Source organism: Micromonospora sp. WMMD967 (assembly GCF_029626165.1).
In the GTDB taxonomy this organism is placed as follows: Bacteria; Actinomycetota; Actinomycetes; order Mycobacteriales; family Micromonosporaceae; genus Micromonospora; species Micromonospora taraxaci.
The window spans coordinates 6030170-6145512 of the sequence record NZ_JARUBK010000001.1 but is presented as its reverse complement, the minus strand read 5'-3'; the positions used below and the strand labels follow the sequence as shown (position 1 = coordinate 6145512).

The following is a 115343-nucleotide window of genomic DNA, read 5'->3' as shown; positions in this document are numbered from 1 at the left end:
GTGCGGTCGCGCATCAACGTATGACTTTGGTCCTGCCGTGCTGGCGTCGGCCGGGATCCCGTTACCTGAGACGCGAATCCCACCGGCAACCCTCTGACCAGGGCTCCCTGCTTGGTCAGCTCTTCGGCGTGCCCGAAGGCCTCACCACCGGCAGCTGCGCTCCACGGGCCGGCGGCGTCCGCTCACGCCGAAGAGAGCGCGTCTGCGTCTCGGCGATAAGCCGCGGTCAGCCGATATCCCAGGACGCGAGGTGAGTCCCGCAATGCAGGCATTGGAATAGATACGCGGTGGGCTCACCGTTGCGATCGAGCCGGTGCAGGAACTCTTCGGTTTCCTCGGGTGACCAGCCCAGTTGCCGGTGGCTCGCCCGAAGCATGTTCAGGGCCTCGGGATGAGGTTCGACATCGCGGTAGCCAGCCGGGCCGAGAAAAGCCGCGCCATCGCCGCAGTGGTAGAGCCATGACTCTTGCTGCCAACCGGTGAAGCCAGGGGTCCGGCGAGTGATCTCCTCGATGACGTGGTGCGGCACGTCGTGAGGCACGCCGACTGCGTCACTGAACTCGGCAGGCATGTCCAGGATGTGGCCGCCATCCGTGGCGACGGCAACGACGCCGAGTGCCCTGGAAGCCTCCCCGGAGTAGATGCAGTGCAGGCAGAGAGTCCCGGGTTGTCCGCCGTAGATCGGTCCCCGGTAGCGAATTTGCCGAAGTTGCCCGCAGACGCTGCATTCGTGCTCAATCCGCACCGCCGAGCCCGTGGCCAAGGGATCAGGGTGGTATCGAAACACCGGCTCGGTCACGAGCCCATCATGCCAACTGTTGGTCACAGCCCCGACAGGGCTTCTGGTCCTACCACCTCGCGCACGCCTTCAGGCCCGGTCGGAGGACCGTCGATCTGGTGGGTTCGATGCCCGTCGGCGCCCTGTTTTGCCGCGACCCGCGGTCTATCTGTGGGGACTGAGCCTCGTCAGACGGTGACGGGGCTGATGAGACTGTCATTGGTCCTCTGTGCTGAACCGCTGCCGGCGAAGCCAACGTCCGCCTGCCGCCGTCGTGAGCCCGCACGTTGTGGGAGGGACGCGGGTGCGGACGACTGGGATCATGGGCCGATGATGCATTCGTTCCATCTCGCGCTGCTTCCGCCGGCCTTGACCTTGCGCACACTGCGTCGCAGGCCTCGGGTGGCTGGGCTGCGGCACGCCGAATGCCTCGCGCTCATGCGACTCGGCTCCCCGGCGTTGTCGGTGGAACGGATGCAGCTGCGACGCCCTGCGATGTTCGCCGAATGGGACGACGAATCGGCGTTGGAGCGGTTCCTCGCAGACGACGATCTAGGGCGGCAGTTCGACGACGGATGGCATGTGCGACTGCAGTACCTGCGGCGTTACGGCGAGGTGGCCGCCTTCGCCGGCCTGCCGGTGCAGGCGGGCCGGTGGGATCCGCAGGAGCCCATCGTGGCCGTCACCCTCGCCCGGCTCAAGGTTCTCGAACTACCCCGGTTCCTGAAGTGGGGGCGGCCCGTCGAACGCTTGGTCGCCGGTCACCCCGGCACCACGTTCGCCACCGCAGCGGTACGCCCGCCCCACACGTTTTCCACCTTCACGATCTGGCGCAGCGTCCGCGAGATGACCGACATGGTCCACGGCCGCAGCGCCGTCCCACAGGCCCATACACACGCCGTCGCCATGGCTGAACAGCATCGCCGGGACTTCCACCACGAATCCGCGTTCATGCGGTTCCGCCCTCTGTCCGAACACGGCACCTGGGAGGGGCGCACCCTTCTCCCCTGAGCGATTCGAGAACCACGCTTGATCAGATGCACACACATGCCGCTGGTCGCGCGGTCATGTCAAAGGTCGGGCGCCTTGCCGGGCAGACGCATATCGGTTGTGGCGCCCGTGCACCATCAAGGCATGAGCGCGTTGATGGACCAACTGCCGGCTTTGCTCGGCGTCCTCGTCGGAACAGGCGGGACCATCCTCGCCACCTTGATCGCGGACCGCTCGCGGTGGCAGCGCCAGCAGGCGGCGCGGTGGGACGAGCGCCGGCTTCAGGCGTACGTCGAGTTCGCCAACGCAGTCAAGGAAGTGCACACGTACGCGCTCCGGCTCGCCAACCTGAACGCGCTTCGTCACGGTGTCGATCGTGAACACGCCCTGGCCAGGATGGAAGAGGCCGATATCCGGCGCACAAAGACATGGGAGAGTGTCCTCCTCCTGGGCGACGCCGCATCGATTACTGCGGCCCGCGAGTGGCGCGCCGCAGTGACGGACATCGCCCGTTACGCCCGCGGCATGACTTCCGCCGGGTTCGAGCTGGCTGCTGGGCTCGGCCATGCCAACGAGACACGCGATCGCTTCTACCAGGCAGCCCGGGCGAGTCTCGGCATCCGGGGATCGGCCGTGCCCCAGTCGGACTGGCTGGCGGGAAAGTTGGACATCCGCACACAGCAGGACGCCTGAGCGAGCGGTACGCGTCGGCTCTCGCCCTGGAGAGCCCGTCGGGATCGACTCTTCGTTGCGGCGGTCTGCTGCCTGATGGCAGAGCGAGCAGCACGGCGTAGCACACCAAGGTCACATACAAGCTTCCGCCGCTGATAAGGCGCGGTGATCGTGGGTGTGCTTCCCGATCGACCGATGCGGCTGACTAACCAGCGCTGGTGCCGACCGTAGCGCTGGGTCGGCAGTTCACGAGCGGTCGGCGGCCCGGTGCGAGCCCGGTCTAGGGGGAGCAGGTTGGGAGCAGCGGGGTGCCCTGAACGGCTTTGAACTGCCGGCATCGAACAGCACTCAACTGCACCCACCCCTGCCTGCGGCTCCACGTTCTCCCAGGTCAGAGCAGGTGCGGCGTCCTGTTTCGCCGCGGAGTGCTCCGCGGTTCTGCACGGCGGTCGACAACCTTCTATGTCGCCTGGTAGGTGAGTGTTCGCAGGTCAAGGCGGTAAGGAGCCATTGGTTGGGCTGGCCTTGCAACTGGGAGCAGATTGGGTGCAGGTTGGCGAAGTGGTCTCCGCGCCCGAAGTGCTCACCGACGCCGGACAGAGGCGGGGGCTTTTGCCTGCGGCGATCCGGACGGCCTTCGACGACCGGTCGATCCGACGGGGCTTCGTGGTGGTCGAGGGGGAGTTCGTGGCCTGCCAGACCTGGATCGAGGGCACCTTCGTCCGTGAGTTCACCGAGTCGCCGGTCGGCCCGTTGCCGCCCAACGGGCAGCGCGTCGTCTTCGACCTGCTGAACCTCTTCCGGTTCGACGACCAGGGCCGTCTCGTCGAGGAGTGGGTGCGCACCGACTATCGCAGCCTCCAGCGTCAGCTCGGCGCCGAGGGCAGGCAACGCCACCTTGCACAACCAGGTCGCTGCCAGCGGAGGCCGCGTCCCGGCGGAGGCTCGCTGGGGTGTGACCGTCAGGCCGGCAGTGTTGACCGTTCTCCGCCACATGCGGTTAGCGCAGTTCGCGGAAGAACGCGGTGAGGTCGGCGGCGAGGAGTTCCGGCTCCTCGTGGGCCGCGAAGTGTCCGCCACGCGGCATCACGGTGTAGCGGGTGAGCTGGTAGGTGCGCTCCACCCAGCTGCGCGGCGGTTGGCTCAGGTCGTACGGGAACACCGCGATGCCGGTCGGCACCTCCACCCGCCGCCACGAGTCGCGGGCGAAGCGGTGGTACTCGTGGTACGGCCGGAACGACGTGGCGATCGTGTTGGTGAACCAGTAGAGACTGATGTGGGTGAGCAACTCGTCGTCGGTGAACGCGGCGGACAGGTCACCGGCGCAATCGGTCCACGCCCGGTACTTCTCGACGATCCAGGCCAGCAGCCCGGCCGGAGAGTCGCTGAGGCCGTGCGCGAGGGTGGTCGGCCTGGTCTGCTGCTGGTGCTCGTAGCCGCCACCTTCGGCGTACCACTGCGCCATCTGGGCGATGTGGGCCTGCTCTTCCTCGCTGAGTTGCTCGTCCGGGGCGATCGGCGGGTTCATCGCGGCCAGCACGTGCACGCCGGCCACCGACTCCGGGTGCGCGGCGGCGAGTCGGCTACTCACCCCGGCGCCTAGGTCACCGCCGTGCGCGCCGTAACGGTTATAGCCGAGGACGTCGTGTATCAGGGTGTGCCACAGCTCGTGCGTGGGCGGTTGCGCGGGCCATCCCGGTCTCGGGTCGGAGAATGCGAATCCGGGCAGCGACGGGATCACCACGTCGAAGGAGTCAGCGGGGTCGCCGCCGTACCGGCTGGGGTTGGCGAGTCGATCGCCGAGTCGGGTCAGCTCCAGGAAGGTGCTGGGCCAACCGTGGGTGAGCACGATCGGCATCGGCCGGGGGCCTTCACCGCTTAACCGCACCAGGTGTACGCGAGCGCCACCGATCGACACGGTGAACTGTGGAAGCGCGTTCATCGCGACTTCCTGAGCGCGGCAGTCGAAGCCGTCGGCCCAGTAGTCCACCAGGCGCGCCACGGTATCCGGATCACTGCCGGCCGACCAGCCGGGTGCCGGGATCGGCGCGGGCGACCGGGTCTGGTGTAGACGCCGCCGTAGATCCTGTAGCTGCTGCTCAGGGACGTTCAGCGAGAACGGCGTGGGCCCCGCGTCAAACATGGCCGAACGATAACACCAGTGTCGATCTTGACGACGTCGGCGGTGCTTCGAGTGGCGGCCAGGGGCAAGGCGGTGAATCAACCGGACCACCGGCCTGTTCGTTGACGGCTACGGCCTGACCGCCAACGGGTCCGCGGCCCAGCAGGCGTCCTGGAACGGCGGCAATAACCAGCAGTGGCAGATCACCGACCAGGGCAACCGGCGCTACCGCATCGCCAACCGGACGACCGGGCTGGTACTCGACGGCGGCGGCCAGGTCGCCTCCGGCTCCCCGGTCAAGCAGTGGAGCTGGGACGGCAGCACCAACCTCCTGTGGACCATCGCTGCGGTCTGATCCAGCACGGGTTGACCGAGGCGTACCTTCCGCAACGGCAGTGGTCGCGGAAGGTACGCCTCGATCGGCGTTCAGACCGGAGTGCGCGCTGTGGTCTGACTCAGACGCGCGACCACTGCATGCCGGTCGCGGTCCCGCACGTCCGCTGTTCCAGGGCCGCGCCGGCGGTCGTGGAGTTGCCGACCACGCCCAGGCACTTGTTGCTGTTGATGTTGACCAGGTTGTAGTAGCCGTCGCTGGACGGCCGCCAGTTGAACGTCTGGTTGAGACCGTTGTGACAGGTGTACTGGATGACCTGGGCGCCGTCGGCCGTGGACGAGTTCAGGATGTCCACGCACTTGCCGCTGTTGACGCTCTGGAGGCGGACGTTGCCGTTGCCGGCATCGAGGAAGCGCCACTGTTGCCACGTGGCTCCGTTGCTGCTCCACTGGCCGATCACGGCGAGGTCGTTGAGGTTGGGTTGCTGGACGTCGATGACCTGCCCACTGTTGCGGTTGGTGATGCGGTACGCCGTGGGGGCGCTCCCGGCGCCGAACTGCCACCAGTTGAGGTTGAACAGGTTGCCGCTGCCACCGGCGAAACGCAGGTACAGGTCACGGGTGCCGGTCGCTCCGCTGACCGCGCAGGTGGTGCTCGTCCAGGTCTGCCAGCCACCGGTGCCACCGACGGTGCAGGTGCCCACCACCGGGCCGCTGGCGCTGTCCAGGCGAACCTCGATCCGACCCCCGCTCGCACCCGACGCGACCCGGGCGGTGAACGTTGTCGCCCCGGTGCCGAATGCCACGCCCTTGACCTTGATGTAGTCGCCGTTCTCGATCCAGCCGACGTTCATCCCGCCCTCGCTGGACGCCTCGGTCTCGATGCCCGAGCCCCACGCGATCGTCTCCGCCTCCTGCCGCACGTACGGATTCAACGTCCCCACCTGCGGCGCGCCGGTGGTGGTCATATTGATCGTCGGGAAGGTGCCGTTGGAGTTGTAGGTGAACTTCTCCACCGCCACGGACCGGGTGAAACCACCACCGCCGGGCAGCGCCCCGTTGTGGTAGAAGAAGTACGAGCCGCCCTGGAAATCGATCACCCCGGCGTGGTTGGTGAAACTCGCGCCCTGCCGAGGCATGATCGTGCCCCGGTACGTCCACGGCCCGGTCGGCCCGGTGGCGGTGGAGTACGCGATGAACTCCGAGCAGCACTCGGCGGCGAACACGTTGTAGTACAACCCGTTGCGCTTGAACACCCACGGACCCTCCTCGTAGAGGGTCGGCCGACTGGCGTTGCCGTTGCGGGTGCCGAAGCCCGCCGTGGTCAGCGGGATCCGCGTCGCGCTACCCGAGAACGAGATCATGTCCGCGTTCAACTTCACGTACCACAGCCCGGGGTTACCCCAGTACAGGTACGCCTGCCCGTCATCGTCGATGAACGCGTGCGGGTCGATCTCACCATTGCCGACCAGGGGCCGGCCGATCGCGTCGCGGAACGGACCGGTCGGGCTGTCGCCCACCGCCACCCCGATGACCATCTGCCCGTTCGACCGCTGACGCACCGGCACGTACCAGTAGAACTTGCCGTTGCGCGCGATGACCTGGCCCGCCCACGCGTTGGCGTCGGCCCACGCGAACGTCGCGAGGTTCATCGGCACACCGTGGTCGGTCCAGTTCACCATGTCGGCCGACGAGAAGACCCGCCACTCTCTCATGGTGAAGTACGTCGAGCCGTCCTCGTCGTGACCGGTGTAGAGGTACACCCGGCCGTTGTGCACCAACGGCGCCGGATCGGCGGTGTAGATGTGTTGGACGATCGGATTGTCGGCCCTGGCCGTGCCGGGAACCAGTGCGAGGACGCAGAGCAGGCCGGTGATCGCGGCGATGGTGCCCCGCAATTTACCTCCAGCCCGGAACCAAGCGCGTGGTCTCACGATTTCTACCTCCAACAGGTCACGCGGTGAACGCTGATGTTCGCCGCTGGGGTGCTGCTGCGTGTGTCGCGTTGGCCTAACGGTGTTAGCGACAACATTCAGAGTGCCGAAACTGCTTTTCCGCACGGACTGGAAACCCGACGCCGGATTGCCGTGCTAAGCACGATGGGCAGGTAGGTCGGGTCATGATGGTGCCTTCATCGATAGATACTCGCATTGACCTCCTTCAGTGTGATCGCTAACATGAGTGCCCCAATCGGGTCGTCTGATGAGACCTGATGACCATCACCATGGCTTGCGCAGAGCGACTGGTGCCGTCGCGTTTCCGGCATGACATGCAACAGGCCGATTGCCCTGCCGTCTGCGCGCCACGAAAAGGAGAGAGTCATGAACGACTCCGGCGAGTTCCCTCCCGACTCCCGACCCGGACGCCGCTGGCGTCGGCCTCTCGTCGCCGCGGCGCTGAGCGCCGTCATGGTCGGCGTGCTCGGGCTGATCGGCAGCACCCCGGCCGCCGCCGCGACGGTGGACGTGAACGCCTGGTACGTGTTGGTGAACCGCAACAGCGGCAAGGCGCTGGACCTCTACAACTCGGCCACCACCGACGGGGCGCGGATCACCCAGTGGTCGCGTAACGACGGCAACTGGCAGCAGTGGCAGTTCGTCGATTCCGGAGGTGGTTTCTACCGGTTGAAGTCGCGGCACTCGGGCAAGGTGCTGGACGTGACCGGAGCGTCGACGGCAAACGGCACGGCCATCGTGCAGTGGACCGACCGTAACGCCACCAACCAGCAGTTCCGGCTGGCCGACTCGGCCGGTGGCTACGTACGGCTGGTCAACCGAAACTCGAACAAGGCCGTGGAGGTGCAGAACGCCTCGACCGCCGACGGCGGCAACGTGGTGCAGTACGACGACTTCGGCGGCAACCACCAACAGTGGCAGCTTGTCCAGGTCGGCGGCACGGGCAACCCAGGCACTCCGGGTAACGGGACGGCTGGCTGCGGCAAGGCCCCTGCGATCGGCAGCGGCACCCACACCATCACCAGCAGCGGGAAGTCCCGCACCTTTATCCTCCGAGTGCCGGACAACTACAACAGCGCCAACCCGTACCGACTGGTGTTCGGTTTCCACTGGCGCGGGGGCACGGCAACCGACGTGGCCACCGGTCAGACGGTGCAGCGCGACGTGTGGTCGTACTACGGTCTGCAGCGGCTGGCGAACAACAGCACGATCTTCGTGGCGCCGCAGGGCCTCGGCAACGGCTGGGGCAACGCCGGCGGGGAGGACGTGACGTTCACCGACGACATGCTGCGACTGATCGAAAACTCCCTCTGTGTGAACACCCGACTGCGGTTCGCCACCGGGTTCAGCTTCGGCGGCGGGATGAGCTACGCCCTGGCGTGTGCCCGACCGAACGTGTTCCGGGCGGTCGTGGTCCTCTCCGGCGCGCAGCTCAGCGGATGCAGCGGCGGCACGGGTCGGGTCGCCTACCTCGGTGTGCACGGCATCCGGGACGGCGTCCTGAACATCGCCAGCGGTCGGTCTCTGCGCGATCGTTTCGTGCAGAACAACGGCTGCGCCGCGCAGAGCCCCCGTGAGCCCGGATCCGGCAGCCTCACTCACATCCGTACCTCCTACTCGGGCTGTGCCGCGGGGTATCCCGTGGAGTGGATCGCGTTCGACGAGGGCCACATCGCCGCTCCGCAGGACGGCGCGACGGGGGACAGCGGCTCCCGGACCTGGGTCCCGGGGGAGACCTGGCGGTTCTTCACGCAGTTCCAGTGACCCCGGGCGAGAGCCGGCGCTGACCCGGCGGGCCGGTCGAGTGGAGCTGACGTCCACCCGACCGGCCCGCCGGGTCAGGCGCGTTGGAGCAGGAAGCGTTGGTTGGCGTTGCCGGAGTAGGCCCACTGGGCGATGCTCGCCCCGTCGGCGGTCGAGGCCGCGTAGACGTCCATGGCCAGGCCGCTCTGCCGATTGATCAGACTCACCACGCCGCCACCGTGGTCGGTCAACCGCCACTGTTGACTGGTGGCGTTGGTGTCGGTCTGCTGGGTGATGTCCGCGCCGCTGCTGGTCGGGGCCTGCAGGACGAGCCCGCTGTGTCGGGCCCGGATCCGGTAGTGACCGCTGTCCGAGACGACGAAGTCGAACTGCTGGTTGAGTCCGCTGCCTACCGTCCACTGGATGAGCCGGGCACCGGGCGCGGTGGAGTTGGCGTTGACGTCGGCTGCCTTGCCGCTGTGCTGGGCCACCAGCCGGTAGGAGACGCCCGGCTGCACGGGCCCGCCGCCGGTGACCTCGCCCACCGGCTGTCGGGACAGCGCCATCGCCTGGCCGGCGTCCGGCAGGGGCCGCAGCCGGTAGGTGTAGCTGTAGGTCCGGTCGGGGAAAATCTTGTACGCGTCGATGGTGTGCGCGCCCCACGTGTCGTTGCCGCCGACGCCCATCTGACGGTGGTTGACCCGCAGCACCACCTCCTGCCGTGGCGTCAGCTGGTAGTCGTGGCGTACCCCGAACGACAGGTCTTCGGGGGTGAAGTAGGACGCGTTCACCTCCAACAGCCCGTCGCCTGCGACCAGAAGGCCACGGCCGTTGTTGTCGGTGAGGGCGGCCCAGCGGACGTCGGTCTTGTTGCCGTTCTCCTGGGGGCGCAGGTAACTGGTCCACTGTTCGGCGACAGTCGACTGGTACACGCCCACGTCGGAGCCGGTGCGGCGGTCCCAGTGGTTCTCCTGAGGCCCCCGTCCGTAGTACCGCAGCCGGTTCAGCGCGGCGGGCAGCATGAGGATCGTCCCGACCTCGGGGATGTAGGGCAGGGTGGAGGCGCCGGGGCGCAGTGTGTTGTCGACCCTGATCTCTCCGTTGCCGTAAATCGTGTACGTCGTGGTGTATGTCGAGACGGTGGTGGTGGGCAGGTTGCCGGTGACGGCGATGCGGATGGCGCGGTCGGACAGACGGGTGACGACGACGCCGGTGACGGTCCGGTTGGCGCCGGCCCGACGCCAGGTGGCGTTGCGGGTGGGCTGACCGTTGCCCCGGTCGTTGTCGTTCGGCGCCCGCCAGAAGTTCGGCGTCGGCCCGGAGTTGACGAGCCGGATGCCCATCGCGTCGTACGAACTGATCACACCGGTGGCCTTGGCGATGGTGACGGCGAAGCCGCTGCCGGTGACGGCGACGCTGGTGCCGGTCTCGGTCAGGGTGAGCGTCGGCACGCTGGTGACCGGCGTCGGCTGAATCGGTGGGCTGCCGAAGGTGACCGGCAACTGCTGCTTGGCCACCTCGAACCCGGCGCTGGCCCACACCGTCGCGGCACGCAGCCGGAACGACAGGTGCAGGAAGTGCTCGGCACCGGGCGCGATGGTGGTCGGCCGCTGGATCGGCACCTGGATGGTCCTGGTGGTCAGCGGTGCGACGTCGGCCTGCTGCGCGGTGAGGATGCCACTCTGGATCACCTGGCCGTCGGCGACCAGCGACCAGCGGGCCTCGAACGCGTTGACATTGGTGAAGAGGTACTCGTTGGTGATCCGTACGCTTCCGGTGGTGATGTCGGTGCCTGCCGCGGCGATGATCGCCTGGTAGACCTGTTTGACCTCGACGGCCTTGCCGCCGATCTTCCGGTCGGCGTCGACGATTCCGTTGCCGCAGAAGCTTCCTTCGAAGTCCGGCCGGTCGCCCCAGTCGCCACCGTAGGAGAGGTACGTCGCACCGCCGCCGTTGGGCACCGGAAGACGGACGGCCTCGTCGGCGAAGTCCCAGATGAAGCCGCCCTGAAGGATCGGGTAGCGCCGGTAGATGTCCCAGTACTCCTTGAGGTTGCCTGTCGAGTTGCCCATCGAGTGGGCGTACTCGTGTGACACGTACGGCCGGGAGTCGGCGTCGCGGGCGCGTTGTTCGGTGCGGGCCAGCGACTCGTAGCCCTCCACCCGCAGGTCGCTGACCTCGGGTCGGTTGTCGCCCTGGTACTGGATGATCCGGGTCGGATCGGCCGCCCGGATCCAGTTGCGCATGGTGACGAAGTTGCTGCCACCGCCGGCCTCGTTGCCGAGCGACCAGATGACGACGCAGGCGTGGTTCTTGTCCCGGTGCACCATCGCGCTCGCCCGGTCGAGCACGGGCGCGGTCCAGTCGGTGCGGGAGGCCGGGTAGCTACCCATCACGCCGTGCGTCTCCAGGTTGGCTTCGTCCATGACGTAGAGGCCGTACTCGTCGGCGAGTTCGTAGAAGGTCGGGTTGTTCGGGTAGTGCGCGGTGCGGACCGCGTTGATGTTGAGCTGCTTGATCACCCGGAGGTCGCGGACCATGTCGGCGCGGGTGAGCGCGGCTCCCCGGTCGGGGTCGATCTCGTGTCGGTTGACCCCGCGCAGCGAGACCGGCTGGCCGTTGACCCGGATCAGGCCGTTGCGGATCGCGAACTCGCGGAAGCCGACCCTGGTCGACACGGTCTGGACGATCGCGCCCGACGGGTCGCGCAGCTGGAGCACCGCCGTGTAGAGGTTGGGGAACTCGGCCGACCAGAGGCGGGGGCCCGGGACGCTCTTGGTGCCCCGCCCGTTGGCGTCCTGCCCGGCGGCGACCGAGCCGATAGCGATCTGCGTCCGCAGCGGCTCCGACCACACCGGTTGGCGGTTCTGGTCGTAGAGCTGTGTCTCGACGGTGTAGGTGCCGGTCTGTTGGGCGCCGCTGTTGCGCAGGCTCGCGGCGACCACCAGGTCGGCGTTCGTGTAGTTGTCCCGCAGCGGCGTCTGGATCGTGAAGTCGCGTAGATGCACGGTCGGCAGCGAGTAGAGGTAGACCGACCGGAAGATCCCGGAGAGCCGGATCATGTCCTGGTCCTCCAGCCAGTCACCGTCCGGGAAACGGAAGACCTCGACGGCGATCAGGTTGCTGCCCGACTGGAGGTTGTCGGTGATGTCGAACTCCGCCGGGGTGTACGAGCCCTCGCGGTAGCCCACCCGAGTGCCGTTGATCCACAGGTAGAAGGCGGCCTTGACGCCCTCGAAGTGGATGTGGACACGCCGGCCCTGCCAGTTGGATGGAACCTGGAACGTTCGCCGGTACTGCCCGACCGGGTTGAACTGCGTCGGCACGAACGGCGGTGTCCGGGCCTCGTCGTAACCACTGGGTCCCCACCACGGGTACGCGATGTTCGTGTAGATCGGGAAGTCGTATCCGTGTAGCTGCCAGTTGGCCGGCACACCGAGCGGGCGCCAAGCGCTGTCGTTCAGATCGGTCCGGTGGAAGTTGGGATCGCGGTCGGCCGCCCGGTTGACGTGCTGGAACCGCCAGGTGCCGTCGAGACTTGACCGGTACGGCGACACCGTGCGGTCCGCGTTCAGGGCCTGATCGAGGTCCCCGTACGGCATCAGGGTCGCGTGTGGCGGCTGGGCGTTGACCTGGAAGATCCCGATGTTGTTGTTCCACTCCGGATAACCGTTGGGCGGGTCGACCCAGGCGGCCGCCGTGGTTTCCACCGCTGCGGGAGTTCCCGGTGGCGCGGCGGCCCCCGACCGGGGCGGCATCGCCATGGCTCCGAGGGCTCCCAGGCTGCCGCCGAGGAGGAGGCGACGACGGACGGGTGGTCCTTGCGCATCGGACATCGTGGGTTCCTTCCGCGGGACATCTCCATGGGCCGCCGCGCCGCCCAGGCGGAGAGCATCGACAGGTTGCGGTGCGAGATCGGGGAGGTGGGAACGGGAGGGTCCGCGCGACAGCGAACCCTCCCGTCGCGTCAGGACGTGATCCGGAAGGTGGCGTCCTGCCGGTCGGCGGCGCTCGATGACGTACTCAGCGGGTCGATGCGCAGCAGGCTGTTGCTGTGCCGCAGGTAGCGGTCCGGGAAGTTGTACGAGCGGAAGGAGGTCCACCCGGAGTCGGCGAGACCCGCGGTGCGGTGGAACGTCGCGTCGGCGCGGAACGTGGCGGTGTTGTTGTTCGGCTCGAGCCGGATGGCGTAGCCGCTGTGCCGCAGGAAGTTGCCGGACCGATTCACCGACTCGAACGACACCCCGGCGGAGTCGGCGAGACCGGGCACCATCCGCCACATCTGGTCCTGGTACGGGTCGAACGGGTACGGGTCGATGCGGCCGACGCCGTTGAGGTGGCGGACGTAGCGGTCCGGGTAGTTCGACGACTTGAGTCGTACCCAGTTCGGGGTGCCCCACCGGCTGACCGCGCCGTTGTACTCGGCTTCGGTGATGCCGAGGATCGAGCCGTGCTTGCCGTTCAGCGGCGGGGTGTAGTCGCGCTGGTTCATCACGGTCCAGGCGTTGGCGGTGATGTTGGTGCTGGACCAGGCGTAGTAGTCGGCGTTGACCGGGATGAAGGAGTCGCCCCAGAGGTACCAGCCGTTACCCTCGTTGCGCTTGACCAGCAGGGGCGCCTCCATGGCGTCGCCCTGACGCAGTCCGCCGGTGTAGGTGGTGAAGCTGTTCGGCGCGCCGGTCGAGGAGCGGGCACCGTAGAGGTTGCCGTTGGCGAGGTTCTTGTAATAGAGGTATGTGACGCCACCGTCCACCACGATGTCCCCGTCGAGGACGCCGAAGCCGGGGCTGAAGAACACCTGCGGGGAGCTGACCGACTGGAAGTCCGACGTGTAGTTGACCAGGAACACGTCGCCTCCGTTGTTGCAGGAGTAGACGATGCCGTACTGCCCGCGACCGGCGTCCCAGAAGACTGTCGGAGCCCAGGTGTGGGCGTTGTAGGTGTGCATCCGCAGCCGGCGGTACCCGGTGAAGCTGGTCAGGTTCGTCGAGTCCCACACGTGCAGGTACTGGCTGTTCTGGCCGAAGTTGGTGCCCTTGAGGTCGGTGGCGACGACGACGAACGTGCCGTCCTGCTTGCGGAAGATGAACGGGTCGCGTAGCCCCAGCTGCCCGGCGGTGGGGGTGACCACCGGGTTGTTCTGGTTCAGCGGGGTCCAGTTCAGACCGTCGCGGCTGACGGCGACATGCAGGCCGTAGTCGGCCCCGACGAAGTTCGGGGACTCGGTGAAGTACGTCATCACGTACCCGGTGTAGGTGGCGGCCGAGGCCGGGCCGGATGCGATCGTCAGACCGGTGGCGGTGGCCGCGCCGGCGGCGACCGTACCCAGGGTGAATGCTCGTCGGGTCAGGGCCATGGGGGAGACCTCTCTGAGTAGTGGTGGAACGGTCCGAGGCGACCGTGGGCACGTTGATACGCCACCTGTGGCGACAACTCGTCGTCCGAGGGCAGAGAGGGCGAGCCAACGTGCAGGTGGTGTCGTCAGGCGGGGGTCTGCCACTGCGGTGGTGGCGATGTGTGGCATGTTGCGCCGGGCTGGGCTGTCTCGGGTCGTGTCGCATCGTGTGCCGGTCCCACGACCAGGCCCATTACCGGCTGATGGTGATCAGTCTCGATGGTGGGAAACAAGGGGGAAACATCGATGTTATCGATAACATACGGTCGGCCTCACGGATTACGCAAGGCCGTCTATGGATAATGGCAAGGCGTCAGACGTGTGACCATTCCTACCTCTGGTTAGTTGCGATCCAATGAACACGAAACGTTGACGTCGTGTTACTTCAATGTTTCAATGCAAGGCGGCTGAGTGTTAGCGATAACATAGGGAGTGCCATGGGTGGCAGCTGGACACGTGGAGCGGGAACGCCCTGGGACGGCACGGTCGCACTGTTCCGCGCCCTGATCGTGGCGACGGCTGGCCTCGCGACCATCTCGTTGGTCGTCGCGGGAGGTGGCCAGGCCGCGAGCGCCGGGGAGAGCGGCGCGGACGAGCCTGCGGAACGGGCTCTGGCCCAGATCGCCATCCCCGATGCCGGAGACGTCCGTGGCAACGTCACGCTCCCGGTAGCGGTGGCGACGGTGCCGGGCGCGGTGGTGACCTGGACGTCGTCGAACCCGGCAGTGGTGTCCGACAGGGCTTCCGGGCCGGTCGCGGCGGGTGTGGTGCGGCGGCCACCGGTGGGGGCTGCCCCGGCGACGGTGACTCTGACGGCGTGCGTCGACCTTGACGGGGACCGGGCGTGCCGCGACTTCGTCCTGACCGTTCGGCCCGCTGTCGACCTGGCGCCATTCTCCCGATACGGCATGGCCAACTTCGCCAGGTCGAACAGCCAGGCGGGGCAGCAGATATACATGGCCACCAGCATCGGCAACGACGCGACCCGCTGGACAGCGGCCAACGACGGGCAGGTCTTCCTCCAATCCACCAAGGGCATGCACGCCGTGCGAGACCCATCCGTCGTCCGATCGCCGGAGGGGGACAGGTTCTACCTTGTCGCCACCGACCTCAACGTCGACGGCCGGGCGTACGGGTGGCAGAACTGGGACTGGGCGCAGAGCGGCGCCAGCCGTTACATCGAGGTGTGGGAGTCCACCGACCTGCGAACCTGGTCGGAGCAGCGGCACGTCCTGGTAGCCCCGCCGGAGGCGGGAATGACCTTTGCGCCGGAGGCCATCTGGGACCCGACGATCGAGGCGTACGTCGTGTACTGGACGTCATCGGTCTATCCGACCGGGAGCTACTACACGCCCGACCGCACCGACCCGAACGGCCGTTACCCGCTCACCCGGAACCAAACCCTCTACACCACCACGCGGGACTTCGTGACGTTCACGCCACCGCAGACAATGATCAACCGGCCCGGCAAGGGAACGCTGGACGCCGTCGTCATCCAGGATGACGAGGACGGGTCCTACCACCGTTTCGTCACCGACCGCACCTCCACCGGCGTCGGCACCACCAAGCACGTTCCCTCGTGCGGCTCGGAGGACATCTACCAGGAACGGGCGACGTCGGTGCTCGCGCCGCCCGAGCAGTGGGAGCTGGTCAAGGGCTGCATCACGCACGACACGATGGCCACCACGTACGCGGAGGCGCCGATGGTGGTGAAGGCGAACCCCGGTGACGTGCGGGGTGCGGGCTACTACCTCTACGCCGACCAGAAGTGGCTCGGCTCGCCGTCGGGAACCAGGCTGGAGGAGCAACTCCACCCGTACTGGGGCGACGACCTCGCCTCCGGCGAGTGGACGCCCATCGACTGGGCGCAGAAACCGAATTACGACCTGGCGCTCGGCGTCATCCGGCACGGGAACATCTTCGCGTTGACCCAGGCCGAGCACGCGGCCCTGCGCGGGGCGGACCCGACATCAATCGCGGTACGGACACCGCCGGCGCGGACCAGCTATGTCCTCGGCGAGGCCCTCGACCTGACGGGCCTGGTGGTCACGGCTGACTACACCGATGGCGTACGGGATGAGGTGCTGCTCGCCGGGCACGGTGGATACCTCGTCTCGGGGTATGACCCGCACAAGCCGGGCAGGCAGACCGTGACCGTCTCCTACACGGTGGCGGGTCAGACGCGCACCGGCTCCTTCCAGGTCGACGTGGTCGGCGTGTCGGCGACTGTGGAGTCGAGGTGTGCGGGCGGCAAGGTAAAGCTGACTGTTGCGGTGCGCAACGAGGGGCCGACCTCGATGGATGTCGCTGTGCAATCCGGCTTCGGTGCGAAGTCCTTCACCAACCTGCGAGCGGGCAAGGGGCGGTCTCACCCGTTCACCACGCACCGGAGGGAAGTTCCGGCCGCGGCGGTGGCCGTGACGGCTTCGACCATGGCTGATGGTCGACGTGTGCAGGCAACTCAGACGGTCTCGTACGACGCGATCTCCTGTTCGTGATGGTGGTGGTGGCCCGGGTTCGGGCCACCACCACCTCGCGTCGTCAGGGTGCCCGGGCAGCGGGTGGGGCGGTGCTGGCACGCACGACGAGAGCCGTGCCGAGTTCATACCGTTCCTGGCTCAGAGATTGGCCGTCGGCCAGGGCCAGCGCGAGTCGGGCCGCGGTGGCGCCTATCTCACCGAACGGTTGCCGCACCGTGGTCAGCGGCGGTGCCAGCCACGCCGCCTGGTCGACATCGTCGAAGCCAACCACGCTGAGGTCCTCGGGAATGCGAAGGCCGGTCTCCCGAGCCGCCGCATAGACGCCGAGCGCCTGTAGGTCATTGCCGCAGACGATGGCGGTGGGCCGATCGGGTCGGTCCAGTAACTGGGTGCCCAGGTCGCGGCCGTCTTCGAACGTGAAGACACCGCGTCGTTCGAGGGTCTCGTCGAACGGGACTCCGGCGTAGTCCAACGCGGCTCGAAAGCCGTCCAGGCGCGCCCGCGCTGACAGGTCCTTGACCGGCCCGGTGATCAGTCCGATCTGCCGGTGGCCGAGGTCGAGAAGGTGCCGGGTGGCGGCGAGCGCGCCGCTCCAGTTGTTGGCACCGACGGCAGGCGTCGGGAACATCTCACCAACCGGGTCGATGGCGACCAGGGGTATCCCGCCGGCTAGAAACCGTTCCCCTTGATCGGCGGTGACCAGGGAGAAAACTGTGATGACGGCGGTCGGCTGGCGCAGTAGCAGAGGTTCCATCCAGGGTAGTCCCGCCAGTACGCGTCGATGCACGTCGGTGAAGCCGACCGTGCAGTCCCTCGCGCTGGCTATCTCCTGCACCCCGCGCAGGATCTCCATGGCGATCGAGGGCAGCATCTGGTGGAAGACAACCTCGATGCAGTGGGCCGTGCCGCTGGCCCGACGCCTGCGGTATCCATGATCGCGTAGCAACGCTTCCACTCGCTGCCGGGTCTGCTCGCCCACGCCACCCCGGCCGTTGAGGACCTTGGAGACCGTGGGTGGGGAGACCCCGGCGAGTTCGGCGATCGTGGCGATGGGCAGGTCACCACGCCAGGGCTTGCGGGAGTTCCGCCGCCGACCTTCCTCGATCACACGAGAAAGTCTACGGGTGGGCACCAACCGCGCTCGATCCGCCGAGGCGGAATGGCGAGCCTGACCAGCCGAAATGTTCACGAGAACATTTCTCGTCCGAACTCCGTCGCCATCGGCCCCGCAGAGCTCGCCCGCTCACTGAACCTGAGCGAGGTGAAGGAAGCCCAACCGGCGATGATCCGACGTCGGACGCGGCCGGAAAACTTTCGCGAAACATAGTCGTTACACCTTGACGACCATGCCTTAATCCACGAGAGTCGATGTGGGCATCGGTGGCGTGCCGTCCGGGAGCACGGGCGCCAGCGAGAAATTAGTGGGCACAGCACAGGTGCGCCGGGCCGCGCCTGTTAGCGCTAACGATGATCTTCGCTGCTGACCTGTTATGGCGCTGACATCGGCCGGCAATGCTCCTTTTCCTGCCATCGAATCCGTGACGTGTCGCCTTTGCCAGGACCCCGCCAATGGCCAGACAAATCTGCCCGGCCCTTGGCGTCGAGCCTGAAGTCCCGGAATCGACCTGGTTTATCAAACCCACTCAGCAATGGGCACAACGTCAGAGAGGTTCAGAATCGTGGCGATCAGTCGACGATCATTGATCAAGGCGGCGGCCGCGTCCGGTGCGCTGACCGCGGCATCGGTGGCCGGGCTGCCCGGCGTGGCATGGGCCGCGAACACCGCGTACGTCATGTCCTACTTCACCGAGACGCCGAACTTCCAAGGCGCGGACTACGGCCTGCACCTGGCGGTGAGCCGTGACGGGCTCAACTGGACACCGCTGAACCAGAACAACCCGGTGGTCACCCCGACGCAGGGGCAGCTCGGTCTGCGGGACCCGTTCGTGTTCCGCAAGCAGGACGGCACGTTCGTCGTGCTCGCCACCGATCTCAAGGGCACCAACTTCGGTCAGAACAGTCAGTACCTGCACGTGTGGGACTCCGCGAACCTGACGAACTTCACCGGCTACCGCCGGATCCGGATGCACACGCTCAACGCGCACACCTGGGCGCCCACCGCCTTCTGGGACGCCTCGCGCGGCCAGTACGGCATCGTCTACTCCTGCAACAGCGGCGGCGATGTCCTGATGGTCAACTACACCAGCGACTTCGTCACGGTCAGCTCGCAGCAGGTGTTCTTCAGCCCCGGCTTCGGCGTGCTCGACGGCGACATCGTGGTCGACGGCGGCACCACGTACCTGTACTACAAGAACCTCTCCAACGGCAATCTCTACGGTGCCCGCTCCTCGACCGGGGCGCCGAACAGCTTCACCACCTACACCAACGGCCTGCGAATGGGCAACGCGATCGAAGCACCGCTGCTGGTCAGGAACAACGACGGCAACGGCTGGAGACTCTGGGGTGACTCGTTCAGCCCGGTCAACGCCGACTACTACATCTGGTCCAGCTCGAACATCGGCGGCAACTCGTGGACGTCGCTCAACCAACGTGACTACACCCCGCCGCTGAACGCCAAGCACGGCTCGATCCAGGGGATCAGCGACGCCGAGTACAACGCGCTGGTCTCCCGCTGGGGCACCCCGAACTGGGTACGGCTCAAGTCGTCGAACTTCCCGGACTACTTCGTGCGCCACTCCAACGGCATCGGACGCATCGACCCGTACCCGTTCGACCCGTACCAGGACCAGATGTGGCGGCAGGTGCCCGGCCTCGCCGACGCCACCGGCGTGTCGTTCGAGTCGGTGAACCGGCCGGGCAACTTCCTGCGACACAGCAACTACGCCATCCGCCTCGACCCGAACAACGGGACGTCGACATTCCGCGCGGACGCGACCTTCTACCGCACGGCAGGACTGGCGGACGGAGCGTGGACGTCGTTGCGCTCCTACAACGTCCCGGATCGGTACCTCCGGCACGCCGGCTACGTGCTGCGTATCGACGCGCTGAGCGCCAGTTCGAGCGCGAGCGACCGGCAGGACGCCACCTTCCGCATCACGTCCTGACCAAGGAGGGTCACCGTGACGAGAGTCAATCTGCGACGTACCGTCGCACTACTCGCCAGCCTGCTCTGCGTGGTCGTGCTGGCACCCGGTGCCACCCGCGCGGACAACCCCATCGTGCAGACCATCTACACGGCCGACCCGGCGGCGCTCGTGCACAACGGGAGGGTCTACCTCTACACCGGCCACGACGAGGACGGATCCACCTACTTCACGATGAAGGAGTGGCGGATCTACTCCTCCGCGGACATGGTGAACTGGACCGACCACGGCGTACCGATGAACCTGGCCACCTTCAGCTGGGCCAGCGCCGACGCGTGGGCCGGCCAGACCGTCTACCGCAACGGCCGCTTCTACTGGTACGTGCCGGTCAAGAACCGGGCCACCGGGCGGATGGCCATCGGTGTCGCCGTCTCCGACAGCCCCACCGGCCCGTTCCGCGACGCCATCGGCCGCCCCTTGGTGGAGAACGGCGAGATCGACCCGCACGCGTTCGTCGACGACGACGGGCAGGCGTACCTGTACTGGGGAAACCCCAACCTGTGGTATGTGCGGCTGAACGCCGACATGACCTCGTTCTCCGGCAGCCCGACCCGGATCCCGCTGACCACCGCCGGATTCGGCGCCCGCAGCGGTAACACCAGCCGCCCCACCCTCTACGAGGAAGCGCCCTGGGTCTACAAGCGCAACGGGACGTACTACAACATCTTCGCCGCCGAATGCTGCTCGGAGTTCATCGCCTACTCCACCGCCCCCGGCCCGACCGGGCCGTGGACCTACCGCGGCACGATCATGCCCCGGCAGGGCAACGCCTTCACCAACCACCCCGCGATCGTCGACTTCAGCGGCGGCTCGTACTTCTTCTACCACAACGGCGCCCTACCCGGCGGCGGCGGCTTCACCCGCTCGGTGGCGGTGGAGAAGTTCAGCTACCGGGCCGACGGCACCATCCCGACGATCACCATGACCACCTCCGGCGCACCGCAGGTCGGCACCCTCAACCCCTACTTGCGCCAAGAGGCGGAGACGATCGCCTGGTCCTCCGGTGTCGAGACCGAGCCGTCCAGCGAAGGCGGCATGAACATCGGTTGGATCGAGAACGGCGACTACATCAAGGTCAAGGGCGTCGCGCTCGGCTCTGGCGCGAACTCGTTCACCGCCCGGGTCGCCTCCGCGTCCGGCGGCGGCCGTATCGAGGTGAGGCTGGGTAGCGCCAGCGGCACCACCGTAGGCACCTGCACCGTCGGGGGCACCGGCGGCTGGCAGGCATGGAGCACCGTCAGCTGCCCGGTCAGCGGCGCCACCGGCACCCAGGACGTGTACCTGCGGTTCGCCGGCGGCAGCGGAAACCTGTTCAACGTCAACTGGTGGCAGTTCGGCCAAGGGTCCACGCCGCCGCCCACCACCCCGCCGCCCACCACCCCGCCGCCCCCGACGACCCCGCCTCCCAGTGACAGCGGTTGCCGGGTAACCGCGACCGTCAACGCCTGGAACAGCGGCCTGACCGAGGACATCACCATCACCAACACCAGCAGCACGACGGTCAACGGCTGGTCGCTGGCCTTCGGCCTACCGTCCGGCCAGAGCATCACCGCCGGATGGAACGCCACCTACACGCCGACTTCCGGTCAGGTCACCGCCAGGAACGTCTCCCACAACTCCGCCATCGCGCCCGGCGCGTCGGTCAGCATCGGCTTCCAGGCCAACCACACCGGCAATACCGCCGCACCGTCGACCTTCACCCTCAACGGCGCCACGTGCGTCCGGTAGACGCCGCAGCGCGGTCTGCCCGGTGTTCCCCGACCGAGAGCCCCACACGAAGAAGCCACCCCCACCCACCAAGGAGTGACGTCATGGCAAGACGTTCGTCCATCGCCAGCGCCCTGGCAACCGCGGCAGTGCTGGTCGCGGCCATGGCTGGCGCCGCGCTCACCAACGAACCGGGCCCCGCGTCCGCCGCCGAGGTCAGCCCACTGGCCGCCACCGCCGGCTGCGGCAAGGCCCCCACCCTGGGCAACGGCACCTACACCGTCCAGAGCGGCGGAAAGAGCCGGAGCTTCATCCTGAAGCTTCCTGATGGGTACGACCGGAACCGCCAGTACCGCCTGGTCTTCGGCTTCCACTGGTGGGGCGGCACCGCTGTCGACGTCGCCACCGGCCAGACGGTCCAGCGCGACGTCTGGTCGTACTACGGGCTGCTGCGGCTGTCGAACAACAGCACGATCTTCGTCGCGCCGCAGGGCATCAGCAACGGCTGGGCCAACTCCGGCGGCGAGGACGTCACGTTCGTCGACGACATGATCCGCCGAATCGAAGGTGACCTCTGTGTGGACACGACGCAGCGGTTCTCGGTCGGCTTCAGCTACGGCGGCGCGATGAGCCACGCTCTGGCCTGCGCCCGGCCGAACGTCTTCCGCGCGGTCGCCGTCCAGTCCTCGCCCGGCACGCTCAGCGGTTGCAGCGGCGGTACCCAGCCGATCGCGTACCTCGGGGTACACGGCATCGGGGACAACATCACCAGCGGACGGTCGTTGCGCGACCGCTTCGTGCGCAACAACGGCTGCACGGCGGCGAACCCACCGGAGCCGAGAGCTGGCAGCCTGACCCACACGGTCTACAACTACTCCGGCTGCCGGGCTGGCTATCCGGTGGCGTGGGCTGCGTTCGACGGTGGGCATATCGCCGCTCCGCAGGATGGCGCCGGTGGCGACAGCGGGTCTCGGACCTGGGTCCCAGGCGAGGTGTGGCGATTCTTCACCCAGTTCGCGGGCACTCCGCCGACGACTCCGCCGACGACTCCGCCGACGACTCCCCCCACGGGCGGCTGCTCTGCCGTCTACCAGACCGTGAGCCAGTGGCCGGGTGGCTTCCAGGCCGACGTCACGGTGACCGCAGGCGCCGCCATCACCGGGTGGCGGGTCAGCTGGACGCTCGCGAGCGGGCAGAGCATCACCCAGATCTGGGGAGGGCGCAACGCGCCCAGTGGCGGCACTCAGAACGTCTCCAACGAGGCATGGAACGGCAGTCTCGCCGCGGGCGCGTCCACGACGTTCGGTTTCACCGCCAACGGCACAGCGACGGCACCGTCCCTCACCTGCACCCGCCTCTGATTCGGGCAGCCCGACAGAAACAGGAGAACGTCGATGACAAGATCGAGAAGGGCCAACACGGCGCTGATGTCGGTGGGTGCCGTCCTGCTGGCATCGACGTCGGTTGCCCTGGCGGCACCTGCCGGTGCCGCCGCTGCCGGCTGTTCGGTGAACTACAGCGTGTCGTCGCAGTGGCAGGGTGGCTTCGGGGCGAACCTGGTCGTCACCAATCTCGGCGACGCGGTGTCGAGTTGGACGCTGACCTGGTCCTACAGCGCCGGGCAGACAGTGACACAGGCTTGGAACGCGACCGTGACCCAGAGCGGCGCGGCAGTGACGGCTAGGAATGTGAGCCATAACGGTACGATCACGACAAATGGTCAAGTGTCGTTCGGTTTCAATGGCTCATGGACCGGCAGCAACCCCGCTCCGACCAGTTTTTCGCTGAACGGGGTGGCCTGCACCGGTGGCACGACGCCGACCACCCCGCCCTCGACGACACCGCCCCCGACGACCCCGCCGCCGAATGGGCCGGCGGACATCACGGTGAACAGCGCGACCCGCTACCAGACCGTCGACGGGTTCGGGGCCGCACAGTCCATCTGGGGCAGCGCGTGGTCGACGGCCGAGACGCAGACCCTGGTCGGGATGGGCGCCAACCAGTTGGGTCTGTCCATCGTGCGGACCGGTCTGTCGCCGGTGTCGAGCGAGTGGGCGACGCACGTGAACTCGTTGAAGACGGCGAAGTCCGCTGGCTCGAACGTCAAGATCCTGGCGTCGCCGTGGACCGCGCCGGCGGCGTGGAAGACCAACAACAGCCGGCTCAACGGCGGCAAGCTGAGGACCGACTACTACGACGACTACGCCAACCACCTCAACAGCTACGTGCAGTACATGCGGGGTCAGGGCGTGCCCATCGACGTCACCTCGGTGCAGAACGAGCCCGACTGGCACCCGGACTACGACTCGATGGACTGGAGCGGCACGGAGCTGCGCACCTTCGTCCGCGACCAGGGCACGAAGGTGCAGAACACCAAGCTGATGGTCGCCGAGGCGGTGAACCTGAACTACAACTTCACCGACCCGACCCTGAACGACGCGACCGCCCGCAACAACATCGGCTACATCGGTGGGCACCTGTACGGCACCGAGGAGTCGGGCCGGCTGCGGCCGTACTCGCTGGCCCAGCAGTACAACAAGCCGGTGTGGATGACCGAGTGGAACCTGCACGCCGCTGACGGCGGCGGCTCCAACATCTGGGGCAACCCGGCCAACACGGCGGTGTGGAACGAGACCCTCGACGACATCATGCGCACCGTGCACAAGTCGATGGAGGCCAACTGGAACGCCTACATCTGGTGGTACGGCAAGCGCTACTACTCCTTCATCGGTGACGGCGAGTCGGCATACGGCACCGTCGCGGGCGCTCCGCTCAAGCGCGGATACGCCTTCTCCCAGTACGCGAAGTACGTGCGCCCCGGTTACCAGCGGGTCGCCCTGACGAAGAGTTCGAAGGCATCGCCGCTGGAGGTGACCGCCTACCAGGGGGACGGGAAGATCACCCTGGTGATCCTCAACCGCTCCAACAGCGCGGTCAACAACGCGGTGGTCCAGGCTCCGCAGAACGTCACCCGGGCCGAGCACTACCTCACCTCGCAGAACGCCAACGCGGCCAGCCAGCCGACCTCTGTCAACGGCGGTCAGGCCACCATCAACGTCGGCGCCCGCAGCATCTCCACCCTCGTGTTCACCCTCTGAGGGTTCTCCTGCCGGTGACGCGTGTGGGTGCGGACGAGTATTTGCACCCACACGCACCACCGGCTCCAGTCACCTGTCATCCGGCGTCGGCCATCCCTCACCGGCATCCGGTCAACCCAGTCGATCCAGCTTTTCGCGAGCGGCGATGTCAGACCGGGGTGTGAGGACGACGACGCGAAAGTCGGTGTTCTGGGTCGTCAGGACGTTGGCGTCCAGCGGGATGGCGCCCACATTCGGGTGTACGGCGGTCTTGTGAGCGCTCTCGTGATTGGCTACCGAGCGGAGGGCTCACAGGTCGTATCGGAGATCAGTTCCAGTCGGTCGACGAGTGCCAAGCCCGCTCCTACCCGCCTTGGACGGTGAAGCTGACCAGCCCGCCGTGATCCGACTGATGCTTACCAACCAGTTTCGTCTTCGGAAGTGGACGGTGCAAAACGTATCCGCGCCCTCGGCGTCCGCGGCGTCGAGCCCGCACATCCTGGTGAGGATGGTCAACCGGCCGCCGAGGCAGCCGTGGCCGCGTCCGGCGGGTATGCGGCCAAAACCGGAGTGGGGTGACGTTCGCAGGGCGAATGTAGGTGAATTCGGAGGTCCACGATGGAGACATGGACACTTTGTGGACGCTGGACACTCGCAGCTCCAGCTCGCGGTCTGGGTAGGTCAACGCCGAGACCGGGGACGGTTGAAGCCGTTCGAGGACGGTGGGCTGTCGACGTTGGACCCGCTCAGCCCGGACGACACTGAACGCCCTGCCCGGCTGGCGAAACGTGCCACCATCGGAGCCCGGGGCCGACCGTGCGGGGCATTGAAACATCCTGATGACTCATATATAGTAACTCCGACAGGAAAGCGCTTTCCTGGACCGACTTTGGAAATGTTCCGAAGCGGTAGCAACCTGCTCCGTTGAGAAGACGGCGCGGCGGCGCGCGTCCTACCTGCGTCAGGCAACTACCTGATCCCACCCCTGTCATCCGGGCCGGCGTGTGCGCTGCTGCGCGGATGCGAGCGCGAGAAGGATTGTCATGAGCTGTCAAACCGTCCCAGAGGTCGCCCGCCGGCGGCGCCGGGCGCCAGTCCTCGTCCTGGGGCTGAGTGTATTGCTGCCATTTCTGTTGGTGCCTGGTCAGGCACACGCCGCGATCCCACCGCAGGATCCCGGAGTCACATTGCGCACCTACAACCTCGGAATCGATCGGTCCGGACTCTGCACGCTCAAGCCCGGACAGACTCCCAACGTCGACAAGCTGATGCCGGTGATCGACTGGTCGACCCAGGCCGACTTCGGCGTTGCCGACAGGTTCCACACCCAGGTCCTCGCGAACATCAACATCACCACGGCCGGCTCGTACGTGTTCCGGCTCACCAGCGACGATGGCTCCCGCTTGCGCATCGACAGAAGCACCGTCGTCGACAATGACGACGCGGACAGCACCTTCACGACGGTCATCGACCACGACGGCCTTCATGGCGCGTCGCCGAAGGACGGCACCATCGACCTGTCCGTCGGCTATCACAAGCTGCGCATCGAACATTTCGATAACACCAACGGGCAGGCGCTCAGACTCGAGTGGCGGCCACCGGGATCCACGCAGTTCTCGCTCGTGCCGACCACGGCGTTGAGCACCGAATCCGGAGTGACCCGGGTAACCGCACCTGGCACCAAGGAATGCGTCGAGGGGGTCGACAGCCCGGGGGACGGGCTGCCGCTGAACGCGGTGCATCCCAATTACACGCTGACCAATCTGCGTCCCAGCGGGTTCGAGCCAAAAGTCACCGGGATGGACTGGCTGCCCGACAACAGGCTGGCCATCACCACGTGGGGCGGCGACTACGGCACCACTACGCCGCTTGGCGAGGTCTATGTGCTGGGCAACGTCACCGGCACCACCTCTGCCGCGCAGGTGACCGTGAAGAGGATCGCCACAGGGTTGCAGGACCCCATGGGAATCAAATATGTGGACGGCAAACTGTACGTCGCGGAGCGGTACGGGCTGATCGAGCTGACCGATGCCAACGGCGATGACATCATCGACAGCAGGCGAACGGTGGCGACCTGGCCGTTCGGCGGGACCTACCACGAGTTCGCGATCGGCCTCCTGTACAAGGACGGCTACTTCTACCTCAACCTGTCGGTCCAGATCACTCCTGGCGGACGCTCCACCAAACCGCAGCTCGCCAACAATCGCGGCACCGCGATCAAAGTCAACAGGGCGACCGGACAGGTCGAGTACACGGCGAGCGGATTGCGTACCCCGAATGGCATAGGCTGGGGCCCCGAAGGCGGCATCTTCGTCACCGACAACCAGGGCGACTGGCTACCGGCCAACAAGCTGGTGCAACTCAAGCCGGGCCGGTTCTTCAACCACTACAACGATCCGGCCGGTCCGTTCGACTCGAACGCGGTCACACAGCCGGTCCTGTGGCTGCCGCACAACGAGATCGCGAACTCGCCGAGCACACCGCTCATGCTCACCCAAGGCCTGTTCGCCGGCCAGATGCTGTTCGGTGATGTCACCTATGGCGGGATCCAACGCGGGTATCTGGAGAAGGTCAACGGCGAGTACCAGGGTGCGGTCTTCCGCTTCACCCAGGGACTCGAGGCCGGCATCAGCCGGATCACCCTCGGCCCCGACGGTGCGATCTACGCGGGCGGCATCGGCGGTGGACAGGCCAGCAGCAACTGGCGTCAGCAGGGCAAGCTCACCTTCGGCCTGCAAAAACTCACCCCCAGCAGCAGCAACGCCTTCGACATCCTGGCGATGCGGGCGGTCGCCGGTGGCTTCGAACTCGAATACACCCAGCCGTTGTCGGCCGCAACGCTGAGCTCGCTGGCGTCGCGGTACGCCGTCCGGCAATGGCGTTACACCCCGACCTCCAGCTATGGCGGCCCAAAGGTCGACCTGGAGACGCTGAGCGTCACTTCGGCCATCCCTTCGGCCGACGGCAAGAAAGTCACGTTGCGGATCAACGGCTTGAAGTCCGGGCGGGTGGTGTACGTGCACTCGCCACGGCCGTTCAGTTCGGCTTCGGGGCAGTCCCTGTGGAGCACGGAGGCCTGGTACACGCTCAACTCTCTGCCCGGTGGCCCCTACGAAGCCGAGTATGCGGCGCTCAGCGGCGCGACCGCAGGGTCCGAACATTCCGGTTACAGCGGAACCGGTTACGCCGACTTCGCGGCGACCGCCAACACCGGAGCACACACCGAATGGACAGTCAACGCGCCGAGCGCGGGAACCTACTCGCTGGAATTCCGTTACGCCAACGGCGGAACCGTCGACCGGCCTCTGGCCATCGCGGCCAACGGAACGACTGTCAGCCCAGCGCTTTCGTTCCCGCCGACGGGTGCGTGGAACACCTGGCGAACCGTATCGCTGAGCACAACGCTACCGGCCGGGCAGAGCAAGATCCGTGCGACCACGACGGGCGCCAACGGCGCCAACCTCGACCACGTCGTCGTCTCTCCGGTATCTCGCATCCCCCTGTTCGACGGCACCGACCTGGCGGCATGGGAGAACACAAACGGCGGCCCTGCGACCTGGCCGGTGGCCGGCGGATCTATGGAATCGCTTGGCGGAAACATCCGTACCAGAGCGAAATTCGGCGACTTCAAGCTGCACGGCGAGTGGCTGCAACCCGCCTACCCGCCTGAGGTCACCGGACAGGCCCGCGGCAACAGCGGATTCTACCTCCAGGAACGCTACGAGATTCAGGTGCTGGACTCCTACGGTGACACGACACTGGCCAACAACGAGGCCGGAGCCATCTACCTCAAGCGTGCTCCCGACCGGAACATGGCCACCGCGCCCAACACATGGCAGACGTTCGACATCACGTTCCGCGCGGCGCGGTTCAGCGCGACAGGCGCGAAACTCGAAGACGCCAGGGTCACGGTGGTGTGGAACGGCGTTGTTGTCCACAACAACGTCGCCATCAACGGACCCACCGGAAACGGCCAGCCCGAAGGGCCGACGCCTGGCTCCATAGCCTTGCAAGACCACGGCGACCCCGGCGAGAATCCCCGCTTCCGCAACATCTGGATCGAACCGCTGAGTTGACGCACACTCTGGTGTCGCCGCCGGTTCCGTGCGGCGGCACCAGAGTCCTGCGTGTCCGCCGGACCGGGCCACGTTGTCGGAGTACGGGTCGGCGGCGGTGATGAGGTAGACGTCGCATTCGGTCGCCTGCTGGATCACGTCGGCGAGGCCCGGGTGTTACCGGTCGTCAGGGTTCGACGACCGCCGTAGTGGTACCAACCCGCCCGGGCGAGTTGCGCCGTGATCTTGGTGGCAACTCCTCGCCGCGGAAGAAGCGCTCGCACAAATCTGGCGCGGCGTCGATGTCGCTGACGCCGATCGTCCGAGGTTACCGCGCCAAACGATCGTCCAGCTGATGGAGCAAGTCGTCGATCGCGCCGCGGCGGCGATCGTCGCAGCAGCTCACAGCAGGACCTACGAACCATTACGGGACGAGGGCAGTTGATGTTGCATTGGCTACGGCAGCGGCTAGGTCGGCTGCGGCCCGAGGAGGCTGCGGTGCTTGCACTGCTCGGCCGATGGACCGCCAAACACCGAATGTGGGTGCTCGCTGGCTGGAGCGTGATCACGCTGGCCGGTGCGATGCTCGGAGGTGCGGTTTACGACCGGACCCAGTCGGTGGACAGTCTGCGACCCGACGCGGAGTCCATGGTCGCGCAGTCGCGCATCGACCGGCTCGACCCGCAGGGGGAGCGGATCGTGGCGGTCATCGCGGGCCGCGACTTCAACGCCACAGCACTGGTGGACAGCGCCACGCGGGTGATGTTCGACATCCGCGCGATCCCGGGAGTTGCGTCCGTCACCGATGCCTACACCGCAGGATCTTCGCAGGTGGCCGCCGATGATCAAAGCTCGCTCGTCGTCGTCGAGCTGCGCCCGCAACTCAGCGACGACGAGGCGCTCGCGGTGGCTGACCAGGTGGCCGCCGCACTGCGCCGCATCGACGCCCCCAGGGTGCTGGTCGGTGGGGAACTGCTTGCCGAGCGGACCTTCGGCGAGCAGGCCGTCAAGGACGCCGCCATCGGCGAGTCGATCGCGCTGGTGGTGCTCTGCGGCGTTCTCACCGTCGTGCTCGGCGGGCTGATCGTAGGCAGTCTGCCGCTGGCGGCCGCCCTCGCCGCGGTTGCCGCAACGCTGCTGGCGCTGAGCGGGCTCGCCGAGGCGATGCCGGTCAGCCAGTACGCGGTCAACGTCGTCACCCTGCTCGGTCTCGGCCTCGCCGTCGACTACAGCCTGCTGATCCTTGCCCGGTTCCGGGAGGAACGCGAGGCGGCCCCTAGGGCACCGGTGGCGGAGTTGCTCGCCGCGACCACCGCGACGGCCGGACGTGCCGTTCTCGTGTCCGGTCTCACCGTCGGTGCGGCACTGGCTGGTCTTTTCGTCTTCGCCGAGCCGCTGCTGGCGGCGATGGCGCTGGGTGGAGCGCTGGTCGTCGGCATGGCCACGGTGATCGGGCTGACCCTGGTCCCCGCGCTGATCGCCCTGGCACACCGGCGTATCCCGCCGCCGCGAGGCGCCCGGACACGGTCCTCGGCGGGCAGCTCCCGTCGCCCCGCGCCGGGTCGGCCGGGCCTGCTGGCGCGGCTGGCGGCGTTCTCGCAGCGCCGTCCCGCCGCGGTGGCGTTGACCGTGACCGCCGGCCTGCTTCTGCTGGCATCTCCGTTGCTCCAGATCACGCTCGCCAACTCCGACGCACGGTCGCTGCCGGCCGCCAGCGAGGAGCGGTTGGCGTACGAGGCCGTCGAACGGGACTTCGCCACCTGGGCCGCGCAGCCGGTCACCGTGCTCATCGAGGCCGGTGCCACCCAGCCGCCGGTGCCGGCGTTGCTGCAACAGTTGCGCGACCTCACCGGCGAGAAGGAGCTCGACCTGCGCTCGGACCTGCCGGCCGACGTCACCGTGGTGGACTTGCGCCCGGCCGGCCCGGCGAGCGGCGAACCGGCCCAACGCCTGGTCCGTGACCTGAGGGCCCTCGACATGCCGGTACCGCTCCTCGTCGGGGGGCCCGCTGCCGAGCTCATCGACGCGCGGGAGTCGACGGCCGCGCGGCTGCCGATCGCGGTGGCCGTCATCGTCGTCGCGACCGGGCTGCTGCTGGTCGCCTTGACCGGCTCGGTCGTCGTACCGGTCAAGGCCATCTGCATGAACATCCTGACGCTGCTGGCGACCCTCGGCGTCCTGGTCGCCGTGTTCCAGTGGGGATGGGGCTCGGCCCTGCTCGGGTTCGAACCCTGGAGGGCTCTGGACATCACCACACCGCTGCTGCTCTTCGTGTTCATCTTCGGGCTGTCGATGGACTACGAGGTGTTCCTGCTCGCCCGGATCAAGGAGGAGTGGGACCGCCGTACCGCCAACGACCGGATCGACAACGACCGGGCGGTCCTCGCCGGCATCACCGCGACCGGTCCGGTCGTCACCACCGCGGCCGTGGCGCTGGGTATCGTCTTCCTCGGCTTCGCCCTCGGCGAACTGATAGCGGTCAAGGAGATCGGTGTCGGCATGACTGTGGCCGTGCTGCTGGACGTCACCGTCGTCCGTGGACTGCTGCTGCCCTCTGTCATGTCCCTCCTCGGCGCGGCGAACTGGTGGCGTCCCGGCCGCCGTACGACGCCCGCGTTGCAAGACGTCAGTTCAGTGAGTGAGTAGCTGGCGTAGGCAGATCAACGAGCAGGCGACGCTGACCACGCCTTCGTGGATGTCGGCCGGCTGTTCGTAGAAGCTGCGGAGACGTCGAAAGCCGTGTAGCCGGGAGAAGGCCCATTCGACGACCCAGCGCAGCTTGCCCGGCCCGGAGCCGTGGGCGCTGCCGCGACGGGCAATCTCCGGCGTGATGGCGGCGTTGCCGCGGCAACCGGCTGTACTTGTGGCGAGGACATGGGCGTCGCCCCGCACGTCGGCCGAGTAGTTGTACCACTCGTCCGCACGCTCCCACCGCTGCGGCGAGTGTTTCGTGGAAGGGCGAACCTGGTCCTCGACTCGTACGATGCCGGGCAATCCAGGACTGGAGCCGGTAGCCGAGTGGTACGGCGATGGTGTTCGAGGTGTCGAGTGGTCACCATCGCAGTTGGCCATGCCAATGGTGCGTTCCGGCGTGGGTCACCAGGCTGCCACGGGGGTGGTGTGCCGCTCTGGTCCACTGTGGGAGAAGGTGATCGGACCACGTCGCGGCCCGGTCCGGATCGACCGGGCCGCGATGCTGTTTTCGACGGGCGGCGTGTTCGGCCGCTCCGGCCAGCGTCGCCGTCAGGGCAGCGCCTTGAGGAACGGACCGTGGTTGAGCCGGAATTCCCAGGAGTAGAAGCGGTCCCAGTTGATGGACCAGGTCATCAGCCCTCGGAAGTTGGGGTTGGTTCCGCTGCGAGGGGCGTATGCGCCGCAGTTCTGGCCTCGGACCAGGCAGGTCACCGCTTGCTGCACGCCGGCCGGGGCGAGGTAGCCGTTGCCGGCGCTGGTGGACGAGGGCGCGCCGAACGCGACCTGGTCCTCGCGCAGGGCGGGGAACACCGCGTTGGCGTTCCCGGCCACGGGGAAGCCGGCCAGCAGCATGTCCGTCATCGCAATGTGGAAATCGGCGCTGCCCATGGTGTGGTACTGCCCGTCGAGCCCGACGATGGGGCCGGAGTTGTAGTCCTGCACGTGCAGGACGGTGAGGACGTCACGCAGCGCGTGGATCACCGGCAGGTACGACCCGGCCCGGGGATCCTGGCCGCCCCACGGGCCCGAGCCGTAGAACTGATAGCCGAGCTGCACAAAGAACGTCTCCGGGGCCATCGTGAGCACGAAGCCGCTTCCATAGCGCTGCTTGAGCTCGCGGATCGCCGAGATCAGGTTGACCACGACCGGGGTGGTCGGGTTGCGGAAGTCGGTGTCGCCGGTGTTGAGGTAGAGGGAGTGGCCCTCGAAGTCGATGTCCAGGCCGTTGAGGCCGTACCGGTCGATGATCGCCGAGACCGAGCGGACGAACGTGTCACGGGCGGTGGTCGTGGTGAGCTGCACCTGCCCGTTCTGACCGCCGATGGACAGCAGCACCTTCTTGCCCTGCTGCTGCTTGGCGCGGATCGCCGCGGTGAACTGGGCTTCGGTCTCCACCGTGGGGCACTCGGCAACCGGGCAGAGTTGGAAGCGGATGTCGCCGGAGGTGACGGAGGTGGGTTCGCCGAAGGCGAGGTTGACGATGTCCCAGTCGTCGGGCACGTCGGCCATCCGCAGGTACCCGGCCCCATTGGCGAAACTGGTGTGCAGGTAGCCGATCAGGGCGTGCTTCGGCAGCCCGGTGGGCGGCGGGCTGGTGGGCGGCGGGGTCGTCGGCGGTGTCGTGGTGGGCGGCGGGGTCGTCGGCGGCGTCGTGGTGGGGGGTGTCGTGGTGGGGGGTGCGCCACCGGCGCACGCCACGCCGTTGAGCGTGCAGTCGACGGGCGAGCCGGAGCCGCTGACCAGGAAGCCGAACGACGCCGACGCGCCGGGGGCCAGGGCGCCGTTCCACGAGCGGTTGGTGAAGGTGTGCCTCTGCCCGACGCTGCTGACCGTGGCGTCCCAGTACGAGCCGAGAGTGGTGCCCGTCGGCAGGGTGAAGGCAACCTGCCAGCCGGAGATCGTGCTCGACCCACCGTTGGTGATGGTGTAGCGGCCCTCCCAGCCCGCGCCCCAGTCGGAGGTCTTGGTGAACGCGGCCGTCGGGCCGGCGGCCAGGGCTGGATAGGCGAAGGTCAGGGTCGCCGCGGCGGCGGAGACCAGGGCCGCGAGGGCCGCCAGGAACGGTGTTCGGAATTTGCGCGCCATCCGGTCCTCCCGAGGGGTGCCCGATCGATGGGTATCGAGGGGAGGTCAATTATTAGGTTTGTTTACTGAACATGTCCAGAGGGGCTAGGTGAAGCTGAGCTCATCGGTCCGAGCGCGCTTCAGTTCCGAGAACGCCGGACAGCCGGCGAGCAGGCGGGCGCCGTCGAAGACGCGGAGGGCGTCGTCCCCGCGTGGGATCGAGGAGAGCACAGGGCCGAAGAAGGCCACGTCGTCGACCACGATCGTCGGGGTGCCGAGGTCCTTACCCACGAGTTGCTGCGCGCGGGCGGTGCTCGCCCGCATTCGATCGTCGACGTCGCTTTGACGAGCGACGTCGGCCAGGTCGGCGGGGAGGCCCGCCTCGTCCAGTGCCGCTGGGATGACGGCGTCGAAGTCCTTGTTGCCCTCGTCGTGGATCCGTCGACCGAGCGCCGGGTACAGGCGCGCGAGGGCGGCTGGCCCATGGTGCGTGCCGGCTGCCGTGCACACCCGCGCCGGGCCCCAGGCCCGATCGTTGAACGCGCGGTACCAGGGCTCCAGGTCACGATGCTCGTTGACGACCGCGAGGCTCATCACCTCGAACCGCAGAGTGATGGGTCGGATGCGCGCGACTTCCATGAGCCACCGCGAGGTGATCCAGGCGAAGGGGCAGGACGGGTCGACGTAGGCCACGACCATGGGGACGGGCGCGTGAGAGCGATTTCCTTCCATGGAAGATGAATCTATCTTCCATGGAAGCTATGATGCAAGTGTGAACGAAGACCGGGTTGCCGACATCGTCAGTCAGTGGCATCGCGAACGACCCGACCTCGATCCCACCCCATTGTTGATCATCGGCCGGATCCAGCACCTGGCCGAGGTGCTCGACGCGTCCCTGCGGCCGCCGTTCGCCGCCGCGGGCCTCGGTAACGGCGAATTCGACATGCTTGCGGCGCTGCGCCGGGAGGGCGAGCCGTACATTCTCACGGCGGGTCAGTTGAGTGAACGGATGCTCGTCACCACCGGTGCGGTGACCAAGCGGGTGGACCGGCTCATCGCCCGAGGTCTCGTCTCGCGCTCGGTCTCCGAGGTCGACGCCCGCGGCAGAGTGGTGGGCCTGACCCCGGCCGGACTGACGCTGACCGACCAACTCATCGAGGAGCACCTGGCAAACGAGGCGGCCATCCTTCGGAACCTGACCGACAGCGACCGCAAAGCGCTCGAACGACTACTGGCAGCGTTGACGCGACACGTGTTGTCGTGAGGAGCCCCAGCCCGGGCCAAACAGCACAGGAGTGACGAACAGGGCGATCGTGGCCAGGATCATCGCGGTCGAGTACCGCTGCTCGAGGCCGGTGGGCGCACATTTACTGACACCGTCTACGACTCCTGCGGACTGCTCGACTGGAGCGCCGGCCCCGCTGAGGCGTGCCAAAGGCGACGTGCTCGGTCGCGAAGCGGCTGGGAGAGTTCGCGCGAGTCCTTCATGTCGGTCAGTACGTCGCGCAGATCTCGGGTGGGCCAGCCGGCGTCCAACCAATCGAGTGCCAGTGCCCGCCAGTAGCTTCCCCATGCGGTGAGCGCGAACCGCACGAGGGCGGGAAGCGGTGTGTCGGCGACAGGCACGTCAGGCAGTTCCGCACTGATGTCGCTCGGGGTGCGCTCCAGCAGTGGCAACAGCCATGCGAGTCGGTCCCCGGCCGGGTAGACCAACCCGTCGGCGGCGCCAAGGATTAGCCAAGTGCCTGCACCGTCTCGTACGAGGAGTAGGCCGTTGTTGATCCTTAGCCTCAGATGGAGCTGATGATCGGCAGGGCCCATGCCGGACAGCCTGTCATGCCCTGATAGGGCGCGGCATCCGAGAAGGCGATCGTGACGACGGGGCTGTGGAAGCAGGTGGGAAGGACTCCGAACGCACCCGCAACGCGGTGGCAACTCGTCCTCTATGTCGGTGCCTTCGGCGGACCCGAAGGCGTCAGCGTCGGTGCCCTAGGAAAGGCGGTAGGTGGCGTCCGTACACGACGAGTGAAGGGCGCGCCTTCAGGCTTGTACTTGAGGCGCACCGCGAGGCCGCTGAGTGGGCCTCGGTGCGGTGGGACTCGGCCGTGCGTACGCGTCCGGACACTCGTCTCGGCTGGATGGGCAGTTGGGGGACTGCTCAGAGTGGTCCCCACAGGTGGCGGCGTTTCCACCTGTCGTCGCCGGCTCGGAACTCCTGCAAGAGCCGCAGGGCTGCTTCGCGGTCGGTGGTCTGGCAGCGGAAGTGTCGGTCGATGGAACCTTCCTGATATTCCAGTGCGTATGTCCCGGCGGGTACTCCCACGGCGTCGCCGTAGCCAACCTGGACGAACCATCCGTCGGCGCGTTCGAGGATCACGTAGCCGTTGTTTTCGCCTACCTGGCCGATGACCCATTTGAATCGGTCGGCGTCGGGGTCGGGCATCGTCGGCAGGCTCTGCGACGAGAGCGTAAAGAGCGCTGCGTGGCCGGGGGCGTTCGGGTTGACGACGTGGTAGCCCGGTTCGTAACAGATCAGGCCGTGCTCGGCGGCGAGCGTTAGGACGGCGGTACCGACCTCGTCGGCACGCGACCAGACGCACGAAACGGACACGATCGCCTCGGAACGCTCCGGAGTCATGCTCCACACTCCCAGCCGATCGATGTCATCATCGCTGAGGCTCTCTAGCGGTGGGAAGCGATCGAGTAGTGCGTCGTAGAACCGCCCCACGGCGGGATGCGCGGCGAACACTTCTTGTCCGCCGTCGCTCCAACGCTCCAGCTTCGCTCGCGCCTCGGCCGCAGTGACCGGTTGGACCTCATGCCAGACGTAAAGATCAAAACTCACCGCAACCCCAAGTGCCTCAGCCAGACCGGCGACGACAGCCTAGGTCCCGCGACCGTGTCTGGGAGCCCGTGCACGGGTCCGTGGCCTACCGGCCGCAACGCTCTGTCAATGGGACGTGGCGGGCCGAGCGTTCCATGGCGGCGACATGCGCGGGCGATGATGGCTGCGCGATCTACGGGAACGAGCGGAGCGCCGTCCGACCGTTCGACGACTATCAGAGGGTCTTGGCAACAGGTGTTGGTGGGAACAGGTGACGTAGCGTCGGGCCGATGGCCGTGGCCAGTGCGCCGTCGTCGCCGGAGTGCATGATCAGGTTGATAACCCCTGTCGCAACGTGTCCAGTGCGGGTTTGGGCAGCCGCAGCCGCGACGTCGAGCAGGCTGAGGTCTGCGAGTAGCTGGCGTACCAGGACGCCTTCACCACATAGAGCCTCGGCGGGGATGGGAAGCCGGCCCAGCCAGGACAGCAGGGTCGCCGCCCTGGCGGTGGGTGAGGGCATGGCGGCGGCGAGCCTTCGACGGATGTCATCGACGTGCGCATCGGACAGCTCGCCACACTGCTGGCCGGTGACAGCGACCAACACAGAATGCAGCACGCCCGGAACCCCACGCTCGTCCAGATACCGCTTGCCTTTCTTACCGGCGGGCCGGAACTGCGGACGACCCTCCCGCAGGTTCAGCAGCTCCGCCAACGGTGCCAGGAAGGAGGTCAACTGATTCGGCACTCCGTGTCCGGCCAGAAACACGTGCAGCGCCGCGGGATCCGCCACGACGAGGTCATTGCGGAAGCGCGACCGCGCCCAGCTGACCGAGCCGTGGCCGTGAAGACCTGCGCCAGCGAGCACGTCGCCTGTTGCATCGCGGAGCACGATCGTCGGCCCACCGTGACAGCGGCAGATGTCACCGGTGAAGTGACCTGTCGTGGTCAACTCGCGCGCCGCCTCGACAGAGACAGCGTCTGGCAGCTCGGCCAGAACTGCACGACTGCCAAGGGGACCGGCATCCTCACCGCCCTCGACGATCTGCACAGTGCGTGTTTGAGACCAGACATGATCAAGCCACTCAATCATCGCTACCTCCCACGCAGACCCAACGGTCATCACAGCCGCCCTCACGCTCACCGCCGCGGGCTGGGACGTAGCGCACCCATCCGCCGCGCGAACGGCGGCCAGCAGCACTGCCAGGTGGACATAGCTCGGTCGAATCGCCGGGCAGGGTGGTCGTCAGGCCGGATGAGCCAGGAGAGCATGCCGCCGTTGCCCCACATCATGTTCGCGCCGCCGCAGCATGCCCGGTGTGCTTGCACCGCTCAACGACGGCCAGTCATTCCTACGGACCGAGAGGTTGTTTCGGGGTTAAATTTCGGCGCTTTCCGACTATCTCGATCGGATCGATGTGATCCATGGGTGCCCGGGGACGAGGACGTTCTCTAGCTTCCGTGGGTCGATGCTCCAGTGACCTGCGAGCGTGAGCACGTTTTCCTCATCCGGCCACGGCGAAGTCTCGTCATCGTCGTCCCATGGTTCGTCCTCGTCGTGGGCGGCCCCGACCCCGAGCGTGTGCTCTTCGATCGTGCGCTTGCCTACGTCGAACAGCACCTCGCCGCGTTCGCCGAGGTAGGCGAATGCTCGTTCCACAACGCCGTCGCTGGCATGCCCCATCCGTGATAGTTGATGACACGATGAGTCCCGAAGTACTGCACCTCACCCAGTTCACGGCTCAGCGCTGCCAGCCAAGCGGCGAATCGGTCGTCTTCAGGTGCGAGCACGTCTCTCGAAGCGGCGAGCGTCCACCGGTCGAGCGGCGGTGTTAGAAGCCAGGTTCCGTGGTCACCATAGGCAGCGGCGACCGCATCGCGCCACGTGGCGGGAGTGGGACGGCTAAGGTTCAGCGCGGCAGCGGCGGCGTCGGCGCCCCGGTCACGCACAGCGAGCCACTGGAGTTTGTATCCGAAGCCGAGCGCACCGTCCGTCATCGCGCGATCCTAAGTGATTGCCAAGAGGGCCTCGTGCCACCCACTCACGGCTTCGCGACGGCGGACCCGACGCTCATGAGGAAGAGCAGAGTCGTTACGGCGTGCCGTCCCAGCGTGCGTAACGACGGCAAGGTCTTCACCGAGGGGAAGGCGGGTTTGCCGGAGCCGGAGCCGCAGCCGCCGGGGCCGTTGAGGAGGAAGTAAGGTGGACATCTCGTGGAGCGCTTCGTCCCCGGCGTCTGGGACGTTCGTTTCGACTGAGCGCTCGGGTGTCGCTGACCTTGTAGAGCGGTTCAGTGAGTTACGTGCCCAGGGGCAGGGTTACCTCGAGGTCCGCAGGGGTGCCACGTTCCCCGTATGCGCGCTGGGGTTCAAGGGATCCGCGGCGGTGGTCCATCTCATGTCGGATGACGGTCTGGTGTCTCTGCTCGTCGCGGATCAGCCCGGGGACGTGAGCGCGGAAGTACCAGTGATGGACGGCCTGGTTGAGTTCAGCGCCGGCTTCGTGCTGGAACTCGATCGCGCCTGGAAGGTGGTCGAGTCGTTTGCTCGCACCGGTGATGCTGCCCGCGCGGGAGATTGGTGCGAGTTATAGCGATGCGCGGCGTGGCTCCGCTCTGCCGACTATCGGGCGGCGGCCGAGCGGCTCGGTTCGGAGGCCGGGGAGGGGGAGCAGCATGGGAGCAGCAGGATGCCCTGAACGGCATTGAACTGCGCCCAACGGCGTCGAACAGCGCTCAACTGCATTCACCCCCTACCTGCGGCTCCACATTTCCCCAGGTCAGAGTGGGTGAGGCATCATGTTTCCCGCAGAGTGCCCTGCGGTTCCGCACAGCAGTCGACAGTGCTCTATGTCGCCTGGTAGGGGAGTGTGCGCAGGTCAAGGCGGTAAGGAGCTGTTGGTGGACCTGGCCTTGCAAGTGGGAGCAGATTGGGTGCAGGTTGGCGAAGTGGTCTCCGCGCCCGAAGTGCTCACCGACGCCAGACAGGGACGAGGGCTTTGACCTGTGGTGATGTGGTGGAGCGGTGCGGGGTGACCTCCCAGTAGAGGTCGAAGTGGTCAGGCGCTGCTGCTCCCGGGATGGCTGGCGCCGGCCGACGTCTCGGGTCGCCTATCGCCACGCCCGTCGCTTTGCTGCAGATCGATGTGGAGCTTGCGGGTGGGCCTGCTGGAGTCCGTCACGGTTCCGTCATTCAAGACGCCGCTCCCACCGGTAACGTCCTGAGCAGGCCCTTCAGGTTGGTGAACTCTTCGGCGGATCCGAGGGTGTCAGAGGCGAGCGCCCGCCGGACACCCACAGGGCTGACCGAGAACCCGGTCCAGGTCATGGCCAAGCCGTTGCCCGGTCGCCGCCGGCCAGCCTTGCCCCGACCGGGAACCTCGGGCAGGGGCGAGCCTGCCTGACCGAGGAGAACCTCTACCGCGGGGCGCAAAAACTGCCGATAGCCGGGCAGAATTCGGCCGTGACGATCACGATCACCAACTACCGGGACTTGTTCGCCAACATCCGCAACCGCCCCAGGATGTGGCTCGTCCGAGAAGACTCCGCCAGTGTCGTGGCCTTTATCGAAGGGTGCAACCAGGCAAACGCAGGGACCTTGCTGACCGGCTTTCAACCGTGGCTCGTGACTCAAGCCGGCTGCCTCGACAACCACGTTTGGTGGAGCATCGTCGCTCACCTGGTCGAACCCATCGGCCCCAAGGACATCCGCGACATGGACCCCGACCTCGACGCCCGCACCGTCGAGAGCCTGTTCGACCTACTCGACGAGTTCCTGGAACTACGAGACGAGCGCGACGGCCTGAACCGCGTTTTCGCCGCCCACGAGCAGTGGCGCCGCAGCCGCGAACAGAACGGCTGCACCGTCACCGGCACAGCCACCTGCCCCACCGTGCGATGGCCCAGAGCGGCCAGCCGGATCAGGCCCGACAACCACGGGCGTGACAACCACCATTGAGACTCGCCCGGCAGGACAGCCGACTCCATCCCCGCGGACCGGTACCAGCCCTCGTCCGATTCAGATGAGGAACTGGAGGGGTTGCGCCAGGACGTCCTCCGCAGAGATGATTGGCGGCCCGGTTTGGGCTGCAGGTTGGGAGCAGCGGGGTGCGCTGAACGATCCTGGTCGGGGTCAGTCACAGCAGGCCGCGTTCGCGTAGCCGGGCGAGCCGGTCCGGCGGTAGGCAGTCGGCCAGGTTCCGCTCCAGGTCGACCAGCTCAAGGTCGACCGGGTACACCACGAAGTCGTCGGCGACTGGCAGCGTGTCCGACCAGTCGAATAGGTTGAGCCGAGCCGCCACCGCACACAACAGTCGCCGGCCCACCTCAGATCCAGCGGCGGCATCGAGGTCGTCGGCGTCGAGCAGGGCGAGCTCCTGTCGAACCAGCCGCACCGATCCTGCGTCGAGGTCAACGTCGGTACTGGCCTCGAAGTCGGCCGGCGACCATGCTGCCTGGGCATCGATCGCCGCCAGAGCCGCGCGTTCGTCCTCCGTGGCCCCGTGGACCTCGAAGGACAGCGCGTCCGATCGGTCATAGCTCAGCGCGACGCAGGCGGCGGGGCCGTCGACCGCCAAACGCGCCACGGCGTCCGGGATCAGCGTGAGCAATGCGTCCTCGATGGCCCGGCATGCCGCTTCGAGGTCGAACCCGGCCGGGGGTCGCTCATAGCGCACCTCGGACCGACCGCCCGTGACCTCGTCGACGCGGACCAGGCCGCGGTCGTCGTGCTCTACCGTCAGCACCGAAGGCACCCGGCCGTCGTGCTCGATTTCGACGCGGCTGATCCGCCCATCGGTGTATGCGTACGACTCCCGCCCCGAACCGCCCCGCGAGACCGTGTCGGCCGAGCGCATCAAGCCGTCCACGAAGCGGTACTCGTGCAGGTATATGGGCCCGTCCGTATCGAAGTGCGCCGCCTCGACCACGTCGCCGTCGTGGCTGACGAACGTCTCGTAGTACAGGCGGCCGTGAAGAAAGCCGCTGTACTCCTCGATCACCACCGTGCGGCCCTTGGCGTCGAACCCGATGCGCAGAACATCCCGATCCACCGGCGGTCTGGCGTCCAGCCGGCGGCCAGCCTTGAGCAGGTCCCGTTCGAAGTGCAACGGACGAAGATCAAGGCCCGGCCAGGTGTACCAGTCCCAGCGCCCGACGACCGCGGTCGCCGCGCTCTTTCGACAGTAGTACTCGCCAGCGAGCTGGGCGAACCGCGCAGCAAGATCGGACATGTCCGGGATCCCACTGATCGCCTCGCTGGACTGGCCGCCGCGCACATCCGGATCTGCCGCATACCGGCCGGCGGTCCGCGATAACAGTTCGAGGTCGAGGGCTGTCTGGGGCAGGATGTGGGCGTGATCTTGTTGGTTCCCGCGGATCCTCTTCGGCCGCGTCACCCGGACGAGCATTTTGCCGCGGAGGCGCGGGCTGCGCGTGCTGCGGGGCTGGATGTGGCGGTGGTCGACCATGACGCTTTGGCACGGGGCGGAGATGTGCGCCGCGCGGCATTGTCCCCCTGGTAGCCGCATTCCGCCCGCATAGTCTACGTCGACCGTAGTCAAGCTGAGCTCCGCTGAGGAATTCGTTGCGTCGTAGGGTTCGTGGTATGCACAGCACGCTGACGGAGCGCGCTCGATGCCTCTACGGCGACGAGTATCGACCCACATCGCCGCGATGCAGCTCTGATCACGACGAGCACTACTTCATTGAGGAACTCACGTTCGCTGATGCGGACTCGATCCTCGCCATGCTGCGTGAGTTGTGCCCTCAGGTGGTCGACGGCCTCTTGCCGGTCTGGGTGCGGAACCTGGCCTATCGGCTGGTCCTCTTGCAGCGTCCCGATGAGCCGGCGCTGTTGAGAGAAGCTGCACATAACCTTTGGTCGCACGGTCCCGATTGGGATCACATCGCGGCGGGCCTCATCCGTCGCGCCGAGGGCTTGGAAGCAGGCTGATTCGGAGGTCCAACCTTGAGAGGCCGGTCCGTAGGACTCCGGTGACAGCGCTATCGGAGCGCCTGTATGCCCATCGGCGCGGTGATGTTGAAGTTCTTGTCGACCGCTTCAACGAGATCGGTCACTCGTTGCTGCAGTCCGATCCGCGTGCCCCAACCGGTGACAGCATTGAGGAAGCTGGCCAGGTCCCGATGCGCGTCGTTCAGCAGCCCGGGTAGCGCGCGGCGTGGCAGGTCGACGTGTACGCCGGCCCATCGGCCTCGGTGCTTGTTCTCACCGCCGTCCTGCCATACCCGTAGATCGTCGTTGACGACCTCGACCTCGGGACCTGGGTCATGTCCCAGCCACAGCGAGTCCCCGGCCAGCACCTGGGTCCAGTCGCGCCAGTCCTCCAGCCCGGCACAGCAACCCGGCGTCACCACCGTCCCGGTGGTGCTGTCGCGTACCTGCAGGCCGCCGGCAGCGATGAGAAACTCCTCAGCCAACAGCGCGTTCACGACCTCATCGCGGCCGCCGGGGGGCTGAACCTCGATTCGGTGAGCGAGCGCGGCCACGAAAAGCCCGACCTGGTCATCGGCGCAGCCGGCGTTGAGCACCATCCACGAGCCGGGTGCCAGCGGTGCCACCGGCCACGGCGGTGACCCGTCGGTGAACGCGGGTACCTCGATGACCGCTTCCATAGTGATCACCGCGGTATTCAACCCGATCCAGAGGGCACGGGCCACGCGCTTTTGGAAGGTCAAACGCCGCTGCGGTCGTGCGGGACCCAGGACCGGGATCAGCCGGCGTCGGCTGTCGTCATGGAGCTCTCAGGTGCCAGGGAAGAGAGCGTCCCGCCTCAATGTATTGCGCTGCGCCGCCCGAGCTGCTGCCCGCATGTGTCCCGGCAGCTAAGGCTTAGATCCCACCCGCAACCTGCTGAACAGGGCCTCTTGCTGGGTGACCTCTTCGGCAAACCCGAAGAGGTCACCCCATAGCTAGGCTTGCCCGAGCTTCAGCGTTGCGCTGAGCGTCACCGGCCGTGGGGCCATGGGTCGTGTCGCCCTCGGACACCAAATTTCGTGAAGAATCACACAAATAGGACAGAATGGCTGTCCTATTTGGGCTTACTTAGACCCAAATGTTGTAAATCTTGGAAGCGGCTGATTGGCTATGATTGGCCGCATCTGTCCAATTCGGTGACAGGTAATGGCGTCTCTCCGGCGCGCTGACGTCGCAGATTCACTGTGGTGGGCATGCAGGGGTTGTGCCTCAGCGTCGGTACGGGTCGTTGATCTCCTTGGGGCGCAGCGCGGGGGCGGCAAGGTCGCGGAGCGTCGGCGAGGTGAGGTAGAACCTGCCCCGGGTCTCGCCGTGCTGTTCGAGCATGCCCGCCCGGACGAGCGCGCGAAGGTCGCGGGTTGCTTGGTCGTCGGTGAGGTTCTCGTCGCGCTGATAGAGGGTCCGGCGTACTCGACCGCCGGTCGCGGCGAGGTGCAGGGCGCTGACGACCCGCTCGGGTAGCCCGTGGCGTCGGACCCAGGTGTCGAGCAGTTCCCAGAGATGTGCGGCCTGATCGAGGCGTTGTCGGACCAGTTGGGCCTGTTGGTGATGGGCGCTCAGGCAGAACCGGATCCACTTGCTGGTGTCGTTCTCGGGCTGCCAGGTTGGGCCCCCGACCTCACCGAGTGCGTCGTAGTAGGCGTAGGTGTTCCGGCCGACGCCGAGCCACTCCTCAATGGAGGAGAACTCCGGGGCGAGGACACCGTCCCGGGCGAGCACGAGGGTGTGCAGGCAGCGGGACATTCGGCCGTTCCCGTCCCGCCAGGGATGGATCTTGACCAGGTTCAGGTGAGCCATCGAGGCCCGTACGAGCAGCGGAGTCTCCGGCTCGCCGTCGGCCAGCCAGTCGATCAGCTCGGAGATCAGAGACGGAACGTCGTCGGCGTCTGGCCCGGTGTAGACGCGTCGGCCGGTGTGCGCCTCGTCGATGTGGATATCTCCTGGACGGAAGCGGCCCGGCCACTTGGTGAGGTCATGCCGGAGCATCATGAAGTGCAGCGCGTTGAGCAGCATGTGCTGCCAGGCGAACTCGCGTGAGCGGGCGAGTTGTTGCACGTAGGTCAGGGCGTCCCGGTAACCAGTGATGACTTCCCAGGTTTGCGGGTTCGTCTCCACCGGCTCGTCGCCAGCGACGGCGGCGGCGGCGTCGTCCAGGGATACCTGGTAGCCCTCGATCGAATTCGAGCCCTGGATAGCGTGAGCGATCAGAGTGCGTCGGAGTTGCCCTGTCCACCGGTGCGGCTCGGCGATCTGATACCGCAGGTTGTCCCGCATCGTGTCCAGTTCGCCAAGCACGCGCTTGTCGTCATCCGTGAGCGCAGGGGTCCGATACAGCATGCGCTAATCATACAATGCTTTCCCCCGAATCCCAGATTAATTTCAGCATTACGCCGGTGAAGGGCAGCCCCGCGACGCCCTCCGTTCTGCCGACGGTCGCCGAGTACCTGCCCCGTGTAGTCGCCGCTGCCGGGCCCGGAGCACGCCGCACCTACGGCACCTACTGGGAACGGATGGCCGCCGCGTGGCTCGAGCGGCCCTTGGACACCGTCACCGCCAGCGACGTCGAGGCCCTGAAACAGGCGATGATCGCCAGCGCCGTGTCGCGGCGCAACAGCCGCAACGGCCGGCACGCCGGTGAGCACGTCATCGCTGCCGCCCGCGCCTTCTACCGACGTGCCATCGACGACGGGCTGATCGACGCCGCCGCCAGCCCCGCGCACCGAGTCGCGAAGCCCCGCCGTTTACCCGGCACCCGCCGCGCGTTGACCGCACACGAGTTGGAGGAGATCAACGCGATGGCGCGCACCAGCGGAAACGACGCCATCCTCGACGCGCTGCTCCTGCGACTGCACACCGAGACGGCCTGCCGCCGCGGCGGCGCCCTGGCCCTACGGCTGGTCGACCTCGATACCACCAACGGGCTCGTCCGCCTCACCGAGAAAGGACCCACCATCCGCTGGCAGCCCATCACCCTCGATCTCGCCGGACACCTGCGAGAGCACGCCGACGCTCGCGGCGCGGTCCTGCCGACCGATCCGCTCCTACGCGCGCGCAACGGCCAACCGATCACCAGCCGCCGCTACGACCACCTGTGGCAACGCTTGGGTGAGCGCCTGCCCTGGGTAGCCGTGCACGGCATCTCGACCCACTGGCTACGTCACACCACCCTGACCTGGGTGGAACGGCACTTCGGCTACGGCATCGCCCGTGCCTACGCCGGACACACCGATAGCCCCGGTTCCTCCACCATCACCTACATCAAGGCCGACATGCACGATGTCGCCAACGCGCTGTCCGCCATGACCGGCCAACCACACCCCATGGCAGAACACAGGGATGACTTTCAATCGAGGGCCAAGCCTTCACCGGCTGACCTACCCCGTCCACCGAGCTGACCCACCTGCTCGACGGCGGTGCGGGGCCCGATGCGGCTGCTGGAGCCAGCGCTGGCGCCAACCAAGGCACTGGGCCAGAGCTCACGATCGGTCGGCGGCCCGGTGCGAGCCCAGTTTGGGGGAGCAGGTTGGGAGCAGCGGGCTGCCCTGAACGGCCGTGAACTGCGTCCAACGGCATCGAACGGCGCTCAACTGCACCCGCCCCTACCTGCGGTTTCACGTTGCCGCAGGTCAGAGTCGGTGCGGGGTCCTGTTTCCCGCGGAGTGCTCAGTGATTCTGCGCAGTAGTCGACTGTGCTCTATGTCGCCTGGTAGGGGAATGTGCGCAGCTCAAGGCGGTAAGGAGCCGTTGGTTGCGGGGGCCTTGCGACTGGGAGCAGATTGGGTGCAGGTTGGCGAAGTGGTCGGCGCGCCCGAAGTGCTCACCGGTGCTGGACAGGTCGGCGGGCGTTGACCTGCGGTGATGCGGACGATCGGTCCGGCGTGAACTCCCAGAGAAGATCGAAGAGGTCAACCTTTGCTGCTCCCCACCTGGTCGGCGCCGGCTGTCGGCATGGAGCCATCCCACCGGCAACCTACCGGTCAGGGCTTCTTGCTGGAAAACCTCTTTGGCTGCACCGAAGGCGTCAGCGCTGGTGCTCCCGCAAGAGTGGTAGGGCTGGTCGGCACATGTCGAAAAGCGGCTACCCACCGTGTCTCAATCAGTTTCGCGAGTGCATGGAGCATTTGCGGAGTCCGCTGTCACGAGCGGTTCCCGCTTCCTGCGGGCGGCCACCGCACGACGATCAGCCCGGTGATGTAGTAGCCGTCTTCGCCGACGCGGGTGGCAACGTCGAGTTCGACTGTCGTCGTCGTGGTGCGTAACCGGTGGACTTCCCAGTGGCGGTACCGCAGGTCACGTAGCCAGGCTTGCTTAACCTCTTCCGCGACACGTGTCGGTGACGCCGCCGGCTCGGCGATACAGGAAGCCGTGATCTGCTGGGCAGGGTCGAGGCCTGTGGTCACGGTCACTTCCCGGATCGAAGGGCACCGGAACAGGTAGTGGTCGAAATCGATCGGCATGCCCGAGAGATTGTCCGGATCGGCCGGGGTTGCCACAGATGCGACTGCGCGGACTGCCTCGGCGAAGCCGGTTCGATTGGCGTCGTCGACCGAGGGCTCGGGGAAACTGATTGCCTGCATGTCGTCCCACCAAGTCCGGGCCGTGCGGCGGCGCCACCAATACAGCACGGTCCGATCATTCGGCCAAGCCGCCAGGGCGCCACCGTGTGGCTCGAAGCGGTCCTGTTGAAGGTCGATCGTCCGCCAGTGCGGTTCTCTGTCGTAGTCGGCCGGGTCGGCTCGGTTCTCGATGAGGCTGTCCTCGTCACAGGCGCCGTACTTGCCGAAGTTGCGTTGCGCGTCAATCAATGAGGATTTGTTCGCGCCGCCTGCCCGGTGCGGCCAACGTAGCTGGTAGGCATCGTCCTGCCAGCGGCACACCTGGCAGATTTCGTGTGAGCCCGGCGGATCCCCCAAGGTGCGGTAGCCGCAACAGACACACGGGTAGGGGAGGTCCATGCGGTCAGTGTGCCCGACACCTGTGCCGCGCCAATGGCAGCCGCGGACCTTCGGTGTGCAGGGCGATCACAGCGACGCTGCGGGCGTCGACCGGGTCGGTCTTGGGGCCCTGGCCGGTGGTGAACACTCGGGCCCGGGCGGACAGCCTCGCGGCAACATTCACGACGGTCTCGCCAGCGGGTCGTGGACTGTGGGCTGTCGGGTCAGCGAGTGGAGGGGTTGGTCAGTCGGTCCAGTTCGGTGGCGGCGAGTCGGCGTAGGGTCTGATCAGGGTCGCGGGTATACCGGCGGAGGATGTCCGGGGCGGCATCGGGCGCGACATGTCGTGCCACGACTGCGACCCGCTGACGGACCATTGGATCCGGATCGTCCGCCAGTTCGACCAGGAGTCGCCCCCGGTCCGACGGCCTGCCAGCAGCGCTGGCGAGTCCGCTGAGGGTGGCCGCTCGTACTGTGGCCTCGCCGTCTCGTGCCAGCATCGTGAGTTGCGGTGCCACGCGGGGATCCGAGTCGGCCGCCTTCGCGAGCGCCTTGGCGGCTTGGACGCGCAGCTTCGGGTCGTGGTCGGCAGCCAGCGCCAGCAGCGTATCGACGGCCGCTGGCCCTCCGACCGAGCCGAGTGCGTCCGCAGCGTTCTCCCGGACATGCCGATCGGGGTCTTGCAGGAGCCGTTGCAGGGCCGGGGTCGCGTGGTGACGACCGAGTCGCCCGAGTGCGTAGGCGACGATGGACCGTACGCGCGATGTCGGGTCGGTGGCGAGGGCAACGAGCGGTGCGACCGCGTCAACCCGGCCGGTGGAGCCAAGCCTGCTCGCGGCTGACACCCGGACCTGCTCGTTTAGGTCACGCAACGCCAGAACGAGCGCGCCGAATGCCGAGTCGTGGCCGGCTGGGTCAGGGATCGAGCCGACAGCGAGGGACCTGATCTCCGGGTCGACGTCGGTCATGGCCGAAGCCAGCAGTTCGACATCCTGTGCTTCGATCACAAACCCGAGCGCCCACAGTCCCACACGGCGCAACTCCGGCGTTTCGCTCGCGGCGAAGTCACGCGCCACACATCGGCCGGTCGCCCGGTCTGCGTGCAGCAGCTCGATGATTTCGGCTTGGAGACTGTCCTGGTCGTCGCGGAGATCGCGCGCCGAGGCGCGTAGCAGCACTGGCAGCGCCGCCGTACCTTCGATGCCTGCCGAGATACCGGCTATCAGGTCCCGGCCGTAGAAGTTCCCCTCGTCGAGGAACCGGTCCAGCGCCTCCCGCAGCCTGGGTACCAAGGCAGTGTCCCCGCACGCCGTCAGGGCCGTGACGGTTGGCGCAATGTCGTCGTAATCGTCCTCAAGCTCGATGGCGTGCCGGACCACAGCCTCCAACGCCGCATGGCTGTCGATCATCCGGTCACCCTGCCATACCACCACCCGGCGGTGAACAGCGCACTGGCCCGAACAACGACAGTCGGCACGAGGAGATGCCTGCAGGTCGTGCGTCCGAGTAGCGATCTCAGACAATGGCAAGGAGTACGGCCTGGTCCTGGGCGGCGGCCGAGCGGTAGAAGCGGCAGAGGTCGGCGAAGGCTGGCGCGAGGAAGCTATCAAAGTCGTCGGCGCCGCGAACCCACCCGCCCGGGTAGATGCCTGCGGTCGTCAGGGCGTCTGGGTCGAAGCGGGCGCGCAACGCGTCGATGTCCAGCATGTCGAGCGCGTTGGCGACGACGCGGACCGTTTCCACACCGACGAGGCGGGCGGGCCCGTAACCGCCCTCATCGCCGATGTCCTCGCCGCCGAGGACGGCCGCAGCGGCTGGTTCGTACGACTTCCCGGCGGTTCCGGCCAGCAGGTAGTACAGGGCGTGCCAGGACTTGTGCAGATCCAGTTCGGGATCGGGCATCTCCACGTCTTCATCGTCGAGGTCGCCGAAGAGCAGCAGGCTGACCGTCGTTGGATCATCCAACACGGCCCGCAGTTCCTCGGCCGTCAGCCGGCACCCGATCAGCTCCATGCCCACGAACAAGTCTCCCGACAAATCTGTCTGCTTCCCGCTGCGGAAGCGCCTTGTTTCTGGCGGGGCACGCTACCGCCGTCTGCTTCGGTGGTGAAACACCAACCTGGGCAACACGTGCTTCACACGTGGGACCAGAGCATCGCGGTGTTCCGCGGGTCGACGCGAACTGCAAATGGGGGAGCAGGTGGGGAGCAACAGCACGCCCTGGACGGCCTCGAACTGCATCCAACGGCATCGAGCGGCACTCAACTGCACCCACCCCTGCCTGCGGCTCCACGTTCTCCCAGGTCAGAGTAGGTGCGGCGTCCTGTTTCCCGCGGAGTGCTCCCCGGTTTTGTGCAGCAGTCGACGACGTTCTATGTCACCTGGTGGGGCAGTGTGCGTAGGTCAAGGCGGTAAGGAGCTGTCAGGTGCCCTGGCCTTGCAAGTGGGAGCAGATTGGGTGCAGGTTGGCGAAGAGGTCTCCGCGCCCGAAGTGCTCACCGATGCCGGACAGAGACGAGGCGCTTTGACCTGCGGTGATGGAGATCGAGCGGAGCGGTGTGACCTCCCAGAGAAGACCGAAGTGGTCAGGGCTCGCTGCTTCCCGCCTGGCTGGTGCCGGCTGTCCGCCTGGGGCGGGCCAACGTCGATTACGAGGGCCATGCCGCATCGATGCACCGTTCTGGGCGCTGTCGTGGCGTCGGTATGGATTCCGCGAGTTGAGACTCGGATCCCGCAGGCAAGCCTCTGAGCATGGCGTCCTGTTCGGTGACCTCTTCGGCGGACCCAAAGGCGTCAGCGTTGGCACCTCGTGGCGGCAGCAGAGCGGTGTCCGCACATGCCGAAGAGCAGATGGGGCAAGTTCAGTCCCGCCGAGAAGCGGTCACGGCGCGAATGGGTCCCAGTGGGTGGCATAGCGGAGCAGGGACAGCGCCAGGTCGGGGTGTGCTGCGGCCCATTGCGTGTCGAAGAGAAACAGTTGCTCGTGGCCGAAGAAGTCGTCGATGTAGCGGGCGGCCTGGGCGAGGTGCTCATCCACCGCGACGCGGGCCTGCGGTGGTGGTTCCGGCAGCTTCCATTGCAGGATCTGCTCGTGGCTGGGTGCGGTCCACTCTCCGAACGTCGACAAGTCGTGTGGCTCAAGGCAGACGTAACGGTCCAAGGCGGGGCCGATGCTTTCGTCGTCGGGTCCGACGAGGGAGCGCAGCAGGTCGGCGTCGAAGCGTTCCCGGGACACGGGATCGGCGATGCCGCGTAGGTGGTCGGCAAGTCCGGGCAGGTTGACGCCGGGGAAGACGGTCGCTTCCCGCTGATCCAGGTTCGTGCCGTTGTGGTCGGTGTGCTGCCAGGTGATGCGGACCGCATAGACGGAATCCGGACCGGGCCCAGGCGGGCCGACGACGCGCAGCGCCACGTCAGGGGTGAAGGTCGCGCCGCGCGCGGCGGCGCCGGAGGGCAGCGGCCACGTGTCGTTTACGAGGTACGCGAGCCGGTCGGGGTAGGCGACGATCGCTTCGTCCTCGAAGAAGAAGTAGGCCAGGTCCACCTCGTCGTCGTTGGTACGCACTCGCAGCCCTCGCTCGTCGAGGCGTATCGGGTCGTCAGATTCGACCCAGAGGTGCTTGTCCAGGAGCTCGCGCAGCTCGACGAGGGTCTTCGGACATGGCAGGCGGTGCTCCTCGATCGCCTCAAAGATCGAGTCGAGACCGTAGGAGCCGCCGCCGATCTCGGCATCGAGAAGCGCTTGTGGGTCGTCGTGATGCCAGGCGCGCTGGAACCAGCCGAGCACCGTCATCTCCGGCACGTGGAAGACCAACTTGCTGAACGGGGAATCCACGCGCGACCGCTCCACGAAATACACATAAGGAGCTTAGGTGTGCGAGTGGAGACCGCATACGCCCTGATGTTCAACCCATCGGCGGGAACCAGGCGCGATCAGCGAGCGTGACTCGGCTGACCCCAGCCATGGTGCTCAGCGCCAATGAAGCCAGGATGATGCGACGAGGCCTCGAATCGAGTGTCCGGATCTGCGGCCGATTGTGCTTGCTGGCCGGTCGCGGGTCCGCCACTCACGGCGGCGTTGGTAAATGGAACTGGGTCCGACTGGGGGGCACGGTGGTGCTGTTCGTTGGGCGGCCCGCTCGGCAAGAAGGCCGACCGGTAGCGGGATGCCGACGCCGCCTAGGACGGAGACCTGCCCAGGCTCGCCAGTTCGTGGATCATGCTGATCAGCTCCAGAGAGCGGGGACCACGTTGTTGTAACACTGTCTTGAGGTGCTCCTGGGCGTTGCTCCCGGCGAACTGCATGCTCGGCGCTTTCGGGGGCAGCAGGACGCCCACGTAGGTGCGCCGCTTATCCGTGGTCTCCACTACCGCACCGTCGGGATCCACGCCCCACGAGTGTTGTCGCCAGAGTTCGTCGTCGGACAGTGCGTAGCCCGTGCCGATCGACTCGGTCACTCCGTCGATCCAGCGCACCGCGACGTTGCGATGACACTGGTTGGCGTCGCCCTGCACGCATCGCACCGCGGATCCGAACGCAGACCGGTTGGCAAGCAGTTCCTCAAGATCGGACTCGGGCCTGAGTGTCGGAACGACGAGTGAGCCCCCAAACGACAACAGAGTCGCGCACCAAGTTCGCCAACGCTGACCGTAGCCCGCGTCCACGCCGGCGTAGGTGTCAACCCGGTCTCGGTAAAGCGACAGCAAACGCTCGCGTTTGTCGCTGGGTAACGCCACCGGCGAAGGGTACAGCGGTACCGCGGCCACATGATCACACGGACTCATGTGCCGCTGACAAGGCGCAGCCATCGTGGGCGTGCTCCCCGATCGACCGGTGCGGCTACGGGAGCCAGCGATGGTGCCCGCTGAGGTCGGGTCAGCAGCACCCCAAGATGACATCCCGTCGATCGAATGCACTCTCATGCCGCTGCCGGCGTGTCTGTGGTCGTCTAGCAGGTCGAGTGGAATAGCCCTGCGACGGCGGTGCCAGCGGTGGCGAGGTTGTTGTAGATCTGGACTGCCTCGGAGGTCTCGGCCACGTGGACAGTTACCCCGCACTCCTCGAGCAGCCTCAGAGTGCGCGGGTCGACCTGCAGCTGCAGTTGCATGCCACGCGACAGAACGACGGTCTTGGCACCATGCGACAGAAGTTCTTGGACATCGTCGGGCTGGACGCCGGGGCTGTGGCGGGTGCCGGCCTCGGACCAGTCCCACGGGCGACCACCGCCGGGGTAGAGCTTGAAGTCCTTGCCAACTCCAAGGTCCTCGACGTCCATCCGACCCCACGAGATCGACAGGACGAGCGGCGAACGAGTGGTTTCGCTGGACACGGCGTCTCCTCGTTGAGGGGAGCCGCGGCGGCTGCGGCACGGGCGGAGCTTAACGCCGCCAACCGCCTAACAGCTCGCTCACCTGTCTCCGGACGCGATGCCACCGTACGTCCAGGCGAAACCGTCGCAGGACAGCGAGAACGTGGCGAGGCCGTACCGGGAACCGCCGACGCTGTCGATCACGCCGGTCAGGCGTGCCATTCGATCCGCCAGGACCGCTGGCCACGAAGCTGACCCAGGCCACCGGCCGACCGGTCAGCTACAGCCGCCCGCCGCCGACCCTACCGGCACAGGATGAGCTCCTCGGCAAGGTGGGCCTCGTAGAAGGTGTTCGCTTCCTCGCCACCGGCCCAATGGACCGTAGTCTCGATCCACCCCTTGGACTCGGTAATCGACCAGTCATGTTCGTCCATGGCGTCGAGATAGACGTACCGCGGGCATAGAGTGCCGTGCATGGAATGGGACGACGCGGCGTATCGGTTGATCGATCCCGGTGAGGCCGAGCGGCGGTTCTCGTTGTCGGCACATGTTGGTTATCCCTACGCCGACCCCGCCGACCAGCAGGAGATTCGGCTGTTCGAGGGCGATTGGACGGTCGACGGGGACCTGATGTCGGCGTTCGACTTCACCCGGCCGCCGTACCACGTCATCATCGACGGCGACCTCACCGAAGTCAGCGAGCTGACCTGGGTGACCAACGACCGCTCCTCATTCTTCCTGGTGTGTGGCAATGTGGAGGCCCGGGCGTTGACCCTCGGCGGAGTCACCGCAGGGCCTGAATTTGTCATCACCGGGAGTCTGGTGGCAGACGAGGGCGTACTCGGCGACTGCTACGACCCCGGCGGCCGGCTCGTTGTCCACGGACGTACGCACACCCCGATCGCGTTGGTACTCGACGCCTTCGTCATGGATTTTCGCCGGTCGCTGGACGGCGTCGCCGTCGGCGAACCCAGCGCCTTCGTCGGATCGCATCCGGTCGCCAGCTACGCGGACGCACTGCGCCCCGGGCTTATCGTCGACGGCGAGTTCGACAGGGAAGCAATCTGGGAAAACCTCAGCGCTGGCGGCGCCGAGTCCCTCCTGTGGTCGCAGTACAACCCTCGGTCGGACTGACCGCTTCTGCGGTGGCAGGTAGCTGGACGGCGCACGACCATGGTCGCGCTCAACGGACCGTCCGCGCCGACCTGACCGTCGCCGACTTCCGGCTATTGATCGCCGCCCACCATGGCGTCGTCCTGGCCGCCGGCCCCGACGCCGCGGCGGATTCCAGCGCTACCTGTCACTGATGCTGCGTTCGCGACCTGTCGTGGTCAACTCGCCGCCTCGACAGACACGGCGTCTGGTAGCTCGGCCAGAGTCGCACGACCGCCAAGGGGACCGGCATCCTCACCGCCCTCGACGATCTGCACGGTGCGGGTTCGAGACCAGACCCGGTCAAGCCGCTCAATCATCGCCAACTCCTATGCGGACCGAGCGGTCATCACAGACACCCTTACGCTCACCGTCGCGCCGCGGAGTGCGACACCCCGAACAGCGGACCGATTTGACGCATCGTGAGATTTGTACGCCAGTAGGTGACCACCAGCAACACGCGGTAGGCCAGATCACGTGCCCACTGGCGGCCCGGCCTACCATCGGCGACCCCGTGACCGCCACGCTCGGCGACCAGCCGGACCAGCTTCCGGAACTGGGCAAGCTGCCGTGAACGGCGTCCCTTAGCCTCGGCGCGTGAATGACGAACCTCTTCGCCGGCTTCGGACCGAACAAGCCCGGGCGCTGCTTGAGGACGCCGACCCGCACTACGCGGTAATGCTGGCCTGCGACCTGCTGGTTGCCGGCGTCAACGGCGACGCCGTGGTGGCGCTCGCGGCCGAGTCAGCGCGGACACTGCCGGCGCACGACGCGAATCGGCGCCTGGCGGCGGTCACCGACGAACTTGGGCTTCCGGAACCGGACCTGCCAACTGCGGTGACGCTGATCGCCGCCGACACCTGCGAAAGGATCCTCGACCGCAGCATCGCCGCCGAGGTGGGAACCCACCGTCTGTACGTGGTGGGACACGAGGGCAGCCCGCTGGACGACCTGCTCCCGGCGGTCACCGCCCTGGCCGCGCATCTCGAAGACGACCTCGGTGGACGGGCCGACGACGACCTACGAACCCGGCTCGCCGCGCTGGCCCGGACCATCCTGGGCCGCCTGGCAGCCGGAAATCCGGCTTGAGGCTGCGTTGCCCGAGCGCTTGGGGGACCGCCGGCGCGCACCGCGTTGGCGGCCATCGTGCGTGAGTACTCGTTGCCGTACGGGAGCTAATGCGTCCAAGTCCGGGTACGAGAGTCCTCTTGCGCGCGTGCATCATCTCAAGTCCGAGCAGGCCCAGTTGCGGTCACCTGGTTGAAGCCCTGACCCTCGCCGCGCATCAGCTCAGCTCTTCCAGACCGCATACCGTTCGAGGTCGTACGCACCCCGCCGAAACAGTGGCCTGGACCAGGCCAGGGCTCAGTCGAGCAGATAGCTGGCAGGGACCGCGTCGGTGAGCCAGACGCCGTTGGCGCTGCGGTGGAACACGTGCCCGTCGGCGGCCATCGCCGCCGCGTCGATGGTGAGGATCACGACCCGACCGGCCCGTCGGGCGCCGACCCGGTGGGCGGTCTCGGTGTCGGCGGAGAGATGGACGTGGTGCCGTCCGCCGCGGTGCAGGCCGGTGGCCCGGATCGACTCCAGCGCCCTGGCGCTGGTGCCGTGATAGAGCCGCTCCGGTGGGGTAACCGGGGGCAGCCCGAGGTCGACCGGGACCGAGTGGCCCTGGTTGGCTCGGATCCGCAGCACCCCGTCGGTGCCGGGCTCGACAGCGAACCGCTGTTTGTCGTTGCCGGCGACGACCGCGTCCAGCTCGGCCCGCTCGATCCGTAGGGCGGCGAGCAGAGCGTCGACGGGAGTCCAACCGGCCGGGTCGAGCACCAGGCCGGCCCTGTCGGGATCGTGCCGGAGTGCCTTCGACATCCGTTTACTCAACTTCACCAGGTGCTCGCGTTCCACGGGGGCATTGTGGTCGTTCCCCGTCGCTCAAATCGAGAGATTTTCGACAACGCAGAACCCGGAGCTTTCTCCAGTGGGCCTGCGCCGTCGCTCCCAGGAAGGCTGCCCACATGCCGATGAGCGGTTGTCTCGGCGGCTACCGTGGCGCTGTCCACACAAAGCGGATGTCGGGTGCATTCTCCTCGTTGCGGGTCCCGTCGGTCGTCTCCGCCACAGTGAAACCGTGGCGAAGGTAGAACCTCTGCGCTCCGGTGTTGGTGGCGAACGTCCACAGCTGAAGTCCCGCCGGGCGGTGGGACTTCGCGAACTCGATGAGGTGGGAGCCCAACCCCCTGCCGGTGAAGGCCGGGTCGACATAGAGCTGGTCGACCCAGTCGTCTCTCAGAGCCAGCACCGCCAGTGGTCGGCTGCCGGCGTCCTCCATCAGCCATACCTCTTGCTCAGCAATCAAGACGGTGCGGGTCCACTCTCGAACCTCGCTATCCGGGTGGACCGCAGCAGGGATGGCGCCGACTGCGGCCCGACGGGACCGGATGAGAAGGTCGGCGACCGCTCGGGCATCCTCGGGGCCGGCGTGCCGAGGTGCTGCTGAATCCACATGTCCGGTACGCGAGAGGCCCACGGACCGGATCATCCGCATCGAGGGGACGACGAGCAAAGCATTAACTCACGTGACCGCGATCCGCGCGACTGCAGCCGATGTGTTGCGCCTCGGTTGAGCTGTGTCCAGCCGTTGGCGGTTGAATCTGAGAGGTCTTCCGTGGAATTACAGGAGCTGTGCCACGGCCTCGGAACAGTAGTGCCGCGAGCGCGGGAAGGGCGGCGGCGACGGCGACCGTCGCCCACGGCCCAGCGCCGGTGACCAGGACTCCGCCCGCTGCGTAGGCCAAGGATCCGGCCAGCCCGTTCGCGGACGCCAGCCAAGCGAACGCGGTCAGCCGATGTCCGCCCGTCAGGTTCTCGCTCAGGTCGGTCAGCAGGGCCGCTGCCGCCGGGGTGATGAACACGCCGGCGAGGAACGCCAGCGGGTACAGAGCCGGAGCGGAGCGGGCGGCGAGCAGCAGGGCGAACCCGACAGCGCTGCCGAGCAGCAGTAGCCGTACCTGCCGGCGCACTGGCGCGTGCCACGACCGCGACCCGTACCACAATCCACCCAGAACACTGCCCGCCGCCCACGTCGCGAGCACCACCCCGCTGGCGGCCGAGGAGCTGAACCTGACCGCGACCGCGATCAGCGCGACCTCCACGAGACCGATCGCGGCCATCTGGACCGTCGCGACGCCCAGCCACGGGAGGAGCCGGATCAGCATCCGGCGGTCCGTAGCCTGCTCCGGCGCGTCCGGCGACGATTCCGGCGACGGGACGCGACGCTGCTGGATCAGCAGGGTGGTGGCACCGGCAACCGGGAGTAGCGCGGTTCCGGCCAGGGCAGCCGTCGGGCTGCTCAAGGCCACGAACAGCCCGACGAGGGCAGGCCCCAGTACGAACAGCACTTCGGTGCCCACGGTGTCCAGGCCGTACGCGGCGATGCGTTCCTGCGGGTCTTCGATGGTGGTCGCGATCGTGGCTCGCAGCGTTGCGCTCAGCGGCGGGATCGCCGCACCGGCCAGCACGACACCGGCCCAGAAGTTCCACGACTGCCACGGCAGGACGATGACTAACAGGCCGGTGCTGCTCAGGATCCCGGCGATCAGCAGGACGATGTTGCCGTAGCGCTCGGCCAGCCGGGCGATCAGTGGCCCGCTCAGGCTCGCGCAGAGTCCGTAGGTGGCGGCGGCCGCGCCCGCAATGGCGAACCCGCCGTACCGCTGGTTGGCCAGCAGAAGAATGAGCAGCGGTGACATCGTCTGGGCGAGCCGTGCAACGAGTGCGCCGATCAGGGCCGCCAGAATCTGCCGGTTCGCGACCACTCCGGCGTAACGGCGTAGGCCCGTCGTCTCGTTGCCGGTCATTCGGCAGTCCCCGTCCCCGTCTCTGGTGCGGTCTGCGGGAAGCCACGCACGGCCAGTCGGACCGGGCCGCGTCCGTCGCGGCGGGTCCGGGTCGCCTTCTCCACGTGGCGGCGGGTGATGTCCTCGACCGCCTCGCCCCAGGCTCTGAGTTCGGCGGGTGTCATGAGGGCGGTCCGGGTGTGCACTGTCGTACTCGATGCCCAGTCGTCGCTCCCTGCCTGCGGTGACGCCAGGAAGCTCAGGAAAAGGCCGAGGTCGTGCCGGGCCGCCGCGCGGATCGCGTCCGTGCGGGCGTTGTCGGAGTCCGCGCCACCGTTCTTTCCTGGAAGCGGCATCAGTACCTCGTCGAAGCGGCGTTGCCAGGGTCGCTGCCGGGTGTCTTCGGCGAGGGGTGGGCCCTGCTCCACGAGGCCCTGTTTGGCGAGCACGTGCAGGTGGTAGGAGCAGGACTTGGGAGACAGTTTGAGCTGCGCCGCGCATTCCGAGGCGGTCAGCCGGTCGTGGACGCGGAGCAGATCCAGGATCCGGAGCCGCGCGGGATGAGCCAGCGCGCGCAGCCCTTCGACATCTGTGACAGATGTGGAAGACATGTTCCGAATCTACCCGCGACGCCGGGTCTCCGCCACCGTTGCGGCGGCGGCAGCAGGGCCAGGAGCTCTCGCCCGATCTACGACCGGGTGGTGGCGTGCCGCGCGCAGGGACCTGAGCGAGAATGGGTCAGTTCGAACTCTGCGCAACCCTGGAAGGACCCTCCCTTGGCCGGTGGACTCGTAGCCCTGCTGGATGACGTGGCGGTGCTGGCCCGTGCCGCCGCGGCGTCGATCGATGACGTCGGGGCGGCCGCCGCGAAGGCCGGCGCCAAGGCTGCGGGCGTCGTCGTCGACGATGCTGCCGTCACGCCGCAGTACGTGCGGAGCCTGGCGGCAGAGCGCGAGTTGCCGATCATCAAGCGCATTGCCGTGGGGTCGCTGCGCAACAAGTACTTCATCATCCTGCCGGCGGTGCTGCTGCTCAGTCAGTTCGTGCCCTGGCTGCTCACCCCGATCCTCATGGTCGGCGGCGCCTACCTCTGTTACGAAGGCGCGGAGAAGGTGTGGGCCAAGATCGCCCATCACGACGCCCACGGCGCGGGCGGGGAAACGGTGCAGGACGAGACGACACTGGTGTCCGGTGCGGTACGAACCGACCTGATCCTCTCGGCGGAGATCATGGTCATCAGCCTCAACGAGGTGATCGATGAGCCGTTCTGGTCCCGCCTGGCGATCCTGGCTATCGTCGCCGTCGTCATAACCGTTCTGGTGTACGGCGTGGTGGCCCTGATCGTGAAGATGGACGACGCCGGGCTGCGCCTGTCGCAACGTTCCGGCGCCGTCGCCACGTTCGGCCGCGGTCTGGTGAGGGCGATGCCGGTGGTTCTCACCGTGCTGACGGTGGTCGGCACCGCGGCGATGCTGTGGGTGGGCGGGCACATCCTGCTGCTGGGCACGAACGAGCTGAACCTGCACTTCCTGTACGAGGCCGTGCACCACGTGGAGGTCGCCGCCCACGACGCCACGGGTGTTCTCGGCGGGCTCGTCGGCTGGCTCGTCAACACGGTGGCCAGCGCGATCCTCGGGCTGATCGTCGGAGCGCTGGTCGTGCTGGTCATGACCCTCACGCTCCACCGCCGCAAACCCAAGGCTGAGGCAGCGACTGCGGCGGCCACGACTCGTACTGACGGCACCAACCCCGTGCCGCCGAGCCGTGCAGCTCAGCGTCGCGACGCTCCCGCAGACCAAGCGCCGCGCGGATGACCGCAGAAACACCGCAACTCGACCAAGGGGGTCCGGCGCTCTGGTGCTGAACCGCGCTCGGGACTCCAGCCGCACCCGGGGGAGTCGGAGTCTTCGCTGGTAGTGGGCAGTGCTGGCGCGGTATTGGTGTCGTCGTCGCCATCGTGACCATCGATGGATGTGGCCGACGGGTCTCATCGTGGTGATCAGGTGTGCCAGGAGGCGTCGGACCTCGCCGAGGGTGAGGGTATGAGGCCGTCATCGGATTCGGTGCCCTTTTGGCCTGGGCGGCGGTGACGGCGAGGTAGGCGTGGGCGCACAGGGCGAGCGTTACGGGTCAAGCGGTTCGATGACCTGCTTTCGGGCGTGTTGATAGATGACGGAGCTGCGGAACCCGACGATCTCGCGACGTCCGCTGAATTTGTCCATGAGGAAGGAATGCAGGCCGTCGACGCTGGGTACGGCGACGTGGACGAGGAAATCGTCGCCGCCGGCCACGACGTACACCGACAGCACCTCGGGCAGCTCCATCGCATATTTCTTGAAGCCGTCGATGACAGTGCGGCTCAGGGGCCGGACCTGCACGTGCAGCAATGCTTGAACGCCGCGGTTGAGGGCGGCCAGGCTGATCTCGGTGTGGTAGCCGGTGATCACGCCGCGTTCCCGTAGTGCGCGCACGCGTTCCAAGCAGGTGGACGGCGCGATGCCGACCGCGCGGGCCAGTTCGCGGTTGGTCTGCCGCGCATGTGTCTGCAGGTGCTGGATGATCGCCGTATCAAGTTCGTCCACGACCGGAAGTTTGCCATCTTATCCGAACGTTGTTCGCTGCGAGCTGGTCACTGCCACGCACATGCCTACTGTCGATCTCGTTCCAGCGAGCACACGACAGGAGCCATCATGGTCGCGACCCACCTCGACACCGAGTCCATGCACGAACACGTCGTCCTCAGGCGGGGCGTACGGTCGGGCCTGCCGATCGTCGTCGCGGTGCACTCCACCGCCCTCGGTCAGGCCATCGGCGGCTGCCGGCTCGCGCACTACCCGCACTGGCGCGACGGGCTCACCGACGCCCTGCGGCTGTCGGCCGCGATGTCGGACAAGTGCGCGCTGGCCGGGCTGCCCAACGGCGGCGGCAAGACCGTCATCGCCCTGCCCCCGGGCACGACACTCGACGCGGCCGCCCGTCGAGCGGTGCTGCACGACGTGGGCGACGTCATCGCCGGCCTGGACGGCGTCTACGCCACCGGCCCGGACGTGGGAACCGGACCGGACGACATGGTCACGATCGCCGAGCGGACCCCGCACGCGTTCTGCCGACCGGTGCAGGCCGGTGGAAGCGGTGACTCCTCCGGCCACACCGCCGTCGGCGTCCTCGCCGCGCTGCACGCCCTGTGCGCCGAGCGGTTCGGCTCGGCGGACCTGGCCGCGCGCAGCTTCGCCGTGCTCGGCCTCGGCCGCGTCGGCGGCCACGTGCTGCGCATGCTCGCCGACGCCGGCGCGACCCTGGTGGCCGCCGACACCGACGAGGGCAGGCGCACGCTCGCCGACACCGCGGGTGCCGCCTGGGTCAGCCCGCAGGACTGCCTGACCGCCGACGTGGATGTGCTCGTCCCCGCCGCTCTCGGCGGTCTACTCACCCCGCACACAGTGCCGACACTGCGCTGCGCCGCGATCGCCGGACCGGCCAACAACCAACTCGACACGCCGGCCACCGCCGACCTGCTGCACCAGCACGGCATCCTCTGGGCACCGGACATCATCGTCAGCGCCGGCGGCATCATCCACGCGACCGCCGTCGAGCTACACCGCGAAACGTCCACCCAGGCCACCGCCCGGGTCCACGGCATCGCCGACACCCTCACCGACATCCTGCGCACCGCCCGCACCACCGGCTCGACCCCGGCCGCCGCCGCCCGCTCCCGCGCCCGACACCAGATCGAGCACGGCCGCTCCTGACCTGCCGCCACCCGACCGCGACACAACGGTCAACCGCCGCCGTTCGACGCGGCCCGACCACCGGTATCCGACCGACCCTGGAGTACAGCCACATGACCAGAATGACCTGCGGGACCATCTACCGCGGGTCGGCGACCGGAGTGTCGTCCACGAGCCGGGAATCGGGGGAGCAGGTGGGCAGCAACAGGGTGCACTGAACGGCCTTCAGATCGGCCTCGGCCCTGGCGGCGTCAGGTCGTGGAGGCCGGGGCCGTCTCGCGGACCAGTGTGACAGCGCTGCGGTTGGCGGCCGGAATGATCAGCGCCGATGCGACGAGCGCGGCGACGGCGATGCCCAGCCATCCCCAGAAACCGAAGGCGATGACCAGGCCGGAGAGCGCCGCCGGGCCGATGATGTTCTGCGTGATCACGTGCAGGTCGAACGCCCCCAGGTACTCGCCCTGAGCGTGCTCGGGGGCGAGGCCGAACGCGAGTCCCCAACCGGAGGCGGCCTGCATCACCTCGGCCACGGAGAGGATCAGCACGGCGGCGACGATCGCCACGGACGCCAGGACGACGTTGTCGTCGAGCGCGGTCACCGCCAGGACCGTGCAGCCGCCGGCCAGCCAGTAGCCGGAGCGTCGGGCGAGCCGGCCGGCGCCGTGCACGGTGTCCGCGCCCCGGCTGGCCCGTACCTGGAACAGGATGACGAACGCCGTGTTGACGATCAGCAGCAGAGGGATCAGGAAGTGCGGCAGGTCGGTGCGGTTGAGCGCCCAGAGCGGCAACGTCACCAGGATGATGCTGACGTGCGAGGCGAGGATCGTCGAGACGCCGATCACCGCGAGGAAGCGTGGGTCGCGGACTGCGGCGAAACGCTTGAAGCCCACCGGTGCGGGACGCGGCGGCACGTCGGGCAGGCGGGTGACGAGCAGCGCGGCGCCGGCCATCAACGCGGCAGTGGTGAGGGGGATCAGCACGAGCAGCCGTTGGCTGAGGGCGGCGACGGCCGCCACGCCGATACCGATGCTGAATCCGATGTTGAACACCGACCGCATCATGGCCTTGAGCTTCACCCGCTCCTCGGCGGGCACGAGGTTGCCGATGAGGGCCCCGTTGGTCGGGCCGGTGCCGTACTCGAGGAAGCCGACGGTGACCACCAGCGCGAAGAAGGCGGTCGCGCTGTCGACGAGGCTGTAGAGCCCGAATCCGACCGCCAGCGCGGCGAACAGGATGACGAGCAGGCGGCGGGCGCCCACCCGGTCGGCGATCACACCGAACAGGACCGACGAGAGGAAGGCGGACAGGCCGGCGGCCGACAGGCCCAGGCCCACCTGCCGGGCGTCGAGTCCGACACGCAGCGTGAAGTAGACGACGCTGCCGCTGAGGAAGACTCCCTTGCCGATGGACTCGGCCAGTCGGATCGCGATCAGCTTCCTGCGGAGCGGGTCGGTCGGTACCAGGCCGGCGAGAACGTCGGTCACTCGTGACAAGGGCATGGGTCAATCCTGGCGACGGCGGTGTCCTGCGGACAGGGCGACAGGTGTAGCGCGTACGGGACGACGTCCCGGATCGGCCGGGAAATTCCCCCGTGGACTCCCGGGTCGGCGGCACGTCGACCGCCCCCGTAAAAGGTCCGCTGTGGACGGCTTCGTCAGGGCCAACACGGAAAGTTTGGTTCGGTTTTCCGATGCGTCAAAAGGCTGACCGAGCCCGTTCCCTGGATCACTTCTTGTGTTGTTCTGTTGGCCGTGAGTAGATGTTCATCACGACGCGGGGTCGGCGCTACCGCGGCGTTTCCCCGCGCGACTAAGACACGGCGGGCCGTTCGGACGGGGTGAGGTGGATAGATGGTCAGCGTTGGCTCGGCCTCGGAACTGACTCGGAACATGAGGCGGAATCCGGAGGAAGTCACGGCGGAGACACAACCCGACGCGGTGACGGTGGTCCTGGCCGACGCTCAGCCGGTGGTGCGCAGGGGCCTGCACGCCCTGTTGTCGCCGTCGGCTGAGGTCGCCGTGACAGGTGAGGCGGCGTCCGCGCGGGAGGCGTTGGCGCTGGCCACCGCCACACGTCCTGACGTGCTCGTTCTCGACGTCGAGCTGCCGGGGTTCCAGGCGGGGGTGACGATCCAGGAGATCAACAGGGTGTCGCCCTCGACGGCGGTGCTGGTCTTCACCGCGGTCGAGGACGAACATGCGATCCTCGCGGCCATGTGGGCGGGCGCCCGGGGCTACGTGCTCAAGAGCTGCCCGGGCGACGGCATCGTCCGGACGATCCGGGGCCTCGCGACGGGTGAGGTCATCCTCGGTCCCCGGGTGGCCGACAAGCTCATCGGGCAACTGAGCCGGGAGCCCCGCAACCAGCAACTCTTCCCGGAGCTGACGGCCCGCGAGCGGGAGGTGCTGGAACTGATTGCCTCGGGTATGCGCAACGTGGCGATCGCCGCGAAGCTGAATCTGTCCCCGAAAACGGTCAGCAATCATATTTCCATCATCTTCAGCAAATTGAACGTTTCTGACCGGTACGAGGCGATCGAGGTTGCCCGCCGGGCGCGGTTGGGGCGCCCCGGGCCGACCGGCTCCCATGCACCGATGGTGCGTGGTGGCAGCGTCCTGCTGGCCGGCAGGCGTGCTGTCGTGGCACCGGGTGCGGCCGCGTGCGCCGACGCGCGGTCGGTGCGGGGGTGAGCGCGATGAGCCTGGACCTGGACGCGATCGCCAACCGACTGGAGCCACGGTTCGGCCGCGCCGCGCACCGCTGGGTGGGCACGCTGCGCCAGCGGCTCGACGACCTCGTCGAGCAGTGGGAGTTGACTCTCGGTGACCCCATCAAGTCCGGTAACTCCTCGGTGGTGTTCCGGTGCGTGGGCCCGCTCGGCGACGTGGTGCTCAAGCTGTCCCCGGACAGCTACGCCGTGCGGGAGGAGGTGGACATGCTGCGCCAGTTCGCCTCCAGCGGGCGGGTGCCGGCGGTACGGGAGTCGACCAAGGGCGCCGTCCTGCTCGAAGCGATCCACCCCGGCACCCTCGTGGAGAAGATGCCGCAGCCGCCCTCACCGCGGGAGTACGCCGCCTTCCTCACCGATCTGCACGGCGCGGGCGATCCGGCCGCCGCTCCCCGTCAACTGACGGACTGGATCGACGTACTGTTCAACTCGGCGACCCGCCGCGGCGCCGACCTGAGCGGGTCCAAACGGCTGCGCGACGACCTGTTCGCGGTGCCCACCGACACCGTGCTGCTGCACGGGGACCTGCACCTCGGCAACGTGCTCAGCGGCGGAGGCAGGGGCCTGGTGGCGATCGACCCGATGGCGTGCGCCGGTGACCCCTGCTTCGACGCCGTGGACTACGTGCTGGAGGGTCTGGACCGCGCGGAGATGGTGCGCCGCCGCGACGAGCTGGCGAGCGCCGCCGGCATCGACGTGGGCCGGCTCGACGCCTGGTGCCGGGTGACGGCCCCGATCGGCGCCACGTACGTCAGCAACCCCGTGCACTCCGCCGAGCTGGCCGCCTTCGGGCGCGGCGAGTACTGACCGGCCGACCACCGCCCCGGTCCGACGGCAACCCACGTCGGGCCGGGGCCGCACCATGCCCGGGGACCCGCGTCGACGTGTCGCCGACGCGACCGGGAGCTTTTCCTGGCGGGGCAGGAAACCGTGCTCTGCCGCACGGGACGTGCCGGGCCGCACGATCGGTGCATGGTTCGTACCGGTCGTGCTTCCTTCGCCCAGGAACGCCTCTACTTCCTCGATCAGCTCCAGCCCGGAAACCCGGCGTACGTGGTGGCCTTCGCGGTGCACCTGCGCGGCGCGCTGCGACCCGAGGCCCTCCGCACGGCCCTGACCCGGGTGGTCGCCCGGCACGACGCGCTGCGCACCACGTTCGCGGTGGTCGACGGTGTCCTCACCCAGCGGGTGTCGTCGACGCCCACTGTGGACGTCGACATCACCGCCGACGGGTGGGTCGAACGCGCCACCCAGGAGGCCCACCTGCGGACGCTCGTCGCCGAGCAGGCCCGGCAGCCCTTCGACCTCGCCGACGGGCCGGTGGTACGGGCCTTCCTGCGCTCCTGGGGCCCGGACGAGCACGGCCTCGCGGTGCTCGTGCACCACATCGCCTGCGACGGGTGGTCGGTGGGCCTGCTCCTGCGCGACCTGGCCGCCGAGTACGACGCCGCTGTCGACGGGGCGGTGGCCGCCTACAACGAGCCGGCCGAGTCCTACCTGGCGTACGCCGAGCGGCAGCACGAGACGTGGCGGCGGGACAGCTCGGGCCTCGACTTCTGGCGTGCGGCGCTGGTCGACGTGCCGCAACTGGCGCTGCCCACCGACTTCCCCCGCCCGAGCGTGCTCGGCACCACCGGCGCGGTGCTGCGCCGCCCGGTCGAGCCGGACCTGGTGCGCCGGCTGGGGGAGTGGGGGCGGGCGCGGGGCGCGACGCTGTTCGCGGTGACGCTCGCCGCGTACGCCTCGGTGCTGTCCCGCTACGCGCGCCAGGACGAGGTGGTGGTCGGCGTTCCGGTGGCGAACCGGATGGACGACGCCGAGGAGCGCCTGGTCGGATGTCTGGTCAACACGCTGCCGATCCGGCTCGACGTGTCCGGCCGGCCGAGCTTCACCGAGCTGGTGGACCGGGCCCGGCGGGTCAGCATGGCGGCCTTCGCCAACCAGGACGTGCCGTTCGAGCAGATCGTGCGGGCCACCGTGGGGGAGCGGCAGCTCAGCCACGCACCACTGTTCCAGACCTCGCTGACGGTGCAGAACTTCCCGTTCGCGTTCCCCGAGTTCGCCGGGGTACGGCTGACCGAGGTCGACGTCGAGATCGACGTCACCAAGTTCGACCTGGGCCTGACCCTCGACGTGTCCACCGACGTGCCGTTCCTGCGCGCCGAGTACAGCACCGAGCTGTTCACGGCGGAGACCGTCGGCACGCTGCTCACGCACTACCTGACGTTCCTGCGGTCGATCGTCGACGAGGAGCAGCGGGAGCCGTCCATGGTGGACGACGCCGAGCGGGTGCGGCTCACCGAGGGGGTGAACCCTCCGCTCGCGTCGGCGCCGGTCACGCACCCGTCGGTGCTGCGTCGCTTCGCCGAGCACGCGGCGGCGACCCCGGACGCGGTGGCCGTACGCCACCGGGACGTCGAGATCACCTACGCCGAGCTGGACCGCTGGGCCGGGCGGATCGCGGCGGGCCTGGCCGACCGGGGTGTCCGCCCCGGCGTCCGGGTGGGGTTGCTGCTCGGCCGTTCACCGGCGGTCGTCGCGGTGATCCTGGGCGTGTGGAAGCTCGGCGGCGTCTACGTGCCGCTGGACCCGGACTACCCGCGCCAGCGCCTCGAACTGATCGCCGCGAACGCCGGGATGGCGGTGCTCGTGGTGGACCCGGAGACCGCGGAGGCGGCCGCGGCGCTCACCCGCGACAGCGGGACCCCCCTGGCCGACGCGCACACCCTCGACGGAATCTCCGTGGTCGAGGAGACCTTCCCCGGGCCGGACGACCCGGCGTACGTCATCTACACCTCCGGCTCGACCGGCGTACCCAAGGGGGTCCTGGTCGGGCACGGCGGCCTGGACGCGCTGAACAGCCCGACCCCGGCGGGCCTGGACGTCACGGCCGCCGACGTGTGGCTGGCGGCCAGCTCGTTCTCGTTCGACGCGTCGGTGTGGGAGATGTGGGGCGCGCTGACCACCGGCGCCCGGCTGGTCATCGCCGACCGGGTCGACCTGGTGGACCGGGAGCGGCTGGCCCGGCTGGTGCGTCGCGAGGCCGTCACCGTGCTGTTCCAGACCCCGGGCGCGCTCTACCGGTTGCTGCCGCCGTACCTGCGGGCGCTCGACCCCGGCGAGACCTCCCGCATCCGCTACGTCGTCCTCGGCGGCGAGGCGCTGAGCTGGTCGCGGCTGGCGTCGCTGATCGCGGACACGCCGGGTCTGCAGACGGTGTTCGTCAACATGTACGGCATCACCGAGGGCACCATCCACGTCACGATCTTCCAGGCGTCGGCCGCCGACGTGCCCCGGGTCCCCGAGGGTGCCATCGGCGTGCCGCTGCCGTCGGCGCGCTGCTACGTCCTCGACGAGGACCTGCGGCCGACCGGCCTCAACGTGCCCGGCGAGCTGTACTGCGGCGGCGCGCTCGTGGCGCACGGCTACCTGGACAACCCGGAGCTGACCGAGGAGCGGTTCCCGCCCGACCCGTACGGCGGCGGGGTGATGTACCGCACCGGCGACGTGGTGAAGTGGGGCCTCGACGGGAGCATGGTGTACCTCGGCCGCAACGACACCCAGGTGCAGGTGCGCGGCTACCGCGTCGAGCTGGCCGAGGTGGAGGGCGCCCTGCTCACCCACCCCGCGGTGCGGTCGTGCGCCGTGGCCGCCGAGGACGACGAACTCGTCGCGTTCGTGGTCCACGGGATCGGCCCGGACGCCGAGCACGACCTGCGGGCGCACCTGCGCGAGACACTGCCGGCGTACATGGTGCCGTCGCGGATCCTGACCGTGGCGACCATCCCGCTCACCGCGCACGGCAAGGTCGACCTTCCCCACCTGCTGGCCGACAGCCGCGCCGCACGGACGGCCGCCGCGCCGTCGCGGCCACCGGCCGCGGTGGTCGGCACCGGGTTGGAGGAACGGATCCGGGCCTGCTGGGTCGAGGTGCTCCGGCGGCCCGACGTCGGGCTGCACGACAACTTCTTCGACCTGGGCGGCCACAGTTTCGCCCTGATCGCGCTCCAGCAGCGGATGTCCGAGGAGGGGCTGGACGTCTCGGTGACCGACCTCTTCCGCTGCGGCACGATCGCCGGCTGCGCGGCGGCGCTCCAGCACACCGCGCCCGTCGTCGCGGACCCCAACGCGGCGCAGCGCCGCCAGGGCCGCGCACTGCTGGCCGACCGGCGGCGCAGCGTGGGAGCCGGCCGTGGCTGAGCCGGACGACAACGCCGCGGTGGCGGTGGTCGGCATGGCCATCCGGGTCCCCGGCGCCGACCGCGACCTGGACCGGTTCTGGCGACACGTCCACGACGGCGTCGACGCGGTCACCGTCTTCACACCCGAGCAGCTCGTCGGTTGGGGCGTACCCAAGGATCTGGTGGAACGACCGGGCTTCGTGCCGGCCCGCGCGGTGCTCACCGACGCGGACCGCTTCGACCACCGGCTGTTCAGCTACTCACCGTCGGACAGCGCCCTGATGGACCCCCAGCAGCGGATCCTGCTGGAGTGCGCCTGGGCGGCCCTGGAGCACGCCGGCCACCCGCCGGTCGCCGCCGACGGCAACCGGGTCGGGGTGTACGTCGGCACCGGGCTCAACGTCTACCTGCTGGACAACGTGTGGCCCAACGAGCGCGCGGTCGAGGCCGCCGGCGGCCTCGGTGTGATCATCGGCAGCGACAAGGACTTCGCCGCCACCCGGATCGCCTACAAGCTGAACCTCCAGGGGCCGGCGCTGACAGTGCAGACCGCCTGCTCGACGTCGCTCGTCGCGGTGCACCAGGCCACGCAGGCGCTGCTCACCTACGACGCCGACGTGGCACTGGCCGGTGCGGCCACCGTCGCCCCGCCGACCCGGCGCGGGCACCTGCACGAGCCCGGCGGCATCTTCTCCGCCGACGGTCGCTGCCGCGCCTTCGACGCCGCCGCCGACGGGACGGTGCCGGGCGACGGAGCGGGCGTGGTGGTGCTCAAGCGCCTCACCGACGCGCTGCGTGACGGCGACACTGTGCACGCGGTGATCCGTGGCTCCGCGGTCAACAACGACGGCGCCCGCAAGGCCGGCTTCACCGCGCCCGGCCCGACCGGTCAGGCCGCCGTCATCGCGGCGGCGTTGGAGGTGGCCGACGTCGACAGGGACACCGTGGGCCTGGTCGAGACGCACGGCACCGGCACCGCGCTCGGCGACCCGATCGAGGTGGCGGCGCTGCGGCAGGTGTTCGACTCCGCCCGGCCCGACCGGGCGCCCTGCGCGCTCGGTGCCGTCAAGTCGGTCGTCGGACACCTGGACACCGCCGCCGGGGTGGTCGGCCTGATCAAGACGGTCCTGGCCCTGACGCACCGGACGATCCCCCCGATCGCCCACCTCCGTACGCCCAACCCGGCGATCCGACTGGACGGCTCGGTGTTCGAGCTGCCGACGACCGCCCGACCCTGGGCACCTGTCGACGGCGTACGCCGGGCCGGGGTGAGCGCCTTCGGCATCGGCGGCACCAACGCCCACGTGGTGCTGGAGGAGGCCCCGCCGATCCCGGCCCGACCCCGCCGGCACGTCCCGCAGCTCGTCCTGGTCTCCGCGAAGACCGCCGCGGTGGCGCAGGAAAGCCTGGACCGGATCACCGCGTTCGCGGCGGAAACCGCCCCCGGCGACCTGGCCGACCTCGCGTACACACTGCGGACCGGCCGCGCCGAGCTGCCCTGGCGGGCCGCCGTCCTGACCGGCGTGACCGACGGGGTAGCCCGGGTCCGCACTGTCGACGCGACGGCTCGGGCGCGCGGTGTGGCGCTGCACCTCACCGGGGCCGGTGCGGTGACCGGCAACCGACCCAACTACGACGCCGACCCGGTGTACCGGCGGACCGTCGACGAGGGCGTCGCGCTGCTGCGCGGCCACAACCTGAACGAATCGGTCCGGGAACGCGCCGACCGGCTGCTGGCCTGCGTCGGCCTGACCCGATCGCTGCGCAGCCGGGGCGTCACCCCGCGCGCCCTGGCCGGTGACGGCGTCGGCGCGGTGGCCGCCGCCGTCGTGGCCGGGGTGATGTCGCTCGCGGACGCGCTGGCGCTGCTGCGCGACACCGACGACCCCGGGGTACGCCTGCACCCCGCCGCTCTGCCCCTGCTCATCGACGGGCGGCCCGACGACAGCGCCTTCTGGCGGGCCGCGGCCCTCCGCCCCCCGACGTCGACGCCGCCCCCCGACGTGCCCGACCCGGTGCTCTGGATCGAGGTCGGCACCACAGTCACCCCGCACCTGGACGCCGACCAGCCGGCACTTCCCGCCAACCGGCACGCCCGACTGCTGGCAACCGTCGGCGCGCTGTGGCAGCTGGGCCTCACCGACGCCTGGGACCCCGTGCACGACACCGGCCGCCGCCGGCTGCCCGCCCCCACCTACCCCTTCGCGGCCACCCGGCACTACCTGGACGCACCCGGAGCCGACCCGACCACAGAGAGGCGACACTGATGCGCGACGTACACGACCGGACCTGGGTGGCCGAGTTCGAAGAACTGTGGATGGAGGTGCTCGGCGTCGACACCGTCGACGACGACGACGACTTCTTCGACCTCGGCGGCCACTCGCTCAGCGCGCTGCGGCTGAGCACCCTGATCCGCCAGGAACTCAACCTCGCGGTCATGTTCGGCCACGTGCTGGAAAACCCCCGCCTCGCCGACCTGCGCAAGGTCGCGAGTGAGGTGCCGCTGGAGCGGCCCGCGGCGGAGACCGCCTGATGGTCGCCCCCGACCTCGCCGCCTGGGCGCCGCTCGCCGCACGGGTGCTCGGCGGCACCCCCGAGCAGGTCCGCGCGGTGGCCGGCACCGAGTCGTTCGTCGCCCTGGGCGGCACCTCGCTCCAGGCCATCGCCCTCGTCGCGCTGGGCCAACGCGAGCTGCGGGCGGACGTGGACAGCGCCCGCCTGCTGTCGGCGTTGCCGCTGGCCCAGGCCCTCGCCGGCGCCGTGGACTTCGTCGACACCGCGCCACCCGTCGTCGCGCGGCGACCGGCAGAGCGGGAACTGCTCCCGGGTCAGCGGTCCATGCTGGCCGCGCACCTGCTGGACCAGGACGCGCCGTACCACCTGATGTTCACTGTGGAGGCGGACGGGCCCCTCGACCCGGCCCGGGTCCGGTGGGCGCTGCGCGAGCTGGCCACCCGACACGAGGCGCTGCGGACACGCTTCGTGCGCGACCCCCGCCAGGCCCGGATCGTGCTGCCCGCGCCCTACGAGCCGCGCCTGTTGCACCAGACGCTGCCCGACGACGACGCGGTACGCGCCGTGCACGACCTGTACGGCCCGGCCGCCGCGCGTCTGCTGCGCCCCTTCGCGCAGCCACCCGTGGTGTTCGTACTGACCCGAACCGGCCGGCGCGACCTGCTCACCATGCTCGTGCACCACACGGTCAGCGACGGCTGGAGCGTCGGACTGTTCGCGCGGGAGTTCGCCGAGTTCTACGCCGGGGACGGCCCGGACGAGGCGGCCCCGTCGCCGGACTGGGTCGGCACCCGGCTCGCCGCGCAGGAGTCGTCCGGCGCGCTGGAGGCCGCCCTGACCCGGGTCACCGCGCGGCTGGACGGGGCACCGTGGACGGTGACGCTCCCCACCGACCTGCCGCCGGTCGCCGAGGCCGACGGCCGGGGCGCCCGGCTGCGCTTCCACCTGGACGAAACGGCGGCGAAGGCGACGACCGGGTTGGCCCGGGAGTGCGGGGTGACCGTCACGTCGGTGGCATTGGCGGCCTGGGCGCTGACGGTGTCCCGCCGCGCCGGTCTGGACGACCTGGTGCTCGGGGTGCCGGCGGCGGGCCGGTTCGAGGCGGGCATGGACCGCCTGGTCGGCCTCTGCACCCGGGTCGTCCCGGTCCGCTGCACGGCGACCGACGACAGCACCGTCCGGGAGTTCGTCCGCGGGATCGCCGACGCCCTGGCCGCAGCGGTCGCCGACGCCGACGTGCCGTTCGAGACTGTCGTCTCCGCGCTGGGCGCCGGCACCGACCCGGGACGCAACCCGCTGGCCCAGCTCGGCTTCGCCGCCCACCACGAGCTGGTGCCCGACGAGCTGGTGGTGGGCGACCGGACCTGGCGGGTGCACGAGGGCCACTGCGCCGGCGCGGTGTTCGACGCCCTGCTCTACCTCCAGTCGTGGTCGGGTCGTCCCCGGTTCGCGCTGGAGTACGCGACAGCGCTACTGACTGCCGCCGACGCCGGAGAACTGGTCGAATCGTTCCAGGCGGCGGTGCGGGAGCTGGCCGCCGACCCGGACGCGACGGTGCGGGACGTCACCACGCTCTCGACGGGCCAGCGCGCCCGCTTGCGCGAGCTGGGCGCGGGCGGGACGTACGACACCGCCGACGACGTGTGGCACCGGTTCGCGGCGTACGCGGAGTCGGCGGGCGAGCGGTCCGCGCTCATCGACCCGCACACCGGCCTGACGCTCACCTACCGCGACTTGCACGACGCCGCGGTCGAGCAGTCCCGTCTCCTGCACGCCCACGGGGTGCGCGCCGGCGACGCGGTGCTCCTGGAGGTGCCCCGCTCGGCCGCCGAAGCGGTAGCGGTGCTGGGCGTGCTGCGACTCGGCGCGCACTACGTGGCAGTGGACCAGCACGCCACCGCCGAGTGGCGTACCCATCTCGCGGCGACCGTCGCGGCGCGGGCCCGCCTCGGTGTGGGCGAGCCCTGGCCGGGAGTCGTCGACTGCCCGCTCGTCGACCCGCGGACGCCCGTCGGGGCAGACCCGGTCGAGGCGGCGCCGAGCGACCCGGCGCGCACCGCGTACGTCTCCTTCACGTCCGGTTCGACGGGCGTGCCCAAGGGCGTCGTCGTGCCGCACCGGGCGGTGCTGCGACTGGCCGACGACCCGGGGATGTTCGCCGAGCGGCCGGGTATGCGGATGCTGCGGCTGTCCCCGCTGGCGTTCGACGCGTCGACCCTGGAGCTGCTGGTGCCCCTGGCCACCGGCGACACGGTGGTGGTCTTCCCGCCGGAGGACCCGACGCCACGCGGGCTGGCCGACGTCCTGAGCGCCGCCGGGGTCACCCACGCCTGGCTCACCTCGGGCGTGTTCCACCTGGTCGCCGACCACCGTCCGGACGCGTTCGCCGGGTTGCGGCAGCTGTTCACCGGCGGGGGAGTGGTGTCACCGCCGCACGTGCGCCAGGTGTTGCGGGCCTGCCGGGGCCTGCGCCTGACCAACGGGTACGGCCCCACCGAGAACACCACCTTCACCACCACGTACTCCGTCGAGCACGCCGACGCGACGCCCGACCCGCTGCCGATCGGTGCTCCGGTGCACGGCACCGACCTGTCCGTCGTCGACGCGTCGGGTCGTCCCGTCCCACCGGGCGCCGTCGGCGAACTGCTGGCCGGCGGCACCGGTCTGGCCGACGGGTACCTGGGCGACCCGACGAGGACGGACGCCTCCTTCGTACGCCACGACGGGGAACGCCGTTACCGCACCGGGGACCTGGTGCGCTGGGGCACCGACGGTCACCTGCGCTTCCTGGGCCGCAACGACCGCCAGGTGAAGATCGCCGGACACCGGGTGGAGCCGGTCGACGTCGAGCGCCGGTTGCGGGCGCAGCCGGGCGTCCGCGACGCCGTGGTGTTCCCCACCGGTGACCCAACGAGCGGGGTACGCCTCTGCGCGGCGCTCAAGCCCGACCCGGACGGCGTCGACGTGGCCGCCGTGCGCCGCGCGGTGGAGCCCGACCTGGCCCCGTACGCCCGGCCGCAGCAGTGGGTGACGGTGACCGAGTTCCCGCTGGACCGCAACGGCAAGGTCGATCTGCGGGCGCTGGGCGCGCTGGCCCAACCGGCACCGCCGCCGGAGACCTCGGCCGCGCCGGCGGAGACCGCGCCGGCCCGGGTTCCCGCCCAGCGCTCGGCGTCGCTGGCCGAGTTCGAGGAGCTGGTGACGGGCGCCTGGGTGGAGGCGCTGGGCACCGACGACTTCGACGTCGACGAGGCGTTCTTCGACGTCGGCGGTGAGTCGCTGCGCCTGGCGATCGTGCGCCGGCTGCTCCAGGAGCGGCTGGCCGGCCGGACCATCCCGCTCACCGACCTCTACCGCTTCCCGACCGTGCAGACGCTGGCCCAGCATCTGCACGCGCAGACCGAGAGAGCAGGCACACAGTCATGAACGACGACATCGCGATCGTCGGCCTGGCCGGTCGGTTCCCCGGCGCCGCCGACGTCTGGGAGTACTGGTCGAACCTCGTCGCCGGGAAGACCACCGTCAGTGCGCTGACCCGGGGCGAGCTGCTGGCCGCCGGGGTGCCCGCCGACCGGCTCGACGACCCGGCGTACGTGCCGGCGCGCGGCGTCCTGGCCGACCCGGACCTGTTCGACGCGGCCTTCTTCGGGATCACCCCCAGGGAGGCGGAGACGATGGACCCGCAGCACCGGCTGCTGATGCAGACGGCATGGGCCGCGCTGGAGGCGGCCGGGCTCGCCACCGACCGGCCGTTCGGTCGGGTCGGCGTCTTCGCCGGGGCCGGGTTCAACTACTACGCGCTGCACCACGTGTTCGCCCAGCCCGACGTCGTCGAGTCGCAGGGGCTGCTGTCGGTCGTGCTGGGCAACGAGAAGGACCACCTGGCCTCGAAGATCGCGTACCGGCTGGACCTGGGCGGGCCCGCCATCACCGTGCAGACCGCCTGCTCGACGTCACTGGTGGCGGTGCACCTGGCCTGCCAGAGCCTGCGCGGCGGCGACTCGGACGTGGCGCTCGCCGGTGGCGCCTGCGTGGCCGTGCCGCAGCAGGCCGGGTACCTCTACGAGACGAAGGGCATCATGTCGCCGGACGGCACGTGCCGGCCCTTCGACGCCGCGGCCGACGGCACCGTGCCCGGCAACGGGGTCGCCCTGGTGGTGCTCAAACGCGTCGCGGACGCCCGCCGGGACGGGGACACCGTGTACGCGGTGATCAAGGGGTCGGCGGTGAACAACGACGGTGGGATGAAGGTCGGCTACACCGCGCCGGGCATCGCCGGGCAGGTCGACGTGCTGACCCGCGCGTACGCCTCCGCCGCCGTCGACCCGGCGACAGTGGGCTACCTCGAGGCGCACGGCACCGCGACCGAGGTCGGCGACGCCATCGAGCTGGCCGCGCTGACCGAGGTGTTCCGTCGCGGCGAGCGACAGTGCTCGATCGGCTCGGTCAAGGCCAACGTCGGGCACCTCGACGCCGCCGCCGGTGTCGCCGGTCTCATCAAGGCGGCGCTGGCCCTGCACTTCCGGCAGATCCCGCCGCTCGCCGGTCTGAAGCAGGCCCGGCCCGAGCTGCTGGACGGGTCGACGCCGTTCACTGTGGACACTGTTGCCCGTCGGTGGGAGGCCACCGGTGGTCCGCGCCGCGCCGCGGTCAGCGCCTTCGGCCTGGGTGGCACCAACGCGCACGTGGTGCTGGAGGAGGCCGACGGCCCGATCCCGCCGGACAGGTCGGCCGCCGACGGCCCGGCCGAGCTGATCGTGCTGTCCGCGCGGACCCCGGAGGCGGTCCGCGAGGCCGCCGAGCAGGTGCACGAGTACGTGCGGCAGCGCCCCGACCTGTCCGTGCGGGACGTCGCGGTGACGGCGCAGACGTACCGCCGGCACTTCCCGCACCGGTTGGCGGTGGCCGCCCGGGACGTCCCGGCGGCGCTCGCCGGGCTGCGCCGGGCGCGGGTGCGCGCGGCGGCCCGCCGACCCCGGGTGGTCTTCCTGTTCCCCGGGCAGGGCGCCGAGTTCCCCGCCATGGCGCGGGGCCTCTACGACCACTACCCGTCGGTGCGGGCCGACCTCGACCACGGGGCGGAGCTGCTGGCCCCGATCCTCGGGCTGGACCTGCGGGACGTCCTCGTCGACGACGACCCGCACGGTGTCGTGCACCGCACGGACGTCACCCAGCCGGCCCTGGCCCTGTACGAGGTGGCACTCGGCCGGCTGCTGCTGTCGTGGGGCGTCCGCCCGGCGGCGATGATCGGCCACTCGGTCGGTGAGTTCCCGGCCGCCGCGCTCGCCGGTGAGCTGGCCGACGACGACATGCTGCGCCTGGTCGCCACCCGGGGCCGGCTCATGCAGGACGCCCCGGAGGGTCACCTGCTGGTCGTGCTGGCCGGGCCACGAACCGTGGAGGAACACCTCGCCGGCCTGGACGACCTCGACATCGCCGCCCGCAACGCGCCGGAGGTCACCGTCGTGGCCGGGCCGCCGGCCCCGCTCGCCGCGTTCCGCGAACGCCTGGACGCGGCCGGGGTGCCCTGTCGGGCACTGCCCGCGCAGCGCGCCTTCCACACCCGGATGATGGCCGACGCGGCCCGGCTGCTCGGCGTCGAGGCCGACCGGGTGCCCCATCGACCCCGCACCCTCCCCGTCGTCAGCAGCGTCGACGGCACGCTGCTCGACACCGGCCAGGCGCGCGCCGAGGGCTACTGGGCGGCACAGTTGCGCAGCCCGGTGCGCTACCACGACGCCCTGCTGACCGCGCTGGAGCTACCCGACCCCGTGCTCGTCGAGGTCGGTCCCGGCACCGCGCTGACCGGCATGGCACGGCAGACGCCGCAGGGACGGGAGGTGCCCGGGTTCGCCGTACAGCCGCGACCGACGCCGCGGGCCGACGCCGCCGACGTCCTCGCCGGGCTCGGCGGACTGTGGACGGCCGGGGTGACGGTGGACTGGGCGGCGGTGCGCGGCGACACCCCGGCACGGCGGGTGGCGCTGCCGACGTACCCGTTTGCCCGTACCCGGCACTGGCTGGACGCGACACCGGCCCCGGACACCGCCGAACCGCCTCCCACGGCTACCGGGGAGAGCACGGTGGTGGACGAGATCGTGGAGCTGTGGGGCCGGTTGCTCGGCGCGCCCGACATCGGTCCGGACACCGACTTCTTCACCGTCGGCGGCGAGTCCCTGCTGTTCATCCGCATGGTCAACCAGGTGCAGCGCCGCTTCGCCGTCCGCATCCCGATGGAGAAACTGTCCGCGCGACCCACGCCGCGCGTCTTGGCCGAGCTGGTGACGGCATGACCGACCACACCGACCTGGCCCACGCGGCAGCGGTGGCGGCCGTGCTCGCCCACCGCCTCTCCGGCGCGACGTCGGTGGCGGTGCGCGGCCCGCACGGCGACCACACGCTGCGCGTGCACCCGGACACCACACTGACCGGGGTACGCGCGCAGACGCCAAAACCGTCACCCGCGCTGTCCCCGGTGGACGTGGTGCTGGTGACACCCGGCCCACCGGGCGGGGCGGCGGGAACTGTGGGCTCGGTGCCGGTCTGGCTCGTCGGCGACCACTGTCATCCCACCCACCTCCAGGAACGACTGGACACCCTGAGCGGATGGCTCACCGCCCACCCCGACCGCCCGGTGCGCGAGGCGGTGCTGGTCGGTCCCCGGGAGCGGGCCACGCTGCTCGGCTTCAACCCCGCGCCGACCCCGGCCCCCCGGACACCCGTGCACGAGGCGATCTGCCGGCAGGCGGAACGCACCCCGGACGCCGTCGCGCTGCGCGGCGGGGGACGCGACCGCAGCTACCGGGACCTGCTCGACGAGGCGGCGGCGCTGGCCGGGCGACTGCGCGCCGAGGGCGTTGGCCCGGGCTCGGTCGTCGCTCTGTGCACCGAGCGGAGCCCGGAGATGGTCGTCGCGGTGCTCGGTGTCCTGCTGGCCGGAGCGGCGTACCTGCCGCTGGACCCGTCCCACCCGCGGGCCCGGCTGGACCTGATGCTCACCACCGCCGACGCCGCGCTGGCGCTCGCCGACGAGCAGGGACGGGCCGCGCTCGCCACCGGCGCAGCCCCGGTCGTCCCGGTGCGACCACTGGCCGGCGCCGACCTGCCCGCCGCGCCCGTCGACTGGCGTGACTACCGCGCGCCGGAGGAGGTGGTGGACGGGCTGTCGTACGTCATCTTCACCTCCGGGTCGACCGGGGCGCCGAAGGGTGTGCAGATGACCCATCTGTCGCTGGCCAACCGGCTGGCGTGGATGCAGGGCGAGTACCGCATCGGGCCCGGCGACGTGGTGCTGCAGAAGACGCCGTACACCTTCGACGTGTCGGTGTGGGAACTGCTCTGGGCCTTCCTGGCCGGCGCGACGCTGGTCACGGCCGAGGCCCAGGCGCACCGCGACCCGCAGGAGATGGCCGCCGTCATCGCCCGCGAGGCGGTGACCACTGTGCACTTCGTACCGTCGATGCTCGCCCTGTTCGTCGAGGAGCCCGGGGTCGCCGCGTGCGCAGCCCTGCGCCGGGTGATCTGCAGCGGGGAGGCCCTGCCGCCGAAGCTCGTCAACAAGCTCACCGCCACCCTGCCGACGGTGCGGGTGGACAACCTGTACGGCCCCACCGAGGCCGCCATCGACGTCACCGCCTGGCCGTGCCGCCGACCCGAGCCGGACCCCACAGTCCCGATCGGCAGGCCGATCACCAACGTCACGGCGTACGTGCTGGACGACGATGGTGCGCTGGCCCCGCTGGGCGTACCCGGGGAACTGGTGGTCGGCGGCGACTGCCTGGCCCGGGGGTACGCCGGACGGCCCGACCTGACCGCCGAGCGGTTCGGCACCGTGCACGTCGCCGGGCGTCCCCAGCGGGTGTACCGCACCGGCGACCTGGCCTGGTGGTCACCGCAGGGGTACCTGAACTACGGCGGGCGCATCGACACGCAGGTGAAGATCCGTGGGCAGCGGGTGGAACTGGGCGAGATCGAGTCGGTGCTGAACAGTCACCCGCTCGTCGCGAACAGCGTGGTGCTGCTCCGCGACGACCTGGGTGCGGCCCCGACCCTGGTGGCGTACGTGGTGACCGAGCGGCACGCCGACGCGGGCGACGTGAGCGAGGCGGCGCTGCGGGCGTTCCTGGCCGAGCAGCTACCCGACCACATGGTGCCGCTGCGCCACGTGGTGCTGCCCGAGTTGCCCGCCACCGCCAACGGCAAAGTCGACCGCAGGGCTCTGCCCGCCCCGCCGGCCCGGGTCCGCCGGCCGGTACGGGTCGGGTCACCCTCGACGTAGGGCATCGGGAACGGAGGTGTCCGCAACGGGTCCGAGGGATCTGGCGATGTGCTTCACGGCCGGTGCGACCCGGACCGGGAGGAAGGAACTGTCCGGCTGCCAGTCGAGCGGCGTCCGCTGTTGCCGTGACGACGTATGGGTCAGCCGGGTGGGTTGGGGCGGACGGGGAGCAGGTTGCGCTCTGCGAAGACCTTCTTGGCGACGAGCGTGGCGTTGACGGCCCGCGGCACGCCGCAGTAGACCACCGCCTGCAGGAGCGCCTCGACGATCTCCGACGGTGTCAGGCCCGCGTTGAGCGCGCCGTTGACGTGGACCTCCAGCTGGGCCTCGGCGTCACCGAGGCCCGTCAGGATGCCGAGGGTGAGCAGCTCCCGGTCCCGGCGCGCGAGTTGGGGCCGGACATAGAGATCCCCGTAGGACCAGGCAATGGAACGACGGCTGAGCTCGGGTGAGACGTCGGCGAGGGCGTCCAGGATTCTCTGCCCGGCGCCGCCGTCGGCCTGTCGCAGGGCCTCAAGACCCCGCTCGTACTGCTCGTCTCCCGCCATTGTCACGCCCTACCTTTGCCTAATCGTCCTGTCGGCCGGACCGGCGCGTACCCGTGACCGTGCCGGACAAACGGATGGCCTCCCGCGGGTCAGTCGCCGGTGAGCGTCTTGACGTTGTTGCGCGCTGAAGCAGTGCGTCGGCACGCTACTGCTGTTCGGTGATCCCTGAGGGTTGGAGCGTGTCGGCGATGAGGCGGAGTTGTTCCCGGGACAGCTCACCTCCGTAGCGGCGGTAGGCTGACCTGGCGTACATCGCAACGGGCGCCGACAGCGGTCAGGGCTTCCGCGACCAGGTCGACGGCCTGGCGTGGGCGATTGCTGTCGGCGCAGCCCGGTACGAGGAGGAGTAGCCGCTCGGCCGATGTGTGGTCCCGATCCGGCTGGTGCCACCGCCGGGAGCATTGAGCCCGGTGTGTAGCGCCACCACTGATGGAGGACACCGTAGGCATCGACGACAAGATCGACAATGCGGCGCTCGGTTGCGGACCGACGCGATGTAGCTCGGTTCGGATTGGTCTCAGGTTGGTAGGTGCAGGTGTTGCAGGTCCTCTGGCACTGGTAGGTCCGGTCGGTAGATCAGCATTGGCGGCTGGCTGTCGGTGTCGGCGCGGGCGGCGGGAGCGTCGGCGAGGGAGAACTGGTCGCGGAGTCGGCCGAAGAAGTCGTCGACGTCGGCGACGATGAGCTTCGCGCGGCGTCGGGCGGGGTAGACGGCGACCCAGTCGCCGGGGTCGAGAATTCCGTGTACGCGTCCGTCGACGACGACGGTGACCTGACCCGAGCGGGGGAGCACCTGGACGCCGACTGGTTCGTCCGGGGCGGTGACCAGGCTGCGGTTGAACGCCATGTGCGGGGCGACCGGGGTGAAGACGAGGGCGTTGAGGCGCGGTGACAGGACCGGTCCGCCTGCGGCGAAGGAGTAGGCGGTGGAGCCCGTCGGTGAGGCGACCATGACGCCGTCGGCGGAGTAGGTGGCGAACAGCCGCCCGGACAGGTAGACGGCCACGCTGGTCTGCCGGTCGCGGCCGAGTTTTTCGAAGACGACGTCGTTGAGGGCGTTCAGGCCCAGCGGGACGCCCCAGCCCACCTCGTCGGGCGTGCTCGGCCGGGGGAGGGGCGGGACGGCATCGGGACCCCGGCCGTACCGCAGCAGGGTCCGAAGCTCCGGTGGGATCTGCAGCGGTCGCGACGCCCGTAGGGTGAGCAGCATGCGTTGCTGGATGGTTGCGCGTCCGGCCAGGGCGGCGCCCAGCACCCTCGGCAGGTCCGTCGCGGCGAACGGGGTGAGGAAGCCGACCCGGCCGGCCTTCACGCCGAGGACGGGCGCGTCGGCCTCGACGGCGACGGCCAGTCCGCGCAGGAGAGTGCCGTCGCCGCCGATGGTGACGACGAGCTGAGGTCGTTGCGCCAGGTCGGCCAGCACGTCGGCGGGGCTCTGCTCGTCCTGCCAGACATTCAGGGTTTGCGACGTGGCACCGTGCTCGGCGCAGATCCGGGCCACCATCGCCGCCGTCTCAGCGGCCTGCGGCCTGGTCGGGTGTACGACGACGCCAACGAGCATCCGAACTCCTCCACGGCCTCTCGGCTGTCACCTCATCCGACGACGAACACTGCGGACTCACCCTACGTACATCATTCGTGGTGAGACTCGAGGCATCCCGGTCGTCACCGGCCGGGGTGCCGCGCCGCATCAGGCGGTGGCACACCTGCGCTGCTACGTGTCGACTAGTACTCCAGTGACATTTCGCGATCTGGCCCGGTGAGTCAGCGGATCAAGCCCACGGACCGTGCTTGGTATAGCTGGTGACGTGCTGGTTTGGTGTCGAGTTGTTCGAGGCCTTTGACGGCCCAGGACCGTAGCGGCTCGTCGTCGCCGTGAAGTTGGGCAACCAGCACGGGCAGCGCTTCCGCCGAGCGTGCTTCGCCGATGAGTTCAAGCATCCAGCAGCGCAGGCCGTGGTTGGGTTCGTGGTTGAACTCGGTGATCAGCTCTTCGAGGTGCTGCGCGGCGTGGGGTCGCAGCAGGTGGAATCCGTCTTCCTGCTTTTGCGGGTCGCGGCTGCGCATCAACCGCATGGCGCGCGAGAACTGGTTCGTCACGTCGTCTCCGGTGGGCCGCCGCAAGTGGAGCCCGGCCACCGCGTGATCATCGACGTTTGTCAAGACAACCGAAGATCGTGCAGTGGCCGCGGGCCATAGCGTAGACCTTGCCGGGTGGCAAGTGGTGTTCGAGGCCGCCGTGCAGCGGATCCCTGGCCGGTTCACCCGGCGCGAACCGCGGCTTGCCGCGCGGGCGTTCGTGACTGGTCTGTTGTCGCAGGCCGAGCGCAAAACGTGCTGGCAGCTGGCGGAACAGGCCGGTTATCGGCAGCCGGCGCCGTTGCAGCGGTTTCTGCGCACCGCAGTCTGGGACGCCGAGCAGGTCGTCTCCGACGTGCAAGGCCTGCTGGTGGAGCGGCTCGGAGGTCCGCAGGGCGTGCTGATCCCGGACGAGACCGGGTTCGTCAAGAAGGGCACCACGTCGGTGGGTGTGCAACGGCAGTACACCGGCACCGCCGGGCGGATCGAGAACAGCTAGGTCGCTGTGTTCCTCGCCTAAACCGGCGCCGGCGGCCGGGCGTTACTGGACCGGCGGCTCTACCCTGCCCGAATAGGCTTGGTGCGCCGACGCGTCGCGGCGCATCAGCGCGGGCGTGCCAGACGATGTCGGCTTCGCGACCAAACCCCGCCTCGCCCTGAACATGATCGACGCGGCGGTCCGGGCCGGGATCCCGGCCGGCTGGGTCGCCGGCGACGAGGTCTATGGCGCCGACCCGGACCTGCGTGCCGGGATCCGCGCCCACGGCCTGGGCTATGTCCTCGCGATCAGCTGCAACCGGCGGGTCACCGTCAACGACGGCCGGACCCGGATCCGCGCCGACGAGGTGGCCGCCCGGCTCACCGCCGACTGCTGGCAGCGTATGTCCGCCGGGATCGGCGCGAAAGGGCCCCGCGACTACGACTGGGCACAAGTCGTCATCGGTACCCGCGGCAACGCGTATCTGCTGATCCGCCGGCACCCGGAAACTGGTGAATCAGCGTTCTATCTGTGCTGGTCACCGCGCCGGGTGCCTCTCGCGACGCTGGTCCGGGTCGCCGGCAGCCGATGGGCAGTCGAGGAATGCTTCCAGAGCGCCAAGAACGAGGCCGGCCTGGACCACTACCAGGTCCGTGGCTGGACCGGCTGGCTTCGCTTCACCGCTCTGGCGATGCTCGCTCTCGCCATCCTCGCGGTCTGCGCCACGACCCAGCCGGCCGAACCCACCGACCTGACCCGGCCAGCCCGATCACGCGCACCGATCCGGCTTACCCGACCTCGGGACCGATGCCGCTGCTGGCCCCGGTGACCAGAGCGGTCGGGGAGACCTCGTCCATCTGGCTCCTGTCGACAAAGGAAGCTGCGGCGGGTCCGGAGCCGAACCGGCCTCGAACCCGCCGCCCGACGGGGTGCAGGCGTCGAGTGCAGCTAGCGACCTGCGCTGCCCGGACGTGGGGGACGGCCGATGCCCTGTCTGGACCGCACCGGTCGCCCGTCCACTACGGCGGGGCTCGTACAAGCCCCACCGGGTGTGCGCGGCGTCAATCTGGTCACCGTCGTTCCTCTCACCTCGCCCTTCCGACAACGAGCACATCGCGTACGGGGTGTGCGTCACAAGGCTCTTCACACCGCTGATACGCAAGCCGGCCGGGAATTGACGCCACCGATACGCCAGCTTGCCGTCAGAGCGCCGCCGGTCACCTGACGACTCTGCGTTGCGGCAGATCGTGTCTGCTGATGGCGGCGTCCGTGGTCGATTGGCTGCCGTTATGGGCGTGTGAAGAATCGTCGTGTCGTCGTACCAGGTGCGTGAAAGCCGTCGACGGTGGCCGGCCGGGCGCAATGAGATGGCGGAAGGGCGGACGCGATGGGCGGGTCCGCACGGTCGCCGGAGGCTTGCTGTGGCGGTGGATCGCAATCTGTGGGGAGCGCACGGTGCGCAGCGGACGCCGACGGTCGTCAGCGTGGCGATCGGTTGGACGGGGATGGTCGTTGCGTCCCTCTTGGCGGCGGCGCTGTTCTCACGGTCGGAGATGCCAGGGCGGGCACTCGTTGTCGCTGTGGCGGCTGGTGCCTTCGCGGCGATGGTCCCTGACCTGCGCGCCGTGGCCGCGGTTACCAGTTTGGCCATGGCCACGTTCGTCGGGTTTCTGGCGAACCAGTTCGGCGAGCTGATTGGCGGCGACGGTGCCTGGTCGTACGCGGTGGTGATCTGCTTCGCTGGGGTAGTCGGGACCGGCTACCGGATCATGCGGCAGGTTCGGCCGGTGCGACGCGAGGAAGCAGTACCGCTGCGGGTAGTCGCGGAGGGCGCCTCGCCTGGTGGACGTGATGTGGCGGCCGCAGCGCCGGACGACGCCTTCGACGGCCGTCGTGCGGCCTGAGGGGTCACGCCCGACAGGAGCCGGCGACTCTCGTCGGGAGTGTCATGACGCACGCGTCATCGAGGGAACAATCGCATCTGCGCCGTGGGCTTGACCCTGACGCTGCGTCAACCCTTCATCCTGGCCGCCATGAGCAATTCGCCAACACCAGCTCAGGTCGAGCAACCTGCGATCCGTGTGCGCGGCCTGGAGAAGTCGTTCAAGGATCTGAAGGTCCTGCGCGGCGTGGACATCGACGTGACGCAAGGCAGCATCTTCGCCCTGCTCGGCTCGAACGGGGCCGGTAAGACCACCGTGGTGAGGATTCTCTCGACGCTGCTCAAGGCCGACGCGGGGACCGCCTGGGTCAACAGCTTCGACGTCGCGGCACAGGCTGCTGAGGTACGCGAGTCGATCAGCCTCACCGGGCAGTTCGCTGCGGTCGACGAGATCCTCAGTGGGCGGGAGAATCTCGTCCTGGTCGCCAAGCTCCGGCACCTGAAAGGTCCGGGCGCGATCGCGGACGAACTGCTGCGTCGCTTCTCGCTGACCGAGGCGGGCAGCCGGAGGGTGGCGACGTACTCCGGTGGCATGCGCCGCCGCCTGGACATCGCGATGAGTCTCATCGGCAGCCCGCCGGTGATCTTCCTTGACGAGCCGACCACCGGGCTCGACCCGCAGGCACGCATCGAGGTGTGGCAAGCCGTCAAGGAACTCGCCACGGGCGGCACGACGGTACTGCTCACCACTCAGTACCTCGACGAGGCAGAGCACCTCGCCGACCGGATCGCGATCCTGCACGAGGGCCGGATCATCGTGCACGGCACCCTCGACGAGCTCAAGCAACTCCTCCCACCCGCGAAGATCGAGTACGTCGAGAAGCAGCCCAGCCTCGAGGACGTCTTCCTCACTCTCGTCGGCGCCCGAACGAACAAGGAACAGTGATGGACAAGCACTTCGTCGGCGACACTGCGGTTCTCCTGGGACGCTCGCTGCGCCACATCGCGCGCAGCCCGGACACCATCATCACCACCGCGATCATGCCGATCGCCTTCATGCTGCTCTTCGTGTACGTCTTCGGCGGCGCGATCGAGACCGGGACCGACTCGTACGTGAACTACCTGCTGCCCGGCATCCTGATCATCACGATCGCCTCGGGCATCTCCTACACGGCCTTCCGGCTCTTCCTGGACATGAAGGGCGGCATCTTCGAGCGTTTCCAGTCCATGCCGATCGCCCGCTCGTCGGTGTTGTGGGCGCACGTCCTGACCTCACTGGTCGCCAATCTGATCTCGCTCGTCGTTGTCATCGGCGTCGCCCTGATCATGGGCTTCCGGACGGGGGCGGACGTGTGGGGGTGGCTCGCGGTCGTCGGCATCCTGGTCCTGTTCACCCTGGCGCTGACCTGGATCGCCGTGATCCCCGGTCTCAGCGCGAAGACCCTGGACGGGGCGAGCGCGTTCTCCTACCCGCTCATCTTCCTGCCGTTCGTCAGCTCCGCCTTCGTCCCCACCGAGTCCATGCCCGGCCCGGTACGCGCCTTCGCCGAGCACCAGCCGGTGACCTCCATCGTCAACGCGATCCGGGACCTGTTCACCCAGCAGCCCATCGGCATCGACATCTGGATCGCCCTCGCCTGGTGCGTCGGTATCCTCGTCCTCGCCTACCTGATCGCCAACCTCACCTACCGTCGCAAGATCTCCTGACGATGCCGACCAGCGCCGCGCCACCTGCGGGCAGGATCAGAGGATGCTGACGATCGGTCAACTGGCCGCGTACGCGGGCGTCACGGTGCGGGCGGTGCGCCACTACCACCAGATCGGGCTCCTGCCGGAGCCGGAGCGGGACGCGTCGGGCTACCGGCGGTACGGCGCGACGGCGGTCGTATCGCTCATCAAGATCCGCACCCTCGCCGACGCCGGCGTGCCGCTGTCGCAGATCAGTCGGATGCTGGAAGCCGACGCACCAGCCTTCGCCGAGGCGATCCGAGCTATCGACAAGCACCTGTGCGACGAGATCCAACGGCTGGAGACCACCCGCACGCACATCGCGCAGCTCACCGCTGGCGACAGCCTGGCGCTTCCACCGGAGGTCGTCGCCTATCTCGACCGACTACGGGACATCGGGGCGTCCCCGCGGATGGTGGAGGCCGAACGGGACGGGTGGATCCTGGTCGCGGCACGCTGGCCCGACCGCGTCGTCGAGTGGATGCCCGGCAAGATCGCCTCTCTCGACGATCCGCAGGTCGTCCGGCTCTATCGGGTGCTCTCGGAGATCTTCGACGGGGACGAGGAGGACGACCCGCGGCTGGCGGAGGCCGCCGACATCATGGCCTGCCTGGCAGAGCAGGCATACGCCGCCAGCGAGGTGATTCCCGGCGAGGAGATCGACGACGATCTGCCGCACGACCTGGTTGACGCGCTTGCTGTCGAGTCCGACCCGCGGGTACGGCGGCTGCGGGAGTTGCTGCGCGAGCGCGGCTGGTCCGGGTGGAACCGGATGGAACGGGTGGCCGAGCCGCCCGGCTGATCTGCCGGCGCCGCTTCGCGCGCCTGACGTCGGCCTCGGGGTCTGAACACTTTCCCGGCTGATCGGCAATGTCAGGGTGGAGCGCGGACTTTGCCGAGGAGGGCCATGGCTTCGGATGCGGATTTGATAGGCCGGTCGCTGGATGGCGATGTCGACGCCTTCGTGGAGGTGGTCGAGCGTCATGAGGTCGCCGTCGGTTCGTACCTCGTACGCCGGGCTGGGCGGGATGCGGCTGAGGACCTTCTCGGTGAGGTGTGGGTTGCGGCGTTCGAGTCGCGGCGATCGTACGACCGGTCGTACAACGATGCGCGGCCGTGGCTGTACGGGGTGGCACTGAATCGCTTGCGGCGCTACTGGCGGTCCCGGCCGGCCGAGGACCTGGTCGCCGACGTGCCGGACGTGGCTACTGGGTGGGATCCGTGGTCGGCGGTGGACCTCGGCGTGGACGCGCGGGCGGTACTCCGGTCGGCCTTGACGCGGCTCAAACCCGAAGAGCGGGAGGTCCTGAGGCTCGTCGCCTGGGAGGACCTGACCGCAGCCGACGCCGCGCGGGCACTCGGCATACCGGCCGGCACCGCGCGGCGGCTGCTGAGCCAGGCCAGGACGGCACTGCGTGACGCCCCGGGGGTGTCCGCGCTTCTGAAGGATCGCAACAGCGCGAAGGAGAGACACCGATGACCGACGAGCTCGATCTGGTCGGTGCGTTGGGCAGCGCAGAACCACTACGCCCGGAGGCGTATCAGCGGGCGAGGGCGGTGCTGCGGGCGGCTATGGCCGACCCGGAAACCGCGCGGCTGTCGGGCGCGATATCGGCGGAGGACACGACTATGGAGGCGACGTCAACCATGGAAACGACGACTACCACGCAAGACCGCGAATCCAGCCCGGCGCTTCGGCGCCGCCGCGGGATCCGTGTCGCGCGCCGATTGGGCATTGGCGCCGGGGTGGGGGTCGCCGCCGCTGCGGCAGTCGTCGCTGTGGTGCTCAACTCGTCGGCGACCGGGGGCATGGAGGCCAGCACTGATGCTTCAGCCGCCCCCTCGGGTTCGACCACCGTCGACGGGTCGGCCGAGCGCGCGCCGCTGATGACCCTGGCCGGATCCATCACGACGGTCACCCCGGCGGCGGGCGACGCGTGGCTGGTGAAGGCGACGCAGGTCCACGGCACCAAGACCATGCAGGTCGTCTACACGTTGTACACCGACGGTCACGCGATCTACACGGGCAACAGCGTGAAGGACATCAAGCGTGCGATCGCCCGTAACCAGGACCAGATGACGGACGGCGGCTACGCTCCGCTCCTCAAGGCAGCCGTCGCCGCGGCGGACAGCAGCCCGTCCGACGGCCGGACCCAGATGCTCAAGGCAGCCAAGGATCCACTGGTCGGCCTCGACCCCGCAGCGCAGAAGGCAGTGTGGGACAAGCAGCAGGCGGACGCCCAGGTGATCATCAAGCAGAAGGGCGGCAACGTCGCGCCGAAGCCGTACAGCCCTCAGGCCGTTGAGTGGCACTTCGACAACGCCCTGTGGACGTACAGCACCCAAGCGCTGTCCGCCGGCAACGGCAACACGCAGGTACGGGCCGGTGTGCTGCGCCTGCTGTCCACCATCTCCGCGGTCAGCGTCAAGGACTCGACCACCCACGGCACGGCCACGCTGACGATCACCGCCGGCCCCGAGGTGTTCGGCGGCGAGGGCAGCGAGGTGCTGACCGTCGACGCCACGACCGGCATGCTGGTCAAGGACGTCGCCATCGTGCCGGGTCTTGCCACGGCCTCCACGACCTACGAATCCTCCCGCGTCAAGAAGGCCGACCTGTAGGTCCCACGCACCAGCAATCCGACGGACGGGTGTAGCGCGCCCGGCGTTCGATGACGGTGCGGGCCGCCCAGAGGCGACCCGCACCGTCGTGCTGTTGTTCGCACGGCCCGTGCCCTGACCGCGATGATCGACGCGTGACGGACATCCCGGACCTGGCACCCTATGACCACTACCGGGCGCCCCGGACGCCGTCGCCATCGGATGGCTGGATTCGAGCATGCCCATTTACTGCAGCTTGGGCCAGTACTCCGGATCGTCCGTCGCCGCGGCGTACCTCAGACGGTCAGCCGGTCTTGGTGGCGAAGGCGCCGCCGTCGCCGAACGCGAGCCGCGCGAAGTTGTCGGCGATGCGGCGATGTCCGGCCGGGTCGGGGTGCACCTCGTCGGGAAGCGGCAGTTCGGCGTAGTCCGCCTCGCCGTACAGGTCGCGTCCGTCGAGGTAGTGCAGGTTCGGGTCATCGGCCGAGCGCTGTTCGACGATCCGGGCGAGTTCGTCGCGGATGACGTTGAGGGTCAGCCGTCCGGCGCTGCGCTCGGCCGGATCGCCAGTGGCCTTGAACCGCGGAGTCCCGCCCTCGAAGTCCGGCGCGAGAGGGCCGGGCGTGTCCTCCTGAACCGGGCACAGGATGGCGGACACGACCAGCAGTGGTGTGGTCGGGTGCCCTTCACGGACAGTGTCCAGGAAGCCGTGGACCGCGGGGGTGAAGGCGCGTAGACGCATCACGTCGCTGTTGACGATGTTGATGCCGATCTTGACACTGATCAGGTCCGCAGGGATGTCCCGCATGGCGCGGGCGGTGAACGGGTCGAGCAGCGCGCTCCCGCCGAACCCCAGGTTGACCAGCTCTACGCCGCCCTCGGCCGCGGCCAGGGCAGGCCAGATGGCGGTGGGGTGACCGGCGTTCGAGCCGTGGCTGATGGAACTGCCGTGATGCAGCCACGTCCTGCGGCCGCTGGGCGGGGTGTGCTCGACGGGCGCGTCGGTGCGCAGGGCGATCAACTCGGTGATCTCCGTGTGCGGAAGCCAGATCTCGATGTCTTTCCCACCCTCCGGCAGACCCGCGAAGCGGGCTGTGCCGGACGGTCCTTCGGCCAGCACCGAGGTTTGGGTGAACATGTTGGTAACCGTCCGGACGTTGCCTTCGGGCACCGAGGCCTGTGCGGCCAGGCGACCGTTGATCAGCAGGTCGTAGACGCCGTCCGGTGGGGGCGGGAAGCCTTGGTAGACCCGCTTGGTGGGCAGCGTGTCCAGTTCGATGGTGGTGGCCCGGGTACGGAAAGCCAGCCGCACGCCGGAGGGCTGAGCCTCAGCCATGGCCAGTTGGTCGTCGGGGATCTGCTGGCGCGCCCGGGCGGTCAGCCGATGCGGCAGGAGACCGCGCGTGGTCGCCTCCAGATCGACAAAGCCGCGCAGGAGACCCGCGGTGATCGGGGTGGTGATCCACTGGTGTTCGGTGGGCATTGCCTCAAGCCTCTCGATCGAGATCTCGATGTCCATCGGCGCTCCGCGCTGCGAACGCTGGCGGTGGTGCGGCCGTCGTCGGGTCAGCGCGTGCTGTGGGTACGCAACATCGCGTCGAGTGAATCCACGATCCATTCCCAGGATTCCAGCGCGTGGGGAGCGCTGTGTTCGAAACCACCGGCTAGCTCCAAGCTGACGTAGCCGTGGAAGACGCTGCCCAGCATCCGGACCGCGTGGGTCGCGTCCGGCTCGTCCAACCCGTAGCCCCGCAAGATCGCGCGGGCCATCTGCGCGTGCCGGACGCCGGCACTGGCGGCTGCCGTTTCCGGATCGAGCCGGAGCCGGGCGGCGGCGTAGCGGCCGGGGTGCTCCCTGGCGTAGTCGCGGTAGGCGTCGGCGAACGCGGCCAGAGCGTCCCTGCCGGCCCGACCGGCGACGGCATCGGCGACGCGGTCGGCGAGTTCCTCCAGCGAGAACAGCGCGATGCGGGTCCTGAGGTCCTGTGAGTTCTTCAGGTGGGAATACAGGCTCGGGACCTTGACGTCGAACCGCCGAGCGAGCGCCGAGACGGTGACCTGGTCGAAGCCGACCTCGTCAGCCAGTTCCGCCCCCGCTCGGGTCAGACGCTCCGGCGTCAGTCCTGGTCTGTCCACAACACCTCCCTTGTCCTACAACTATTATGCTTCTGCCTAATGCCTGTAGGCAAATTCGGCAGCAGGTCGACCGTGGCGGCGTTGCGTACGGCCAGAGGGTAGAACGTTCGGTCTTGACGATGCGGGGTTGTTCTGACATGCTGAACAAGACAGAACGATCGGTCTTCCTAGCCCCTCCGCTGAAAGGGTCACCCGTGACCACGATTGCTGCTTCACCAGGTATTTCCCAGACGGCTTCCGCGCTGCGGCGGCTGTACTTCGTCCGCTTCGCATTCGCCATCGTCTGGGCCGGCGTGACGATCGCCACCGCCAAGGAGATCGGTCCGCTCGCGGTGACGCTGTTCGTGCTCTACCCGCTGTTCGACGTGGGCGCCGCCATCTACGACCTCCGTTCCACGCGCGCCACCGGCTCGCCGAACCTGCTGTACGTGAACATCGCGGTAAGCCTGCTCGCCGCCGTCGGTGTGGGTGTCGCCAGCTCGTCCGGCATCCCCGCCGTCCTGCGCGTCTGGGGCGCGTGGGCTGTCGTGGCCGGTCTGGTGCAGTTGGTCGTGGGGGTCACCCGTCGGAAGATGGGCGGGCAGTGGCCGATGATCATCAGTGGCGGCATCTCGGTTCTGGCCGGTGGGTCCTTCATCGCCAGCGCCTCAGCGGCCGACCCGTCGCTGACCAACGCCGCCGGCTACGCCATTCCCGGCGCCATCTTTTTCCTCATCGCGGCCATCCGCCTCGGCCGTGCCGCGAAGGGCAACTGACATGACGACCATCGAGTACGACGTCGTCGTGATCGGTGCCGGTCCGGTCGGGGAGAACGTGGCCGATCGGGTCGTGCGGGGCGGGCTGACCGCCGCGATTGTCGAGCGGGAGTTGGTCGGCGGTGAGTGCTCGTACTGGGCCTGCATGCCGACCAAAGCGTTGCTGCGCAGCGCGTCCGCGTTGCGCGCGGCTCGCCACCTGCCGGGTGCGCGGGAGGCGGTGACGGGAGACCTGGACGCGGTTGCGGTGCTGGGCCGGCGGGACTCCTTCGCGTCGCATTGGCAGGACGACGGTCAGGTGTCCTGGCTGGAGTCGGCTGGCATCGCACTGCACCGCGGTCAGGGGCGGATCAGTTCTGCCCGCGTTGTCGAGGTGACCGGCGTCGACGGTGTCACGACGACGCTGACCGCGCGGCACGCCGTGGTCGTCGCGACCGGCAGCAGCGCCCTGTTGCCGGATATCCCGGGGCTGCGCGAGTCGACGCCGTGGTCCAGTCGCGAGGCTGCTTCGGCCAGTTCGGTTCCCCGTCGGCTCGCCATCATCGGTGGTGGCGTGGTCGCGGCCGAGATGGCGACCGCGTTCGCCGCGCTGGGGTCTGCGGTGACGGTGCTGGCCCGCGATGGTGTGTTGCCGTCGGCGGAGCCGTTCGCCGGTGAACTGGTCACGGAGTCGTTGCGCGAGGCCGGTGTGTCCGTACGCCTCGGCGCGGAGGCCGTCGCCGTCACGCGAGACGACAGCGGAACCGTCCACATCGAGACCGCCGCAGGCGAGCGGGTCGAGGCCGACGAGGTGCTGGTAGCGGTCGGTCGTACACCCAACACCCAGGACATCGGCCTTGACCGCATCGGGCTCGCGCCCGGTGCGTGGCTGGCGGTCGACGACACCCTGCGCGTCGTCGGCGGCGGCGAGTGGCTCTACGCGGCGGGCGACGTGAACCGGCGGGTGCTGCTGACGCATCAGGGCAAGTACCAGGCGCGGGCGGTGGGCGACGTGATCGTGGCCCGGGCGAAGGGCGAGAAGGTCGAGGACGGCCGGTGGGGCCGGCACGTGGCGACGGCCGACGAACGTGCGGTGCCGCAGGTGGTCTTCACCGACCCGGAGATCGCGTCGGTGGGCCTGACCGCGGCCGCGGCCGAGGCAGCTGGGCTGCGGATCCGGGTGGTGGACTACGACCTTGGGGCTGTCGCCGGAGCTTCCCTGCACGCCGATGGCTACCGGGGGCACGTCCGCATGGTCGTCGACGAGGACCGGAAGGTGATCGTGGGCTTCGCTCTCGCCGGCCCGGACGTCGCGGAACTGATCCACGCCGCGACCATCGCCATCGTCGGCGAGGTCCCGCTGGACCGGCTGTGGCACGCGGTCCCGGCCTACCCGACCGTCAGTGAGGTGTGGCTGCGGCTCTTGGAGACCTACGGCCGCTGAATTCAGGTCCGCAGTATTGGTTTTGTCCGAAATAGAGCAAAGACTGAGGAGAGCCCCATGCCCACCAAGATCACAATCATCGTCGACAACCCTGCGAACCCCGACGACTTCGAGCGGGCCTACGCGGACGTCAAGGCTGCCGCGGCGACGTTCCCTAAGCTGCAGCGCCTTGAGTCCGCGAAGGTGTGGCCGAAGGAGGATGGCACCGCTACCCCCGCCTACCGGACGCTCGACCTCTACTTCGACAGCTACGAAGACGCCTCCGCGGCAGTCGCGACAACCGTTGCCGCTGATGTCTTCGGCACCCTCGTGGGCACGCAGGTCACGTTCAAGGGGCTGTTCTCGGACATCGAGCAGGCCTGAGGATGGCAAGCTCCGACGGGCGTAGGCGGGAACGACGCCTACGCCCGTCGGGACGCTCCCGCTGGCCCGGTTGGCACCGGTCTCAGCGTGACTCCGGCAGCGGGAGCATTCCGAGATGACGACGTCGCTCGAATGGCTACCCCTGTCCTGAACCGGTCGCCGGCCACCCCTTCGGCGCCGGCGATCATTCGGGCTTTGGGTTGCTGGCAAACGTCTACGACTGCAACCGCTTCGTCCAGTTCATGCCCGCGATCCGGCGCGACGCCGAGCGGCACTGTTCGAGGTGGCAGGCGGCCAACGAACCGGTGCCGCCGGTCGCCCAAGGCAGGGGGAGGGCCGTCCGGCTCGCGGGCCAGACGAGCGGCGGTACGGAAGACGACGGATACTCACCTGATGACTGCACCGGATCTCGACCCCGAACAGTATCCGCCCATCGATCCGCGTGAGCCGGTGCCCGACGACGCGGGCGTCCTACTGCCCGGTGCGGCGGACGAACTGCCCGAAGCCCCGGTCGAACCGATGCCGGATGATGGTGGCAACGCCGGCGGCGTGCGCGAGCCCGCATAGATCTGTCCCGGGACGAGCGCGGCAAGAACCCGACCACCGACGGCGGCCAGCCGTACCACCGTTGGCAGACTCGTTCGCCGGGCCGCTCAGCAGCGGGCGCCGCTCGAGGTCGAGGCCCATCAGGCGCGGCGGATCGGCACCCGCTGCCACCAGGTGAGGCACCGCCAGAGCCATTCGAGCGGGCCGATTCTCGAAGCCGACCCCGCCCGACAAGCCCACCCCCAACCGGGACCACGATCCCCGGCTGGAGTGTCAGGGCGTGAACTGCGGCACCACGTCGGCGAGTGCATGGTCGAGGATTTCCAGGCCCAGGTCCAGCTCCGCGTGGCTGGAGGTGAGCGTCGGCGCGATGCGGAAGACGCCGCCCATGCCGGGCAGCTGCACCACGTTGATGTGCAGGCCCAGCTCCAGGCAACGCTCTGTCACTGCGGCGCCCAGCGCGTCGGCCGGTCGTTTCGACTCCCGGTCGCTGACCAGCTCGAGCCCGACCAGCAGCCCGCGGCCCCGCACGTCGCCGATCACAGGGTGCCGTTCGCTGATCTCCTGAAGGCCCTTTCGCAGGTACGAGCCCAGGTGCGCCGCCTGATCGTCGAGCCGGTCGGCCTCCAGCACGTCCAAGACCGTGTTGCCGACCGCGGCCACCAGCGGGTCCGAGACGTGCGTGGTGAAGAAGAGAAAGCCGCGCTCGTGCGCGGTCTGCTCGATCTCCGGGCTGGTCACCACAGCAGCCAGCGGCAGGCCGGCACCGAGCGTCTTGGACAGGGTCAGGATGTCCGGCACGACGCCGTCACGCTGGAACGCGTACCACTCGCCGGTGCGGCACAGACCGGTCTGCGCCTCGTCGAGGATCAACAGCCCGCCCCGCTCGTGCACCTTGTCGCGCAGCGCCAGGAGATATCCCGGCGGCAGGTCGATCACTCCACCGGAGCTGAGGATCGGTTCGACGACGCACGCCGCCAGGCTGCCCACCGACTGGGCGTCGAACAGCTCGAACGCGAACTCCAGCTGACGCCGCCAGTCCAACTCGCCGGTGGGAGAGGTGAAGTCGGGTCGGTACGCGTTCGGCGTCGGGATGGCGAAGTTGCCGGGCGCCGCTGGCCCGTACCCCTTGCGTCCCGAGCTGTAGGTGGCGCTCGCCGCAGCCTGCGTCATCCCGTGCCAGGACCGGGCGAACGAGATGATTTCGTGCCGGCCGGTAACCAGCTTCGCCATGCGGATCGCCGCCTCGTTGGATTCCGCGCCGGTGGTGAGCAGCAGGACCTTCTCCAGCGGCGCGGGCAACGAGCCGGCGAGGCGGCGTGCCAGCTCGACCACGGGCCGGCTCAGCATGCCACTGAACAGGTGGTCGAGAGTGGCTGCCTGCCGCTGGATCGTGGCTACGACGGCCGGGTGGGAGTGGCCGAGGATCGCGCTCATCTGCCCCGACGTGAAGTCGAGGAGGCGGCGGCCGTCGGCGGTGAAGACGAAGCTGCCCTCGGCACGGTCGATGATCTCACGTACGAAACTGCCGGCGCCGATGTAGCGGACCAGGTGACGATCGGCGTCGGACCAGAACGAATCAGCCATGGACCGACGCTAGGCAGCCCGGACAGACCCGTCCATCGGCCGGTGCGGCTCACTGCGGCCGGAATGTTGCTCGCCGGCCGGACCAGTTCGGGCGCCTGGCCACGAGGTCGCGGAAGCTCTATACGGATCCACGGCGGGTCTTGCCCTTCGCCCATCAGCGAGGGCGAACCAGTCCGTTGTCGTACGCGAAGATCACCGCCTGGATCCGGTCGCGGGCCCCGATCTTGGACAGGACCCGTCCGACGTGCTTCTTCACTGTCGACTCGGTCAGCGTGAAGCGCTCGGCGATCTCGGTGTTGGTGGCGCCCTGGCCGATCGCTTCGAGCACCTCGCGCTCCCGCTCGCTCAGCGTGCTCAGGCGCGGATCCTCGGACGTGGGCGCCGGTTCCTGCAGGTAGGCGTCCATCAGCTTGCGGGTCAGGCTGGGAGCGACCACCGAGTCGCCGGCAGCCACGGCGCGGATGGCCGCGATGAGCTCGTCGGGCCGGGCGTCCTTGAGCAGGAAGCCGCTCGCCCCGGCCCGCAGCCCGGCATAGACGTATTCGTCCAGGTCGAAGGTGGTCAGGATCAGGATGCGGGTGCGCGAGCCGCCCGCCGTTATGCGGCGGGTCGCCTCGATGCCGTCCATGCCGGGCATGCGTACGTCCATGAGCACCACGTCGGGGCGGCTCTGGTCGACCATCCGCACCGCCTCGGCACCGCTCGAGGCCTCGCCGACCACTGTCATTCCGGAGGTGCCATCGAGCAGCATCTTGAAACCCATGCGCTGCAGCGGCTGGTCGTCGGCGATCAGCACTGTTGTCATGCGGGCTCCTTGAGGACGACGTCGACCACCCAGCCGTGTTCGGCCGGGCCGGCGGTCACCACCCCGCCGTACATGGCCCCGCGTTCACGCATGCCGAGCAGGCCGTGGCTCGGGGCGGCGGGGGCGCCACGGCCGTTGTCGCGTACGCGGACCCGTACCTCTCCGTCGGAGACACTGAGACGTACGTCAGCGGTCGCGCCCCGTCCGGCGTGTTTGAGGGTGTTGGTTAGCGCTTCCTGGACGATGCGGTAGACCGCGAGCTGCAGCCCCTTGCCGAGGGTGTGCAGCTCGCCCGAGGTGGAGTAGGTGACCGGCAGCCCGGCTGCCCGCACACTCGGTAGTAGCCGGTCGAGATCGTCGATGCCGGGCTGCGGTCTCAGCTGCGGATCGGTGTCCTCCCCGCGCAGCACGCCCAGCACCCGGCGCAGCTCCGCGAGCGCTTGGCGGCCGGTCTCGCCGATCAGCCGCAGTGGTTCGGCGGTCTGCTCCTGCCGCGATCTGGCGAGGGCGGCGCTGCCGTCCGCGAGGCCGACGATCACCGAGACGTGATGGCCGACGATGTCGTGCATCTCGCGGGCCACACGGGCCCGCTCCTCGGCGACGGCCAGGCGGGCCTGCTGATCCCGTTCGATCTCGAGGCGGGCGGCCCGGTCCTCCAGGGCGACGAGGTACGCCCGGCGGGTGCGCACCGCGACGCCGGACGCGATCGCCGCCACTGTCGCCCCGAGGGCCAACAACGACGTGAGGGTGCGGTTCTCCGTGACCGACCCGAGCAGGTAGATCTCCGCGAGCAGTTGGGCCACCGTGATCGCGGAGGCCCAGGCCAGCGACTGCCAGGCACCTCGGGAGGCGACCCCGAAGAGCATCACCAGCAGGATCACCCCGGCGCCGACGCCGGTGTCCAGACCGACCAGGAGGAGGTCGGTGACCGCGGTGGCCAGGAACGCCGGGAACGGGTACCGCCGCCGCCAGTAGAGCGGTGGCAGCAGCACCACTGTCGCGATGGTCGCCGACAGGGGTTTCTCGATGATGTTCGGGATGCTGAAGAGCACGATCGGGACGGCTACCAGGGTGTCGGTGACCCACCGGTGGCGCCGGTCGAACGCCCGCAGCCGTGCCTGTCGGTCCACGAGCCATCCCTGCGTGCTCATCGCCCGAGTCTCCCTTACGCGTCGGTCTTCTTGAGCCGATAGGCGGCAGCGGCGAGCGCCACGACCACGTACCCGGCGAAGACGGCGAGACCGGCCCACGGACCCAGCGTGCCGTCCGTGGGAGCCAGTGCCATCACGGCGCTGCCCGCGTTGCTGGGCAGGTACGGGGTGACGGCATCGGCGATCGAGTCTGGCAGCAGCGGGGCCAGACCGGGCACGATCAGCAGCAGACCCGCCAGGATCGTGATGGCACCGGCGCTGGAGCGGACGAGCATGCCGAGCGCGACGCCGAGCACCGCGACCAGGCCGAGATAGAGACCGGCGCCGAGCAGGGCCCGCGGCACACCGTCGTCACCGAGGCCCAAGGGGTCGACGTTGCCGTTGAGTACGGCCGACCCTGCCGCGAAAGCGGCGAAAGCGCCGGCGGTCATCGTGACGAAGGCGGCCGAGCCAGCGACGAGGCTCTTCGACCACAGCACCGGCAACCGGCGCGGCACCGCGGCGAGGGTCGCCCGGATCATGCCGGTGGTGTATTCGCCCGCGCCCAGCAGCGCACCGAGCACACCGACGGACAGGGCGGCCAGGCCGCTGCCGGACAGGACCAGGCCCACCGAGCTCATGTTGTCGCCGGAGAAGGACGCCGCGGCGATCATGCCGAAGGCGATCAGGAGGAAGACGGAGATGCCGGTCGTGATCCAGGTGGAGCGCAGGGAGGAGAACTTGGTCCATTCGGCGGCGGTGACGCCACCAGCGGTGATCTTCATCGGGCGGCCTCGTATTCGACAGCGTCGCGGGTCAGGTCCATGAACGCCTCCTCCAAGGAGGCGTTCTGCGGGGTGAGTTCGAACAGCGGGATGCCGCGGGCGGCCGCGGCCAGCCCGATCTTGCGGGCGGTGGTGCCGGCGACGAGCAGCTCCTCGGCACCTGTCGAGGTGACAGTGACGCCCGGGCCGGCAATCGTCGTGCGCAGCGCGTCCGGGGTGGGAGTGACGACCCGGACCCCCTCGGCGGTCACGAGATCGGCCACGGTGGTGTCGGCCAGCAGTCTGCCCCGGCCGATGATGACCAGGTGGTCCGCGATCCGCGAGACCTCGCTCATCAGATGCGAGGACAGCATCACGGTGCGGCCTTCAGCGGCCAGGCCGCTGAGCAGGTCACGTACCCAGAGGACACCCTCGGGGTCGAGGCCGTTGACCGGCTCGTCGAGCATCACCACGGCCGGGTCCCCGAGCAGCGCGGCGGCGATGCCGAGCCGCTGACCCATGCCGAGGGAGAATGCGCCGACCCGTTTGTGGGCGACGGCCGAGAGGCCGGCCAGCTCGAGCACCTCGTCGACGCGCGAGCGTGGAATGCCGTTCGTCCGAGCCATGGAGAGAAGGTGGCTGACCGCCGTACGCCCCGGGTGCACGGCCTTGGCCTCGAGCAGAACGCCGATCTCGCGCAGCGGTGCCTTCGACGACGTGTAGGGCTTGCCGTTGACCAGCACGTCACCCGAGGTCGGCGCATCGAGGCCGACGATCATCCGCATGGTCGTCGACTTGCCGGCGCCGTTGGGCCCGAGGAAGCCGGTGACCTGTCCCGGCTTCGCGGTGAACGACAGCTGGTCGACGACCGTCTTCGCGCCGTACCGCTTGGTTACTTCGCGTACTTGAATCATGCTCACCACGCTAGGTCCGGGCGCGGCGCCCAACGTGGTACCGCGGTCGGCTCTTCCGGCCGACCGTTGGTACCCAGGTTCTACGGGGGCGTCGCTACGTCAGGGTGTTTCACCGACGCGAACGCCGCCCCGCCGACGGTCGTGTCAGATCGCGGCGGCCACCGCGGGGGAGCCAGTGCGCGACGCGGGCGACGGTCTGAACCTCTACTGGCGCGTGCCGGTTCGGGCGGCCCGCTCCACTCTGGCGATCAACCGGCTGTTGTGGGCGGCGTGCTCGAAGCCCGAAGTGTGGTGGGTGCCGTTGGCGATATCGCGCGCCAGGCTGGCGTACACCTCGCCTACGTTGATGGCCGCGCCGGTCCAGATCTCCGCGGCGGTCGGGCCGGTGCCGGTGGCGACGGGGCGGTCCGGCGCGGCGAAGTCGACGCTCGACGACAGCGTGAGGTCGCCGACCTGAACGCCCGCCGGGTGGTCGCCGGTCAGCTTCAGCCAGCCGTCCGAGCCACGGACCTTCAGGCTGAACGCGGCGTCCGTCGGGGGTACGCCGGCCAGGATCTGCACCCCCGCGCTGGCACCCGACGAGGTCTTGACGATGGCGTCGAGGTGATCGGGCACCTCCCGGGCGGTGACCGTTCCGGTGTCGACCAGCTTCACCTTCGGCCAGAGGAGTTCCGTGCGCGCGTCGATCTCGGTGATCTGGCCGAGGACGGCCTCGACCACGTCGAGAACGTGGCCTGCGGTGATGGTCAGGAAGCTGGCGCCTGCCGCCGCCTTGTCGAAGTACTCGTACGCGCTCGTCGACTCGGGGCCGTATCCGAACGTCGTCGCGGTAACCCGCGCCGAGAGGATCCGCCCGAGTCGCCCCGCCTCGATGATCTCTGCCGCTCGGCGGACCGAGGGGTTCAGCCGGCCCTGGAGGCCGATCGCGGTGTGTAGTCCCCGGGCGGCTTCGGCCATCTCCTCGGTCTGCGCGATGGTCGCGCCGAGCGGCGACTCGGAGTACACGGCCTTGTTCGCCGCGAGGGCGGGGAGCACGAGGTCGCGGTGGGCCGGGACCTTGACCGCCACGGTGACGAGGTCGATCGAGGGATCGTGGATGAGCTCGAGCGGATCGGCGAACCAACGCGCGGCGCCGAAGGCCTCCGCGGCCGCGCGAGCGCTCTCCTCGCGACGGGTCGCTACGGCGGCCAGGACGAATTGCGGCTGTGCTGCCAGCGCGGGGATGTGTGCGGCCCCGGCCCAGCTCGCCTTCGTGTCCGCGCCGATGATGCCGACCCGAATTGCCTTACCCTGCATGATGAGTGACTCCGTTCCTTGACGTGCGACCGGAATCCGGCCGGCCGCGTGATGTTCTGCTCTTCTCAGCCGTCGATCGCGGCCATGTCGGGTTTGGAGTGGCGCTCGCCGGACGCCGGCGTCAGGTTGTTCAGCCGGGTGATCTGGCCGGCGGTGAGTCGGATGCTGTCGGCGGCGACGTTTTCTTCCAGGCGGTTGACACGCTTGGTGCCCGGAATAGGTGCGATTCCCTCGCCTTGAGCGAGCAGCCAGGCCAGGGCGATCTGTGCCGGCGTGGCCCCTACCTCGTCGGCGATGTCGCGGACCTCGTCGAGGATCCGCAGGTTGCGCGTGAGGTTGTCACCGGTGAACCGGGGGTTGGTGCGCCGCCAGTCGGTGGGGTCGAGGTCGGCGAGTGAGCGGATGTCGCCGGTGAGGAAGCCGTGCCCGAGCGGCGAGTAGGGAACCAGGCCGATCCCGAGTTCCCGCAGAGTGGGCAGCACCTCGGCCTCGGGGTCGCGGGTCCACAGCGAGTATTCCGTCTGGACGGCAGCTACCGGATGGACCGCGTGGGCCCGTCGGATCGTCGTCACGGACGCCTCCGAGAGGCCGATGTGGCGTACCTTGCCCGCGGTGACGAGGTCGCGCAACGCTCCCACCGTCTCCTCGATGGGGGTCCGGCGGTCGACCCGGTGTTGGTAGTAGAGGTCGAGGTGGTCGGTGCCGAGCCGCCGCAGCGATCCGTCCACGGCGGCGCGGATGGTGGCCGGGGTGCTGTCCGGACCTGGTCTGCCGGTGTGCGAGACGAGGCCGAACTTGGTGGCCAGGACCACCTCGTCCCGGCGACCCCTGATCGCGCGACCCACCAGTTCCTCGTTGACGTACGGCCCGTACACCTCGGCGGTGTCCAGGTGGGTGACGCCGAGATCCAGGGCGCGGTGGATGGTACGGATCGAGCCGGGTTCGTCGCGGCCGGCACCGGTGTAGAACGCCGACATTCCCATGGCGCCGAGGCCGATACGTGAGACCTCGAGGCCTCCCAGCGATGTGGTGTGCATGAGCCATCCCTCCGTGTAGCGGGGGCCCGGTTCGCGCGTCCAGGGAGACACACCCGACCGAACTTGACGCTTCAAGTTCTACACCCTGCAACTTGAAGCGTCAACAAACCGCTTGTATCGTCATCCTCATGACCGAGACAGGGGAGGGAAGGGCCAGCGGGCCTGCTGCCGGATCCCGCTGGCTGAGCGACGACGAGCGGGCGGCGTGGCTGGCCAACTCCGCGATCATGATCAGCCTGCCGGCTGCCCTGGACGCACGAATGCAACGCGAGTCCCAGCTGACCTTCTTCGAGTACATGGTGCTCTCGGTGCTCTCCGAGGAACCCGAGCGCACGATGCAGATGAGCCGCCTCGCTGCCCGTACGGCGGCGTCGCTGTCCCGCCTGTCACACGTCGTCGAGCGGCTGGAGAAACGCGGACTGCTCGCGCGGGCCCGAGTCCCCGGTGCCGGCCGGCGCACCAACGCCGTGCTGACCGAGGCCGGCTACCAGGCGGTCGTGGGCGCGGCGCCGGGCCACGTCGCGGCGGTCCGGGAATATCTGATCGACGAACTCGAACCCCACGAGTTGGCGACGTTGACGCGCATCGGCACCGCGGTCGCGGCCGCCATCGACCGCCCCACGGCACCGCCAGAGGCACCCGCGCCGCGGCCGTAGGGATCTGGGCTCACCGCATCGGGTGGCGCTTGGCGAATTTCCACACGATCTCGCTGGCGTCGGGGCCGGCGTGATCCGTGTAGCGGCCGTCGCCGTCGGGGCCCGGCCACGCGTGCGCCATGTCCTGGACGCGGTACGCCTCGACGATCGAGGAGCCGTCCGGCGCCGTGACCGTCGAATGCGTGTACGCGTGCCGACCCCCGCCCGCCGGCACGGACACGGTCTCCTCGGTCGGGTGGAGGCTGCCGTTGGGTAGCCCGTCGTCGACGAGGTCGCCCACCGCGGTCCACTGTTCGACGAGGCGGGTGGCGACCAGGGGCGGCACCACGTCGTCCCGTTCGCCCTGAATGACCAGCATCGGCACCCGACGGGCGCGATCGCCCATCTGGGCCCAGGCCTGGCGTGCCGTGTCCAGCGGTGGCGTCGAGCCCGGGTCGTCCGGGTCGACCTGGTTGAGTCCGTACTCGCCGCCGGCGACCGAGGTCACCGTGGCGAAGACGTCGGGGTAGGTCGCGGCGAGGATGACTGCGGTTCCCGCGCCCGACGAGGCACCGGCCACGTGTACCCGCGCGGGATCCGCGTCGTACTCCTCGACCACCTGGCGGGCGACAGCGGCCAGCAGCGCGGGTTCGCCGGTGTGCCGGTGCTGCTCGCGGGGGTCGCCGGAGTTCCAGCAGGCGATCACGTTTCGGGAGATCAGTTGCGTGGGGTAGACGACGATGAAGCCCTCCCGGTCGGCCAGGCGGTTGAACTGCGTCGTGGACTTCATGGAGTTCCACCCGTAGCCCGTCATCGCGCAGCCGTGGATCGCCATGACGACCGGCAGCCGGGCCGTCCCGTCGTGCTGAGGTGGAACGTGGACCTGGTAGCGCTGCGACCCGACGTCGCCCTCGTAGACGTGGTTGCGGTCGCCCTCGCCCATCTGCCACGGCAGACCGAGTTGAAGGGCGGTGACGCCGAGGCTGGCGGTGGCCACGACGCCGGCGAGGACGACGGCGACGATCCGGAGCCAGCGCCGTAGCCGAGGGCGGGCGGGCTCGGTGCGGACGTCCGATGGGGGTGGCGACGAGGTCACGCGGGTTCTCCTTCCAGTACGGGGAAGGAAAGGTCCCTGGCGGCGTGGAAGTCGCCGGAGGTGAGGTTCAGCCGCTCGACTTCGACGACGGGTGTGGTGGACATGCACCCATGACAGCGCGGGCGCCGCCTTCCCGTCAGTGGCACGGTGTCATCACCGCATGTGACGTGGTGTCACTGATCGTGCCCGCCGATGCCACATCAGCATGAAGAACGCCAGTTCTGTCTTCGACCGCATGCCGGATCCCTGCCACTGTCGAGTCCTGCCCGACCGGTGCCGCCCGCACCGGACCGACGGCACCGACAAGGAGCGACGATGACTTCTGCGACACACCGTCTGGTCGCCGCGATGGCGGCGGTGTCCCTGGCCGCGTGCGGCCCCACCGATGCCGCTGAACAGCGGACGCGGGACCGCGCCGTAACGGTCACCGCGTCCACCGCCATCGACCGGGAACATGAGTTCCGGCGACTGGAGGAGGACTTCGACGCGCGGCTCGGGGTCTACGCGATCGACACCGGCACCGGGCGCACGGTGCGGTACCGGGCCGACGAGCGGTTCGCGTACGCCTCGACGTTCAAGGCGTTGGCCGCCGCCGAGGTTCTCGACGGGACCACCGACGCCGAGCTGGACCGGGTGGTGCGGTACTCGGCGGACGACATGGTGACCTACTCACCGATCACGGAGCAGCACGTGGCCACGGGCATGACGCTGCGCGCGATCGCCGACGCGGCCGTGCGGTACAGCGACAACACCGCAGGCAACCTGCTGTTGCGCCAGCTCGGCGGACCGCAGAAGTTCGAGAAGGAACTGCGCGAGGTGGGGGACAAGGTCACCGATCCGGCGCGCTACGAGACCGAACTCAACGAGGCGAAGCCGGGCGACCGCCGGGACACCAGCACCGCGGCGGCCCTGGCCGAGGATCTGCGGGCGTACGCCGTGGGGGACGCCCTCGAACCGGCGGACCGCGCCGTGCTCAACGGCTGGTTGAAGGGCAACACCACCGGCGGCAAGCTGATCCGCGCCGGCGTGCCCGATGGTTGGGTCGTGGGGGACAAGACCGGTGCCGGCGGCTACGGCACCCGCAACGACATCGCGGTGATCTGGCCTCCGGACCGCGCGCCGATCGTCCTCGCAGTGCTGTCCACCCGCGACCAGAAGGACGCCGACTACGACGACGCCCTGATCGCCCAGGCTGCGGAGGTCACCATCAGCGCGCTGTGACGGTGGTCGGACGCGCACGTCGGAATGTCACGGTGAGCTGGTGACACGGTGTCACTGCACGGCCTGCCCGGTGCGCGCTGCAATGGGACGTCCAGCATCTTCGAAAGGACCCCCGATGAGCGCCCCACGATCCGACGGACCCTGGCAAGGGACGAAACGCCCGGGACCTCCTGCCGCGAGCGGCTCGCGTCTCCTGGCCTCGGCGCGGTCCGGGCCGGCGGTCGACAGCTCCCGGCCGTTCGGCGCCCACCTGCGGATGAGCTGGTGGAAGCCGCTCGTGGTCATCCTGGTGCCGCCGCTGGTGATGCTGCTTCTGCAGGTGGTGCTCTACCAGGTCGTGGGCGTCGTCGAGGGCAGTGACGACCCGATGTCGGCGGACTTCACGCCGTTGAAGTTGTTGGCCGTCAACATCAGCATCGGCGCGGCGGGCGTCCTGGCGATCCTGCTCCTGGTGTGGATCGCCAGGGTCCCGTGGCGGAGCCTGATCAGCTTTCCCCGAGCCTTCGACGCCCGCCGCCTGGCGTACTACCTGGGCGCGGCGGTGTTGTTGGTGGGTGTCGGGATCGGTGTCGTGGCGCTTGTCGCGCCGGACTCCCCGGGGTGGACGGCGTTCGGGATCACCGGCACGACGGTCGGCGTGCTGGCGGTCACCGTGTTGAGTACGCCGCTGCAGTCGGCCGGTGAGGAGTTGATGTTCCGCAGCGCCGTGCTGCCCGCCGCCGCGTCCTGGGTGCGCGCGGTGCGTCCGGCCCTGGTCGTCGGGCTCGTCGTCTCCGGCCTGGGCTTCGCCGTGGTCCACGGGTCGACCGACCCGTGGCTGTTCGGCTACTACACGTTCATCGGTGTCAGCACCGGCGTGATGGCCGTCATCAGTCGCGGCATCGAGGCGCCGGTGGCCTTCCACGTCGCCAACAACGTCCTGTTCGGAATCGTCAACACGGTGATGGCGGACGGCGAGCCCTACGCGATCGACCGGTCCACCGACTCCGGTGACGCGTCCCTGCTGATCCTCGGTGCCGTCAACGTCGCCATGGTGCTGCTGGTCTGGCTGCGCGAGCGGCGAGCGCGGACCAACAGCGTGGACTAGCCCCACCAGGGCGGCGTGCCCGTCCGCAGGTGATCGTGCAGGCTCCGGGCGACCTGGGCCATCGTCGCCTCGCTGCCGGGCTGTGCGACGGCGGGCACCCGGGAGGCGGTGAGCGCGGCGACCGCGTACGACTGCCCGTCGGCATGATCCACCACCCCCACCTCGTGGCGCAGGTGCAGCAGGGTGCCGGTCTTCGACGACCAGCGGGACGCATCAGAGGTGAAATCGGGGGCGAGCCGCTGCCGGTGCAGGTTGTCGGCCAGCAGTGCGCGTACGCGGGCGGCGGTGCTCTCGTGGATCGTCGAGGGGCGCCAGAGGGCGTGCAGCAGGTCGACGAAGGCACGCGCCGACCCCGCGTTGGCGCGGGTGACGTCCAGGTGGGCGACCGGATGGCCCTGCCCGGGGGTCGCCGCGCCGATGGCGAGGGAATGCGCCAGGTGTACGTCGTCGGGGCCGAATCGTTCCGCCGGCGTCTCGGCGAGATCGCCGACCCGCTGCCGCACCGTGATGCCCTCGATCCGCAGCCGCCGCAGCTCGGCGGCGACCCCGGCCGGCGGGACGAGGTCGAACAGGGCGTCGGCGGCGACCCCGTCGCTGACGGAGGTGCTGAGGTAGAGCAGGTCGTCCACGGAGATCCGCGCGGGATGGCGGAAGCGGCTGAGCCCGGTCGGACCGGGGGTGGTGATGCGACCGGGCGTGACGTCGACCGGCGTCGCGGGATCGAGTTCCCCGCGCACGACCCGCTCCAGGACGGCGACGGCCAGCGGCACCTTGACCAGCGACGCCGACGGGTACGGGACGTCGGCGTCGAAGCCTATCTCCCGGCCGGTGTCGAGGTCGCGGACGAGGAAGGCACCGTGCAGTCCCGCGTCGTCAAGCAGGTCACGCGCGTTGCGTACGACGGCGGTGGCGCTCATCCCGCATCTCCCGTCGGGCGTGCACCGGGTTCGCCGTCCCCGGTCGCGCCCAGGCATCGCGCGACGTCCGCGTGCAGGACGGTGCGTAGGTGGGCGAGGTCCTCGCGTACACCGGCGGCGACGTCGTAGCCCCGCAGCAGCTGTGGGCCGGCGAGGGGGCACCAGTGCAGGCTGAAGTCCTCGGCCTGCTGGCGCGAGCAGAGCAGCAGATCGGGAGAGCCGAGGGCCGCCGCGGCGGCGTCGACCAGGGATGGCGCGATCGACACCTGGGCCGGTGCCAGGCCGGCCGACTGGGCGGCGCGGGCCAGCGGGTCGCGCAGGTGCGGGACGTCGTCCTCGGGCTGGATCAGGATCCGCCGGCGTGCCTGCGCACGGCCCCGGCCGCTGCGCAGCGTATCCAGGAACACCGTTGGCGCCGGGAAGGGAGTCCGGGCGGCCAGCCCGAGTGGTACCCGCCAGACCGCCACCGCCTCTGGCACCGCCACGACCCCGGCACCGACCTCAAGCGTCTGGCAGAGCCGTTCGCGCTCCTGCGGGCCGGCCGGCCGTACCTCCAGATGGACCCGCTGCCGTCGCGCCGCGACGACCAGAGCGGCCAGGCGGTGCGGCGGGCAGATCTCGGGTACGGCGATCCGCAACGGCCGTAACCGGGCCCGCTCGGCGTCGTCGGCCATGGCGTCGGCAAGGTCGACCAGGCGTCGCGCCGTCGGCAGCATGTCCTGCCCGAACGGGGTCAACCGGACCGCGCGGGACGTGCGGTCGAACAGCTTCGCCCCGAAGTGCTCCTCCAGGGCGGCGATGCGGCGGCTGGCGACCGACTGGGGGATTCGCGCCGCGGCGGCGCCGGAGGTGAAGCTGCCGTGGCCGCTGACGGCGACGTAGGCCCGACACGCGGCGACGATGTCCATCCCGCCAACCTATATCCGGAACGCATGGGTGAGGCCATAGGGATCAAGAGCGGCATCGGTGGCTGGGTGCCATCACCATCTGCCTTCGTATCCTCGCTTCTGCTGGCCCTGGGATCAGGCTTCTTCAGCATCGTGGCCCTCGTCATGACCCTCTTCGGACCGGCCCGCCAGGACGACGCCCCCGCGTAGCACTCGCCGTGCGCTCGGGCGGGCTTCGCCCTGCGGGGGAGCGTGCGCCTGGTCACCGCTCCGCTGGCCAGACGCGGGAGCGAGCGGGCGCACGCTCGCTGCGGCAGGACTCATGGCGCGCGTCTCCGGATCGGGCGTTCGTTACACCGTTGTACGAGGTCACGCACGTCCGCCTGCCGCCTGGTCGACGGCGTGCCGACCGATCAGCGGCGGCGCAGCGCCGGCTCCAGCAGAGCGGGTGGGGTGTCGTTCTTCTCGTGGGCGGCGAGGTCGACGCCGGGAGCCACGATCGCGTCGATCGCGTCCAGCACGTCGGCCGACAGCACCGTGTCGGCGGCGGCGAGCTGCGAGCTGAGGTGGTCCATCGTACGGGGGCCGATGATCGCGCTGGTCACGCCCGGGTGCGCGGTGACGAAGCCGAGCGCGAGCTGGATCATGCTGAGGCCAGCCTCGTCGGCAACCGTGGCGAGCTGCTCGACGGCGTCGAGCTTGGCACGGTTGGCGGGGATGCTGACGTCGAAGCGTTGCTGCATGAAGCCCGAGCGGTTCGTGCTGATCTGCTGGTTGGCGCGGATCGCCCCGGACAGCCAGCCCGATGCCAGCGGGCTCCAGGCCAGCACGCCCATGCCGTACTCCTGCGTCGCCGGCAGCACGTGGGTCTCGATCCCACGCTGCAGGATCGAGTAGTTCGGCTGCTCGGTCACGTAACGGCTCAGACGCCCCTCGCGGGCAGCCCACTGCGCCTGCACGATGCGGTAGGCCGGGAAGGTCGAGGAGCCGAAGTAGCGGATCTTGCCGGCGCGCTGCAGGTCGGTCAGCGCCGACAGCGTCTCGTCGTCGCTGGTCGTCGGATCCCACCGGTGCATCTGGTAGAGGTCGACGTGGTCGACGCCGAGGCGGCGCAGGCTGTTCTCCAGCGCGGTGACCAGCCAGCGGCGTGAGCCGCCCCGCTGGTTGCGCTCGTCGCCCATCGGCAGGGTCGCCTTGGTGGCCAGGACGACGTCGTCGCGGCGGCCGGCGATGGCCTTACCGACCATCTCCTCGGACTGGCCACCGCTGTAGGCGTCGGCGGTGTCGATGAGGTTGATCCCCGCGTCGAGCGCGCCGTCGATGATGGCGGTGGCTTCCTCCTGGGTGGTGTTGCCGATCCTGCCGAAGTTCATCGCGCCGAGCACGAGGGTGCTGACCTGCACACCAGTGCGACCCAAGGTGCGGTACTGCATGACTGTTTCTCCTTCAGACGTCCGGCGGTCCTCGATGTGGTGGCAGCCCGTCCGGTTCAGTGTGTCACCCAACCGGAGCGCTGTTCCGGTAAACAACATACGGAACGACGTTCCGGATGCCAAGCGAAGTGACGGAGGTAACGCGACGTGGCTGAGATCGACAGGCCGGGCGGTGCCGCCCGTTGTGCGGCATGACAAAGACGCAAGTCGATCAGGCGTAGGTTTGCGATTCTTCACGAAGACGCCGGCACGGCTTCCGCTGAATAGTTTCCTCACCGTGTTTCCGATTCCCCGCCACCTCGGGGAACGATCTGTAGGAGGGGAAGATGCTCAGACGTCGCATGCTCGGCATCGGGCTCGCCGCACTGCTGGCGGCCTCCGGGGCCACCGTTGCTGCTCCGGCCAGTGCGGCAGGGCCTGCCATGGCTACCGGGACGATCCCCCAGCCGGTGCTCGCAGCGGCACAGGCTCTGGCCGGGGGGCAGGCCGCAGCGACGACGCCGACGTTCAGCCCGACGTCGACCGCTCGTGGGCCGGTCACGGCAGCCGCCGCGGATGTGATCACCTGCAACGCGCGGGCCCAGTATCCACACGGGTCGACCGGCGGTAACGGCATCCCGGGCAGCCTCGACGGCAAGGCGGATTCGTGGTGTGACGCGCCGATCCCGTACATCGGTGCTCAAGCCGAGTTGTACCAGTACGTCCCCGGCAGCGGCTTCTTCCTGGTGTCGGTGGGAAGCCTGAACTCCGGCCCGGGGACCAAGAAGTACACCGGCGTCGCCTTCACGATCTGCCAGGGTGTGCCGAACTACTACGTCACCAAGGGCATCCACACGTACACGGCTCCCGGCGGCTACTACCCGCCGTCAGTGACCCTGACGACACAGTCACCCATCGTGCAGGTTGCCTGCTGACGCGGAGGCGCGGACGAGCCGGCCGACCGCCGCGCCGCCAGCGGCGATCGGTCGGCCTCGTCATGCCTCCCGCAGCCGGTCGGCGAAGGCCCAGGCGACTGCGGCGGTCGGGATCCGCACACCGCGGGTCGAGGCGGGACGCAGCCCGATCAGCTCGTGTACGCGCCGTAGGCGATAGTCGAGCGTGCGGGTGTGGACGCCCAGCGCCCCGTGCCGTCGCCGGTCGGGACATGTCGTGCAGGTAGTACGCGTCGAGGGTGCGGATCAGGTCCGGGCCGGCTTCGAGTCGGGTGAAGAGCTCCCGCAGTCAACTGTCCATGTGTATCTGCGTCTTCAGCTGAGGCGGATCAGGCGCACAGGGGGTCGCACGCCGTCCGTTGGGCCGCGCCGCCAGCCGTTGAATCGCACACCCGGTTCGTCGCCGGCCGGCTCGAGTGCGGCATGGTCGCCCGGCGTGGTGCATGACGTTCGCCGTAGCTGTCCGACGCGCCCGTCACTTACGTACGCGGCTCCGGACCCCTGACCGGGGTCCGGGGCCGCTACCTGACGTGTCGGTGTCTGCCCGCCAGCGTCGTGCTGGTGCTCGTGCTGGCCGCGCGGGCTCGGGTGAGGTGGACGGACGCTCGGTCGGCCGGGCTACGGCTTCAGCACGATCTTGCCCCGCGCGTGGCGGGACTCGCTCAACTCGTGGGCGGCGCTGGCCTCTTCCAAGGAGAAGACGGCAGCGACCGGCACTGTGAACCGACCGCGCTCGGCGAGTCTGCCGGCGGCGGCGATTCCTTCGAGAGCCGGCGTGTCCGCACCGGGGCCAGAGCCGCGCGACAGGTGCACGCCGTGGGCCGCGGCGTTGATGTCGGCGATGCTCACCACCCTGTCCGGGCTCGCGACCAGGCCGACCAGGTCCGGTATGGAACCAGAGCCGGCACAGTCGAAGACGACATCCACCCCGCTGGGCACCAGAGGGCGGACCCGCTCGGCCAGTCCGGGGCCGTACGTGGTCGGGATCGCCCCGAGCGAGACGACGAACTCGTGGTTGCGCTCGCTGGCCGTGCCGATGACGGCCGCACCGCGAGCGACCGCGAGCTGGATCGCTGTCGTACCGACCCCGCCGGCCGCGCCCTCGATCAACAGCGTGGTGCCGTCCTTGACGCCCAGCCGGTCGAGGACTCGGGTGGCCGTCTCGATGTTGCCCGCCGCGCCCCCGGCCTGCTCCCAGGTCAGGGCGGCCGGCTTCGGCGCCCATGCGGCCAGGACGGCGTATTCGGCGTTCGCCCCGCCCATCTGGGCGTAGTCGGTTACCCCGAAGACCTCATCGCCCACCCGAGCGGTGGTCACCCCGTCACCGACCTCATCCACCAGGCCGGCGGCGTCGACACCGGGCACGTGCGGCAGGCGGAGCGGAATCCACTCCTGGAATTGGCCGGCGCGGACGTATGTGTCGGCCGGATTGACACCCGAGGCCCGAACCGCCACCCGTATCTGGCCGGGTCCGGCGTGCGGTTCCGGTGCCTCCGAGACCTCAAGGACGCTCGCGGGACCGTACTTCGTGAATTGCAAAGCCCTCATGCAGACGGACGCTAACGCGCTCCGCTGTCGGTCTGGCTAAAGTGAGAGCCGTGACCGATCGTTTGCCTCACACTCTTCGCGCCGACGCCCTGGACAACCGTGAGCGCATCATCGAGGCTGCCCGCGAGGTCTTCGCCGTCGACGGTCTGGATGTGCCCATGCGGGAGGTTGCTCGGCGTGCCGGGGTTGCACCTGCCACCTTGTACCGACGATTCCCGACTAAGGAGATGCTGGTCACCGAGGCATTCGCGGAACAGATGCAGGCGTGTCACGCCGTTGTCGACGAGGGCCTCGCCGATCCGGATCCGTGGCACGGTTTCTGTCTCGTGATCGAAAAAATGTGTGAACTGCACGCCCGTGATCGAGGCTTCACTGCAGCTCTCATTTCGACCTTTCCCCACGCGGTCGATTTCGAGGCGCGCCGCGAATACGCGCTCAAAGCGATCGACGAATTGTCCCGCCGCGCCAAGGAAGCGGGCCGCCTGCGCCCCGACTTCGTCCTGGACGACGTCCTCCTCGTGCTCATGGCCAACAGCGGTATCCACGCGACCTCGCCGACCACCCAGGTCACCGCCTCCCGGCGCTTCGCCGCGCTCGCCATCTCGGCATTCCAGGCCTCGCCGGATGCCTCGCCGCTGCCGCCCGTGGTGCGGATGGCACCCCCGGCATCGGCAGCGAGGCGCAGCCAGGCGGGCAGCTAGTCCTCGAAGCTGAATTCGAACGTGCCCGCTTCGATGCTGTCGATGAGCTGGCTGACATCGTCGGCCTGCCGAGTCGCGGTCTCCCAGCCACTGCTGGTGATGTCGGCCAGTAGTACTGGTGCGGGGTCGCTGCGCAGGTCGAGTACGAGCTGCTCACGTGAACCGTCGCCGCCGATGATCGCGATGCCGGGGTGCTCATCGGTGGCCTGGTCCCATGCGTCGTGGACGTCGAGCATCTCGCGTGGGGAGTTGAGCCATACGTAGGCTCCGCTGGGCATCCAGCCCCGCCGGAACCACGACTCACCGTGGAGGTAGGTGCGCCAAGCGGCCGGCAGAGGCCGGCCCAGGGCCTCCTCGGCGTCGGTGAACTCCTGGTCGTCCACCGGGCCGCGGTACTCGGCTTCCTCGATGATGGCACCGACGATGTGGGCGTTGAAGTCGGCCAGCTCCTCGGCGGGGATCCAGTACTCCAGCACGTCGCGGCCACCGGCCTGGTGAACCTCATGACGGTCCATATACGACCGTTCGACGTCGAACCGGGTCACGTAGCCGACCCCCTCGGCGGGGACGTTCCACTCGCGGGCGATCTTCGTGGCGTACCAGCGGTTCAGGACGGGGTAGAAGATCGGCTGGTCGGCCAGGCGCGGAGGCCAAGCCCGCCACCCCGACTCCGCGACAAGGTCACGTTCGGCCCGCCCGGTGGGCCGCCACAGGGTGATCGTGTCGGAGTTGTGGATTGTCTGCTCCTCGCCAATCGGGGTTACGGGGTGGTCGTGGTGAGCTGTCCGAGCGTGACAGCCGTCCGGCGGGCTATCGTGCCGGTCACTTGGCGCCGAACCATCGACATAACCGACGTCCGGGGAGTTCGACGCCACGCGGACGTGATACCCCCAGTGTCGGAGGACCTGCGCGAGTCTCGCTGCACCTGCCGGGTTGGCGGAATGAACGTTGATGACGCCGATGTCAAAGGGGCGCTCGTCGAAGGCAGCTCGTTCCAGGACCTCCACGACCGGCCAGATCGTGTCGTCCCCGCCCAGGTCATGGTCCAGCCACAGCTCGTCCAGGCGGCCGCCCCGGTGTCGATCGAGGAGGTCAACGCCGGCGGCACTGGTACGGGCCACCTCGGCGCTACGGCCATCAACGAACGAACGAAGGTCGTCAACCATGACGATCACTCGGCGGGCATCCACGCGATGATGATGCCTGGCCCTGCCAGGATCGGACATCCGGATTCGGCCGACGACCGTGCCCGTCGGCACCGAGTGTCCGTGGGTCCTTCGCGATGACCAGGGGCGGCGCGGGTGGGATGCCCGATGAGTACGCCCCGGTCGCGCCCTCGTTGAACCCTTGCATAGGCTGCGTCGCCATGGACGAGCCGAGCGGGTCAGGTGTTGTTCGCCATCAGTCGCTGCACGACGGGTTCGTACCGGCGCAGGGGCCGCAGCAGGCCTTCGCCGACGCTATCGACCGACACATCGAGGAACACTTCGGCCCCGTCGAGTTCGTTTACCACGAGATCGCCTCGCACCTGGTCGGTGTGCATGTCTATGTCGTGGCTCCGACCGAGGAACGCCCGTACCGGACGCTGATCACGTCTGGGATGAGTGAGCTGCCGATGGCAGTCCCCGAAGGTCACGACATCAGCCCGTACGCGGAACTGATGCTGAGCCTGCCGGCTGACTGGCCGTTGACCGAGCTAGCCGGGCTCGGCGACGAAGCCGGGTGGCCGCTGCGGGCCCTCAAGCAGGTAGCTCGGCTACCGCACGAGTACGGAACCTGGATCGGCGAGTGGCATTCCGTGCCGAACGGCGACCCCGCCCAGCCCTACGCCGCGGACACCCCGTTCGCCGGAGTCGTCGTCACGCCGATGCTGCGGGTGCCGCCGGAGGCGCGGACGATCGACGTCGGCGGTGATGCCCGAATCGCGTTGCTCGCGCTCATCCCTCTGCATCCGGAGGAGATAGCGGTCAAGGTCGAACGTGGTACCAACGCGCTCATCGAGATCCTCGACCGTGGCGGCATCACCGAATTGTTGGACCCGCGTCGGCCCTCGTACGCCTGACCGCTCGATCTACGCGGGCGTCGGAGGCACGTCGACGTAGGTGTCCCGCAGCCTTCAGTGCACGCCCCGTACGATCGCCGGCATGTTGGGGGTGCACTTCGCCATCACACCCGAGCAGCAGGAGCGTCTGCTGCTGGCGGCAGACGACGACACGGTGGGCGAGTTCCTCGAGGAGATCGAGGAGTCTCGGGGCGATGACGCTTTGGCGGTAGACACCGACAAAGCCTGGGACGCGATCCACCGCTGCCTGACCGATGGCACGCTCGATCCGGACGGTGGCCGGTATCCGTGGTCCCACGCGGTGCTCGGTGGCCGTCATCTCCACGATGACTGTTACGTCGTGTATGTCAGCGCCGATGAGGTGCGAGATGTGGCCGAGGCCCTGCGATCTGTCGAGCGGACCTGGCTACGCCGCCGCTTCGACGCGATCGATGGCCGCGACTACGACGGTGCCCAGGACGACGACGATTTCGAGTACACCTGGAACAACTTCGTCGATGTTCGGACGTTCTACGACCGGGCCGCCATGGCGGCTCGCTCAGTAATCTTCACCGCCACCTGACCCAGCGGATCGCCGGCTGCTGGCTGCCGGGTCAGCGAGCGGTGGGCTTGGTCAAGCGGTCCAGTTCTTCGGCGACGAGTCGGCGTAGGGTCTGATCAGGGTCGTGGGTATACGGTCACCCTGCCGTACCGCCACCCGGTGCCCGCAGGGCGCGTCGTGCCGGTCCTGGGGCCCTGCCGATCGTCGGGGCAACGCCAGATCCAGCCGGGGTGCCATAGTGCCGCGATGAAGGACGACCTGCACAGTTACTTGAAGGGCGGCCGCGACGCGCTGCTGTGGAAGCTCGACGGGCTCGGCGAGTACGACATTCGCCGCCCGTTGACCCGGACCGCGACCAACCTGCTCGGCCTGGTGAAACACGCCGCGGTCGGGGAGATCCTCTACTTCGGCGTGGTGTTCGGCCGGCCGTTCGACCAGGAACTGTCGTATGTCGGGGACGACGCGGAACCTAACGCCGACATGTGGGCGACCGCGGACGAGACCCGTGAAGAAATCGTCGATCTGTACCAGCGCGCGATCGCCCACGCCGACGCCACCATCGAGGCACTCGCGCTGAACGATGTCGGCCGGGTGCCCTGGTGGGGCGATGAAGCGGTCACGTTGCATCAGGTGCTGGTCCACGTTGTGGTGGACACCCAACGGCACGCCGGCCACGCCGACATCGTGCGCGAACTCGTCGACGGCACCGCCGGGCTGCTGCCCAGCAACGACAACCTGCCTCCCGGCGACGAGTCATGGTGGCTGGACCACCGCCGACGAGTGGAACAGGCTGCTCTCGATGCCGGCAAACGCGGCGATTAGGCCTTTGTGGGTCATGCGAGCCGCATGCTGGCGGCGAGGGGGAGCCTAGGTCTGGCGATGCGCGTTCCGCTACCGGAGCAGCGCCGCCGCTGCGGCCAGGGTGGCCAGTGACAGCGTTGTGGTCACCACCACCGCCCGGTTGGCGACTGTCTCGCCGACGCCGTACTCCTGGCTGTAGATGAACGTGTTCTGCGCTGTCGGCAGGCCCGCGCACACCACCACGGCGAGCAACTGCGGCGCGGACAGCTGCAAGGCCAGGCCAGCCGCGTACGCGATGACCGGCTGTGCGACGAGCTTCAGCGCGGTGATCACGGCCAGTTCGGCAGGCTCGGCCCGCGACGGCCCCGTGCGGTGCAGTGACGCGCCGAGCGCGACCAGGGCGGCCGGAACGGCGGCGCCCGACAGCAGGGTGAGTGGCGCGCTGGCGGTCGACGGCAGACGAAGGCCGGTAGCCGAGCAGGCGACACCGAGCAGCGACGCCAGGATCACCGGGTTACGTACGGGCAGGGAGGCGATACGGCGGACCCGTACCCGCCCGGCCGGGTCGCTGTGCCGGTCCAGGGCGATCAGGATCACGGGCGTTACCACGAGCACCTGCAGCAGCACCACCTCCGCCAGGAACGACACGTTGCCGATCACCTGCGTGGCGATCGGGATGCCGAGGTTCGCCGAGTTGACGTAGCCGGCGGCCATGCCCCAGATCGGCCGTTCGCCGGACGTGTGACCGAACAGCCAGCTCGCGGCG

General features: G+C 68.9%; 92 protein-coding genes and 6 pseudogenes (1 of these 98 cut by a window edge). 48 read left to right on the top strand and 50 right to left on the bottom strand.

Annotated features, from left to right (window positions below; all coding sequences use genetic code 11):
- Positions 1 to 226 precede the first annotated feature (226 nt).
- Complete coding sequence (locus O7631_RS27610; protein WP_278146968.1) at positions 227 to 799, bottom strand: CbrC family protein; 573 nt, start codon at positions 797 to 799, stop codon at positions 227 to 229.
- Between the two features lie 309 nt (positions 800 to 1108).
- Between O7631_RS27610 and O7631_RS27605 the strand changes: the two genes are divergently transcribed.
- From O7631_RS27605 to O7631_RS27595, 3 genes are all read left to right on the top strand, one after another.
- A complete protein-coding gene (locus tag O7631_RS27605; protein ID WP_278146967.1) occupies positions 1109 to 1789 on the top strand; it encodes a hypothetical protein in 681 nt (226 codons plus the stop codon).
- A gap of 123 nt (positions 1790 to 1912) precedes the next feature.
- Positions 1913 to 2461: a hypothetical protein gene (locus O7631_RS27600; RefSeq protein WP_278146966.1), complete on the top strand. Its 549-nt coding sequence runs from the start codon at positions 1913 to 1915 to the stop codon at positions 2459 to 2461.
- A 489-nt stretch (positions 2462 to 2950) separates the two neighbouring features.
- Positions 2951 to 3469, top strand: coding sequence for an ester cyclase (locus O7631_RS27595; RefSeq protein WP_278146965.1), 519 nt, complete (start codon positions 2951 to 2953; stop codon positions 3467 to 3469).
- On the opposite strand, the gene O7631_RS27590 is transcribed toward O7631_RS27595, so the two are convergent.
- Positions 3441 to 4583 (bottom strand): epoxide hydrolase family protein, encoded by a 1143-nt coding sequence (locus O7631_RS27590; RefSeq protein ID WP_278146964.1) that lies wholly within the window; start codon positions 4581 to 4583, stop codon positions 3441 to 3443. The two genes, O7631_RS27595 and O7631_RS27590, sit on opposite strands and share 29 nt — an antisense overlap.
- Before the next feature lie 434 nt (positions 4584 to 5017).
- The gene (locus tag O7631_RS27585) at positions 5018 to 6829 is read right to left on the bottom strand and encodes a family 43 glycosylhydrolase (protein ID WP_278146963.1); all 1812 of its coding nucleotides are present in this window, start codon (positions 6827 to 6829) and stop codon (positions 5018 to 5020) included.
- Positions 6830 to 7216: 387 nt separating this feature from the next.
- On the opposite strand from O7631_RS27585, the pseudogene O7631_RS27580 reads away from it, so the two are divergent.
- Positions 7217 to 8611 (top strand): annotated as a pseudogene (locus O7631_RS27580) (RICIN domain-containing protein); the annotation flags it as partial.
- 77 nt (positions 8612 to 8688) lie between these two features.
- On the opposite strand, the gene O7631_RS27575 reads toward O7631_RS27580, so the two are convergent.
- Together O7631_RS27575 and O7631_RS27570 are read right to left on the bottom strand one after the other, a co-directional pair.
- Entirely contained in the window at positions 8689 to 12429 is a 3741-nt protein-coding gene (locus O7631_RS27575; RefSeq protein ID WP_278146962.1) for a glycoside hydrolase family 2 TIM barrel-domain containing protein, read from the bottom strand.
- A 131-nt stretch (positions 12430 to 12560) separates the two neighbouring features.
- Positions 12561 to 13949 (bottom strand): glycoside hydrolase family 43 protein, encoded by a 1389-nt coding sequence (locus O7631_RS27570; RefSeq protein ID WP_278146961.1) that lies wholly within the window; start codon positions 13947 to 13949, stop codon positions 12561 to 12563.
- Between the two features lie 476 nt (positions 13950 to 14425).
- On the opposite strand from O7631_RS27570, the gene O7631_RS27565 reads away from it, so the two are divergent.
- Positions 14426 to 16486 carry an immunoglobulin-like domain-containing protein gene (locus O7631_RS27565; protein ID WP_278146960.1) on the top strand — a complete coding sequence of 687 codons (2061 nt, stop codon included), beginning with the start codon at positions 14426 to 14428 and terminating at the stop codon, positions 16484 to 16486.
- Between the two features lie 43 nt (positions 16487 to 16529).
- Here O7631_RS27565 and O7631_RS27560 read toward each other — a convergent pair whose 3' ends face one another.
- A complete protein-coding gene (locus O7631_RS27560) occupies positions 16530 to 17576 on the bottom strand; it encodes a LacI family DNA-binding transcriptional regulator (RefSeq protein WP_278146959.1) in 1047 nt (348 codons plus the stop codon).
- Between the two features lie 571 nt (positions 17577 to 18147).
- Between O7631_RS27560 and O7631_RS27555 the strand changes: the two genes are divergently transcribed.
- The 6 genes from O7631_RS27555 (at position 18148) to O7631_RS27530 (ending at position 31057) form a co-directional block, all read left to right on the top strand.
- Positions 18148 to 19533, top strand: coding sequence for a glycoside hydrolase family 43 protein (locus O7631_RS27555; RefSeq protein WP_278146958.1), 1386 nt, complete (start codon positions 18148 to 18150; stop codon positions 19531 to 19533).
- A gap of 15 nt (positions 19534 to 19548) precedes the next feature.
- A complete protein-coding gene (locus tag O7631_RS27550) occupies positions 19549 to 21300 on the top strand; it encodes a family 43 glycosylhydrolase (RefSeq protein ID WP_278146957.1) in 1752 nt (583 codons plus the stop codon).
- 83 nt (positions 21301 to 21383) lie between these two features.
- On the top strand, positions 21384 to 22640 hold the full coding sequence (locus O7631_RS27545) for a cellulose binding domain-containing protein (protein WP_278146956.1): 1257 nt from the start codon (positions 21384 to 21386) through the stop codon (positions 22638 to 22640).
- Between the two features lie 33 nt (positions 22641 to 22673).
- Positions 22674 to 24377 (top strand): cellulose binding domain-containing protein, encoded by a 1704-nt coding sequence (locus O7631_RS27540; protein ID WP_278146955.1) that lies wholly within the window; start codon positions 22674 to 22676, stop codon positions 24375 to 24377.
- Positions 24378 to 25492: 1115 nt separating this feature from the next.
- Positions 25493 to 28432, top strand: a complete 2940-nt coding sequence (locus tag O7631_RS27535) for a family 16 glycoside hydrolase (protein ID WP_278148035.1) — start codon at positions 25493 to 25495, stop codon at positions 28430 to 28432.
- Between the two features lie 477 nt (positions 28433 to 28909).
- Positions 28910 to 31057, top strand: a complete 2148-nt coding sequence (locus tag O7631_RS27530; protein ID WP_278146954.1) for an MMPL family transporter — start codon at positions 28910 to 28912, stop codon at positions 31055 to 31057.
- On the opposite strand, the pseudogene O7631_RS27525 reads toward O7631_RS27530, so the two are convergent.
- The 3 genes and pseudogenes from O7631_RS27525 to O7631_RS27515 form a co-directional block, all read right to left on the bottom strand.
- Positions 31043 to 31243 (bottom strand): annotated as a pseudogene (locus O7631_RS27525) (IS5/IS1182 family transposase); the annotation flags it as partial. The gene O7631_RS27530 and the pseudogene O7631_RS27525 overlap by 15 nt on opposite strands.
- Before the next feature lie 411 nt (positions 31244 to 31654).
- A complete protein-coding gene (locus tag O7631_RS27520; protein WP_278146953.1) occupies positions 31655 to 33190 on the bottom strand; it encodes a cellulose binding domain-containing protein in 1536 nt (511 codons plus the stop codon).
- Positions 33191 to 33274: 84 nt separating this feature from the next.
- Positions 33275 to 33868 carry a DsbA family protein gene (locus O7631_RS27515; protein ID WP_278146952.1) on the bottom strand — a complete coding sequence of 198 codons (594 nt, stop codon included), beginning with the start codon at positions 33866 to 33868 and terminating at the stop codon, positions 33275 to 33277.
- 73 nt (positions 33869 to 33941) lie between these two features.
- On the opposite strand from O7631_RS27515, the gene O7631_RS27510 reads away from it, so the two are divergent.
- Entirely contained in the window at positions 33942 to 34433 is a 492-nt protein-coding gene (locus tag O7631_RS27510) for a MarR family winged helix-turn-helix transcriptional regulator (RefSeq protein ID WP_278146951.1), read from the top strand.
- An 894-nt stretch (positions 34434 to 35327) separates the two neighbouring features.
- Here the strand turns inward: O7631_RS27510 and O7631_RS27505 are convergent.
- The 4 genes from O7631_RS27505 to O7631_RS27490 form a co-directional block, all read right to left on the bottom strand.
- Positions 35328 to 36014 (bottom strand): hypothetical protein, encoded by a 687-nt coding sequence (locus tag O7631_RS27505; protein ID WP_278146950.1) that lies wholly within the window; start codon positions 36012 to 36014, stop codon positions 35328 to 35330.
- A gap of 214 nt (positions 36015 to 36228) precedes the next feature.
- Positions 36229 to 37083, bottom strand: coding sequence for a hypothetical protein (locus tag O7631_RS27500; protein WP_278146949.1), 855 nt, complete (start codon positions 37081 to 37083; stop codon positions 36229 to 36231).
- A gap of 47 nt (positions 37084 to 37130) precedes the next feature.
- Entirely contained in the window at positions 37131 to 37280 is a 150-nt protein-coding gene (locus tag O7631_RS27495) for a DUF1963 domain-containing protein (protein WP_278148034.1), read from the bottom strand.
- Between the two features lie 109 nt (positions 37281 to 37389).
- Positions 37390 to 37674: a hypothetical protein gene (locus O7631_RS27490; protein WP_278146948.1), complete on the bottom strand. Its 285-nt coding sequence runs from the start codon at positions 37672 to 37674 to the stop codon at positions 37390 to 37392.
- A 702-nt stretch (positions 37675 to 38376) separates the two neighbouring features.
- Between O7631_RS27490 and O7631_RS27485 the strand changes: the two genes are divergently transcribed.
- Complete coding sequence (locus O7631_RS27485) at positions 38377 to 38583, top strand: hypothetical protein (RefSeq protein ID WP_278146947.1); 207 nt, start codon at positions 38377 to 38379, stop codon at positions 38581 to 38583.
- An 869-nt stretch (positions 38584 to 39452) separates the two neighbouring features.
- Positions 39453 to 39947 (top strand): hypothetical protein, encoded by a 495-nt coding sequence (locus O7631_RS27480; RefSeq protein ID WP_278146946.1) that lies wholly within the window; start codon positions 39453 to 39455, stop codon positions 39945 to 39947.
- A gap of 178 nt (positions 39948 to 40125) precedes the next feature.
- On the opposite strand, the gene O7631_RS27475 is transcribed toward O7631_RS27480, so the two are convergent.
- The gene (locus O7631_RS27475; protein ID WP_278146945.1) at positions 40126 to 41457 is read right to left on the bottom strand and encodes a hypothetical protein; all 1332 of its coding nucleotides are present in this window, start codon (positions 41455 to 41457) and stop codon (positions 40126 to 40128) included.
- A 137-nt stretch (positions 41458 to 41594) separates the two neighbouring features.
- Between O7631_RS27475 and O7631_RS27470 the strand changes: the two genes are divergently transcribed.
- Positions 41595 to 41942: a hypothetical protein gene (locus O7631_RS27470; RefSeq protein WP_278146944.1), complete on the top strand. Its 348-nt coding sequence runs from the start codon at positions 41595 to 41597 to the stop codon at positions 41940 to 41942.
- 50 nt (positions 41943 to 41992) lie between these two features.
- Here the strand turns inward: O7631_RS27470 and O7631_RS27465 are convergent, their stop codons facing one another.
- Both O7631_RS27465 and O7631_RS27460 read right to left on the bottom strand, forming a co-directional pair.
- Positions 41993 to 42541: a hypothetical protein gene (locus tag O7631_RS27465; protein ID WP_278146943.1), complete on the bottom strand. Its 549-nt coding sequence runs from the start codon at positions 42539 to 42541 to the stop codon at positions 41993 to 41995.
- A gap of 652 nt (positions 42542 to 43193) precedes the next feature.
- Entirely contained in the window at positions 43194 to 44321 is a 1128-nt protein-coding gene (locus tag O7631_RS27460) for a Fic family protein (protein ID WP_278146942.1), read from the bottom strand.
- Positions 44322 to 44335: 14 nt separating this feature from the next.
- On the opposite strand from O7631_RS27460, the gene O7631_RS27455 reads away from it, so the two are divergent.
- Entirely contained in the window at positions 44336 to 45379 is a 1044-nt protein-coding gene (locus O7631_RS27455) for a site-specific integrase (RefSeq protein WP_278146941.1), read from the top strand.
- A gap of 741 nt (positions 45380 to 46120) precedes the next feature.
- Here the strand turns inward: O7631_RS27455 and O7631_RS27450 are convergent.
- The 7 genes from O7631_RS27450 to O7631_RS27420 form a co-directional block, all read right to left on the bottom strand.
- The gene (locus tag O7631_RS27450; RefSeq protein WP_278146940.1) at positions 46121 to 46939 is read right to left on the bottom strand and encodes a CPCC family cysteine-rich protein; all 819 of its coding nucleotides are present in this window, start codon (positions 46937 to 46939) and stop codon (positions 46121 to 46123) included.
- 203 nt (positions 46940 to 47142) lie between these two features.
- Entirely contained in the window at positions 47143 to 48327 is a 1185-nt protein-coding gene (locus O7631_RS27445) for a HEAT repeat domain-containing protein (RefSeq protein WP_278146939.1), read from the bottom strand.
- 106 nt (positions 48328 to 48433) lie between these two features.
- Positions 48434 to 48931, bottom strand: coding sequence for a YfbM family protein (locus O7631_RS27440; RefSeq protein ID WP_278148033.1), 498 nt, complete (start codon positions 48929 to 48931; stop codon positions 48434 to 48436).
- An 868-nt stretch (positions 48932 to 49799) separates the two neighbouring features.
- Positions 49800 to 50711, bottom strand: coding sequence for a hypothetical protein (locus O7631_RS27435; RefSeq protein WP_278146938.1), 912 nt, complete (start codon positions 50709 to 50711; stop codon positions 49800 to 49802).
- A gap of 386 nt (positions 50712 to 51097) precedes the next feature.
- Positions 51098 to 51655, bottom strand: coding sequence for a hypothetical protein (locus O7631_RS27430; RefSeq protein WP_278146937.1), 558 nt, complete (start codon positions 51653 to 51655; stop codon positions 51098 to 51100).
- A 212-nt stretch (positions 51656 to 51867) separates the two neighbouring features.
- Positions 51868 to 52248: an Mth938-like domain-containing protein gene (locus O7631_RS27425; protein ID WP_278146936.1), complete on the bottom strand. Its 381-nt coding sequence runs from the start codon at positions 52246 to 52248 to the stop codon at positions 51868 to 51870.
- 78 nt (positions 52249 to 52326) lie between these two features.
- The gene (locus tag O7631_RS27420; RefSeq protein ID WP_278146935.1) at positions 52327 to 52449 is read right to left on the bottom strand and encodes a hypothetical protein; all 123 of its coding nucleotides are present in this window, start codon (positions 52447 to 52449) and stop codon (positions 52327 to 52329) included.
- Positions 52450 to 52701: 252 nt separating this feature from the next.
- Between O7631_RS27420 and O7631_RS27415 the strand changes: the two genes are divergently transcribed.
- Both O7631_RS27415 and O7631_RS27410 read left to right on the top strand, forming a co-directional pair.
- Positions 52702 to 53361 (top strand): hypothetical protein, encoded by a 660-nt coding sequence (locus tag O7631_RS27415; RefSeq protein ID WP_278146934.1) that lies wholly within the window; start codon positions 52702 to 52704, stop codon positions 53359 to 53361.
- A gap of 11 nt (positions 53362 to 53372) precedes the next feature.
- Entirely contained in the window at positions 53373 to 53534 is a 162-nt protein-coding gene (locus O7631_RS27410; protein ID WP_278146933.1) for a hypothetical protein, read from the top strand.
- Positions 53535 to 53749: 215 nt separating this feature from the next.
- On the opposite strand, the pseudogene O7631_RS27405 reads toward O7631_RS27410, so the two are convergent.
- Positions 53750 to 53842, bottom strand: a pseudogene (locus O7631_RS27405) (transposase family protein); the annotation flags it as partial.
- 134 nt (positions 53843 to 53976) lie between these two features.
- On the opposite strand from O7631_RS27405, the gene O7631_RS27400 reads away from it, so the two are divergent.
- Positions 53977 to 54468: a hypothetical protein gene (locus tag O7631_RS27400; RefSeq protein ID WP_278146932.1), complete on the top strand. Its 492-nt coding sequence runs from the start codon at positions 53977 to 53979 to the stop codon at positions 54466 to 54468.
- 276 nt (positions 54469 to 54744) lie between these two features.
- On the opposite strand, the gene O7631_RS27395 is transcribed toward O7631_RS27400, so the two are convergent.
- The 4 genes from O7631_RS27395 to O7631_RS27380 all read right to left on the bottom strand — a co-directional run bounded on the left by O7631_RS27395 (position 54745) and on the right by O7631_RS27380 (position 57826).
- Entirely contained in the window at positions 54745 to 55284 is a 540-nt protein-coding gene (locus O7631_RS27395; protein WP_278146931.1) for an RNA 2'-phosphotransferase, read from the bottom strand.
- Between the two features lie 136 nt (positions 55285 to 55420).
- Positions 55421 to 55918: a GNAT family N-acetyltransferase gene (locus tag O7631_RS27390; protein ID WP_278146930.1), complete on the bottom strand. Its 498-nt coding sequence runs from the start codon at positions 55916 to 55918 to the stop codon at positions 55421 to 55423.
- 28 nt (positions 55919 to 55946) lie between these two features.
- Complete coding sequence (locus O7631_RS27385; protein ID WP_278146929.1) at positions 55947 to 57236, bottom strand: MFS transporter; 1290 nt, start codon at positions 57234 to 57236, stop codon at positions 55947 to 55949.
- On the bottom strand, positions 57233 to 57826 hold the full coding sequence (locus O7631_RS27380) for a helix-turn-helix domain-containing protein (RefSeq protein ID WP_278146928.1): 594 nt from the start codon (positions 57824 to 57826) through the stop codon (positions 57233 to 57235). The genes O7631_RS27385 and O7631_RS27380 overlap by 4 nt, the downstream gene beginning before the upstream one ends.
- 165 nt (positions 57827 to 57991) lie before the next feature.
- Here O7631_RS27380 and O7631_RS27375 point away from each other — a divergent pair, with 165 nt between their 5' ends.
- Positions 57992 to 59029 carry a DUF808 domain-containing protein gene (locus tag O7631_RS27375; protein ID WP_278146927.1) on the top strand — a complete coding sequence of 346 codons (1038 nt, stop codon included), beginning with the start codon at positions 57992 to 57994 and terminating at the stop codon, positions 59027 to 59029.
- Positions 59030 to 59338: 309 nt separating this feature from the next.
- Here the strand turns inward: O7631_RS27375 and O7631_RS27370 are convergent, their stop codons facing one another.
- Positions 59339 to 59797: an Lrp/AsnC family transcriptional regulator gene (locus O7631_RS27370; RefSeq protein WP_278146926.1), complete on the bottom strand. Its 459-nt coding sequence runs from the start codon at positions 59795 to 59797 to the stop codon at positions 59339 to 59341.
- A gap of 108 nt (positions 59798 to 59905) precedes the next feature.
- On the opposite strand from O7631_RS27370, the gene O7631_RS27365 reads away from it, so the two are divergent.
- Positions 59906 to 60964, top strand: a complete 1059-nt coding sequence (locus tag O7631_RS27365) for a Glu/Leu/Phe/Val dehydrogenase dimerization domain-containing protein (protein WP_278146925.1) — start codon at positions 59906 to 59908, stop codon at positions 60962 to 60964.
- A 230-nt stretch (positions 60965 to 61194) separates the two neighbouring features.
- Here the strand turns inward: O7631_RS27365 and O7631_RS27360 are convergent, their stop codons facing one another.
- Positions 61195 to 62442 carry an MFS transporter gene (locus tag O7631_RS27360; protein WP_278146924.1) on the bottom strand — a complete coding sequence of 416 codons (1248 nt, stop codon included), beginning with the start codon at positions 62440 to 62442 and terminating at the stop codon, positions 61195 to 61197.
- Positions 62443 to 62832: 390 nt separating this feature from the next.
- Here O7631_RS27360 and O7631_RS27355 point away from each other — a divergent pair, with 390 nt between their 5' ends.
- From O7631_RS27355 to O7631_RS27320, 8 genes are all read left to right on the top strand, one after another.
- The gene (locus O7631_RS27355) at positions 62833 to 63633 is read left to right on the top strand and encodes a response regulator transcription factor (protein WP_278146923.1); all 801 of its coding nucleotides are present in this window, start codon (positions 62833 to 62835) and stop codon (positions 63631 to 63633) included.
- Positions 63634 to 63638: 5 nt separating this feature from the next.
- The gene (locus tag O7631_RS27350; RefSeq protein WP_278146922.1) at positions 63639 to 64478 is read left to right on the top strand and encodes an aminoglycoside phosphotransferase family protein; all 840 of its coding nucleotides are present in this window, start codon (positions 63639 to 63641) and stop codon (positions 64476 to 64478) included.
- 165 nt (positions 64479 to 64643) lie between these two features.
- Positions 64644 to 67871 carry an amino acid adenylation domain-containing protein gene (locus O7631_RS27345; protein ID WP_278146921.1) on the top strand — a complete coding sequence of 1076 codons (3228 nt, stop codon included), beginning with the start codon at positions 64644 to 64646 and terminating at the stop codon, positions 67869 to 67871.
- Positions 67864 to 70119 carry a polyketide synthase gene (locus O7631_RS27340; protein WP_278146920.1) on the top strand — a complete coding sequence of 752 codons (2256 nt, stop codon included), beginning with the start codon at positions 67864 to 67866 and terminating at the stop codon, positions 70117 to 70119. Before O7631_RS27345 ends, O7631_RS27340 begins: the two co-directional genes overlap by 8 nt.
- The gene (locus O7631_RS27335; protein ID WP_278146919.1) at positions 70119 to 70385 is read left to right on the top strand and encodes a phosphopantetheine-binding protein; all 267 of its coding nucleotides are present in this window, start codon (positions 70119 to 70121) and stop codon (positions 70383 to 70385) included. The genes O7631_RS27340 and O7631_RS27335 overlap by 1 nt, the downstream gene beginning before the upstream one ends.
- The gene (locus O7631_RS27330) at positions 70385 to 73792 is read left to right on the top strand and encodes an amino acid adenylation domain-containing protein (protein WP_278146918.1); all 3408 of its coding nucleotides are present in this window, start codon (positions 70385 to 70387) and stop codon (positions 73790 to 73792) included. Before O7631_RS27335 ends, O7631_RS27330 begins: the two co-directional genes overlap by 1 nt.
- The gene (locus tag O7631_RS27325; RefSeq protein ID WP_278146917.1) at positions 73789 to 76659 is read left to right on the top strand and encodes a beta-ketoacyl synthase N-terminal-like domain-containing protein; all 2871 of its coding nucleotides are present in this window, start codon (positions 73789 to 73791) and stop codon (positions 76657 to 76659) included. The genes O7631_RS27330 and O7631_RS27325 overlap by 4 nt, the downstream gene beginning before the upstream one ends.
- Positions 76656 to 78644 (top strand): amino acid adenylation domain-containing protein, encoded by a 1989-nt coding sequence (locus tag O7631_RS27320; protein ID WP_278146916.1) that lies wholly within the window; start codon positions 76656 to 76658, stop codon positions 78642 to 78644. Before O7631_RS27325 ends, O7631_RS27320 begins: the two co-directional genes overlap by 4 nt.
- 140 nt (positions 78645 to 78784) lie before the next feature.
- On the opposite strand, the gene O7631_RS27315 is transcribed toward O7631_RS27320, so the two are convergent.
- The 3 genes from O7631_RS27315 to O7631_RS27305 form a co-directional block, all read right to left on the bottom strand.
- A complete protein-coding gene (locus O7631_RS27315; protein WP_278148032.1) occupies positions 78785 to 79192 on the bottom strand; it encodes a carboxymuconolactone decarboxylase family protein in 408 nt (135 codons plus the stop codon).
- A gap of 517 nt (positions 79193 to 79709) precedes the next feature.
- Positions 79710 to 80753: an NAD(+)/NADH kinase gene (locus O7631_RS27310; protein ID WP_278146915.1), complete on the bottom strand. Its 1044-nt coding sequence runs from the start codon at positions 80751 to 80753 to the stop codon at positions 79710 to 79712.
- A 203-nt stretch (positions 80754 to 80956) separates the two neighbouring features.
- A complete protein-coding gene (locus O7631_RS27305) occupies positions 80957 to 81292 on the bottom strand; it encodes a HEAT repeat domain-containing protein (RefSeq protein ID WP_278146914.1) in 336 nt (111 codons plus the stop codon).
- Positions 81293 to 81374: 82 nt separating this feature from the next.
- Here O7631_RS27305 and O7631_RS27300 point away from each other — a divergent pair.
- From O7631_RS27300 to O7631_RS27270, 7 genes and pseudogenes are all read left to right on the top strand, one after another.
- Positions 81375 to 82578 (top strand): annotated as a pseudogene (locus tag O7631_RS27300) (IS701 family transposase).
- 592 nt (positions 82579 to 83170) lie between these two features.
- Positions 83171 to 83653: a hypothetical protein gene (locus tag O7631_RS27295; RefSeq protein WP_278146913.1), complete on the top strand. Its 483-nt coding sequence runs from the start codon at positions 83171 to 83173 to the stop codon at positions 83651 to 83653.
- Between the two features lie 129 nt (positions 83654 to 83782).
- Positions 83783 to 84577: an ATP-binding cassette domain-containing protein gene (locus O7631_RS27290; protein ID WP_278146912.1), complete on the top strand. Its 795-nt coding sequence runs from the start codon at positions 83783 to 83785 to the stop codon at positions 84575 to 84577.
- Entirely contained in the window at positions 84577 to 85338 is a 762-nt protein-coding gene (locus O7631_RS27285; protein ID WP_278146911.1) for an ABC transporter permease, read from the top strand. The genes O7631_RS27290 and O7631_RS27285 overlap by 1 nt, the downstream gene beginning before the upstream one ends.
- 43 nt (positions 85339 to 85381) lie before the next feature.
- A complete protein-coding gene (locus O7631_RS27280) occupies positions 85382 to 86161 on the top strand; it encodes a MerR family transcriptional regulator (protein WP_278146910.1) in 780 nt (259 codons plus the stop codon).
- 105 nt (positions 86162 to 86266) lie between these two features.
- Complete coding sequence (locus O7631_RS27275; protein WP_278146909.1) at positions 86267 to 86839, top strand: sigma-70 family RNA polymerase sigma factor; 573 nt, start codon at positions 86267 to 86269, stop codon at positions 86837 to 86839.
- Entirely contained in the window at positions 86836 to 87981 is a 1146-nt protein-coding gene (locus tag O7631_RS27270) for a hypothetical protein (protein ID WP_278146908.1), read from the top strand. Before O7631_RS27275 ends, O7631_RS27270 begins: the two co-directional genes overlap by 4 nt.
- 283 nt (positions 87982 to 88264) lie before the next feature.
- On the opposite strand, the gene O7631_RS27265 is transcribed toward O7631_RS27270, so the two are convergent.
- Positions 88265 to 89479 carry a GDSL-type esterase/lipase family protein gene (locus tag O7631_RS27265; RefSeq protein WP_278146907.1) on the bottom strand — a complete coding sequence of 405 codons (1215 nt, stop codon included), beginning with the start codon at positions 89477 to 89479 and terminating at the stop codon, positions 88265 to 88267.
- Between the two features lie 47 nt (positions 89480 to 89526).
- Positions 89527 to 90096, bottom strand: a complete 570-nt coding sequence (locus O7631_RS27260) for a TetR/AcrR family transcriptional regulator (RefSeq protein WP_278146906.1) — start codon at positions 90094 to 90096, stop codon at positions 89527 to 89529.
- Between the two features lie 119 nt (positions 90097 to 90215).
- Between O7631_RS27260 and O7631_RS27255 the strand changes: the two genes are divergently transcribed.
- From O7631_RS27255 to O7631_RS27240, 4 genes are all read left to right on the top strand, one after another.
- Entirely contained in the window at positions 90216 to 90851 is a 636-nt protein-coding gene (locus O7631_RS27255; RefSeq protein ID WP_278148031.1) for a hypothetical protein, read from the top strand.
- A gap of 1 nt (position 90852) precedes the next feature.
- A complete protein-coding gene (locus O7631_RS27250) occupies positions 90853 to 92274 on the top strand; it encodes an NAD(P)/FAD-dependent oxidoreductase (protein ID WP_278146905.1) in 1422 nt (473 codons plus the stop codon).
- Positions 92275 to 92331: 57 nt separating this feature from the next.
- The gene (locus tag O7631_RS27245; RefSeq protein WP_278146904.1) at positions 92332 to 92637 is read left to right on the top strand and encodes a hypothetical protein; all 306 of its coding nucleotides are present in this window, start codon (positions 92332 to 92334) and stop codon (positions 92635 to 92637) included.
- A gap of 393 nt (positions 92638 to 93030) precedes the next feature.
- Positions 93031 to 93204, top strand: coding sequence for a hypothetical protein (locus tag O7631_RS27240; protein WP_278146903.1), 174 nt, complete (start codon positions 93031 to 93033; stop codon positions 93202 to 93204).
- A gap of 252 nt (positions 93205 to 93456) precedes the next feature.
- Here O7631_RS27240 and O7631_RS27235 read toward each other — a convergent pair whose 3' ends face one another.
- The 7 genes from O7631_RS27235 to O7631_RS27205 form a co-directional block, all read right to left on the bottom strand.
- Entirely contained in the window at positions 93457 to 94770 is a 1314-nt protein-coding gene (locus tag O7631_RS27235; RefSeq protein ID WP_278146902.1) for an aspartate aminotransferase family protein, read from the bottom strand.
- A 154-nt stretch (positions 94771 to 94924) separates the two neighbouring features.
- Positions 94925 to 95575 carry a response regulator transcription factor gene (locus O7631_RS27230; protein ID WP_278146901.1) on the bottom strand — a complete coding sequence of 217 codons (651 nt, stop codon included), beginning with the start codon at positions 95573 to 95575 and terminating at the stop codon, positions 94925 to 94927.
- Positions 95572 to 96726, bottom strand: a complete 1155-nt coding sequence (locus tag O7631_RS27225) for a sensor histidine kinase (protein ID WP_278146900.1) — start codon at positions 96724 to 96726, stop codon at positions 95572 to 95574. Before O7631_RS27225 ends, O7631_RS27230 begins: the two co-directional genes overlap by 4 nt.
- A 14-nt stretch (positions 96727 to 96740) precedes the next feature.
- A complete protein-coding gene (locus tag O7631_RS27220) occupies positions 96741 to 97490 on the bottom strand; it encodes an ABC transporter permease (RefSeq protein ID WP_278146899.1) in 750 nt (249 codons plus the stop codon).
- On the bottom strand, positions 97487 to 98383 hold the full coding sequence (locus O7631_RS27215) for an ABC transporter ATP-binding protein (protein ID WP_278146898.1): 897 nt from the start codon (positions 98381 to 98383) through the stop codon (positions 97487 to 97489). The genes O7631_RS27220 and O7631_RS27215 overlap by 4 nt, the downstream gene beginning before the upstream one ends.
- A gap of 204 nt (positions 98384 to 98587) precedes the next feature.
- Positions 98588 to 99679: a Gfo/Idh/MocA family oxidoreductase gene (locus O7631_RS27210; RefSeq protein ID WP_278146897.1), complete on the bottom strand. Its 1092-nt coding sequence runs from the start codon at positions 99677 to 99679 to the stop codon at positions 98588 to 98590.
- A 65-nt stretch (positions 99680 to 99744) separates the two neighbouring features.
- Complete coding sequence (locus O7631_RS27205) at positions 99745 to 100716, bottom strand: aldo/keto reductase (protein WP_278146896.1); 972 nt, start codon at positions 100714 to 100716, stop codon at positions 99745 to 99747.
- A gap of 128 nt (positions 100717 to 100844) precedes the next feature.
- Here O7631_RS27205 and O7631_RS27200 point away from each other — a divergent pair, with 128 nt between their 5' ends.
- Positions 100845 to 101372 carry a MarR family transcriptional regulator gene (locus O7631_RS27200; RefSeq protein WP_278146895.1) on the top strand — a complete coding sequence of 176 codons (528 nt, stop codon included), beginning with the start codon at positions 100845 to 100847 and terminating at the stop codon, positions 101370 to 101372.
- 10 nt (positions 101373 to 101382) lie between these two features.
- Here the strand turns inward: O7631_RS27200 and O7631_RS27195 are convergent, their stop codons facing one another.
- Positions 101383 to 102447 carry a PHB depolymerase family esterase gene (locus O7631_RS27195; protein WP_278146894.1) on the bottom strand — a complete coding sequence of 355 codons (1065 nt, stop codon included), beginning with the start codon at positions 102445 to 102447 and terminating at the stop codon, positions 101383 to 101385.
- 315 nt (positions 102448 to 102762) lie between these two features.
- Between O7631_RS27195 and bla the strand changes: the two genes are divergently transcribed.
- Positions 102763 to 103668 (top strand): class A beta-lactamase, encoded by a 906-nt coding sequence (gene bla / locus O7631_RS27190; RefSeq protein WP_278146893.1) that lies wholly within the window; start codon positions 102763 to 102765, stop codon positions 103666 to 103668.
- A 115-nt stretch (positions 103669 to 103783) separates the two neighbouring features.
- Entirely contained in the window at positions 103784 to 104755 is a 972-nt protein-coding gene (locus tag O7631_RS27185; RefSeq protein ID WP_278146892.1) for a CPBP family intramembrane glutamic endopeptidase, read from the top strand.
- On the opposite strand, the gene O7631_RS27180 is transcribed toward O7631_RS27185, so the two are convergent.
- The 3 genes from O7631_RS27180 to O7631_RS27170 form a co-directional block, all read right to left on the bottom strand.
- Positions 104752 to 105672, bottom strand: a complete 921-nt coding sequence (locus tag O7631_RS27180) for a serine hydrolase (RefSeq protein WP_278146891.1) — start codon at positions 105670 to 105672, stop codon at positions 104752 to 104754. The two genes, O7631_RS27185 and O7631_RS27180, sit on opposite strands and share 4 nt — an antisense overlap.
- Positions 105669 to 106580 (bottom strand): LysR family transcriptional regulator, encoded by a 912-nt coding sequence (locus O7631_RS27175; protein WP_347403524.1) that lies wholly within the window; start codon positions 106578 to 106580, stop codon positions 105669 to 105671. The genes O7631_RS27180 and O7631_RS27175 overlap by 4 nt, the downstream gene beginning before the upstream one ends.
- A gap of 392 nt (positions 106581 to 106972) precedes the next feature.
- Complete coding sequence (locus O7631_RS27170) at positions 106973 to 107992, bottom strand: aldo/keto reductase (RefSeq protein ID WP_278146890.1); 1020 nt, start codon at positions 107990 to 107992, stop codon at positions 106973 to 106975.
- Positions 107993 to 108318: 326 nt separating this feature from the next.
- Here O7631_RS27170 and O7631_RS27165 point away from each other — a divergent pair, with 326 nt between their 5' ends.
- Positions 108319 to 108906 carry a hypothetical protein gene (locus O7631_RS27165; RefSeq protein ID WP_278146889.1) on the top strand — a complete coding sequence of 196 codons (588 nt, stop codon included), beginning with the start codon at positions 108319 to 108321 and terminating at the stop codon, positions 108904 to 108906.
- Between the two features lie 636 nt (positions 108907 to 109542).
- On the opposite strand, the gene O7631_RS27160 is transcribed toward O7631_RS27165, so the two are convergent.
- Positions 109543 to 110472: an NADP-dependent oxidoreductase gene (locus O7631_RS27160; protein WP_278146888.1), complete on the bottom strand. Its 930-nt coding sequence runs from the start codon at positions 110470 to 110472 to the stop codon at positions 109543 to 109545.
- Between the two features lie 50 nt (positions 110473 to 110522).
- Here O7631_RS27160 and O7631_RS27155 point away from each other — a divergent pair, with 50 nt between their 5' ends.
- Entirely contained in the window at positions 110523 to 111173 is a 651-nt protein-coding gene (locus tag O7631_RS27155) for a TetR/AcrR family transcriptional regulator (RefSeq protein WP_278146887.1), read from the top strand.
- 410 nt (positions 111174 to 111583) lie between these two features.
- On the opposite strand, the pseudogene O7631_RS27150 reads toward O7631_RS27155, so the two are convergent.
- Positions 111584 to 111910 (bottom strand): annotated as a pseudogene (locus O7631_RS27150) (ADP-ribosylation/crystallin J1); the annotation flags it as partial.
- Between the two features lie 102 nt (positions 111911 to 112012).
- Positions 112013 to 112363 (bottom strand): annotated as a pseudogene (locus tag O7631_RS27145) (cyclic-phosphate processing receiver domain-containing protein); the annotation flags it as partial.
- Positions 112364 to 112479: 116 nt separating this feature from the next.
- Here O7631_RS27145 and O7631_RS27140 point away from each other — a divergent pair.
- The 3 genes from O7631_RS27140 to O7631_RS27130 all read left to right on the top strand — a co-directional run bounded on the left by O7631_RS27140 (position 112480) and on the right by O7631_RS27130 (position 114598).
- Positions 112480 to 113235 (top strand): suppressor of fused domain protein, encoded by a 756-nt coding sequence (locus O7631_RS27140; RefSeq protein ID WP_278146886.1) that lies wholly within the window; start codon positions 112480 to 112482, stop codon positions 113233 to 113235.
- Positions 113236 to 113317: 82 nt separating this feature from the next.
- Positions 113318 to 113797, top strand: coding sequence for a YfbM family protein (locus O7631_RS27135; RefSeq protein WP_278146885.1), 480 nt, complete (start codon positions 113318 to 113320; stop codon positions 113795 to 113797).
- Between the two features lie 225 nt (positions 113798 to 114022).
- Complete coding sequence (locus O7631_RS27130) at positions 114023 to 114598, top strand: DinB family protein (protein WP_278146884.1); 576 nt, start codon at positions 114023 to 114025, stop codon at positions 114596 to 114598.
- A 69-nt stretch (positions 114599 to 114667) separates the two neighbouring features.
- Here O7631_RS27130 and O7631_RS27125 read toward each other — a convergent pair whose 3' ends face one another.
- Positions 114668 to 115343 carry the 3' portion of an AEC family transporter gene (locus O7631_RS27125; protein WP_278146883.1) on the bottom strand. It continues 239 nt past the right edge of the window, so the window shows 676 of its 915 coding nt (coding positions 240-915); its start codon lies off the right edge, out of view — the gene reads right to left on this strand; it ends in the stop codon at positions 114668 to 114670.

What these genes read in the sequence shown, in the direction of transcription:
- O7631_RS27605 (WP_278146967.1), top strand. Translation starts at nt 1,109, where the DNA reads ATGATGCATTCGTTCCATCTCGCGCTGCTTCCGCCGGCCTTGACCTTG.
- O7631_RS27600 (WP_278146966.1), top strand. Translation starts at nt 1,913, where the DNA reads ATGAGCGCGTTGATGGACCAACTGCCGGCTTTGCTCGGCGTCCTCGTC.
- O7631_RS27590 (WP_278146964.1), bottom strand. Translation starts at nt 4,583, where the DNA reads ATGTTTGACGCGGGGCCCACGCCGTTCTCGCTGAACGTCCCTGAGCAG.
- O7631_RS27575 (WP_278146962.1), bottom strand. Translation starts at nt 12,429, where the DNA reads ATGTCCGATGCGCAAGGACCACCCGTCCGTCGTCGCCTCCTCCTCGGC.
- O7631_RS27570 (WP_278146961.1), bottom strand. Translation starts at nt 13,949, where the DNA reads ATGGCCCTGACCCGACGAGCATTCACCCTGGGTACGGTCGCCGCCGGC.
- O7631_RS27565 (WP_278146960.1), top strand. Translation starts at nt 14,426, where the DNA reads ATGGGTGGCAGCTGGACACGTGGAGCGGGAACGCCCTGGGACGGCACG.
- O7631_RS27545 (WP_278146956.1), top strand. Translation starts at nt 21,384, where the DNA reads ATGGCAAGACGTTCGTCCATCGCCAGCGCCCTGGCAACCGCGGCAGTG.
- O7631_RS27540 (WP_278146955.1), top strand. Translation starts at nt 22,674, where the DNA reads ATGACAAGATCGAGAAGGGCCAACACGGCGCTGATGTCGGTGGGTGCC.
- O7631_RS27520 (WP_278146953.1), bottom strand. Translation starts at nt 33,190, where the DNA reads ATGGCGCGCAAATTCCGAACACCGTTCCTGGCGGCCCTCGCGGCCCTG.
- O7631_RS27515 (WP_278146952.1), bottom strand. Translation starts at nt 33,868, where the DNA reads ATGGTCGTGGCCTACGTCGACCCGTCCTGCCCCTTCGCCTGGATCACC.
- O7631_RS27500 (WP_278146949.1), bottom strand. Translation starts at nt 37,083, where the DNA reads ATGATTGAGTGGCTTGATCATGTCTGGTCTCAAACACGCACTGTGCAG.
- O7631_RS27495 (WP_278148034.1), bottom strand. Translation starts at nt 37,280, where the DNA reads ATGTGGGGCAACGGCGGCATGCTCTCCTGGCTCATCCGGCCTGACGAC.
- O7631_RS27490 (WP_278146948.1), bottom strand. Translation starts at nt 37,674, where the DNA reads ATGGGGCATGCCAGCGACGGCGTTGTGGAACGAGCATTCGCCTACCTC.
- O7631_RS27475 (WP_278146945.1), bottom strand. Translation starts at nt 41,457, where the DNA reads ATGGTCGACCACCGCCACATCCAGCCCCGCAGCACGCGCAGCCCGCGC.
- O7631_RS27470 (WP_278146944.1), top strand. Translation starts at nt 41,595, where the DNA reads ATGCACAGCACGCTGACGGAGCGCGCTCGATGCCTCTACGGCGACGAG.
- O7631_RS27465 (WP_278146943.1), bottom strand. Translation starts at nt 42,541, where the DNA reads ATGGTGCTCAACGCCGGCTGCGCCGATGACCAGGTCGGGCTTTTCGTG.
- O7631_RS27460 (WP_278146942.1), bottom strand. Translation starts at nt 44,321, where the DNA reads ATGCTGTATCGGACCCCTGCGCTCACGGATGACGACAAGCGCGTGCTT.
- O7631_RS27455 (WP_278146941.1), top strand. Translation starts at nt 44,336, where the DNA reads ATGCTTTCCCCCGAATCCCAGATTAATTTCAGCATTACGCCGGTGAAG.
- O7631_RS27450 (WP_278146940.1), bottom strand. Translation starts at nt 46,939, where the DNA reads ATGGACCTCCCCTACCCGTGTGTCTGTTGCGGCTACCGCACCTTGGGG.
- O7631_RS27445 (WP_278146939.1), bottom strand. Translation starts at nt 48,327, where the DNA reads ATGATCGACAGCCATGCGGCGTTGGAGGCTGTGGTCCGGCACGCCATC.
- O7631_RS27440 (WP_278148033.1), bottom strand. Translation starts at nt 48,931, where the DNA reads ATGGAGCTGATCGGGTGCCGGCTGACGGCCGAGGAACTGCGGGCCGTG.
- O7631_RS27435 (WP_278146938.1), bottom strand. Translation starts at nt 50,711, where the DNA reads ATGACGGTGCTCGGCTGGTTCCAGCGCGCCTGGCATCACGACGACCCA.
- O7631_RS27420 (WP_278146935.1), bottom strand. Translation starts at nt 52,449, where the DNA reads ATGGCACGCCTGACCGGCGTGATCGACAGCGTCGGCGGTTCCCGGTAC.
- O7631_RS27415 (WP_278146934.1), top strand. Translation starts at nt 52,702, where the DNA reads ATGGAATGGGACGACGCGGCGTATCGGTTGATCGATCCCGGTGAGGCC.
- O7631_RS27390 (WP_278146930.1), bottom strand. Translation starts at nt 55,918, where the DNA reads ATGATCCGGTCCGTGGGCCTCTCGCGTACCGGACATGTGGATTCAGCA.
- O7631_RS27385 (WP_278146929.1), bottom strand. Translation starts at nt 57,236, where the DNA reads ATGACCGGCAACGAGACGACGGGCCTACGCCGTTACGCCGGAGTGGTC.
- O7631_RS27380 (WP_278146928.1), bottom strand. Translation starts at nt 57,826, where the DNA reads ATGTCTTCCACATCTGTCACAGATGTCGAAGGGCTGCGCGCGCTGGCT.
- O7631_RS27365 (WP_278146925.1), top strand. Translation starts at nt 59,906, where the DNA reads ATGGTCGCGACCCACCTCGACACCGAGTCCATGCACGAACACGTCGTC.
- O7631_RS27360 (WP_278146924.1), bottom strand. Translation starts at nt 62,442, where the DNA reads ATGCCCTTGTCACGAGTGACCGACGTTCTCGCCGGCCTGGTACCGACC.
- O7631_RS27355 (WP_278146923.1), top strand. Translation starts at nt 62,833, where the DNA reads ATGAGGCGGAATCCGGAGGAAGTCACGGCGGAGACACAACCCGACGCG.
- O7631_RS27350 (WP_278146922.1), top strand. Translation starts at nt 63,639, where the DNA reads ATGAGCCTGGACCTGGACGCGATCGCCAACCGACTGGAGCCACGGTTC.
- O7631_RS27345 (WP_278146921.1), top strand. Translation starts at nt 64,644, where the DNA reads ATGGTTCGTACCGGTCGTGCTTCCTTCGCCCAGGAACGCCTCTACTTC.
- O7631_RS27335 (WP_278146919.1), top strand. Translation starts at nt 70,119, where the DNA reads ATGCGCGACGTACACGACCGGACCTGGGTGGCCGAGTTCGAAGAACTG.
- O7631_RS27330 (WP_278146918.1), top strand. Translation starts at nt 70,385, where the DNA reads ATGGTCGCCCCCGACCTCGCCGCCTGGGCGCCGCTCGCCGCACGGGTG.
- O7631_RS27325 (WP_278146917.1), top strand. Translation starts at nt 73,789, where the DNA reads ATGAACGACGACATCGCGATCGTCGGCCTGGCCGGTCGGTTCCCCGGC.
- O7631_RS27320 (WP_278146916.1), top strand. Translation starts at nt 76,656, where the DNA reads ATGACCGACCACACCGACCTGGCCCACGCGGCAGCGGTGGCGGCCGTG.
- O7631_RS27315 (WP_278148032.1), bottom strand. Translation starts at nt 79,192, where the DNA reads ATGGCGGGAGACGAGCAGTACGAGCGGGGTCTTGAGGCCCTGCGACAG.
- O7631_RS27310 (WP_278146915.1), bottom strand. Translation starts at nt 80,753, where the DNA reads ATGCTCGTTGGCGTCGTCGTACACCCGACCAGGCCGCAGGCCGCTGAG.
- O7631_RS27290 (WP_278146912.1), top strand. Translation starts at nt 83,783, where the DNA reads ATGAGCAATTCGCCAACACCAGCTCAGGTCGAGCAACCTGCGATCCGT.
- O7631_RS27285 (WP_278146911.1), top strand. Translation starts at nt 84,577, where the DNA reads ATGGACAAGCACTTCGTCGGCGACACTGCGGTTCTCCTGGGACGCTCG.
- O7631_RS27280 (WP_278146910.1), top strand. Translation starts at nt 85,382, where the DNA reads ATGCTGACGATCGGTCAACTGGCCGCGTACGCGGGCGTCACGGTGCGG.
- O7631_RS27275 (WP_278146909.1), top strand. Translation starts at nt 86,267, where the DNA reads ATGGCTTCGGATGCGGATTTGATAGGCCGGTCGCTGGATGGCGATGTC.
- O7631_RS27270 (WP_278146908.1), top strand. Translation starts at nt 86,836, where the DNA reads ATGACCGACGAGCTCGATCTGGTCGGTGCGTTGGGCAGCGCAGAACCA.
- O7631_RS27265 (WP_278146907.1), bottom strand. Translation starts at nt 89,479, where the DNA reads ATGGACATCGAGATCTCGATCGAGAGGCTTGAGGCAATGCCCACCGAA.
- O7631_RS27255 (WP_278148031.1), top strand. Translation starts at nt 90,216, where the DNA reads ATGCGGGGTTGTTCTGACATGCTGAACAAGACAGAACGATCGGTCTTC.
- O7631_RS27250 (WP_278146905.1), top strand. Translation starts at nt 90,853, where the DNA reads ATGACGACCATCGAGTACGACGTCGTCGTGATCGGTGCCGGTCCGGTC.
- O7631_RS27245 (WP_278146904.1), top strand. Translation starts at nt 92,332, where the DNA reads ATGCCCACCAAGATCACAATCATCGTCGACAACCCTGCGAACCCCGAC.
- O7631_RS27240 (WP_278146903.1), top strand. Translation starts at nt 93,031, where the DNA reads ATGACTGCACCGGATCTCGACCCCGAACAGTATCCGCCCATCGATCCG.
- O7631_RS27235 (WP_278146902.1), bottom strand. Translation starts at nt 94,770, where the DNA reads ATGGCTGATTCGTTCTGGTCCGACGCCGATCGTCACCTGGTCCGCTAC.
- O7631_RS27230 (WP_278146901.1), bottom strand. Translation starts at nt 95,575, where the DNA reads ATGACAACAGTGCTGATCGCCGACGACCAGCCGCTGCAGCGCATGGGT.
- O7631_RS27225 (WP_278146900.1), bottom strand. Translation starts at nt 96,726, where the DNA reads ATGAGCACGCAGGGATGGCTCGTGGACCGACAGGCACGGCTGCGGGCG.
- O7631_RS27220 (WP_278146899.1), bottom strand. Translation starts at nt 97,490, where the DNA reads ATGAAGATCACCGCTGGTGGCGTCACCGCCGCCGAATGGACCAAGTTC.
- O7631_RS27215 (WP_278146898.1), bottom strand. Translation starts at nt 98,383, where the DNA reads ATGATTCAAGTACGCGAAGTAACCAAGCGGTACGGCGCGAAGACGGTC.
- O7631_RS27210 (WP_278146897.1), bottom strand. Translation starts at nt 99,679, where the DNA reads ATGCAGGGTAAGGCAATTCGGGTCGGCATCATCGGCGCGGACACGAAG.
- O7631_RS27205 (WP_278146896.1), bottom strand. Translation starts at nt 100,716, where the DNA reads ATGCACACCACATCGCTGGGAGGCCTCGAGGTCTCACGTATCGGCCTC.
- O7631_RS27200 (WP_278146895.1), top strand. Translation starts at nt 100,845, where the DNA reads ATGACCGAGACAGGGGAGGGAAGGGCCAGCGGGCCTGCTGCCGGATCC.
- bla (WP_278146893.1), top strand. Translation starts at nt 102,763, where the DNA reads ATGACTTCTGCGACACACCGTCTGGTCGCCGCGATGGCGGCGGTGTCC.
- O7631_RS27185 (WP_278146892.1), top strand. Translation starts at nt 103,784, where the DNA reads ATGAGCGCCCCACGATCCGACGGACCCTGGCAAGGGACGAAACGCCCG.
- O7631_RS27180 (WP_278146891.1), bottom strand. Translation starts at nt 105,672, where the DNA reads ATGAGCGCCACCGCCGTCGTACGCAACGCGCGTGACCTGCTTGACGAC.
- O7631_RS27175 (WP_347403524.1), bottom strand. Translation starts at nt 106,580, where the DNA reads ATGGACATCGTCGCCGCGTGTCGGGCCTACGTCGCCGTCAGCGGCCAC.
- O7631_RS27170 (WP_278146890.1), bottom strand. Translation starts at nt 107,992, where the DNA reads ATGCAGTACCGCACCTTGGGTCGCACTGGTGTGCAGGTCAGCACCCTC.
- O7631_RS27165 (WP_278146889.1), top strand. Translation starts at nt 108,319, where the DNA reads ATGCTCAGACGTCGCATGCTCGGCATCGGGCTCGCCGCACTGCTGGCG.
- O7631_RS27160 (WP_278146888.1), bottom strand. Translation starts at nt 110,472, where the DNA reads ATGAGGGCTTTGCAATTCACGAAGTACGGTCCCGCGAGCGTCCTTGAG.
- O7631_RS27140 (WP_278146886.1), top strand. Translation starts at nt 112,480, where the DNA reads ATGCCCGATGAGTACGCCCCGGTCGCGCCCTCGTTGAACCCTTGCATA.
- O7631_RS27135 (WP_278146885.1), top strand. Translation starts at nt 113,318, where the DNA reads ATGTTGGGGGTGCACTTCGCCATCACACCCGAGCAGCAGGAGCGTCTG.
- O7631_RS27130 (WP_278146884.1), top strand. Translation starts at nt 114,023, where the DNA reads ATGAAGGACGACCTGCACAGTTACTTGAAGGGCGGCCGCGACGCGCTG.